Here is an 86,782-nt window from a genome sequence, read left to right as displayed (position 1 = left end):
TTTTAACTCCGCTCTTTGTTCTTCTAATAGGTTTAATATTTCTACTCTCATTTCTTCCATCTGTTGTATTATTGGTTCTTGTGATTCTATTGTCTCAACTATTTGGATGAAAACACTTCTAAAATCATTGACATAAGCTTGCATCTCTGTAAACAGCTGTCTTAAATCATCTGTTTCTAAACCATACTGGATTACTAAAACTTGAGAGTCTAATTCGTTGAATATCCCTAATACATTATTTTTATCTCCAACTGATTTAGATGAAAAATATACAGAAGATAATTCTATAATATTGTTAAGTAATTGAGAAACATTATCAAAATAAAAATTCAACCACGAGGCATTACTTTCTTCGGCTATTATTTTAAAATCAGGAATAAGCTTTATTAAATTATTATATACAACTATAAAACTATTTTCTATAAGGCTTTCTTTTTCAGCATTTAAATCAACTATTTGATTAAATAAATTTTCATAGGCTTCTATGTAACTTCTTAAATTGACAATCTCTATAGATTCATTTGTTTCATTCATAAATTCATCTTTTATATTACTTATATTAATCAAAAATCTTTTTTGTGTCTCAGCATCATAATATATTACATAATCTTTTAAAGCTAAAGCCGCTTCAAAAAAATCCATTTCTATTTCTGAAATTCTACTTGTTTCATCGGATAAATTTTTATACTTTAACAATCCTTCATTGGAATTAACTAATGAAAAAATGTTAAAGGAGATAGCTAAACCAAATAAAAATAAAATAATTAATATTATTACAATTATTCTTTTTCCTATAGTTTCGAATATCATTCTAAAAATCCCCTTCTATTATTACTTTTAAAGTTTTTTATGAATAAGAAGAACTTTCAAGTAATTTTTTTATAGAATTTGACATTGATTTTAATATAAAATAGCAAGAAACAGCTCCCGCATCTAAAATGTTTCTTGAAGCTTCTCCCAATCTACTCCCTCTGCCATATTTGGATATCAGATCTCTTGTTGAATCCTTACCCTTTTCGGCCGATTCTATTAAATCATTCAAAGCTTCTATAAAACTTCCATTGTTATTTATAGCTCTATCAAAAGCCTCTATTGATGGAATCAGGGTATCTAATAATGTTTTATCTCCAATTTTAGCATCAGTTAATTGCTTAATCCCTTCCAAAGCTCTATGCAGCATATTTGAAAAATCAAATTTATCAATTTCTTCTTTACTTTTTATAACTTCAGCCATTTCAAGAAAAAACAGTCCATACAAAGGTCCCATCGAACCACCTATTTCATTTAGTAAAACATTTCCTAAAACTTCTAAAGATTCAGAAAACCCTAATTGTTTATCTTTTATCCTATCATAACAGATGGAAAACCCTTTATTCATATTTATACCATGATCTCCGTCACCTAACTGAGCATCTATTTCACTCAAATAATTTTTATTATCCTGAATGATTTTTATCATATCTTCAACAATTATTTTTCCTCTTTCATTCTTAAATGATTCTTTCATAATTTCCTCCCGGCTTAAAATTGTTTTAGCCCCACACTATATGCATTCAGATCAACTAATCTTTTCAATTCTTCATCCAATTTAAGCAATGTCAAGAAAGCCCCTCCCATATCAAGCGAAGTATAAAAATTCCCAACATAAGATTTGTAAGCAACTATATTTTTGTTCTTTAATTCATTATATATATCGCTATATAAAATATATAACTCTTCAACGGGTGTCGCACCTAAACCTGAAAGCATAACTACCACTTCGTCTCCTTCATAAAAAGGTAAATCAGGGATTATTTTGTCTAACATAATATTTGCGATAACTTTAGAAGGCTTTAAATCCATTATCTCTAATCCTTTTTCTCCATGATGACCTATTCCTATTTCCATCTTTCCTTCTTCTATTTCAAAATTTGGTTTCCCAAACGCTGGAATTGTACAGGGAAATAACCCTACACCAATACTTCTCATGTTATCAACTGTTTTTTGTGCTACATCTATTACTTCATCTAATTGTCCCCCCTCTGAAGACTTTGCTCCGGCTATTTTCCACATTAATATTTCTCCACCTCCACCTCTTCGTCTTTCTTTTTCCTCTTTTGGAGCAGAAGAAACATCATCATTTGCTACGACAGTTCTTACTTCTATTCCTTTTGCTTTAGCCATTTTAATTGCAAGTTTTACATTCATTTTATCTCCTGCGTAATTACCAAATAAACATGCTACTCCTTTGCCGGATTCTGAAGCAATTATCGCATCAAGAAAAGCTTGAGGAGTAGGAGAAGAAAAAATCTCTCCTATGGCAACAGCATCCACCATATTTTCTCCTATATACCCAATAAACGCTGGTAAATGACCAGAACCTCCCCCTGTCACAATACCTACCTTCCCCAAAATGGGGGATTTTTTATATTTTAATACCCTTGGATTTGCAGTTTTCTCAATTATTTCTTGATGACATTTTATAAACCCTTCAACTTGGTCTTTAACTACGTCGTCAGGATTATTTATGAATTTTTTCATACAAAGATTACCTCCTCTATGTTTTTCCAATTGTTGCTTTTAGAAATTCTAAAATTTAAGCTTTATCAATATTACCTTTGTATATTATTAATGATAATATAAATATAATTTACAACTTAGCTTTTTGAACTATTCATTTTTTTATAAATGATAAAATTAACTATTGCACTTGCAACAAGGATTATACCTAAAACTCCGTCTTGCCATATTGGATTAACTCCAGAAAGCTGCATACCATTATTTAGTACGGTTATTAAAAATATTGCAATTACAGTACCGATTATTGTTCCTTCTCCTCCAATAATATTAGTCCCACCTAATACAGCTATTGTAATTGCTCTCAAATTCAAATTAGCTCCTAAATCTGGCCTTGCACTAGCTATTCTTGAAGTCATAACCATTGCGGCTATTCCAGCTAAAAATCCCCCTAAAGTATAGGCAATGATTCTTACTCTGTTGTTAGGTATTCCAGAAAATTTAGCAACTTTGTCATTTGATCCTATAGCATAAAGCCGTTTACCATAGACCGTTTTCGATAAAATCAAATGAAGAATTATTATTATAGGAATGAAAACAATTATCAATTGAAGAGGAATATTAAATAAATCTTTTTGACCTAAAAACAAATAATTTTCAGGAAAATTAGAAATTGGCATGGCGTTTCCATATTGATCCATAGATATAAGTAAAGCAATAGAATCATATATATACATGGTTGATAGAGTAACAAGCAAAGGTGGAATTTTTATCAAAGAAACAGCAATCCCATTTAATAGCCCAGCTAAAGTAGCGACTCCAATACCCACTAAGACAGAAATCCATATATTAATTCCCATTCTTCCACCAAGGACTCCTATTGTCATTGCACTTAAACTTAAAATAGAACCGATGGATAAATCAATACCTCCCTTACCAGAGATTATAATTAAAGTTTCTGCTAAAGCTAACAATCCGATTTCTACACCATACTTTGTCAAGTTGACAATATTGTAATAATTAAAAAAATCTCGTGTAAATATAGAAAAATAAAGAAAAATTACAATAAATATAAATAGTAAAATAATATTTCTGTTCTTCAAAGATTCTGTCAGAATATTCTTTTTCATTCACTTTCACCTCTATTGCTTATAATGTCTGTTATTACTGACACCAATATAAGTACTCCTAAAATCAGATTTTCGAGCAAAGCTGGAACATTTAACATAACCAAGCCGTTGCTGATAACTCCTATCAACGTCGCACCTAAAAAACTTCCTATTATTGTACCTTTACCTCCAGTAACACTTGTCCCTCCGAGCACAACGGCAGCAATTACTTGAAGTTCATATCCTGTACCAATATTGGCCTGAACTATGCCAGTTCTTCCAACAACGATGAAAGACGAAAGTGCGTACATTAATCCTGCAATAGTGTAAACAAACAGTAAAACTTTTGATTGATTTACACCAGATATTCTCAAGAATTCTGGATTGTTTCCAAAAGCATATATATATCTTCCAAAAGGTCTTGAACACATAAAATAAGAAAAAATTATTATAAGTATTCCCATTAATATTATTGCAAGAGGTATATTTCCTAAAGAAGCCGACCCAAAAACTAAAGCCTTGTTAGGTATTCCTAAAACCCATCTTCCACCAGATATCGCAAAAATTAATGTTCTCCAAAAACTCATAGTACCTAATGTCACTATTATAGGAGAAATATTTATTTTAGATATTAGCAAACCATTTAATAACCCCAACAAAATCCCTACCCCAGCGCTTACAATAAAAGCAAAAAAAGGATTAAAACCGGAAGTAGCTAACTTTGCCAGAGTTAAACCTGTAATTCCAAAGATCGAACCAGCAGAAACATCAATTCCTCCTGTTATTATGATCATTGTCATTCCAATAGCACTTATTGCTATACTTGAAACTTGCATGAAGATATTTCTTATATTTTGAATGTTAATAAACCTTGGAGAATATAGTGTTATAAATAAAGACAAAAGTAAAATAATGCATATAATAATAAATTCTCGACTTTTAAATAGATTTTTTGCTTGCACGAATATCACCTCTGACCTACAAGATTTTCGCCTATAACTGCTCTCATCAAATTTTCCTCGGTAATTTCATGACCTTCAAATTCCCCCGTTATCACACCTTCATGCATTACAATCACTCTATCACTTAATTTTAATATTTCTGGCAATTCTGAAGAAATTATTATAACTGGGAGTCCTTGAGATGACAATTCAAATATCAGTTCGTGAATTTCCGATTTTATACCAACATCAACTCCCCGGGTAGGCTCATCTAAAATAAGTATTTTTGGTTCAACTGCTAACCACTTTGAAATTAGAACTTTTTGCTGATTCCCACCACTTAAATTTTTTACTTTCGTATAAACTGAAGGAGCTTTTATTTTTAATAACTCTATGTATTTTTTAGCTAATTGAGTACTCTTCTCAATATCTACTACTCCAAAACTTTTCTTAAATTTATCAAGAATACTTATTGTAATATTATCTAAAATGGCAAAGTTTTGAAACAAACCTTGAGATCCTCTGTCTTCTGGAAGATAAGCTATACCCAAATTTATAGCTTCTACAGGAGAATTAACTCTTATCTTTTGACCATTAAAGAACATTTCTCCATCATCGGGAAAAATAAGTCCAAAAATAGACTGCATTAATTCACTTCTTCCTGCCCCTACCAGTCCGGAGAATCCTAATATCTCTCCTTCCTTGACATTAAAAGATATATTGTGAAACATTTTTTTCTTGCTGAAATTTTTAATTTCTAAAACTATTTTACCCATCTTTTTTTCTTTCTTATTTTTTTCCGTTAAATGTTTACCTGCCATTAAGTCAATAATCTGTCCTTTGGTAATTTCTTTTTTCAAAAAAGTTCCTTTAACTTCCCCATCTCTCATTATTGTTATTCTATCTGCTATTTTCTCAAGTTCTTCCAACCTATGACTTATATAAATAACCCCTATTCCTTGTTTTTTTAAATCTTCTATTATCTTGAAAAGTCTTAAAGTTTCTTGTTCGGTTAGTATAGCGGTAGGTTCATCAAAAATAACAATTTTTGCAGTAAAAAGAAGGGCTTTTGCAATTAATACTAATTGTTGAAAAGCAGTTGATAAAGTACCCATTTCTATGTTAGAAATATCTTCTTCAACACCCAAACGGTGAAGTAACTCTTTAGCTTTTTTCTTCTCTGCTTTCCAATCAATAGCTCCATTAGCTTTTTTTATTTCTTTTCCAAGAAATATATTTTCTACTACACTCAATTTCGGATATATCATTGGTTCTTGATATACTGCAATTATTCCATTTTCTATTCCATCTTTTGGAGAATTTAAAGCAATTTCTCTTCCTTCTAACTTTATAATTCCCGAATCCATTTTTGTTGCGCCAGTCAGACATTTTATAAGTGTAGATTTACCGGCACCATTCTCTCCAACAAGAGCATGACATTCTCCTTTTTCTAAAGAAAAATCAACGCCTTTAAGAGCCTTTACTCCTCCATAACTTTTTTTAACATTTTTCATTTCTAATAAGCTCAAATCGATCTCTCCTTTTTTTAATTTAAGAGGGAGCCTTAGCTCCCTCTTGTCAACTTAAAAGTCATAATTGTCTATGTTTTCTGGAGTAAAAACTAAAGGAGGTCCTAAGACTAATTCTTTATTTTCTGGATAATATATAGGTTTAGTTGAAATACCAGGAACTTCTATTGGTTCATGCGCAGGTAAGGTATTACCATCTAACAAATATTTTGCTACCCATACAGTTAAATAGCCTAACTCCACCGGATCCCAAAGAATAAACTCTGGTACTATTCCTTCTTTCATGTAATTTTTCATCATGCTTGGTGTGGTTATTCCCGTAGCATATACTTTACCAACTTTTCCTGCTACTTTAATAGCTTGAGCTAAACCAGGACCTGAAGTTGAATTCATTCCAACTAATACTTTGACATCTGGAAAAGCCTGCATTATACTTAAACCTACATCCATCGCTTTTTGAACATCTTCACCTGCATATCTTATAGTTACTAATTCTATATCAGGATATTCTGTTAATCGTTGTTGTAAATACATTATCCAGGTGTTGAGATTCCATGCGGTAGGTCCGCCAGAGACTATTGCAAATTTTCCTTTTCCTCCTAAAATGTTTGCAACCGTATCCATCATTTGATATCCGATTTCTTGAGCTCTTGCCTGATTAACAAATAAATCTCTCGCATCTGGGTTAGCATCTGTATCGCTTGTCATAGTAAGAATTCCACTTCCCATAGCTTTTTTCAAAACCGATGATATTGCGGCTGGATCATTTGGAGCTACAGCTATTGCATCTACTTTTCTGGTAATAAAATTATCAACCATTTGTATTTGTTCTGCTACGTTATCAGTTGTAGGGCCACTGTAAATAAAATTTACTCCTAAATCTTTTGCAGCTTTTTTCCCTCCTTCTTCCATAGCATTAAAGTACGGTATACCCACTAGTTTTGGAATAAATACTATATCGTACTGGGCTAACAAAAAAGAAGCTATAACCACAAATAATAAAATACTTGTTACCTTTTTCATATACCTACACCTCCTATTTTGAAGTAAAAGCTTATTAAATTCTTTCTTTAATTATTCGCTTATATTCTTCTCTTTGCAGAAGATTATTTATCGGGTCTTCAGGTAATCCTTTTTCTTTTCTCAACTCCCTTAGAATTCCTCTTACATCTGTTTCGTAAGCTGATTTTAGGATTTCTTCCGCTTTTATTACATCCTGTTCATCTTGGGCTTGTCTTAATTGTTCATAATCTACTACTAAAGATTTTGCATATGTTATTTGAAGATTATTTAGTGACTGTACTACTGCCGGGATTTTTGGTTTTATGTTATGACTTTGGTCTAACACCAAACTAATTTCTTGATTTTCTAAAGATAGATCAAAATATTTGTTTAACTCAACAAAGATTAAAAACAATTCGTATGGATTAAGAGAGCCTACTGTTAAATCATCATCAGCATATTTCCTGGAATTGAAATGGAATCCACCTAATTTCCTTTTGAAAGACATTAATGAAACAATATATTCTATGTTTGTTCCTTGTGGATGATGCCCTAAATCTACTAAGACTTTGACTTTTTCTTCTAATGCTTTAGACAACATATAAGAAGTTCCCCAATCACATAGAAGAGTTGAATAAAATGCAGGCTCAAAAAATTTATATTCAAGAAGCATTGTCATATCATTATCTAATTCATTGGTAATTTGTTTTAAAGAGTTTTCAAGTAATTCAAAAGAATGCTTAAAATCTATTTGTCCAGGATAATTAGAACCATCTGGTATCCACATAGATAATACTTTTGAATCTGTCTGTCTCATAATTTCTATACATTCAAAAGTTTGCTCTATTGCTTTTCTTCTTATTTTTATATTTGAGTTACTTAAAGAACCATATAGATAATCTTCATCTTCAAAATAGTTAGGATTCACTGCTCCTATTTTTAAACCTTTATTTTCTGTATACTCTTTTAAAGCTTTATAATCGTCAACTTTATCCCAAGGAATGTGAATAGCTACAGCAGATACAGCATCAGTTACTTTATTTACTAAGGCCGCATCGTCCATCTTTTCATATACATCTCGTGCTTCCCCGAGAATATGAAAAGCATGAAACCTTGTTCCTGATCTTCCAAAGCCCCAAGAGGGAACTTCAACCTTAAAATTTTTAACTTTTTCTTTTATTTGCTCTAAATTCATAAAGTATTCCTCCTAATTTTTCTTATTTTATACACTTTAGAAAGTTCAAAACTTAAGTTTCGTCAATATTTTAGTCCTAAATTTATTCAAAAATACCTCCTAAATTCTAATTCTCACTAATTCTTAATTTCTGTGCCTTTTTCGGTACTTGTACCGAGAGAGGGAAGGGGAAGAGGGCTCCGCCCTGAACCCATTTTAAATTCAAATGCTTATTTTTAAAAACACTTCACTTCTAAAGTCCCTATTTCTTATTAACAAACTCTTTAAACGCTTTTATTTTATCTACAGGTATTTCAGTTAGATTTCCATACAACTTTGAGATAAAAGAAACTTGTGCAAGAAACTCTAATGTTTCCAATTTTACGTAAGCATCTTTCATATCTTTACCAGCAACTGTAACACCATGATTCTGAAGTACAAAGACTTTCGAACCTCTTTCTAAACCTTCTTCAAATGCGTCGGCAAATTCTTGTGTTCCTGGCATTTTATATTCAATATACGTTATCGGATCTAATACAAGCGCTGATTCTGGTAGAGCATTAATTGGCAATTTTTCAAAAGTAATTGCAAATGATGTTGAAAATATTGGATGAGCATGAATAACTGCAGTCACATCTGATGCTTTCTCATATATTTTTAAATGCATTCTTCTTTCTGAAGAAGGATCTTTTTCCCCTTCTATTTTGTTTCCATCTTTGTCTATGGTAATAATGTCTTTTTCGGTTAAAAAATGTTTTATTGTAGATGTCGGAGTTATATATATTTTTTCACCGTCTTTGATACTCATATTTCCCCCTGTTCCATCTGTTAATTTCCTATCCCATACTAATTTTGCAAATTCTGCTACTTCGTTTTTTAAAAGATTTGATTGCATTTAAAAGCCTCCTATATTTATTTTTTTTTACTTACTTTAAAAATTTTAAAACTTAAGTTTTGTCAATATTTTAGTTTTAAATTTTTTCAAAAATATCTCCATAGCTCTAATCTTCACTAATTCTTAATTCTTTTAACTTTTTCGGTACTTGTACCGAGGGTGGGGAAGAGGGCTCCGCCCTGAACCCATTTTAAATTCAAATGCTTATTTTCTGAAAATTCTCATTTATAAAGTTCTTATCTAATCCTTTCCTTGCAAAATATGAGTTTCTTTAACTTTTTCGGTACTTGTACCGAGGGTGGGGAAGAGGGCTCCGCCCTGAACCCATTTTAAATTCAAATGCTTATTTTCTGAAAATTTTCATTTATAAAGTTCTTATCTAATTCCTTCTTTGCAAAATATGAGTTCCTTTAACTTTTTCGGTACTTGTACCGAGAGAGGGAAGGGGCTCCGCCCTGAACCCATTTTAAATTCAAATGCTTATTTTTAAAAATGCTTCATTTCTAAAGTCCCCGTTATTTTTGCAACATATGATCATATTATGATAAAATTATGATATAATTTCAATATAGTATATATTATTTTTGATAATATTCAAAACACAGATAATCAAAGATAATTGAAGATTTTTTAATTTATTTGTCCATATTCTTCCATAATTTAATTTTTCACACATTTTTGGGATTTTTTGAAGTTTATTCTAATTTTTTGTATAATTGAAAAGAATATTAAGAATTGAGGAGTGAAAATAATGAATAAAATTATTAGACAGGATAAAATTTTAGAAATCTTAGATAAACAAAATTCGGTTAATCTCGAAGATTTATCAGAAGAATTAAACGTATCTATGGTTACCTTAAGAAGAGATATAGCAGAATTAACGGAAAAAGGTTTAATAGAAAAGTTTTACGGAGGTATTAGAAAAAAGAATCAATTTTCAGAAGCTCAATTTTTTGAAAGAGTAAAAATCAATCAAAGGAAAAAAGAAAAGATAGCAGATTTAGCTTTAAATTTTATAAGTAAAGGTGACACGATATATTTGGACGCAAGTAGCACTTGCTATGTTCTGGCAAAGAAACTTATTGAAAAAGTTGACTTTTTAAATGTTGTTACAAATAATTTATATACAGCCATAGTTCTTTCAAAAAATATCACTTACAATATTACAGTTGTTGGAGGTACCTTAGATAATAAAAATTGTGTTATAGTCGGAGTTTATCCTGAAAATATGATGAAAGAAATAAGGGTCGAAAAAGCATTTTTCTCATGTAGCGCCTTTTCTATTGAAGAAGGTGCTTTTGAAAATCTCCCGCAAAGTGGGACGATAAAAAATATTGTTGCTAAAAATACTAATCAAATATATTTGTTAGTCGATAGTTCTAAAATAGGGAAAAAATCTATTATGAAAACTCTTGAACCTCATGAAATAAATAAGTTTATATCTGATGAATATAATGAAGAATTATATAAAATTTTCAAAAAAGATTTTATATATTAAAAGGGGCTAAAAAGCCCCTTTATAATCATTTTTTATTGTAATGTTTTCTCATTTCTTCATTTTCTGGTAAAGCAAGTATTTCGTCTACAACTTTTACAACTTGATCATAAGATTTTGTCCTTGGATCTCTTATTAAGAACTCTTCTAAAACTCTTCTATCTCCAGTTAAAAAAGCTTCTAAAGCCCATTCCATTCTCATAATTCTTGGGATTAAATACATTTTCTTTATTCTTTCAGGTACTTGAGGATCCAATTTGTAATGATGTATTCCATTTTTATCTGCATAAACGGGTATTTCTACTGCCACATCATCAGCAATTCCTGGAATTGTACCTTTATTAGGCAAATTCAATACCAAATCTACTTTTTCATTATTCAACAAAGCATTTGCTAACAAAATGTGTTGTTCTCCACTTTTTCTTTCTGGATCCAATATTTTGTAGATTTCATCTGCAAATTCTTCTTTTACCTCATTTTTAGCAAAAGAAATTATTTGTTGATGAGTTTCTTTAGATAACAATTTTGCTTTTGGATTATCTTGAAAATATTTTGCGACTTTTTGCATTGTCAAAGCTATTTCTGCTTGCCTATCTTGATACCAATTCCAACCTATTTCCGAATCAACTCCACCCCAAGGTTCACCAAACCATTTTTTCTTCGTTTCTAAGTCATAATGGTATTTCCAACTTCCATTCCTAACGGTATCTCCTATAGGCATTTTCCCATAGAATTCATACATATCTTTTGCAACAGGCGCTAACTGGTCATCAAAAGGATTAGTTGGTTTAAAATTTATCAACTCTTTTTCAAACCATTCTTCAATAAGCGGATAAGCATCTTTTCCTTGGTATAAGAACTTGGTAAGCCATATCCCATGATTAACTCCGGCAACTTGCCATTCAACTTTATCTTTTTCTAAACCAAGTGCTTCAATGATTTGATCTACTCCATGATGACCATGACAAATACCGACCATATTAATTGGAATATTTCTTGTAATTAAATTAGTTATCTCAAAAACAGGGTTGGCAGCTTGTAAAAGCCAAGCTTTTGGAGAAAATTTTTCGATAGTTTTAGCAACATCCCACATGAATTTTAATTGATTATAGTTCGATATAGTATAATAATCAGAAACCATATTAAATTCCTGCGAGTCTATTCCCCTATAATATCCATATTTTTCAGAAATTTGCCTTACCTTTTCAAAATAACTATGACCACCTACCAAAGCAGTATTAACTACAAAGTGTGAATCTTTTATAGATTCTTCTACATTAATTGTAGTTTCAAATTTTATATCAGCACCTAATTCTTCGGCATACTTTTTTGCAAGCATATAAACGGCGTTCAATCTATCTTTGTCTATGTCCATTAATGATACCAAACTCCCTGATAAACCTTTAGTTTTACAAATATCTCCTACTAATCTTAATGAAAATGCTGCACTTCCTGCACCTATAATACTTAGTTTTACAGCTGTCATATTCTTTTGAAACCTCCTTGTGTTGTTTTATTTTCTTACCATCTTCAGAAATTATAAAATTCATATTTTATCGGTATTTTAGCATTTAACTTTTTATAAAATACCATTCATACTTCTAATTTTGGGCTATTCTCTATTTCTTTAACTTCTTCGCTTGTATCGAGAGAGGTGGGAGAAGGCTCCGCCCTGAACTCAACTTTAAATCCAAAACATCATTTTTCAAAAATTTTTATTTCTAAAGTGCTTTATTTTTACTATGCTGATTCTCTGATCACTAACCGTGGCGGTAAAAAAATTTGTTCTAATTTACTTTCATTTTCTGAACTTTTATCTTCTATTTTTTTTATCAGAATATCTGTACATTTGGAACCAATTTCCATTGTTGGTTGAGCAACACTTGTTAATGGCGGATTTGTTAGATTACATAGAAGGGTGTTATCAAATCCAATTACTGCAACTTCCTTAGGAACCTGAATATTATGTCTTTGAAGATTGTTTAAGATTCTTGTAGCAAATATATCGTTTGTTGTATATATAGCACTAATTTTATGGTTCTCGATTTTTTTTATTACTTCATTAGCATCTTCTTCGGAAAATTCATGCATCTGTTTTGGCTCCATTAAATGGTTCCTTTGATCAAATTTTAAGCCATTATATAAAATTTCTTTATAAAACCCTGTGAACTTTTTATCTTTCCAATAACCTATGTAACCTATATTTATGTGTCCTTTATTTATCAAATATTTTGCAACTATCTTCCCAGCCAAGTAATGATCTACAGAAACAAAATCAAAGTCTTTTAGATCCTGTGCACATATTACAACAGGTAAAGTTTTTTTGATCTTTTCTATATGTTCAACGTTTGATAAATCAGTGGGATTTATGATCAATCCATCTACTCTTCTACTTAACAACATTTCTACTTGTTCTTTCTCTCTTTGTAAATTTCCGTTGGTTGTAGATAATACTATATTATATTTATATCTATTGGCTTCTTCTTCAATAGCTTCTAATATTTCTGGAAAGTAAGGATTTGATATTTCAGGAAGTATTATACCTATTAAGAAACTTTTATTGCTTACTAAACTTTGAGCAACTCTGTTTGGTTTATAATTATATCTTTTTATATACTCTAAAACCTTTTTTCTTATTTCAGGATCAACATTCGGATTATTATTAATAACTCTTGAAACTGTGGATTGAGAAACTCCGGCTATTTTAGCTATTTCTTTCATTGTTTTCATAAAGAAAAACCTTCTTTCTTTTAACTTCAGTTTTTAATGAATTCGTTTTATCCAATTATTAGTTATAATTATTATTATTAATTAATGAATACGTATTCTTATTATAATCTTTAACTTTATTTTCTGCAAGTCTGATTAAAGTTAGTTAAAGATAATTAAGAGACATTAAAGTTGATTATAAACCTATTGCTCAATCTTTAATAGATTCCCTTTTATTTTTAAAAAAAGAGGGGCTTACAAGCCCCTTCGCATTTTGCCTTATTATTTAATCATTCTATGTTTCAAATAACATTGCTCTCTAAAAGCAGCGATTTCAGCTTCAAGATTTGTATTAGCTGAATCTCCAAAAAATGCATGAATCATAGGAATAACGATTGATGGATTTTCTTTTGAAACCTTTCCTGCTATAGCATCCATCTTTGCCATAGCAACACCCTCCTGCATGCAAGTAAATGGTCCTACATGGAATATACCTGATACTTGTTGTCTTTCGTTAGTCAGTTCTCCATTTAAAAATTTAAGGAATATACCGATAACCAAAGGAGACTCACCTATTATATCTCCATGGTATTTTCTGCTTTTTTGCATATCTTCAATAATTTTTTGAGGTTTGGGTAAAACATCGTGATCTTTTCTATAATCCCCAAAAATTCTCTTAAAACGCCAATCAGTGAATGCCATATATTTATCAACAAAGTTGAATAAAAAATTTGGGTTTCGCCTTTCGTTAATGTATATTACATATTCTAACCATTCTACAATGGTTCCTCTTATGATTTCTAATCTCTCTTCTTCGATCTTTTGGATAACATAATCCGTATAAGGATCATGTTGTCTGGAATAAATTTCACCAATATATAATACCAAAGGTAAAGAATGTTCCTTTGCATTTGGTGCTAAATTAGAAAAAGTTTCTATAGCATTTCTTACCCATTGCTTCAGATGTTTTATCGATCCTCCTTGATTTATCAACAATTCTTGTAAATCTTTCCAAAGGTTTTGGGTTGTTTCATCAAATTTTGTAAAATCGTCGCAATAAGGCCTAAATCTTCTTATTAAATCATCTGTTAAATCTGCTATTTTAATAGCCCTAAAAACATTGATAAGTACATCTGCTTTCTGATACAATGTTTTGAATTGTTCCGGAGCTTCTATTTGAAGGTATCCAGTATCCACAGATGGACTTATAATAGGAATATTATCCATCCCTTCTTTATGCAAAAATATTTTCAACACTTCTCCATACTTCCCAAATCTACATGGTCCAGAAGTTGTTGGCAAAAATATAACTATATTATCGTTTATCCATTTTTTACCTTTTTCTTTAGCTATTTCTTCTAAAGTTGCCATAGCATCTCCAACTACCCCTCGCAATGGAAAGCAAACTTCAGTGGTTATAAACCTGTCTGCAGCTTCTTTAGTTTTTACTGTTGCTGTTGGTAAAACTCTTGCCTCTATTCCACAATGTTTTAAGATAGCTTTACCTAAATTACTGGCCTCTCCCATATATGGTATAAGCCATAATCTTTGACCTAATTTCAACTTATCTTTTTGACCATTTGGGAACAAAACAAAATCTTTTAATTGTAAATCAGTCCTTGGAGTACTTTTTCTAACAACACGTTCATGGGCTTCAGCTCTTGTAACAAAAGGAGCGTTGTTAGTTTGGGCATCGGTCACCAAATGTAAAAACGGCTTATCGGAACGCTTAAATATTTCATCTTCATGGTAAAATTTTACAGAATCTGGTCCACATGCAAAATTCATTTGCCTTATTGGAAATAATTTAGGATGTCTTGCAGTAAATATTGATGCTTGTAGAATATGTGCATTTTGATACCAATACTCGTTGTAAGAAAGTTCGTCGATAGGAATATCTATATAATATTTTTCCAAGAACGTTTGAGGGATATAGTTCATGCCTCTTTGCTTAGTGAACATAGAACCAGATTGTGAAGAAGCTTGTGGATCAAGAATAACATAATCTCTGCCTAAGCCAATATATCCTTCTTCTCCTGATTTTTCTATTTTTTTTAAAAATCTTTCACCTTGAACATTTAAGTCTTCCTTAAATAATTTAACTTTTTCATCAGCATACTCTATAGCTTTCAATATGTCTTCTTGAGTAATTGAATAACCAATTCTTTTAAGTTCTTCATATATAGCCTTGGCAGATCGCCCTTTATCTTTCCAGTATAAAACCGGTAAAATTTCTCTTTTAGGTTCAAGATCTAAAATGTCTTGTAACAAATAGCCTTCTGCTTCTGTATATATGCAGAACTTTCTCATAGGTTTTTTATCTCTAACCTCTTCTATAACAGAAGGGTTAAAAAGATATTTTATTCGGTGATCTTTAGATAACAAATCTGCATGTCCTACAACAAGTTTCATTGCAATACAAAATTCCGTTGGAGATATATTTATTCCCCTTTGAGCAATTTCTTCATCTGAAACAGGAGAAAGTACGGGCAAAAATCCCAATTTGTTAAATAATGCTGCTGACCAAATGCCTATATCTCCTAAAGTCACACCGCACCTATGAATACCCACGGTTATTTTGTCGTTATTTTCTAACTTATCGAGATCTTGATATCTTATTCCTTCAAAATGCTTTTCAAAAAGTCGATGATATATCTCAACATAATCTATTTTTATTTTTCCTACTCCTTCACTGTTCCCACGCGGACAAAAACCACCTGTTATAACTTTTTCGCCAGCTATATTGAAAATCTTCAACTTACAATCTCTTGTTTTACATGATAATTTACCAAAATAATCGGAACATAACGTTTCTTCTTTTTCAAATTCCATATCTACTACTTCAAAACCTCTAAAAGCAGATCTCACTTCTTTTTCTTCTTTTTTCAGTTCCAATATCTCTTCTCTTAAGAAAAGCCCTGCACCCCAAGCACCGAACAGTTCTCTATGAGGATAAGCATATATATCTTTTTCAGTAACCTGAGCCATAGCTGCTAAAAAAGCTTTCCCCAAAGCTGGTCCCCCTTGACAAGAACACTTATTTTGAACATGTTGTGGACCACCTACAAATTTATTGAAATAACTTGAAGCTGTTGACCTTACAATTGCTGCAGCTATCTCTTCTTTGGTAAATCCTTCAGATATTAATCTATTTTCTTCCATTTCCATGAATACGCCACAAGTAGAATCTATTATAGGGACTTTTTCTGCTTTTAAAGCAGCTTCTTGTAATGTTGATTTTACATCTAAATCTAATATTTGAGCCATATTTTCTAAAGTTTGTCCTGCACCAGCTTGACAAGAGTAATTCATTCTTGCTTCCTTTATCTGATTGGTAGCCTTTTTTTCGTTTAGTTTAAAAGAAGTGAACTTCATATCTTGGCCACCAATTTCAAAAATCGTATCAATCTCTTCATCGTGAAACTTTATCCCTTTTGCATGGCAAGTAACCTCATCTACTGCCCCATCCAAAACTAAGTATCCTTCTTCTTCGAGAGTTTTCTTTTTAGCGTCACTTATTAAAATTCTCTCGTAAAGCTTTCTTGCAGATCCTGTAGTACAAACACCTACAACATTATAATATTTGGATTTTTTTGAAAGGTGTCTGAATACTTCTTTTAATGCACCTTCAGGATCACCATGAGTACTTATGTATATTTTATCTAAAAGTGCGCCTGTTTCTAAATCTACCACAGCTGCTTTTGTTGTAGTAGAACCTCCATCGACGCCGATTGTAACATCTTTTATTTCATTTGAAGAAATCTCTTGTATTTCCTCTTGAAAATCGTGTACTTTATCTATAAAATAATACAAGGGCTGGGCAAACGGGCGTTTAGTTTTAGTAAAATTAGATATTTCGGATAACCTTTCAAAATCTATAACAAATTCATTTTTCTTTTCTAAAGCCTCTAAAGCGATTCCTATTGCTGCAACTGCTGTATGATGTTTTGGGCGTTTAACTTTTAAACCACTTAAATTAGCAAAATTATTTAGTATGTAATCACTCGAAAAAACTCCTCCTGTAGCAATCGCAATTTTGGAAGAATCTAATTCTCTTGCTCCTACAACATCGTTTTTGTAATTTCTTGCCACAGTAGAATATAATTTTGACACTAAGAAAGGCCTTTGAGCTCCTTCGTTTTGCTCGTGTATTAAGTCTGATTGAATCACTATCCCACATCGAGCATTAAATCCTTGAACGTCTTTATAACTTTTTACCTCTTTTTCAGCTTGTAAGTAAATATTGTTCATAAGCTGCATTTTTTCTTGATGATCATTAATTTTGAAAAAAACTGAATCATTTTTTAAATATAATCTCTTTAATTGCTTTTCTATTAATATTCCGGAACCACCACCGCATTTACTATTAGCTGATAACTCTAAAAGATTTACTTCTTCATTTAAATGACTTAAACGGAAAAAGTAGGAATCTTTAGCACCTATGTGAAACACGTATGAAACGTCCGATTCAAGAAAAGACGCCCCTTTTGGAATCGTTACGCTTTCATAATCAAATAAAATTTCTGGAAAAACTTTGTTAAAATATTGGGCACCTATTCCTGTAAAAGATGTTGAAACTATATTTCCTTGAATGGTTGATTTTATAGATTCCCAAATCTCTGGTAACCTTTTTAAGGGAATTCCAAAATGAAAAATTTTTTCTTTTACAAATTTCAGGTTTCCTTTTTCATCAATTACCGCAACATGAATACTCGAAGAACCAATATCAAAACCTACGTAATACATTTCATTTTTTTCCTCCTTACATAAAAAATCGTACTCACTTTAGAAATTCTAAACTTCACATTTTATAAATATTTCAGCGGTTAACTTTTTACAAAATACCTCCTCAGTTCTAATCTTTACTAATTCCTAATTTCTTTAGTTTTTCGGTACTTGTATCGAAGGAAGGGGAGAGGGCTCCGCCCTGGACCCATTTTAAAATCAAAAACTTATTTTCTGAAAATCTCCATTTCTAAAGTTTCTATAAAAAATCGTAGCAATTTTGTCAGTTTATTTCTTTCAAGAAAGTACCATTAATCCATTTACAAAATCTTATTTTCTGAAATTTCTTATTTCTAAAGTGTTTAATTAATTCTTTCTAATTTAATGATACATTTTTTTATAAAATTTTCAAACTTTTGTCATTTTTTTAAAAATTATTATTTATATACTACTTCATTTTAAACTAAAAATAAGTTATTAAACTAAAATTGATTAATATATCTCTTTAGTTCCCAATCAGTTACTGCTATCCTAAAATCTTCAATTTCTTTCTCTTTTAATTCTATAAACTTAGAAAAAATATGAGCCCCTAAAACTTCTTCTATAAGTTTGTCATTTTTAAATACTTCCAATGACTCTTGGAGCGACCCGGGTAGAAATCTTATATTCTTTTCGCTTTTTTCCTTTCGATCCATTTCATATATGTTCCCATCAACAGGCTGAGGAGGTTCTATCTTATTTTGTATTCCTTCTAAACCGGCTGCAAAAATACTTGCTAAAAGAAAATAAGGATTCGCAGTTGGATCAGGAGACCTCAGTTCTAACCTTGTTCCATTCTCCCTTGCCATAGGTATTCTAATTAATGCACTCCTATTTGCAACTGACCAGGCTACATTTACAGGGGCTTCGTAACCAGGAATTAATCTTTTGTAAGAGTTAATAGTTGGATTAGCTATCGCAGTTATGGCATCAATATGATTAAAAAGTCCTCCGATAAACCATCTTAATTCTTCACTCAATTTATAAGGCTTATTTGGATCATAAAAGATATTTTTACCATCCTTAAAAATACTTATATGTGTATGCATTCCAGAACCATTCATACCAAAAAAAGGTTTTGGCATAAATGTTGCCCATAATCCATTTAACAAAGCTATTGTTCTTACAACCAATTTGAAGGTTTGTATATTATCTGCCGTCTTTAAAGCATTGTCATACCTAAAATCTATTTCATGTTGTGAATTAGCAACTTCATGATGTGCTGCTTCAACCCTTATTCCCATACTTTGTAAAGTTTCTACCATATTTTTTCTTACCCTTTCTCCCAAATCTATTGGAAGTAAATCAAAATATCCGCCTCTGTCTAAAGTCATTAACAAGGGTTCACGCGTTTTTTCATCTCTTGGCAATATGAAAAATTCGGGTTCAGGACCTGCACAAGGTGTATAACCAAACTGTTTCATTTCGTTCATAACTTTTTTCAGCACATACCTTGGATCACCTTCAAAATGTTTATTAGAAGAAGTATATATATCACAGATAAACCTTCCCACTTTTTCCCTTTCAACTGTCCATGGTAAGACCGTAAAAGTATCTATATCTGGTTTAAGCAACATATCCGATTCGTTTATTCTAACTAATCCTTCAATCGATGAGCCATCAAACATTGTTCCATTATTTAAAGATGATTCCAATTCTGTTGAAGGTATTTCTACATTCTTTAATGCCCCATTAATATCGGTAATTTGAAGCCTTATATATTTTATTCCTTCACTTTCTACATGTTTCAAAAGTTCCTCCTTAGTCATTTTAATACCTCCCCGAAAAAATTTGTTAATACTCACTTTGAAATTATAAAATTCATATTTTATAAATATTCTAGTATTTAACTTTTTAAAAAATACCTCTACAATTCTAATTTTGAGCTATTTTTCACCCCCCTTTCTAAAGCGTCTATAAGAAAGAAAAATATTTCATTATTGCTGATTACATGTAAATACCATGGTTTATTATCAATTAATTGTGATTATACAACAAAAAACACAAGTTTCAAAATTTTAAATTTATAAAAATATATAATAAAACTCTTAAATACATTCCTGTATATCAAAAAAGGGCTGAATCCAGCCCTTGTATTTTCGATTATTAATTATTTAATTTCTTACTTTTATAATTTACTTATAATTGTTCCATAATTTCCTTTGTACTTTTATATAACTGCTTGTATATATTGAAATATTTATCGTAAATTTGTTTGTTTGAACTATTAGGTAAAACATCTTCTTTAAATTGAACCCATTTTTTAATGCTTTCAGGTTTTTCAAAGATTTTAGTTGCTAACCCAACTAAAAAGGCATCCCCCAAAGGGGCTTCTACTGATTGTTTTGCTCTTTTCATATTATACCCCGTTACATCCGCAAAAATTTGTGTCCATATATCACTTTTTGCAACTCCACCTACAAGATAACATTCATCATTCAACTTCATTCCAGTTTTTTCGGCTTCTTCTATGTTATGCCTTAAAGAATAAGCTACCGCTTCCATAAACGCTTTATAAATATGCTTTTTTTTGTGATATAAACTTAAGCCAACTATAGTTCCTTTAGCATGGGAATCCCATATTGGAGACCTTTCTCCCATAAAATATGGAAGAACGATTAATCCTTCACTACTCGCTGGTATATCTTTAACTTGCAATTCGAGAAGTGTGTACGCTGAGATCCCAGTTTTATCTTCGATTTCTTTCTCATAACTACCAAATTCATCTCTGAACCATCTAACTATAGCTCCAGATGTAGCTCCACCACCAAAAGTATATATCTTTTCCAAATCATCTACAACATATGGATAGCTAACTAATTCCGGCGTGAGGTACTTTCCATCGTGGATATTCCCCCAACAAGTGGAAGTTCCGATCATAGCAACATGTTCTCCTTCAAAAACTGATCCAGCACTCAACTGTGCGACTGGAGCATCAATTCCCCCTGCTATTATAGGCGTACCTTCTAAGAGACCTGTTTCTTGTGCATATTTTCTAGATATTTTACCTACAATATCTGATGATTTAACAATGTTTTCTGGCAATTTATCTATATCTATCCCCAAAATTTTACACATTTCCTTTGACCAATACTTTTTATGAATATCAAAAATACCTCCGATATTTCCAGCAGAAGAGTAATCTATAGCGTTAACACCTGTTAATTTGTATATTACATAGTCTTTAGGTGTTACAAATTTATACGTTTTTTCCCAAATATCTGACTCATTATTTTTTAGCCACATCATTTTAGTAAAACCAAAATAACTATCCACATAATTCCCAGTTATTCCAAATATAGTTTCCTTAGGAACATTCTTTTTAACCCAATCTGTTTCATTTGTCGCCCTTCTATCCATCCAAATCAGGCACGGTCTTAATGGCTTAAATTCCTTGTCAACAGGGATACCAGATCCTCCATATAGTCCACTTATTGCAACTCCTGCTATATCTTTGGGTAGAATTTGAGATTTTTCTAAAACTTTTTTAAGTGTATCTATTACTGCATTAAACCATACATCAGGCCATTGCTCTGCCCAATTGGGTTGTGGAGTTAATACAGAATACTCTTTTAAAGATTCTACAATTACTACCCCATTTTCATCGGTAATCACTGCTTTAGTGCTTTGAGTTCCTATATCTATCCCAATTAAATACATATTTACCGCTCCTATGTATTAAATTTTGATTATTGCATAGGCAATTTTTTGCCTTTCATACGTATATGCAGTCATTATTTTTGTTTCATCAATTATCTGGAACCATGGATAAGAGTATTCTTTATCTTTACTTTCTTCTAAAATTATTTCTTCATTCCAAGTGTTTCCCTCATCGCTTGAAACAAATATAGAAAGCTTTTCCCTTTTTCCCCAAAAACTTTCTTCAATATTAGATAATTTTCTTGGATCAGTAGTAAGATTTTCTTTATTAAGACCAATCGGATTACAACAACAAATCAGAATATTACTTATTTTCTCTAAAGCTATTCTTGAATTAGGATTTGGTATACCTATGGAAACAGGTTCAGTCCATTGACCACTCTCAAAATCATATATAGTTTTATAAACAAAACCATCTCTTGTTCTAAGCAAAGAAAAGATATGTTTATTCAATTCAACCATATCTTGTTGAATGTTACCTTTTTCAGTTCTTATTTCTCCAATCTTTTGCCATTCGTTTGCTAATATGTTGCTTGTAATATAAGGTGTACTTACCCATAATTTTTCGTTGTAAAGTGGAAAAACATATCTTCCATCTTCTAATGGAAGAATTTTCGTTCCAAATAAAAGACTATCTTCATGAGGAGAAAATGCTCTTGATTTGCTCCAAGTAAACCCTTTATCATAAGATTCAATATACCATAATGATGACTCTGTCCAATCTTTTCCTTCCATGGCACAGTAATATAACCTAAGCGTTTCGTCAAAAACAATAGGAATTGTATTGCCAAGCGATCTAAATGGATCATGAATCAATATTTTCGGTTTACTCCACTTATCTTTGATAATGTTATATCTTGAGAAAAAAATATCTACATCTTTTTCTCCTTCCCAAGTACCAGAAAACCAAAAAGCCAATATCTCAGTATTGCTAACTTTACATAAACTAACAGAATGCGAACTAATTTTATTTGGGATATTTTCAAAAATAAAAGATTTGTTTACAATTTCCATTTTTCACCCCTTATTTTATTTCTTCGAACATTTTAATATCCTAATCCAAAATCTGATAATCAATGCCTTTTATCTTACAGAAATTAATAAGTTCATCAACATAATTACCATAAACTCCATGTGTATGGTTACATGGATAATATTCTAAAAATGTTTCCATATCTGTATCTAATTTTGCATAAGCATGAGGCCATTCAATTTGTACTTGTTCACTGAGTCTTTTCTTTTCTTCATCGCTTAATTCTACAAATTCAGCAGGAACTATAGTCATGACATAATGACCAGCTTGCCTTGCTAATCTTGCAAGAGTTACTCTACCAGGTGCTGCAAAATGTTTAACTGCCCCACCACCGGCAGGAAAATAAAAGTCTTCCGGATGTATAATTACGTTCTTTAAATTTTCTTCAGGCTTCATAGATTTTCCAGCAAAATATGTTGCGTGCTGTCCAGAATTTGCTAAATCAAGTAAATTTTCTACCTTAAAGTAATGTCTAACATCCGCGAATAATACTGGAGTCTGAGCTATATGTTTGAATATCTCCATAGTTAATGCTCCATCCATATCGGTTTCGGTTGCAGCAACTATTGGCTCTTTTGGCCCATCAAAATCATAAGGATCGTTTAAAAAGGCTTCTACAATATCCATAGTAGCATAATTGTTTGTCATTTCCGGCTGACCTTTAAATCCTACAAAATCAAGTTCTTCTTCTTTTATTATTTCTAAAGCCGCATAATACAATCCTATTTGCTTTTCTAAAATTTCAGGAGTTAATCTTTTACCATCATACTGTACATTTGATAACTTTTCGAGCCATTCTCTAGCTTTTCTTTTCTTTTCAGCAGGTACTTTTTCAGCTTTTAAAACAAGTGCATATTGATCTATTTGTTCAACATCTATACCAAACTCTTTCATCCATTGGTCTCCATTTGCAGATGCTGTATACATACCCATAGGTCTACCACCAAACATTCCATACCTTTCACCTTTTAACCTGTATGCTGCACTTGCTGCACGAACGAATTTCAGTAATTTTTCTATTACTTTTATGTCTTCAGGTTCTCCCCAAACTCTTTCTGGAAATATTCCTACTTGCTCTAATGCTCCAGCTGCAGCCAAAAGTCCTACCATTCCTGGATATTTAGGATTAATTTGACCATAAGTCAAATAAGGTCCTGGTGCATAGAGTGAAGAGATTACACTTAAATGTGGCCAACACCATATAGAATAATTAAAAATTGTCATCTCGACTTCTGCTTTCATCATTTCTTTACCGGCTTTTTTGGCTTTTGAGGGTTTATTTACTATCTCTGAAGCTCTAACAACTTCAATTTCCCCAGTATTCTCCAAAGCTTTTACTAACCTATCCTCAAATTTTTTGTTCATCTCTAATGTTTCTTCATGAACAAAGTCCCTTCCATCTGAAAATGTGATTATACCAACTTTTCTTTTCTGCATATGATTACCTCCTGTTGTGTTTTCTAAATTCTCAAAGGAACACTATAATCATTACATAATTTTTCTAATCTCAATTTTAAGTCTTTTTCTTCTCTTTCTGAAAGTTGGTTAAATGGAGGCCTTGGCGCTCCGAAGTCAAATCCTCTTATTTTCATTGCTGCTTTAAGAGTCGGAATACTGTATCCCCATCCCACTGCTTCAGAAAATTTTACTAAAATATTTTGTGTTTCCAATGCTTCTTTTATTTGCCCATTATTATATTCTTCTACTAATCTAACAAATAGTTCAGGAAATATTGCAGCTGGCCCTGAAACCGTTCCTTTTGCTCCTGATATTAATGCGTAAATTAATATTCTATCTGCCCCTACCATAACGATTATTTTTTCTGATATATTAACAAAATCAATAATTTTTTCTAAACTACCTGAACTATCTTTTATTCCTCTTATATTTGAATTAGCTGCAAATAATTCCTTCATTGTTTCAATATCAATTTCATTTCTCGCCGAAGAAGGAATGTTATAAACAAATAAATCTATATCACTAAAATCATTCGCTAATTGGTTGTAGAAATTAAATATTTCTTTCTGACTATAATGATTAAAAAAAGGTACAACCACTCCAACAGTATCTATTTCATAATATTTAGCATATTCTATCAATTCTCTTGCTTGAATTAAATTATTAGAACCACAATGAGCTACAATATTAAGCATATCTCCTCCATACTTTTGAACTATTTCAAAGAGCTTCCTTTTTTCTTCCTTTTCTAATAATATTCCCTCTCCTGTTGTACCTCCAATAAATAAACCATTTACTTTTTTTTCTTCAACAAAATTCAAATAATCTTTTATTACTTTTTCGTCAATTTCTCCTTTTTTGTTAAAAGGAGTTAACATTGCCGGAACTATTCCTCCAAGCATTTAAAACACCTCACAAGAATAATTTTATTTGATTTTTATTTAGTTACACCTGACCAACTCATACCTTCTATAATATGTCTCCTCAAAATTATAAAAACAATCATAACTGGTATTGAAGCTAAAAAAGCAGCCGCCATAAGTAATCCATATTCTATGTCATAAGCACCTTGCAACATGTTTAAACCAATTGGTAAAGTATATTTTTCAACTCTTTGTAAAGTTATTAAACTCCAAAAATACTCATTCCAACTAAATATGAACATGTATATAGCTAAGGCAGCAAGTGCAGGACCAGAAACAGGAATGATGATACGAAAAAGAGTATTTACTCTATTACACCCATCTATTCTTGCAGCATCTTCTAACTCACTTGGAATCCCTACAAAAAATTGCCTAAGCAAAAAAACACTAATAGGCATAGCTGTTATCGGTAAAATAACAGAAATAAGCTTATTCAATAAATTTAAATTATTCATTAAAAAGTATAGAGGAACGGCATTTATTTGCCAAGGAATTAACATGCTTGCTAATAAAATAACAAATATTGTATCTCTACCCTTCCACGTTATTCTTGCGAATGAATATGCGGCAAGAATAGCCAAAAAAAGGGAAATTAAAGTTGAAATCCCAGATACCAAAATACTATTTAATAACCATTTAATAAAAGGCCAATTCTGTACAACGGCTTTAATATGTTCCAAAGTAAAATGCTCTGGTATCCATGTTGGTGGAGTTGTAAATATATCTGGTGTCGGTTTAATAGCTGTATTTATCATCCAAAAAACAGGTATAAGCCATAAAATAGCTATTATGATCATGATAACATCAAAAATTCGAATATTTTTCGTTTTCCTCAAAATAATCACTCCTAAAATTATTTACTAACATCCTTTCCTAAGTACCTTAACGCGATTAAAGTAAAAATAAAAATTACCACGAATAAAATAAAGCCGATTGCCGCAGCCCTCCCCATTCTAAAATAAGAAAAAGCTTCTCTATATAATAATAGTGCAAGAACTTCGGAAGATCTTCCCGGACCTCCATCAGTCATGATCATTACTTGTCCCAACACATCAAAACCAGATATTACAGTTAAAACTGTTGCAAAAAGGAACTGTGGCCTTATGAGTGGGAAAAGTATTCTTAACATAATTTGCCATTTATTTGCTCCATCTATTAATGCAGCTTCAACAATTTCAAAGGGTTGACTTTCTAAGGCCGCTCTAAAGATTGTCATTCTGTACCCCATTAGCCACCATGAACTTGCGAAAGCTATCGCAGGAATTACCCACAAGGGATGGTTGAGAAATTGAGGGGGATTTGATATACCAATCATTTTTAAAAATTCTATAATAAGTCCAAAATCTGGATCAAAGAGCCATTTCCAAATAAGGCTTATTATAGAGACATTCAAAAGATATGGGAAGAAAAGGGCACTTTCAACAAAGGCCTTAGTTTTACTTTTTGAAAAATATAAATAAAAGGCAAACAATAAACCAAAAACCAGTGTAAGAGGGATCATAATAATAGCAAATTCAAAGGTATTTAAAAAAGCATTCCAAAACCTTTCACTTGTAAACAAATAGGTATAATTTTTAAAACCTATAAATTCGGACCCTCTTAAAGGATCCCAGTTATGTAAACTAATAATGAAACCAGAAATTACTGGCCATAATGTAAAAACACCCCATATTATCATGAAAGGAAGTGCAAAAAAAATTCCGCTCCATTGATCTCTAAGAGCTTTTTTCAACTAAACCACCTCACGAAATTCATATTAAGTTGAAGAGGTAAGGATTCTTACCTCTTCAACTTGAAAAAGACTACTTTTCAGACAGAATTCTATTACATTCGGCTTCTGCTCTTCGTAGGGCTTCGGAAGGAGTAAGAGTTCCATTATACGCCTGTTGAATATAAACTTGAATAGCATTTTCTAATTCAGCGGCTTTTGGATGATTAGGTGGATAGTGTAAATATCCTTCTTCTGCCATTTGACTAAATACTTTTAAGCTTTTTCCCCAAACCGGAGCATTTAAAAGTTCTTGTGATGTTCTTGAATCATTATAGGCTGGAATATGACCACCAAATATTCCCCACATTTCACTTAATTCTGTTATCCTTCTTATTAATTCTATAGAATTTTCATAAATTTCAGGATTAGTCGTCGCTTGCTTAGGAATAACTAAATTATGGCTATTCCCCCAAGTAGCTGGTTTATCAAAAATAAGAGGTATTTTAGCAACCCCATAATTTATCCGTGCTTCTTCTGCAGTGTAATAATACCAATTGCCTGCAAACAATATGCCTAACTGCCCTGCTGCAAATTGTTTGAAACCATCAGTACCTTTAGTATTCCAACCCCATTTTTGAACACTATTTACAAGATATTCTAACGCTTTTAATCCTTTTTCATTATTGAAAGTAGCTTTTGAGTAATTTTCATCAAATAATTCTCCACCTTGCTGCCAATATAAAATGTACCAAGCTCTCATTAATTTCCTTGCAAGCCCATCTTCAGCAAAGTGAACCGCATAATATCCAGCATCCTTTATTTTATCAGCAGCATATTTTAATTCTTCAGCGTTTGTTGGAGGATTCTCAGGATCTAAGCCAGCTTTTTCAAAAATATCCTTGTTATACCACATAGCCCACATGTGCGTATCTAAAGGAATACCATATTGTTTTCCATCAAAAGTGGAGGAATCCCACACATCAGTTAGAAAATCATTTCTTGCAAAACCTGCTTTTTCAAGTAAATTCCCCGCTGGAGAAGCATTCAAAGGAGTTAAAGCGTCTTTCATACTTGGAAACATGTTTGAATGAATTACACCTACTTGTGGAGCATTCCCAGCTACAACTTGATTTATTAATTGGGCATAGTAATTTTCCCACGCCCCTTGAACTAATATAACGAACATATCATCAGATTCCTGGTTGATCCTTTGCACTATCTTTTCCATTGCTTGAGCATCACCACTATGAAATAAAGTCGTGAAATACAAAGTTGTTTTCTGCGCACCAAAAACCAGTGATAAGCAAACGACAATCATACCAATTAAAAAACTGTTCTTGAATTTCATAATTCCACCTCCGTAAGTAATATTTTTTACTACCTTCAGAAATTCCAAAATCCTTATTATATACATGTTTTAGATTTGATTTTTTTGCAAAATATTTTCCCGCTTCTAATCTTCACTAATTCTTAATTTTTTTAACATTTTTGGTACTTGCACCAAGGAAGATGGTGGAGCTTCGCCTTGAATCCATTTCGAATTCAAAAACTTATTTTTAGAAATTCTCATTTCTAAAGTAGGTATAATATTTTATGAAATATATCTTAAAACCCAAAATTTTTTATATTTACAAATTTTCAATTTGATACCGATTCCCTTTTTATTAGTTCTGCTTTCAATATTACCTTCATAGGTTTGCTGTATTTATCTTCTATTCTTGATAATAAAGCCGTTGCAGCAATTTTCCCTTCTTCTAAAACTGGTTGTTTTATTGTTGTTAATGGAGGATTTATCAATTCATTTTCGGGCATATCATCAAAACCAATTAAAGATAGATCTTCTGGAATTTTTATTTCAAGTTTTTTTGCTGCATATACAAGATATTTAGTTATATTATTATTGGTAGCTATAATGGCTGAAGGCAAATTACTTTTATCTTTAAGTTCTTTTAAAACATTTATTGCTTTTTCATGAGGATAAATATCCTCACAAATCCACTCATCTTTAATCTCAATATTTAACAAATCACAACCTTTTAAAAACCCTTTCAATCTTTCTTCAATTGTAAATATTCCCTTTTTTGATAAAAAAATTCCAATTTTTTTATGTTTCATATCTTTTAAATGCATCAATGCTTGAATAATGGCATCTTGATTATCCACAACTACATAGTCAAACTGTTCTTGATTATAAAACATCCTATCGTAGAATACTATTGGAATTCCCATTTTATAAAAGTCTTTATATAATTTCAAATTACTTCTTCCACTTTTTTCAGTAACAGGAGAAGCTAATATACCTTCCACACCATGACCAATCATCCAATTTAAGTAAGTCTTTTCTTTTTCGACATTTTCATCTACATTACTCAATAAAATCTTATATTCTCGTGGAAATAAAACATCCTCGACTCCTTTTAAAAATTCTAAAAAAAATGGGTTTCTTATATCAAATGCTATTACACCAATAATTTTGGACTTTGAATTTTTAAGACTTTCTGCTGATAGATTTTTCATATATCCTATTTCTTTAGATTTTTGAATTATTTTTTCTCGCAATTCATCGCTAACACCAGGTTTACCTGATAAAGCTCTTGATACAGTTGAGGGAGCAATATTCAAAGCTTTTGCAACATCTTTTATAGTAATCTTCCTCAAAGTTATACCCCCATTTAGCATTTTTAAAGCAATCGTTTGCGTTTCATTATCTTTATTATACATAAACAAATTTTTAAATCAAAATTAAGCATCGAGAAGAAATTTGAAGATATTAAACAATATTTCTGTATAAATAAAATTATTAGGTAAATTTCAATTAAAATAAAGAAATTTAATTGAATCCCTTAAAAGATACAATTTATCTAAAAAACATTTATGTTAATTTTTTGTAAATAAAAATCCCATCTAAAGATAGACGGGATTTAACTAATTAATAATCAAACAATATTATTTATTTACGTATGCAGCTTTTAAGAAAGGTTTTTTGTTAGCAGAAATATACTCTTTTACTTCGTCTAAATCACCTTCATCAGTTACCAGCTTTTCAAAATTAAATTCATTTGAATTTATTATTTTTACAGCTCTTTGCATTGTAAAAGGGTTTATATATGAACCTATTAATGTTATTTCTTGACTATATATTTGAAATGGTTCTAATTCTCTTGTTTTCATTCCCTTAGGCGTTACACCAAAGTCTATAATCTTTCCTCCTTTTTTTACTAAAGAATAAGCTAACTCCAAACCAGTTAAACTTCCTGAACATTCGAATACTATATCAAAATTATGATTATCATTAAAATTTTCTGGATGACTAATTGGAAAATGAAATTCGTTTTTTATAAAATCTATCTTTTCTTGAGAAATTTCAAAAATTAACTTTCCCCCAATAGAAAATCTGTTAAACAATATTGAAAATATTAACCCTATTGCTCCACCTCCAATTATTGCAATGTCGTCTGTGTATGAAAAATTGGAGAGGTCTAACCCATGAATAATACAAGAAAGAGGTTCAGCAAATATAGCATTTTTTATACTAATATCTTTGTTAAATTCGTAGATAAGGTCATTTGGAACAGACAATAATTCTGCAAATCCCCCATCTCGATTTACTCCAACAGCTTGTAAATTCATACAAAGATGTATCTTCCCTTCTCTACAGTATTCACATACTCCACATGGTTTATTTGGATCTATTGTAACCTTTGTACCTTTTTCAAATTTTTTTGACTCTACAATTTCTCCCACAATTTCATGTCCGGGAATAAGAGGATAACTTGCTAATGTTTCGCCTTTATATATTTTTGAATCAGTTCCACATACCCCACAACCTAATACTTTTATTAAAGATTCATTTCCTTTTGGTATAGGATCTAATACTTTTATAACTTTTATTTCATGAGGTTTTTCTATAAAAATAGCTCTCACATCATCACCTTCTTGTAATTTATTTTATTAATATTTTGCTTTTAGTAATTTCTAAAAGCTTTTTCTAATTGAACTAACTTACTAAATTTACCAAATTTTGTTTGATAATAATTAGAGATCTTATCAATTGGCATTATAGTTTTTTTAGTTTCCGGAATATATTTTGATAACTCTTTAATAGTTATACTTTCAGAACCCATTGCTGCTAATAAAGCTGCTCCATATGCAGAACTTTCATATAATTTTAAAGTTACTAATTCTCTTCCAACAACATTGGCAATTATTTGAGACCATTTATTACTTTTTGCAGCACCACCTATAAAGTAAGAAACTTTTTCTTTTCCTAAAATATTTGTAATTTTTTCATGCGCTAATTTTATCGAAAATGCTACTCCTTCTAAAACTGACGTTAACATATCTATTTTTGTGTGCGAAATATTTAAACCTATCCAAACACCTCGTGCATCTTCATCCATAATAGGTGTACGTTCTCCTGTTAAATAAGGTAAAAAATATAAATTATTTCCTTCTTTGCCACTTATTTGTTCTATATCACTATAATCAAGATTCAAACATTTCAAAGCCCATTCTAAAACATTTCCAGCATTTTGCAAAGCTCCCAAATAGTGCCATCCATTTAAAGGATGACAAAATAAATGTAGGCCACAATCTTTATTTAAAATTGGATCAAAGGTAGGTCTAAGTATCTGAGCGGCCGTACCACAAGATATAAATTCTTCATCTTCTTCATTTATTCCTAATCCTACTGCCGCAGCTTCTTGATCTCCAGCACCCGCAATTAGATAAACATCTGATTTTAAGCCCAACTCTTGTGCAATATCTTTTCTTAAAATGTCTACTATCTCGTATGAATTCTTGATTTCTGGGAGTTTTTTAATATCTAAATCAAAAGTTTCTATTATTTCTTTAGACCAATTTTGATTCTTTATATCCATTAACAGGGTTGCTGAAGCATCTGTCTTATCGGTTACTAAAGGTTTATTTTTGCCCAAAGCATATCTTAAATAATCCTTTGGCTGAAAAAAACATTTGGCATTTTTATAATTTTTAGATTCTTTGTTTTTTAGCCAAAGGATTTTAGGAAGTGTAAAACTTGGATTAGAAAGATTGCCTGTTAATTCAAAAATATCTATATTTTCTGAAACATACTTTGACTCAAATTTCGCTCTTTGATCTACCCAAGTCATGCAAGGTCTTAAAAGATCTCCTTCTTCATCTATCACTACTAAACCATGCATTTGACCGGAAAATCCTATTGCATTAATATCCGAAACATAACTTTTATTTCTCTTTATTAATATTTTCAACATTCTAATAGTTTTTTTTATCCATTCCGAAGGATCCTGTTCGTGATAACCTTCTTTTTCTTGAAAAGATTGAATCTTTTCACTTTCAAAATCTATTATGCCTTTTTCTAAAGAAAAAAGAAGTATTTTTAAATTGGTAGTTCCTAAATCTATACCTATAAATGTTGACATAATATCATCTCTTTTCGCAATTATTTGAAATATTATAATATCTTATTTGGAAATTTTAAAATTTATTTTTGAATAACTGATTTTCTCTAACCTATTGACTACTTTTACAAATAAGGAAGGGGCTTATCCAAACCTAATTAAATTCAAAGCATCGTTTTTCCAAAATCCTTATTTTTGAAGTATCTAAAATATTATAAATCAAAAACGGTAAAATACTAAAGTATAATATGCAAAACAAACTAATTTAAAATTATATATGCTATAATTCTAAAAACAATTATTTTACTTAAATAGAGATTTTAAAAATAAGCGTTTGAATTTATAACAGATTCAAGATATAATTCTTTTTTGCCTCTCTCGTTACACATAGCGAAAAAGCTAAAGAAATTTATGATTAATATGATTAGAATCATGGAGATATTTTTGAAAAGTTAAAACTAAAAATATTTATAGAATCTGAATTTCAGAATTTCTAAAGCAAGTTCATCAAAAAATAAAAGGGGGTTTTTATCATGTCAAGTTGGGATTTGTCTTTTTTCTATAATTCTCCAAAAGATGAAAAAATCAAAAAGGATTTAGAAGAAAGCCTGTTAGCTACTAAAGAATTAAAAGATAAGTATTTTGAACGACTTTCCGATCCTAATTTAAATGCATCTGAGCTAAAAAGCTTTTTTGTCGAATATGAAAAAATATATAAAAAAGCTGCATTTACATTTCAATATGCCCATTTGAATTATGCCGCTGATACTTCCAATGAGGTTAACCAAAAATTAAACGCTATGTGTGATGATTACAACTCAAAAATAGATATGGAATTATCTTTTTGGAAACCTGTTCTTCTAAAGCAAAGTGAGCAAAAACTTAAAGAATTTATGAATTCTGAAGATTTGAAGGACTACTACCACGTAATTGAGAAACTAATTAAATCTAAGCACCACGTTTTGTCTGAAGACGCAGAAAGGGTATTAGCAGCTATGTATAATTCATCACGTGGAGGATTTCAAGACCTTTACGAAAGGCTTGTAAATGCTTATGAATTCGATATAGCAATAGATGGTGAAATTAAAAAGTTAACAGGTCCTCAGGTTAGAGCTTTGAGAAGACAACCAGATAAAGAATTAAGAAGAAGAGCTATGAAAGAATTTTTTACAAGATACGATAAAGACAGATTGGTTTTGGAAAAAACCTACAATTCCATAGTTAAAAATTATGATACCGAAGCTTCATTGAGAAATTTTAAAGAACCGATTTCTATGCGAAATATGAACAACGAAGTTGACGATGAGATTGTAAAAACTGTAATAGAAGTAACTACTCAAAGAACGTCTATGGTTCATAAGTATTACAAATGGAAAGCAAAAAAATTAGGCATGGATCTTACCCTTGCAGATATATATGCACCGATGGAAAAAGTAAAAAAAGAATACACCTTTGACGAAGCTAAGAAAATAGTTTTAGATTCTTACTATGAATTTGACAAAGAGTTTGGTGATATAGTAAATTCATTTTTTAAAGAAAATAGAATAGACTCAGATATAAGAAAAGGTAAAAGAGGTGGTGCCTTCACTTCTTACTATATTCCAAATTATAAGCCCTTTATTTTGATGAACTTCAATGGCAACTTAGATGATGTTATGACATTAGCTCACGAATTAGGCCATGGTATTCATGGTACATTAGCCTCAAATCAAAATCTTTGGAACTACCATCCTCCTCTAACAATGGCAGAAATTGCGTCTGTCTTTGGAGAAATGTTGGTAACGGATAAAATACTGCCTACCCTTCCGCATGAGGAAAAAACTGTATTTATAGCCTCGAAAATAGAAGATATGTTTTCAACCATGTTCAGGCAAAATATGTTTGCAAGGTTTGAAATAACTTCTCATAAAATGATTTCGGAAAATGGAAGTGCGAGCTGGAACGAACTTTCAGACCTTTACAAAGAAGAAGCAAAAATAATGTTCGGAAATTCCGTAATAATTCCTGAAGAATATCACTACGAATGGTCGAGTATCCCGCATATATTTCATACTCCATTCTATGTGTATGCTTATAATTTTGCGAATCTTTTAGTAATCGCTCTTTATGAAAAATATAAGCAAGAGGGAAAATCTTTTGTTCCAAAATATAAAGAACTTTTAACAAATGGAGCTAACGATTCACCTGAAAGATTATTGAAAAAATTAGATATAGACATAAAAGAAAAAACCTTTTGGGAAAGAGGATTTGATTTTATAGAGCGAGAGTTTTTAAATAAATTAGATTAAAATTAGACAGATGGAGGCATTCTCTTGAAAGTTAGAAAGATTGTAACAAGTAACGAATTGAAAACAAATACTTACATAATAGATGAAAAGTTTGTAATAGATCCCGGTAAAAATATCGGTGATTACATAAACAATGAGATAATCGTTTTATTAACTCATGCACATTTTGACCATATTATAGGGTTAGCTGAATTAAAAGTGAAAGAACTTTATATTCATCCCTTAGACGTTGAATTATTGAGAGATCCACGAAAAAATTTTTCGGAGTATATAGGAAGTCCTTTTTCTTGGCAAGGAGAGTGGAAAGATATCACCCATTCTTTTAACATATTACATACCCCTGGTCACACGCCGGGTTCTTGTATAATTCACATAGAGAATTATTTATTTACAGGTGATACGTTATTTTTTGATTCAATTGGTAGAACAGATTTAGCAGGCTCCTCATCAGAACAAATGAAAAAATCTCTCAAAACCTTAAAAGAGTATTTATTAAATCTCCCGGAAGATACAATAATTGCTCCAGGTCATTCAAGAACCGCTTTTTTAAAAGACCTATTGAAAGTAAATCCCTATATGATCTTTGAAAGTAGCATATGATATAATTATTAAACTATGAAAGTACAAATCTTATAGGACTTTAGAAATGAGAATTTTTTAAAAATAAGATTTTGAATTTACAACGGGTCCAGGGCGGAGCCTTCCCCCCCTTCTTTCGGTACAAGTACCGAAAAACTAAAGAAATTCATATTTTGCAAGGATTAGATAAGAACTTTAGAAATGAGAATTTTCTAAAAGTAAGATTTTGAATTTACAACGGGTCCAGGGCGGAGCCCTCCCCCTCTCTTTCGCTAAACGTAGCGAAGAAGTTAAAGGAACTCATAGTTAGTAAGTATTAGAGTTATGGAGGTATTTTGAAAAAATTTAAAACTAAAAGATTGGCAAAACTTAGGTTTTGTAATTTCTAAAGTGAGCATACAAATCTTATAATAGGAGGTTTTTTAATGATCAAGCCACACGGTGGAAAGTTAATAAGCAGAATTGCTTCTCAGGATGAGAAAGAATATTGGATAAGAAAATCAAAAGAGCTAAAGTCGATAACTGTTTCTTACTTTGATCTAACCGAGTTAGAAAATATTGCTACTGGCTTATTTAGTCCGTTAGAAGGATTCATGAGTAAAAAAGACTATGATTCTGTTTTGGAAAACATGAGATTAGCGAATGGAATTGTATGGCCGATACCTATTGTTTTATCAGTCAATAAAGAAGTTGCTAATGAATTAAATATAGGAGAAGATATAATAGTAAAGTCTGAAGAAGATAGAAAAGTATATGCTGTACTACATCTCACAGATAAATTCGAAAGAACAAAACAAAAAGAGGCTTTGAATGTTTACAAAACTACTGAAGAAAAACATCCTGGAGTACATTTTTTATACGAACAAGGAAATATCGCTTTGGGAGGAAATGTCACTCTACTAAACAGGATTGAACATGAAGATTTTAAACAATACAGATTCGATCCTGTTGATACAAGAAGAATATTTTCAGAAAAAGGATGGAGAACTATTGTAGCTTTTCAAACGAGAAATCCTATACATAGAGCACATGAATATTTACAAAAAACTGCTCTTGAAATTGTAGACGGATTATTCATAAACCCATTAGTTGGAAAGACAAAAAATGAGGATATTCCATCTGATGTTAGAATGAAATCTTATGAAGTTATCCTTGATAAATATTACCCCAAGGAAAGGGTGTGTTTGGGTGTATTTCCTGTAAATATGAGATACGCAGGACCTAAAGAGGCTGTTTTTCACGCAATATGTAGGAAGAATTATGGGTGCACTCATTTTATTGTAGGAAGGGATCATGCCGGAGTCGGAAATTATTATGGTACATACGAAGCTCAAGAAATATTTGATCAATTTAAACCAGAAGAGATCGAGATAGTTCCTTTAAAATTTGAGAACTCTTTTTACTGTAAAAAATGTGAAAATATGGCAACTGCAAAAACTTGTCCTCATGGTAATGAAGATCATGTCTTTTTAAGTGGAACCACAGTAAGAGAAATGCTTTCAAAAGGAGAAAAACCTCCAAAAGAGTTTACAAGACCAGAAGTCGCTGAGATACTCATGGAATATTACATGAAAAAGTGAAAAATATTGAAATGTTAAAAGAAATTTTTAATAAAAAAAGTTTGATCTTTATTTTGTTTTTCTTACTTTTGACCAACCTTATTTATTCCTACCAACTATTTTTTTCAGGAGAAGAATTAACTTTCTTTCTGAAAAAAAAGATTGAAAGTTCTAAAAGCATAAGGTTGGTTTCTTTTAGTTTAGACGATACTATATCTGAAGAGATTTTAAAAACTAACTACGAAATATTTTTAGAATACGAAGGCGGTTATTCTGGAAATTATGATTTGTCAATAAAATATGACAAAAATCGAGACGGTTATCTACATGAAAAGTTTATAGTTTTTGATGATCAATCTGTGTTGTTTGGAACAGGTAATTTTACAGAAAGTGGCTTAATGAAAGATTTTAATATTTTTATCTATACTGAAGAAAAAGAAATCGTAAAAGTTTTTCTTAAAGAATTAAATAATTTTAAAAAAGGCAAATTCGGAATTAATAAAGAACAAATTAATGTCAATCTTATGGGTACAGAATTAGGAAATGTAAGAATTATAACAGGGCCATCTGAAAAGATCTATAATGAAATATTAAAAGAAATTAAAAAAGCAAAGGAATTTGTAAATGTAATCGCATATTCTTTTACCGATCCATATTTTGTTGAGATTTTAGAAAAGATGTCTTCAAAAAATGTAAAGATAAGAATTTTATCTGATGATTGGAATAGGATATATGAATCTCCTTTAAAATTTATATTGGGAGTAGAATTAAAATATAGAAACGATATTCATGCTAAGGCTTTAATTATAGACGAAGAAACTTTTATTATAGGAAGCTATAATTTAACTTATAGAGCAAGAGAAAAAAATGACGAGATAGTTTTAATAATTAAAAATAAAGGAATTTCAAAAGCCATAAATAGAAAATTTGATTTATTATGGAAAGAATGATAAAATATAATAAGTTACCTATGGTCAAAACTGTAATTAAACTTATTAAATAATTTATTGCAGAAAGGAGATAAAGCTGCTTTTCTTATTACTGAATCACGAAGAAGCGCGGCTAATCAATTATGAAAATTAGAATTGCCATGGCCCAAATGAATGCCACTGTTGGTGATTATCTTATAAACCTGGAAAAGATTAAAAAATTTATTGATGAAGCATGCAATAATAAAGCTGATATAATAATCTTTCCTGAATTAGCTTTAAATGGATATCCTCCAGAAGATTTGATTTTGAAAACCCAATTTTTAAGAGATTCGTTAAGCGGCATAGAAGAAGTATTAAAATTTAGTAAGTCAAAAGATATAATTATAATTTTAGGAGCAGTAGACTGGGATATTGAATCATACAACGCTGCTTTTATTATTTACGAAGGAAAGCTATACGGTAATTATAGAAAAATGTTTTTGCCAAATTATTCTGTTTTTGATGAAAAAAGATATTTCACCCCGGGAAAGATTCCTACTCTAATAGAAATTAATAATATTAAACTTGGGATAACTATTTGTGAAGATATTTGGGTACCTAATGGTCCGGCGCTTTCTCTTGCTCAACATGGCGCAAATATCATCTTGAATCTATCCTCATCACCCTTTTATAAAGAACGAGATAAAGTCAGATTTGAAATGCTGAAAACCAGAGCTTCTGAACTATCAAGTTGGATAGTATATTGTAATATTGTGGGGGGCCAAGATGAATTGGTTTTTGATGGAAGAAGTGTAGTTATAAATCCATATGGAGAAATAGAAATGAGTGCCCCTCATTTTGAAGAAGGCTTATACTTAGTAGACATAGATCCATTAGAGCCAACCAGAGCCAACCTTCGTGAGGGAAAAAGAAAACATTACAACACAAGTATTTACTACAGCGATGTAAATACGGTTCCTATAGATAAAAAAATTAGTCAAAAAGTTCCTTTGCCTTTTATTAAAAAAGAATCTACTGACACTTATACTCAGATTTATTTGGCTATAAAAGTAGGCATAACAGATTACATTAAAAAAAATGGATTTAAAAGTGTGGTTTTTGGCTTAAGTGGAGGTATTGACTCCTCTTTGGTAGCCTGTATCGCTTCAGATGCGATAGGTTCAAATAATGTATTAGGTCTTATAATGCCTTCTAAATTTTCTTCAAAAGAAAGTGTTGAAGATGCTCTGCAACTTTCTAAAAATTTAGGAATAGATTACGAAATAATTCCAATAACCAACATATACGACTGTTACATGGAAGATTTAAAAGGTAGTTTTAAAGACTTACCTTTTGATAAAACAGAAGAAAATATTCAGGCAAGAATCCGTGGTAACATCGTTATGGCTTTTTCAAATAAATTTGGTTATTTAGCCTTAGCTTGTGGTAATAAAAGTGAGGCTGCCACAGGATATGCCACCCTTTATGGTGATATGGCAGGTGGTTTTTCACCGATCAAGGACTTGTACAAAACCGACCTATACAAAGTGGCGAAAAAATATAATGAAATTCACGGCAAAGAAATAATAACAAAGTCTATTTTTGAAAAAGCTCCTTCTGCCGAATTAAGACCCAATCAAAAAGATCAAGATACATTACCACCTTATGAAATATTAGATGAAATATTATTTAAATACATAGATAGAGAAATGTCTTACGACGAATTATTAAACGAAGGATACGATAGCGAGTTACTTCAAAGAATAATAAACATGGTAAATCAGAACGAATACAAAAGAAGACAATCTGCTCCTGGAATAAAATTAACGGAAAGAAGTTTTGGTAAAGATAGAAGAATGCCAATAACAAATAAATATAAACCTTGGATTTAAAGGAGCAATTAAATTATGAAGGAAAAAGATTCTGAAAATAAAAGTAGTTTGAAAAATTTATTAACAATAATCGGTTCTATGGCGGTAATATATTTTGCTACAATAATTTTGTGGAATATATACGAAGAAAATCTTGAAACTCATCATTATTATCCCTATGTAAAAATAAAAGAATCCGGATATAAAAGGGTAAAAACCTTTCCTTTTACTGAAAATGTGTCTAATATTACTATAGAAAAAACAGATTATACCAACTTATATATGGTTAATACAGACTTTGGGTCATTCACTATTCAAACTTTTGATGATAGATTTTTCTTTTTTCAAAACTCTGAGATGGCTATTGTTTCATATCCATCATACGATTTCAGAGGATTAGAATATGCGGTAATTCAAAATAACGGTAATTTCTTTAAATTTGTTATCGTTCCAAACGAAAAGTTAGTTGAAAATATTTTCATTTTCGTTGAAAATATTAATCATGTCAAGATTCTACGGGTACCAGATATTGAGAATTATAATTATATTAAGGAAGAAGAAGATCGATATTCAATAAACATTCCTAATAATAATTTTTTTATTCCAAAAAATTTTATAGAAACTATCGGAGAATCTGATGGATTTTTATTTTTTATTTCAAAAAAGTATGGCCTTTTCAATAAGATATATTATTTAGAAAAAGATACACAAAATTTTGGAGAATTAATTATGATAACTGAATCAAATTTCCCTAATATTTTTTAATACTTCATATAAATATATAATAATTTAAGAGATAAAAATGTTAAAGTAATACTTTCTCATTGGTTACAAGTATCAGAAAAGTCAAAGAAATAGACGATTTATAAAAATCAGAATTAAGGGAACATTTTGTAAATTTAACTTAAAGCATATGTAAAATAGAGGTTTTGGAAATTTTGAAGGCAGTATAGAAATAAATTTGGGAGGGAAGAAAGTGAATTTTATAAGCAAAATTACGGTTGTTCCTAAATTGCCAGAAAACATATCAGGATTAAAGGAACTTTCTGAGAATATGTGGTGGACGTGGAATTATGATGCTCAAAATTTATTTGAAAAAATTGATGAAAACCTTTGGAACTCCACAAAAAGAAATCCTGTTTTATTCTTAAAAAAAGTTGAGCAGAAGAATTTAAATAAAGCTGCAAATGATCCTGAATTCTATGATTTATATTTAAAAGTTATGGAAAAATTTCATAATTATATGAATGAAAATGAAAATAATTGGTTTAGAAAGACTCACAGTAAATTTAATTATGGAGAAATTGCATACTTTTGTATGGAATATGGAATACATGAATCTTTTCCTATGTATTCAGGAGGACTTGGAATATTAGCAGGAGACCACATTAAAAGCGCAAGTGATTTAGGAATTCCTTTAATAGCGGTGGGATTGTTGTATAGAAAAGGGTATTTTCAACAAAAAATAAATGCAGAAGGTTGGCAAGAAAGTATTTATTTTGATTACGATTTTTCCGATTTTCCAATTTTTCCAGCCAAAAATGACAAAGGCGAAGAAATTTATGTCGATCTTAATTTATTAGGAAGAAAAGTATATGCAAAAGTTTGGGAAATGAATGTTGGAAGGGTAAAATTATATCTTTTGGATACTGACTTGAAACAGAACGATCCAGAAGATAGAGAAATTACTTCCACTTTATATGGTGGAGATCTTGAAATGAGAATAAAACAAGAAATATTAATAGGAATCGGTGGAGTAAGAGCCATTAGAAAATTAGGATACTCTCCATCTGTATGGCATATGAACGAAGGTCATGCAGCCTTTTTAGGATTAGAAAAAATTAGAGAATTAGTTCAAGAACAGAGCTTAACCTTCAAAGAAGCTATAGAATCAGTAAAAGCTGGAAGCGTTTTTACTACTCATACTCCAGTTCCAGCTGGTAATGATGTATTTCCTATTTCATTAATAGATAAGTATTTCGGCGATTTTTGGCCTGAATTAAAAGCTGCAAGACAAGAGTTTATAGAACTTGGTTTAGAAAAACGAGAAAATGGAGAAGAATTATTCTCAATGACTATTTTGGCCCTGAAACTTTCCGGACGAGCAAATGGGGTTTCAAAACTTCATGGAATTGTCTCAAGGAAATTGTGGAATCATGTTTGGCCAGGCATAGAATGGTTGGAAGTTCCTATAAATTATGTTACCAATGGTGTCCATATTAATACATGGTTGAATCCATTATTACAAGACTTTTTGAAGAAATACTTAGGAGAAAACTGGATGTCTTATATAGACGATCCAGAACTGTGGAATAAAATAAGTGAAATCCCCGATAATGAGTTATGGAACATGCATCTAAAACTAAAAAAGCAATTAATAGATTTTATTCATCGTTCCATAAAAGAACAAAGAATGAGACACGGTGAAACTGTAGAGCAACTGCAAGAAGTAGAAAACATTGGAGATGAAAAGGCTCTTACCATTGGATTTGCTAGAAGATTCGCAACTTATAAAAGAGCTGATTTAATATTCAAGGACGTTGAACGTCTCAAAAAAATATTGAACGATCCTAATAAACCGGTACAAATTATTTTTGCGGGAAAAGCTCATCCGGCTGATAAGTCTGGTCAAGAAATAATCAAAAAAATATATGAATATTCAAGGAAACCCGAATTTCACAATAAAATTATTATCTTAGAGAATTACGATATAGAAATGGCAAGATATTTAGTAAGTGGAGTAGATATATGGTTAAATAATCCAAGAAGACCACACGAAGCTTCTGGAACTTCTGGACAAAAGTCTGGAATGAACGGAGCTATAAATTTTTCTGTTTTAGATGGATGGTGGGTTGAAGGATACAATGCAAAGAACGGTTGGGCTATTGGAGATAATAGAGATTATGAAGATCACGAACTTCAAGACAGAATAGATAGCGTTTCTATTTACAACCAACTTGAAAAACAAATCATACCCTTGTATTACAAAAAAGACCATGTAGATTTTTCAAAAGAATGGGTAGAAAAAATGAAAGAATCCATAAAAAGTGTAACATCATTTTTTAATACATCGAGGATGCTAAAAGAATATACTCAAAAATTTTATATGCCAGCTCTTGAGCAATATAAAAAATTTTCTTCTGAAAATTTCAAAATAGCTAAAGAATTTGCGCGTTGGGTTAAGTTGTTAAAAGAAAATTGGAATTCTATAAAAATACATGTAATATATGGAAATGATTTATCAGGGATTCTTAACGCCGAAGAAGAAATAAGTATGAGAGCCGAAATATATCTTCCAGGTATAGGTCCTGATTCAATATTACCCGAAATAGTAGTAGCTAAACTTGATAATGGAAAAACTGTTGAAATAAAAACCTACGATATGAAGCTTGAAAAGGAAATTCAAAAAGATACTTATTTATACACAGGTAAATTTATTATTGAAGATAGAGGAGAATATGGAATAAATGTAAGAGTATCTCCAAATCATCCATTTATGCCACACAAAAATTACTTAATGGGAATGGTAAAATATCCTGAGTAACTTCTCAAAAAATTCATCCCCGATTAACAATATATAGTTATAATATATACCACATAATACTATATATTGTTATAAGGGGGTTTTTATTATGTTGACTGTTAATAAATGGCTTAACGTGGATCCTTCTCCTAATGCAGTTACAATTTTAAAAGATAGATATTTTTTAAAAGATGGTGAAGGTAATTACTTAGAAAACAGTTGGAAAGAAGTTTCAAAAAGAATAGCTAGACATGTTGCTGCGGCAGAAATTGTTTATACTGACGATATAAAGAAAATTAAAGAAGCCGAAGAACAATTTTATAAATTAATAAAATCAAGAATTTTCTTACCAAATAGTCCAACTATCTTCAACGCTGGTAAAACAATGGACAAATCAATATTCAAAAAAGATGTAGAAGAAATGACTTTAGAAGATTATAAAACTATATTTGATTCTCGATCTAAACATAATATGCTATCAGCTTGTTTCGTCATACCTATGGATGATTCACTCTCTTCCATATTTGACGCAGTTAAAAACGCAGCTCTAATAATGAAATACGGTGGTGGAGTTGGATATGACTTTTCAACATTGAGGCCTAAAGGATCCTCAATAGCTGGTACAGGTGGAAAATCTTCCGGTCCAGTGAGTTTTATGCATGTTTTTAACACAGCAGCATCTACAATAGAACAAGGTGGTTCAAGAAGAGCTGCTCAAATGGCTGTTTTAAGGTATGATCACCCAGATATTTTAGATTTTATATATTCAAAAAAAGATAATTCTGGAAACAACGTATTAAATTACTTCAATATCTCGGTGAATATCGACAATCCTGAGGAATTTAAGGCATTTCTAAAAAATGATCAAGAAATTGATTTAAAACATCCTACTTCAAATATTTACAAAAAAATAAAAGCAAAAGATTTAATAGATAAAATGGCTGAAAATGCTTGGAAAACAGGCGACCCAGGAATGCTCTTTCTTGGAAGACATAATCAATATTATGCTATGAGTGAATATACTCCTGTAACTTCAACTAATCCATGTGGGGAAGAACCGTTACCTCCTTTTGGAAGTTGCAATCTTGGTTCAATAGACATATCAAAATTGATAGAGGAAATAGACCTTGGAAACCCAAATGCTGATTCTGCAAAAGATTTCGAAGAGATAGTGTATTGGTCAATAAGGTTCTTAGACGATGTTATAGATGCCAATATATATCCTTTAAGCCAAATAGAAGAAATTTCTAAAAAACAAAGGTTTATCGGATTGGGAATAATGGGATTAGCAGATGCTTTGTTCAAAAAAGATATCCCTTATAATTCTGAATTTGGAAGAAAACTTATGGCTAAAATAACGGCTCAATTAGCCTATTATTCTCATGTTTCAAGTAGTAAATTAGCTGAAGAAAGAGGCAATTTCCCAGATTTTGAAAGATCGAAATATCCTCAAGGATTCATTCCTTTTGTTATGTTAGAAGACGGAATTGACGAAGATTTAAAAATATGGAATGAAAAAATTAGAAAACATTTCTTTACTGAAGCAAAACAGTACAAACGAAATGTTCAAACAAATACTATTGCCCCTACAGGATCTATCTCCAACTTAGCAGATACTTCAAGTGGTATCGAACCAAATTTTCTTTTGTCATATACAAGATATATGATAACTAAAGAAGGCGAAAGAGTTCCTCTTTCATATATAAACCCAATATTAATTGAAAGATTAGGAACAGCTTTAACAGAAGAATTAAAAACCGAAATAATAGAAAAAGGAAGCATTCAACAAATCCAATCAATTCCTGAAGAGATTAAAAAAGTTTTTGTTACTTCTATGGATATTAAACCTGAAGACCATTTACTCGCACAACATGTTATACAAAGTTACCTTGATGCATCTTGTTCTAAAACAATAAATATGCCTCAATCAGCAAGCGTAGATGACGTTAAATCTATCTATTTGAGAGCTCTGGACTTGAATATAAAAGGATTAACAATTTACAGAAACGGAAGTTTAGAAACACAAGTTCTTACTTCTGCATCATCTGATCAAAAAAAAGAAAAGAATGTCACATTTTTTGTAATTGACGAAAAGCACAAATTGAGAGCTCGACCAAGAAAAGAAACTTTAAGAAGCGTAACTCGAAAGTTCAAATATAATAATAGCACAGTTTATGTTACTGTTTCTTTTGATGATGTAGGGGAAGCAGTGGAGATTTTCTTGTCAGATGGTACAGAAACTGCCGAAGTAATAGGGAGATTGTCTTCTATTGCTTTAAGAGCAGGGGTATCTACTGATGAAATAGTCGAACAATTGAAAAAAGTTAAAGGCAACTACTGTAAAGAACTTGCAGAAGAAATAAATAAAGCTTTAAAGGATTTTGAGCAACTATGGGAAAAAGAACCTACTGATTATAAATTCATCAGGACAGGTTTTCCAAAAACTAAAGAAGAAATAGAAAAGTTTGTTTATGCAAATGATTTAAAATATGAAGAAGGCTACTATATAGATTCTGAAGGTAATAGATATTGTCCAAGCTGTCTATCAAAAAATACTTTAATAAACGAATCAGGATGCATTTCATGCACAAAATGTGGTTGGTCTAAATGTTCTTGAGAGGGGTAAAAAATGAATATTCCTATTATCGCAGGAGGAAAATCCTTAGAAAGAGAAATATCTTTTAAAAGTGCTGAAAATATCTTTAAAAGTTTAAAAATTTTAGGTCACAATCCAATAATAATAGATTTAATAGAAAATAATTTTATAGAAAAAATTCAGAATTATAAATTTGTTTTTAACATTGTTCATGGAGATTATGGAGAAGATGGAAGATTAGCTTCACTTTTAGAATTTTTGGAAATTGATTATACGTGTTCTAAACCTGAGTCTTGTTTTGCGACTTATGATAAATACACTTTCTATAGTTTATATAAAAACCTATTTCCCATGCCCGAAACAATATATACAACAAAATTTATAAATAATCCTTTTGAATTTCCCTTAATTATTAAACCAAGAAAGAGTGGTTCAAGTAAAGGTGTTTTTATTATTCATAATAAAGAAGAATATGAAAGATACTTAAATCAGAATTTAAAAGAATTTCATGAAATCTTGATACAAAAATACATAAAAGGTACTGAGATAACCATATCTTACATTCAAAAAAAAGAAGATTTCGTACTGTTACCTATACTTGAAATTATTCCAAAGAAAGAATTTTATGATTATGAAGCAAAGTATACTGAAGGATTAACTACTCTAATACCGTGGAAACATACACCAGAAAAAATACTAAATAAAATTGAAAATATAGGAAAAACTATTTTAAACTTACTACAGTTCAAAGATATGTTAAGAATAGATGCAATCCTCACAGAGAATGAAATTTATGTGCTTGAAGTTAACACTGTTCCTGGCTTAACAGATTTAAGCGATCTTCCAACTTCTGCTAAAGCTGTTGGAATTACTTTTGACGATTTAATAAGGATTATTCTTCAAAATCACAATATCTACTAAAACATGAGCTATCAAAATAGTGAGTTAATTTATAAGGACTTTAGAAATGATATTTTTTAGAAAATAACATCTTGAATTTATAATGGGGTCAGGGCGGAGCCCTCTCCCCCTTCCTTCGGTACAAGTACCGAAAAAGGTAAAAAATTAGGGATTAGTAAGGATTAGAACTTAGAATTATTAGAAAAAAAGCAGGGACTTTAGAAATGAGAATTTTCTAAAAATAGAATTTTGAATTTATAGCGGGTCCAGGGCAGAGCCCTCTCCCCCTTCCTTCGGTACAAGTACCGAAAAAGGTAAAAAAAATTAGGGATTAGTAAGGATTAGAACTTAGAATTATTAGAAAAGAAGCAGGGACTTTAGAAATGAGAATTTTCTAAAAATAGAATTTTGAATTTATAGCGGGTCCAGGGCAGAGCCCTCCCCTCTCTTCTTAGCTACACATAGCGAAAAAATTAAAGAAATTCATATTCTGTTAGGATTAGAGTTTAGGAGGTATTTTTGAAAAACTAAGTTTTAAAATTTCTAAAGTAAGTAATCAAAATGTGCTAAGGAGGTTTTTTAGATGCAATTTAATGGAACGACAATAATAGGTGTTAAAAAAAATGGTAAAACTGTCATAGGTGGAGATGGCCAAGTAACAATGGGCGAAACTGTCTTCAAAGGAAACGCAAAAAAGGTTAGAAGAATAGGCGATGGAAAAGTAATATCAGGGTTCGCTGGTTCTGTCGCGGATGCTTTAGCTTTATATGAAAGATTTGAAGGAAAATATAAAGCATCTCATGGTAATTTGATGAAAGCAGCAGTTGATTTAACAAAAGAATGGAGAATGGATAAAGCTTTAAGAAGGTTAGAAGCTCTATTACTTGTTGCTGACAAAGAAAATATGTTATTAATTTCTGGAAATGGCGAAGTTATGGAGCCACAAGAGAATGCGATAGCTATAGGTTCTGGTGGACCTTATGCTTACGCGGCAGCTATGGCTCTTTTGAGAAATACAGAGTTGGATGCCGAAGAAATTGCAAAACAATCTTTGAAAATAGCTGGAGAAATATGTATTTATACAAACGATAATATTACGTTGGAGATTATAGAATGAATGAACAAATTTTGGCGGTCTCAAACAGAATAATAAACGAAAAAATAAATGCAGATTTTAAAAACTTTATAAAGATAAAATTTTCTGATTTTGGAAAAATTTTAGAATACGGAAATTTTTATGAGAGAAATAAAATAGAAAGTGATAACAATTTTAGGCAAATAATCCCATACGTTGTTTTTAAGAATAAAGAAAATAAGATTTTAGTCCTGAAAAGAACTCAAAATCAAGGAGAAAAGCGACTACACAATAAGATCTCTATTGGTATTGGTGGACACATAAACAAAAATGATATAGGAATCTCTAAAGAACAAACGTTCTTCAACGGCATGGATAGAGAAATCAACGAAGAGTTATGGCTTACTTCAAATTCAAAATATATTTATAAAGGAATAATAAACGATGACTCTGAAGAAGTATCAAACGTACATTTAGGAATTTTATTTATAGGGTTTGTTGAACATGCTGAAATCAAAGAAGTAGAAAACTTTCAAAGTAAGTGGCTTAAAAAAGAAGAAATACTACAAATGCCATACGTAAATTTAGAAGGTTGGACTAAAATTGCCTTAGAAAATATCTAAAAATATCCCCACGATTAGTAATCGTGGGGATATTTTTATTCCTACCTATTAGCCTTTTCTGGAACAGTATTAATTTCTTTATACCTATAACAGGCAACAAAATGTCCATTAGAATCTTCTACAAGCTCAGGGTCTTCTACACTTTCATAGCATTTCGGCTGGGCATAGATACATCTTGGATGAAATCTGCATCCTTTAGGCACATTTGCAGCAGATGGCACTTCCCCTTTTATTGGGATCTCTTTAATCTGATTCTCTTTACCAGGTAAAGGTTCTGGTACGGCTTCTATAAGAGCTTTAGTGTAAGGGTGTAAAGGATTTTCAATTATTTCGTCTGCATTACCTAATTCAACTATTTTTCCAAGATACATAACAGCTATTCTATCGCAAAAGTATCTTGCTGTAGATAAATCATGAGTTATATAAATATATGTTAGTTGTAAATTTTTTTGAACTTCTTTCATCATGTGTAAAATTTCCGCTCTCGTTGACAAATCTATCATAGAAACGGGCTCATCTGCCACTATTAATTCTGGTGATAATATCAAGGTTCTTGCAGTTGCAACTCTCTGCCTTTGACCGCCACTTAACATGTGAGGATATCTATCCATAAATTCTTCTGGAGGAATAAGTTTTACTTCTTCAAGCGTTTTTCTTACCAAATTTTCTCTCTCTTCTAAGGTTTTAGCTTTTTTATGAATTATCAAAGGTTCAGATAAAACATCCCTTATCTTAAACCTTGGATTCATTGAGGCATATGGATCTTGAAAAATCATTTGAACTTGTTCTTTGTATGCTTTGATTTTTTCCAAAGTTGAAAAAGAAATTATATTTTCATTTTTGAATATTATTTCTCCATCTGTTGCTTCTTCCAATTTCATTATCAACCTTCCTGTCGTTGTTTTACCACATCCAGATTCTCCTATCAAAGAAAATATTTCTCCTCTTTTCACATCAAAACTTACCCCATCGACAGCTCTTACCCATCTTCTATCTCCAGAAAAAAATTCTTTAATGGTTCTTCTCAGAGGAAACCATTTTTTTAAATTCTTTACACTCAATATTATTTCATCATTCATCTTCATAACACCTCCAACAAGCAACAAAATGCTCAGGCTCTATCTCTTTTAAAGGTGGTTCTTTCATTTTACACTTATCAAAAGCAACCGGACAACGAAGATGGAATCTACATCCAGTTGGAGGATTTAGAAGATCGGGTGGCACACCAGGTATAAAATCTAACTCTTCTACTTTTTGATGCAATCTGGGAGTAGAAGATAGCAAACCTTTTGTATATGGATGTGCAGGACCTTGGGGCCCATAAATTTGGTAATTTGTTCCTATTTCAGCAGTTTTTCCGGCATACATAACCATTATTCTATCAGAAACTTCAGCTTCTGTAGCTAAATCATGGGTTATAAAAATAAAGGAAAGATTAAGTTCTTTCTTCAAAGTTTTTAAAAGATTTATTATCTGTGCCTGGACAACAACATCCAAGGCAGTTGTGGGTTCATCAGCGATGATTATTTTTGGTTCCAAAAACAAAGCCATCGCAATTACAACACGTTGTTTCATCCCACCAGAAAGTTCGTGAGGATATCTTCTTAAAATATCTTCAGACAAACCTACATGATTAAGATACTTCTTTATAATTTTAATTGCTTCTTCTTCTTCCATCTCTTTATGATTTTGAAGGGTTTCTATCATCTGTTTTTTTATTGTATAAACAGGTGTTAGACTGTTCATAGCTCCTTGAAATACCATAGATATCTTATTCCATCTTATTCTTTTTCTTACTTCACTTTCTTTTAAAGGAACGATATTTTCATTATCTATAATAATTTCTCCTCCAACAATCTTTCCGGGAGGATTGGGCATTCTTAATAAACCCATCCCCAAAGTACTTTTACCGCAACCAGACTCTCCTACTAAACCCAACGTTTCTCCATTTCTGAGAGAAAAACTTACATCATCCAATCCTTTAACGACTCCCTTTCGGGTAAAATAATAAACTTTTAAATTATTGACTGTTAAAACATCATTCATATTTATCTACCTCGTTCTTAATTTTGGATTTAGGATAGTATCCATCGCAAAACCTAAAAATGCGAAAGTCATTCCAACAAGGGCAATCGCTATTCCTGGCGGGACTATCCACCACCAATAACCACTTATAACAGCACCACCGCTAAAAGCATCATGTAGAATCTGACCCCATGTTACTATTGAAGCATCACCCAATCCTAACAAACTAACTGTAGCTTCGTATACTATAGCACTCGGTACATTTAATGCCATACTTGCAAAAGCATAAGGTATAAGCATAGGAACTATATGTCTAAAAATTATTCGTGAATTAGAGGCTCCTAAAGCTTTTGCAGCTTCTACGAATGTCTCTTCTTTTATTTGCAAAGCCATACTTCTAACGGTCTTAACAGGTCCAACCCAGAAAAACAAACACATCATAATTATCAATGTCCAAATGCTCGGTTGGAATATAGCGGATAACACAATTAAAACCGGTAACAATGGAATATTTATAAATACTTCCCATATTCTTTGCATAATCGAATCGACTATACCTCCATAATAAGCAGATACAACACCATAAATCACTCCAACTCCTACAGAAATGGCAGAAGTAAAAAGTCCTATAAACAAAGCCCACTTTAGTCCAGCAACTAAACCACTCCAAATATCTCTTTTAGAGTTATCTGTTCCTAATAAACCAGAAGCACTGCCAGAAACAATAAATATAGGTTCTTCAATAACAGTATTGGAAGAAGTTTTAATCAAGTTTATATTAAATTTATATGTCCCCTTTAAAGGCTGAGGACTTGATATAATATTTTCGTTGGCTTGTGAAAATAAAATGCTAAAAATACTAATATTTTGTGGAACATTGGGTTGATATCTTCTTGCAAAATTTCTTACACTGTTTTGTGCTTCATTGACCAAAGAAATACGAAAATCTCTCATAGTAGGTGCAGTAAAATTTTTATTCACTAAATTTACAGTAGTTCCATCAGGTCTTTCGACAACGATGTTAGCAGTAAAGTTACCTTGATATCTACCTCTCAAAATCATATCAACAGGAGGAATATCGTAATCATATTCATATTCTAAAACATAATTCATTGCCGTTATAGTTGGAGCAAGCTGATTTTCTGCAAATTCTAAATCTTCAAAGTAGACGGTAGGTGTATAATCTTTTGAAGTGAAGAAATTAATCCAAACAGGAGGCACACTTCTTGGATTATCTTCCCAGTAGGTAATATCTCTCCATCTACTTGATGCTTCTGGGAAAGGAACCAAAAATCTTTCAAAAACCACTAGAATAATAAAAACTATGAGAAAAATAATTCCTACAACACCATACTTATATTGCTTAAATTCATTCCAAAAATCTCTAAGTGGACCATTAATTGATTTATTTTTTTTCACGCTTTTCCACCTACTTTTATTCTTGGATCAAGAAATCCATAGATTAAATCTAAAACCACGATACCCCCTATATAAATAGCTGTTGTTATTGATAGGTTACCCAATAAAACAGGAATATCATTTTGTTGAACAGCTGCCCAATATAAACTGCCCATACCCGGCCAACTGAATATACCTTCGAAGACAAGAGCTCCATTAAAGGAGGCTAACAAAGACAACAAAGACATGGTAAGAATGGGAGGTGCAGAAGTTCTCATAGCATGTCCATATAAAACAGACCTTTCAGGTATACCTCTTGCCCTGGCGGACATTATAAAATCTTCTTGCAAATTTCCTAAAACGATATTTCTTGTTAAGTATGCCCTTCCCCAAAAACCTATGAAAACTAAAGTTATTACAGGAAGAGCGAGGTGATATAAAGTATCTACAACTCTTGCCAAAAATGTATTAGGAGGTGGAACACTATTGAATCCACCCGATGGGAAAATGGGAATAGTAAAAGCAAACAACATAATCATCACCATTCCAAACCACCAACTTGGCAAACCATACACTACCATTGTTATAATTGAAGTAGTTTGGTCCATTAATTTTCCTGCCCTTTGAGCTTTTTTTATTCCGAGAGACACTCCAACAACTATATCAATTAATATAGCAACGGTAAAAAGAAGCAAAGTATAAGGAATTCTTTCTAAAACTATAGCAAGAACATCTGTCTCTCCTTTGAAAGACCTCATTATTGTAGAATTGCCATAATTAAAAGTTAATGTATTTATAGCCCTCCAAAAGATTCTACTGGGAAGAGGATCGTCTAAATGATACAAAGTTCTTAATTCTTTGATCCTGATTTGCCTATACTGTAACAAATATTCTGGATCTGTTCCAACTTGTGACATTTTGAGCATTTCTCCGTTGACAATCTCTATTATCTGACCATTCAGAGTTTCTTCCATAACTGTATTGAAAAGAATAGAATATATAAAAATAATGATTACATAAATTAGTATTCCCATAAGAATTCTTTTTATAGCGTATCTCCAATACATAAAATTGACCACCTCTTCATCTTAACTTCTATAATTACCATAAATACAGGCCTCCCCTTTTAAGGGGACGCCTGTAAATGATTGCTATATTTTATTTCAAAGAGATTAACTTTTAATAAACAATTATCGATGTTGAATATGTTGAAGGTATTGCTCCTTCAGATGTTGCTGTAACAACTACTGAATAAGTACCTGGTTCTAAAGTCATAAGAACGCTTGATGGAATTGTCGCCAAGAACAAGCCTGCTGCTTCAGGTTCTGCTTTAAAAGTCCATTTATTACCAAGGGCTATCAATGCAACTTCAACGTTTCCTCCTTCTGCAGGAGTAGCTGTATCGTAAGGGTAAAGAACTTCAGATACATGTATATACACTGGTAAATCAATAGCAGCAAGAGCTGCAAAAGCTAAATCTATTCCATCAATATTCAATCTTGTGGTCTCAAAATATTCATTCCAATAACCACGTTCAAAAGGATATCGTTCATCTCTTACTGCTGTTAATTCAACGAATCTTCCAACGGGATCGTATCTTTCCATCAGAAATGGCCCGTTCCCTATATAAGCATGGTTATGCTTGTTAATAAAATTAAGAGAAGTTCTATATCTTTCAACGGCTTCTTCGGGAGTCACATAATCTTTTATATAAACTGGAACATACTTTTCATCAATCATTTTTTGCAATTCAACTTTTATATCACCAACACATACTGGTTCTATAACATCTACTTCATAAACATTCCCTCCTGCCGAAGTTGCAGAGAAAGTATACTGTCTCCCTGAAGCTCCTCCCTTTTCAACTAATCTTGTCAAAGCTTCAACTATTTCCCATGAAACTCCTACAGGTTGATTAGAAGCAGATACATTCCACCATGGGGCACCCCATGAAGCAAGATACATATGATCAACAGGGAAATTATAATTGAACCATACCGTTATAGAACCATCTGGGTTAAGCTTTCTTGCAACTTCAACTTCTAATGTTGGCATCATACTTGTCGAATAAGTTGGATCATACCTTGTATCACCACTTCCAGAGTCAACTGAAAGATCCCATGCATAAGCAGGTCCAAACATATAATCTGCCAAACTTTCTGAAACACCATTATTCCAAACACCGTATACAATATCATATGTACAAACACTTATAGAAGTTAATCCAGGACCAACATTCACCCATTGCTTGGTGAATGGATCAAATTTGATAGCATCTTCCGGAACCTCTATCAATCCAACTAGTTCTCCATCTTCGCCTAACTCAAATTTTGTATCCAAAGTATCTAATCTTGGAATAATCTTTGCAGGTGTAATATCAGCAGAAGCCGGACTCTCAAACATCCCATAATCGTACATGGTGGAAGCAATATTTATGGAAAAAGTATCGTTGAATCCGTTTGTTCCTACTGGATCCCACGCACTCATAAATAAAACACCTTGAGCAGAATATTGAGTTACCCTTAATTCTCTATTTTTAGTATCTGAGGTTATAATAGACCACTGATTCAAGCCATCACCTAATCCATAAACCACTCTTCTATTGTAATTATTTTTGTTCGCTACATAATAATCTTGCTGATATGAAATATATATTCTTACAGAATCTTCCAAACCTAACTCTGTCGCTCTTAAAATCGCATCCCAGTACTCTTCTTCTGTAGAAAAGTTACCACTATAGACCTTTAGAGTTAAATTATCGATTTCTTCGTGCACATAATTCCAGTGAGCAGGATCTCCTCCACCTGGCATATTAGCATACCATGGAGCATACATTTGAGATACAATATGGTGCCAATACTTTCTTGTTGCTCCTGCTCCCCAGCCTTCTGTATAAATATGCCATTCAAGATCAGCTGGATTTGAATAATAAGCTGTTGTAATAGCGCTCCTATCCCTTTCCAATCTTTCCACTTTTATTCCAGCTTTTTCTATCTGATCGGCAATGTATCTTCCAGATTTTAATCTTCCTTCAGGATCATCAACACGAATCAAGAATTTCAACGTTACAGGTTCTCCATCAAATGTCCACCATTGGCCTTGTTTTATTAACCTTCCTCGGTTTTCTGGCAAATTAGCCGCTTTCGTCATGGCCTCTTCTATCATTTCAAGAGCTAATTCTTGATTTCCTTCAGGTGTTAATCCCATATTAGCAGCTATCTCTATGTAAGGCTGGGTTCCAGGCTGACCCGGAGTTGCCACAGTAAACATTGGACCTCCTGCACCTTGTTGAATCTCATCTACAATATACTGTCTATTTATCAAAAAGTTCATAGCAAATCTTACTTCTTGTATAGCTAAAGGATTAAAATATTCTTTATTTCCAATTTTCACAGTATAAGGAGGCTCGTTAGGAACGGGGTTAAAAAGTAAGGACCACGAACCAGATGGAACAGAATAAACTTCCAAATTATTCAAGATGGACTGAGGCAAAGAATTCATAATAGATGCTGGAACTGAATTCATATATATATCAAGATTTCCTGCAGCAACATCCCGAACCGCAACTTCTTGTTGCATCCTAACATCAAAATACACCTTGTCAGGCATAGGACCTTTTTCTGCAAAAACAACCGCAGAAAATAATACCACCAACATCACGCAAAGAACACTTACTTTCTTCATAATACCCCTCCTTTACAATTTACGTTACTGTCTTTAAAACACCTCTTCAACCTAATTACAAATTTAAAACCTTATTTTTCAAACTTCTTCCTTTCTAAAGTGTCTAAATTTGTGTCACAAATTTCTTAACAATTATTACTTTTATTCATTAATAAGAATCTAAAAAATCAAACATTTTTCAACCTTAGAACTGTAATTTAAGCAAGTTAAAACTATATATCTATATTATAATAGTTTTTAAGACTCTTTGTCAAGCGCGAAAAATTTGATTAACAGCATTTATATAAAAATATTACTGTTTATTGCTAAATAATGAAAAAAATTTCATAGAACTTTAAAAAACACTCTCTAAAAAGTTTTGAGAGTGTTTTTCTCAAATTTAATTATATTCCTAAAGCTCTTGGATCTAAAGCATCTCTTATAGCATCGCCAAATAAGTTAAAAGCAAGAACTGTTATGAAAATAAATATTCCTGGTATTAAAACCCAAGGATAATTCGTCATAACTTCTATATCTTGAGCCTGAGAAAGCATCAATCCCCAAGAAGCTCCTGGTTCTGTTATACCTACACCTAAAAAACTGAGACTCGCTTCTCCAAGAATATAAGAAGGAATAGAAAGCGTGGCTGAAACAATAACATAAGTATAAGTATTAGGTAATAAATGATTCCATATCACCTTTCGTGGTGGATAACCCAAAGCAATTGCTGCCTCAACAAATTCGGTTTGTTTTAATCCCATAGTCATACCTCGAATAACCCTTGTCATGCCAGGCCATCCTATAAAAGATAATATTACTACAATCAACAAGTATCTTATTTCTGGTGAAATGTTGCTGGGCAAAACAGCACTTAAAGTTAATATTAAATACAAACTTGGAATTGACATTAAAACCTCTGTTATTCTCATAAGAACTTCATCTATCCATCCTCCAAAATAGCCCGCAACTCCACCCAAAAGTATGCCTATTGAGAAGGTCAATAATATACCTACTAATCCAATAGATAAAGATATACGTGAAGCAAAAAATATTCTACTTAGTATATCTCTCCCATATTGATCTGAACCCCATAAATAGAATATACCATCATTAGATGAATAATCTGATATAGAGGGAAGCAAAGATTTTTCCACGCCAAACAAGTGTAAATCTGTAGGTATTAAGCCAAAAAGTTTGTAATCCCAAGAATGTATAAAAAATTTAATTGGATAATTTTTTAGATTAACCGCTTTTAAATCAGATGGCGTTAAGGCAACTGGTAAATAATCAAAATAAACATCTATCTCTTCTAAAACAGTGAAGGTATCTATACTTACAATTTCTTTATCAGCTAACTTATAGCCATATCTAAAGTTATTCTTATGTTCGGCAATAATAAAATCTCGAGTATCAATATTTGTCAAAATAGGTTCACCAACTAAAAATTTTGAATTATTAACATCTATAAGTCCTTCTTCAGTTAAAGATACCTTAGTTTCACTTTGATATATGTCAAAATAATATAAAGGAATAAGGTTTTGATCATATTTATAACTGCTTGTTAGTTCTATATATTCTCCATCAACAGTTTTAGCCATTAACGTATTTTTAAAATTATATGTTATATCTGTAACGGTAGCTCCGTAGGTAGAATTATAAGCTCCTAATTCAAAAGTTGTAAACTCTCCTGATTCTGGATCTAATGCCTTTATTATATCAAAATGAGTAGCCTCTACATATCTACTCTGATAAGTTACAGGATCCCTTTCTAAAAGATAAAGGTAAGTGTGCGGACCAATTCTTTCACCCGTAAAAATATCTTTTCTATATATTTTAGATGGTTGAGCAAACCTATACTTTATATGGTTATTAAAAGGATTCATAGGAGATATAAAATCAGCAAAGATCGCACACAAATAAAGGATTATCAAAACCCATAAAGAAATCATCCCTAACTTATGTTTCCTTAGTGCTCTCCAAATAAGAGCAGGTGTAGACATAAATTCTCTTTCAAAAAGTTCTTCACCGTTTTCTAATTCACCTATTTGATTGTCAACTTTTACGTCTTTATTTTTTTTGCCATCCACTTATCTATCCCTCCATTAAGCACTCATTCTAAGCCTTACTCGAGGATCAGAAGCTGCTAATAATAAGTCAGCTATTAAATTACCAATAACTAACAATATTCCTTGCAAAAGTAAATTAGCCATAACTAAATAAATATCTTGTTGAAAAATTGCATCTCTCATTAAAGTACCGAGACCCGGCCATGAAAAAATATATTCCGTAATAAGAGCTCCTCCAAGTATTGAAGATAAACTGAAACCAAGAGAGGTAATTATAGGGTTTATCGCATTTCTTAAAGTATGCTTGTATATAACAATATCTTCCGGCATTCCTTTTGCCCTTGCAAATTCTACATAATCTTGATTCATTTCATCAAGCATTTGCCCTCTCATAACACGCATAGTCCCAGCTAATGAAGCTGTTCCTAAAGTAACCATGGGTCCAGTAACATGCCAAAAATAATCTCCAATTTGCTTGTACCAGGGCAAATTAGCGAACTCTCGAGATAACATTCCTCCAATAGGAAAAATACCTGTATTTGCACTCCACATCAACCACAAAAGTGCGAAAAAAAAGTTTGGAATAGAAATCCCTATTAAACCAATTGTTGTAAGGATCTGATCAGTAGCTTTATACTGATGCAAAGCACTAACTATACCTAAAGGTATGCCAATTCCCCAAGTAAAAATAAATGTTGTAACTCCTAACAACAAAGTTGCCGAAAGCCTTCTCATCAATACAACCCACACATCAATTTTATAAACAAAAGAATATCCCCAATTACCTTTTAAAACGTTTCCTAACCACAGGAAATACTGAGTGACAGGTCCTTTATCCAACCCATATAAAGTTTCGAGTTCTTGAATTTTAGCACGAGATATGTTTGGATTTATTCTATAAGTATCTAAAAAATCTCCTGGTGCAAGTTGCATTACAAAAAAAGATACGACAGACACGCCTAATAATACAGGAATGGCAAGAATTAATCTCCTAATTATGTATTTAAGCAAAATAAGTACCTCCTTACCTTCATACTTTTTTACTCACTTTAAAAATTATGAAAGATTCTACAAATTTTTTGACGTTTAGTTTTTTCAAAAATATATCATCAATTTTAATCCTCACAAAATATGAATTTCTTTAACTTTTCGGTACTTGTACCGAATGTGGGGAAGAGGGCTCCGCCCTGAACCCATTGTAAATTCAAAATCTTATTTTTTAAAAATTCTCATTTCTAAAGTTCTTATCTAATCCTTGCAAAATATGAATTTCTTTAACTTTTTCGCTACATGGAGCTAAGAAGAGAGGAGAGAGCTCGGCCCTGAACCCGTTATAAATTCAAAAGCTTGTTTTTAGAAAGTTGTCATTTCTAAAGTACCTATTTATACTTTTTTACTCACTTTAAAAATTATGAAACTCAGATTCTACAAATTTTTTGACATTTAGTTTTTTCAAAAATACATCATCAATTTTAATCCTCACAAAATATGAATTTCTTTAACTTTTTCGCTACTTGCATGGAAAATAGATAGAAGACTTTACACTAAATCCACTTTAAATTCTAAAAATTATTACCCAAAAGATCTTAATTTCTAAATCATTTATTTTAAAAAATTACTGTCTTTCAAAATTCTACAGCCTAACTTTTATCTGCCTTTTAGATTTAAATTTTTAAAAAATCTTCATTTTTATTTTATATTATTTATAAATCATCTTATCTCTAATTTAAAAAGGCAGAAGGTTTCCCCTCCGCCTTCTCACATATATCGAATCTAAATTATTATTCTTTCCAAGCGTACTCGATTGCCCATAAACCAGGTGAATAAGAGTACCCATACGGATTAATCGTTCCATATTTTTCTACAGGATACAAATGCAAAGTATTTTTATGGATATTCAAATAATTTTGAGAAACAGTATAAACAAGTAATTGATTTTCAGCGATCAATAATTGCCATTCATCCCACAGTTTTTGGAGTTCTTCTTTGTCTAAAATAGAACGTTGAATTCTCATTATTTCGTCTATTCTTTTTTCTGCCGGATGTACCCAATATTCATTCGGATCTACCCAATCCATAACTTCTGGAGACCAATTCCAGAAATGTAAGCCTCCATCCAATAACCATACATTGCCACCCCAACCAGGATCGTCTCCACCAACTAACCCTATGATAATAGCATCCCAGTTCGGAGAATACATTCTTTGAACAAGTGCATTAAACTGTACAGGTCTATAGTTTACTTTTATGCCAAGTTTAGCCAAAGAATCTACGAGAATAACCGCGGTTTCATCTCTCATTGCATTCTCAGCATTAGTATTCAACTCAAATTCTACAACATTTCCGTTCCAGTCTATTAATTGACCTTTATCATTCCAAGAAAATCCTCCCTCTTGAAGTAATCTTCGAGCTGTAACAAGAGAATATCTGAAACCAAGATTTTCTACTTCTGGATTATAGAAAGCAGAAGAACTTGTTCTTGGACCGTAAGTTGGCTCTCCTAAACCATTGTACAAAGTATCTATAATAGTTTGCTTATCATAAGCATACGCAACAGCCTTCCTGAAATTATCGTTTCTAAACCATTCTCTATGAACAGGATCTGCCGCATTGAAATTAAAAGCAACAAAGTTAGAAGCCGCTGTGGTTGGACCTACTATTACTCTCCAACCTTTTTGTGCAGCTTTTGCTCTCAAAGAAGGGAAGTCCTTTGCTTGAGGCCCTATCATATCTATTTCACCGGCTTCAAATTTTAACCTTTCAACGTTCGTGTCCGAAACAATTTCAAAAACTATCCTATCAAGGTAAGGTAATTGAACACCGTCTTTTGATTTAGCAAAATAATAAGGATTCCTTTCAAGAGTTACTCTCACACCTTCAATATATTCCGTAACTCTAAACGGTCCTCCTACCACTATTTGATTAACCTGCTCAACAGTCCATGTGGACTGAAATGTTTCTGCATCGGTGACTTTGTCTTCAAGAACATGTTTAGGCATTATTGCAAAACCACCCAAAGTTTCAAATCCAAATCTAAATCTACTTGGATATTTGAACATAAGTTTATTACCTTCAACCGTTAGCTCTGGAAGGTTTCCCTCTGAATCCTTATAAAAATCATTACCATCAGCTGTTAAATCCGGGACTATAATTTTTTCCCATGTAAATACTACATCATCTATTGTCAATGGATGACCATCTGACCACTTTACTCCTTCTCTCATTACAAACCAATATAGAGTACCTCCATCTTCTGTAGTCTCAACGCCCCATTCCTTTGCAAGAGAAGGCTCCGTAGGTTGACCATAAAAATCGCTACCTAAAAGTGAAATATCTCCTTGGTTTATTACAACTGACGAAGAAGTCTCTTGAGCCCAGTATGTATTTAAGGTTTTTGGACCAGCTGTTGTTGCAAGGTAAAGAGTTCCACCTTTTTTCCCACCTTCTACATCAGCTATCAACCACTCAGGATTGTAAGCCTCCTGAGCAAAAAGTACTAATGTACTTAACAAAAGGACTAAAACCACTAAAAACTTTTTCATGCATACCCCTCCTTTTTTGTTATTTTCGTTTAATGTAATTTACTGACTTCCTTATTCTTTGAAAAATTTTCTTCTGCTTGATATAAAAAGCATGCTACTTGATGTTTTTCATTAACTTTATAAAAATCTGGATAATTTTCTTTACATAGGTTCATTGCAAATCTACATCTTGGATTGAAAAAACATCCTTTAGGTCTATTAACTGGACTTGGCACTTGTCCCTTTACAAGGTACTTTTTTCTGTCTCTTCTCTTCTTAGGATCAGGTAATGGTGCAGCTTCAAGTAAAGCTTGAGAATATGGGTGTAAAGTATTGTCAAATATTTCAGTTCCATCTCCATATTCTACGACCCTTCCTAAATACATAACCCCTACATGATCCGAAATAAACCTTACTAATCCCAAATCGTGAGAAATAAAAAGATATCCAACTTTAAATTCTTTCTGTAACTCTTTGAGTAAATTAATTATTTGTGCTTGAACTGAAACATCAAGTGCTGAAGTTGGCTCGTCTAAAATTATCAATTTAGGATTTAAAATTATAGCTCTTGCTACTGCAACTCTTTGCCTTTGTCCACCAGAAAATTGATGTGGATATCTATCTGAATGATATGATTTTAAGCCTACTTTTTGTAAAATATCAAGTACAATATTTTTAGCTTGAAGCCTATTTTTAGCAATTCTATGAAAAAGCAAAGGTTCCATCAACATCTGACCCACGGTCATTCTTGAATTTAACGAAGAAGTTGGATCTTGAAAAACAATTTGAACACTTTTTCTAAATTGCGCTCTTTTATCATCAATGCCTCTATACATGTATTCAAAGAACTTTTCCTTACCATTATCGAAATAGTATTTGAGATATTTTTTTTCAACATCCTCTACTTCTTCTAAAACTTTTTCTTTACTTCCAAATTTATCTAAAAATTCATCTGCTTTATCAATGTATTCTCTTTGTAAATATTTTATCCCTTCTCTTTTACTCAGAAAATAATGTGATGTCTCTTCATCGTTTAGGAATATTTTGCCTGTTGTCGGGTCTTCTAATCTTAAAATAGTTTTCCCTACAGTTGTTTTTCCACAACCAGATTCTCCAACTAAACCATATGTTTCATTTTCATCTAACTCTAAGCTTACTCCATCCACTGCTTTTATATATCCTACTGTTCTATCTATCAAGAACCCTTGTTTTATAGGAAAATATTTTTTGAGATTTCGAACTTTTAAAAGCATTAAAGTGCCTCCTTGCTGCTATCTAAAAATTTTGAGCCATCTTTAGAAAATGTTGTATTAGGATTAAAACATCTCAAAAAATGATCTTCTTCAATTTCAACAAGATCCGGCCATTCTTTCTTACATTTATCTATTGAATTTTGACATCTTGGCAAAAAAGGGCACAATGGAGGTGGATCAAGCATCACTGGAGGCTGACCTTTTATAGGATTGAGCTCCTCTTTCTTTATATCATGCCTTGGAATACATGAAAATAGTGCATTAGTATATGGATGCATAGGTTTTTCAAATAATGTATAAATGTCTGCTACTTCCATCTGTGTACCACCGTACATAACCATAACTTTATCTGCAATTTCAGCAATAACAGATAAGTCATGAGTTATATATATTAAGCCCATTTCATATTCGTTTTGCAAATCTTTCATCAATTCTAATATTTGAGCTTGAATGGTAACATCTAAAGCAGTAGTTGGTTCATCAGCTATAAGAATTTCAGGATTACAAGAAAGGCTTATAGCTATAACTATCCTCTGCCTTTGCCCGCCTGAAAACTGAAAAGGATAATTATCTATTCTTTCATCAGGATTAGCTATTCCTACATCATCTAAAAGCTTTATAGCTCTCTCTCTTGCTTCATCAATTGACACGTTCTGATGATATACTATAGTTTCTATCATTTGATCAGCTATTGTAAACATTGGATTCAACGAAGACATTGGATCTTGAAAAACCATGCCTATATGTTTTCCTCTTATTCTAGTAAAATCTTTTGATTTTATCTTTGCAAGATCTACATATTCTTTTTGACCTTTTTTATTAAACTCATCGGTATAAAACAAAATCTGACTATCTTCCGTAACATAACCAGGTTTCTTTATTAAACCCATAACCGACTTCATCGTAACACTTTTACCTGATCCCGTTTCTCCAACAATACCCAGTGATTCATTTTTATTTAAGGTAAAAAAAACTTGATTTACAGCTTTTACTGTTCCTTCTGCTATAGGAAAATGAGTACTTAAATTTCTCACATCAAGTATTGGTATATCCAATATATTCACCTCATCAGCTGATTATAAGTTCGAATCCTATTATTTTTTATTTCTAAAAAACCTTTATTTATTATGTCTCCATTAATTATAATATATGTGAACACGAATTGTCAAGCAAGAAAAGTTTAAATAAACAATTTTATTCATATTTATTAACAATTATTTGTTTTTGGTGAAAAATATTTCATTGTTCCTTTTTCATTTTTAAAAAATGAAAAAAAATTCATTTTCACGTTTTTAATATTTTTTTTGATCTTTCCATAGTTCTTTTAATCTTTCTTTTATCCTTTTTTCAACGCCAATATCTTTGGGAGTAAAAAACTGTAGTTTTTCAAAACCTTCAGGCATATAACTTTCTTTTACAAATCCTCCATAATCGTGAGGATACTTATAATTTAAACCGAATCCTTGTTTTTGCATCGTTTTATTTAAGGGATTTATTAATTTGGCAGGTATTTCAAAATTATTTTGACTTATAAATTCTTTAGCTTGAGCATAAGCTAAATAAGACGAATTAGATTTTGGACATGCACACAAATAAAGTGTTGCTTCAGATAAAGGCAAATAACATTCAGGATATCCTATATGTTCTGTTGCCACCATCGCAGAAACTGCTATGTTTATAGCGTTAGGGTCAGCTAAGCCAATATCTTCTGAAGATAAAATAACCATTCTTCTTGCAATATACATAGGATCTTCACCGCTTTCTAACATGTAAGCAAGATATAAAATAGCGGCGTCTGGATCACTACCTCTTACACTTTTTATATAAGCAGAAATGAAACCATACTTACTTTTTATATCATAATTCAATCGATATCCTGTGAAATCTTTCAACAATTCAAGAGTTATTTGATTATTTCCAGCTTCTTTAGTAGTTTCTATTAAATTCATTATTCTTCTTATATCTTTTCCAGCGTATTCGACGAGTGCTTTTCTTGCTTCTTTTTCTATTCTTAAATCACCATAATATTTTTCAATATTATCAAATAAAATTTCATAATCTTTTTCGGCAAGTTCGTTAGTCTTGAAAACTAAGATCCTGGATAGTAATGCAGGGTTAATGCTAATAGCAGGATTTTCGGTTGTCGCTCCTATCAGCGTTAATTCACCTGTTTCAACGCTTAAAAGTAAAGTATCTTGTTCTGCCTTATTAAGTCTATGTATTTCATCCACAAACAGTAGTTTTGATTTCGAAAAAAGGTTGTTTTCTTTCTCTATAATACTTTTTATCTTTTTCTTACCTTCAAGAGCACCAGAAATAGAATAAATTTCATATAAATCTTTAATGTCATTTAATAAAGCTCTAATTATAGTTGACTTTCCACTACCTGGCTCTCCCCAAATAACGAAAGATCTTATTCTTTTATTATTTACCCAGGTTTTTAGTATTTCTTTTAACTTTTCATTACCTAAAATATCTTCTATCTTTTGAGGCCTGATTTTTTCATATAGAGGTTCTGTACCAGTCAATAGTGTTCTTCACTCCTTCTTGAAGTTTTAACTTTGGATACCAACCTAAAACTATTTTTGCCTTATCGTTTGAAAGCAAACTAACATTTATATCTCCGGCTCTTTGGGGTTTATAAATGGGAAATTTATTATATTCTGTTTCTTTCTTCATAATATTAAAAAGTTCATTTATTGTGGTTTTTGAATTTGTAGAAATGTTAATAACTTCTTTATCACCTTTCTGCAAAGATAAGATATTCGCTTCAACAACATCGTATACATGTATAAAATCTCTAACTTGCTCTCCATCTCCATAAATATATGTTTCTTCATTGTTTAACATTTTTTCAGTAAAAATAGCTACTACACCTGCTTCCCCTTTAGGAGTTTGCTTAGGTCCATAAACGTTTGAATATCTCAAAATTGAATAGTTCAATGAATATTGATCTGAAAAAAATCTTATATAATGTTCACTCGCCAATTTTGAAATAGCGTAAGGACTCATAGGATGTGGGCAATATTCTTCACTTGTTGGTATTGGTGCATTATCCCCGTATATTGCACCACCTGTAGAAGAAAAAATAAGTTTCTTGACCCCATACTTTAAACAAAGTTCCAATAAATTTAAAGTGCCCATTATGTTAATTTCTGCGTCTTTATTAGGATTTTTAACAGAATCAGGAACAGAAATTTGTGCCGCCAAATGAAAAACATAATCAAATTTATGTGATTCAAAAATCATATCTAAAACCTTATAATCTCGAATATCCTGTTGATAAAATAAAGCTAACGGTGATAAAAAATCTGCATTCCCTGTTGAAAGATTATCTACCACAACTACAGTATGACCAATTTCTATCAGTTTATCTACAAGGTTAGAACCTATGAATCCTGCTCCGCCTGTAACAAGTATTTTGTATTTTATTTTTTCTTCCATAAATACCTCCCAAATTCTAAACTTTTACTCACTTTAAAAATTCCGAAAATCAGATTCTATAATTTTTTGAATCTTAGTTTTTTCAAAAATACTTCCTCAATTCTAATCTTTACAAAATATGAAATCCTTTAACTTTTTCGTTATTTTTACCAAAAGAAATGGAGAAGGGCTCCGCCCTGGACCCGCTTTTAAATTCAAAAGCTTATTTTTAAAAACTTCTCATTTCCAAAATCTCTATCTAATCCTCAATTCTAATCTTTACAAAATATGAATTCCTTTAATTTTTTCGCTACTTGTACCGAAAGAGGGAAGAAGGGCTCCGCCCTGGACCCGCTTTTAAATTCAAAAACTTATTTCCTAAAAATTCTTTTTGCTAAAATACTTACACGTTTAAAATAAAAACATTATTTCTTTGCTATTTTTGAATTGTAGAAAGATGTTATATACAATGGTTTTGTCTCTGCGTTCTAAAACAAGAGGTTTAATTGATATTTTATCTCAGACTTTTATGTGGATTATTTTTATATTATAACATTCATTGCCGAATTCTGTATCTTTTGTTAAAGATTATTTTTTGTAAATTAAGTAGCAATAAATGAAACTTTTATGTTATAATTATTTTTAACTAATTAAAATTTCGTGTTTTTGTAAATTTGAAGGGAGGAAAAAATATGGCTGAGTATGAAATTTTTGATCCAAACGAGGAATTCAGAGAAAAAAATAAAAATGGGAACAATAGATGGAAAGGTATTATAATTATCATAATTATTGTAGCCTTAGGCGCATATTTCCTAACTGGTGTTTATCAAGTTGGACCTTCAGAAGTTGCTTTGGTGAAAACTTTTGGTGCTTATACTTCAACTACAGGGCCTGGCATACACGTTCATCTTCCTTATCCTTTTCAATCTCACGTTAAAGTTAATGTAAGAACTATAAATAAAATAGAAATTGGATTTAGAACTTTTGGCACTGGCCCAACTCTAAGTTATAGAACAGTGAATGAGGAAGCAAATATGATAACAGGTGATGAAAACATTATTAGTATAGAAGCTGTAGTTCAATATAGAATAAACGATCCTATATCTTATGCTTTTAATGTTATCCAAGGGCACGACTTAGTTAAAGTTACTTCTGAAAGTATCTTAAGAGAAAGGGTTGCCCTTTCTAATTTGGACGATGTTTTAACCACTGAAAGAGATAGAATAGCCATGGAATCGGCCCAAATCATACAAGAGATTCTTGATTCTTACAATTCGGGTATTCAAATTGAAAATGTTTATCTTCAATCAGTTAATCCACCGAATCCGGTAGTGGCTGCATTTGATGATGTAAATAACGCAAGACAAGACCAAGAGAAATTTATAAATGAAGCTAGAAGATATACAAACAATATAATACCAAAAGCCGAAGGAGAAGCTCAAAAAATTTTAAATGAAGCTCAAGCCTATGCTTACGAGCAAGTTGCTAAGGCAACAGGTGAAACAGAAAGATTTAAAGCGATATTATATGAGTATCAGAACGCTGAAGAAATAACAAGGAAAAGGATGATTCTTGATTCTGTTGAACAAATGATTTCGAATGCTAATATTAAAATTCTATCAGAAAAAGGAAATAGCTTAAATTTACTTGATTTAAGCAAATTAATTGGTGGTGATATGAAATGAAAAACACTACTTTATGGGCAATAATAATTATTATAATATTTTTGGGTGTATTTTTTTCATTAACTTCTTTTTACATTGTGGATCAGACTCAGCAAGCAGTTGTTTTAAGATTTGGTCAAATAAAAAATGTAAAGACAGACCCTGGTATCTACCTAAAGGTTCCTTTTGTTGATAATGTTGTTAAATTAGATAAGAGATACATGATTTATGATATCGCACCTGAAAGAGTTATAACAGCTGATAAAAAAACTATAATTTCTGACACATATGCAATATGGAGAATAGTGGATCCTCAAAAATTTATAGAAACTTTAAGAACTGTTGAAGTAGCTCTTAATAGGTTAGATGACATAGTATATTCTCACGTTAGAGATGTAATTGCGAAGTATACATTTGAGGAAATACTTTCAAAAAAAAGATTGGAAATATTGGATGAAATAAAAAATCGCAGTAAAAATTCTTTAGAAAGTTTTGGTATAGAAATTGTTGATGTTAGAGTTAAAAGAACTGATCTACCACAAGAAAATGCTCAGGCAGTTTATGAGAGAATGAATGCTGAAAGATATTCTATTGCTTCACAAATACGAGCAGAGGGCGAAAGAGAAGCCCAAAAAATGCGGTCAGAAGCTGACAGACAAGCAAGCATGATAATTTCAGAGGCTAAAAAAGAAGCCGAAATAATAAGAGGAACAGCCGAAGCGAGTTCCACTGCTATTTATTCTCAAGCATATTCTTTAGACGAAGATTTTTTTGAATTGCAGAGAATAACTAATATCTATATAAATTCTTTTGAGGACAGTATTTTATTTATTCCAACAGATTCACCTCTACTTAAATATTTCTATGAACTAGAGTAATAATTCATTAATTTAAATATGGTGCATGAAATGAATTTCAAAGATAAAATAGGAAAGATAGATCAAATCTACAGAAATTTAAATTTAAGATACCCTAATAATTCACATCTACCCACACACGCGAGTGTATTATTGATAGCAACTGTGCCTGTTAAACCAAATTGTTCTATAGTAGAGTTAGGAAGCGGTATAGGACATGTTAGCTTAGTCCTTGCAAAATTATATGAAGATATCAAGATTACTGGAATTGAAATACAGCGGGAATTATATAATTTTTCTATATTTAATAAAGAATCAAATAACATAGAAAATGTAGAATTTATAAATATTGATGCAAGAGATGTAAGTCGCCATTTTCATGCAGAATCTTTCGATTTTTTGATTTCCAATCCTCCACACTATTTTGAAGGATTAAAAAGCGAAAAAAAAGATAGAAGAGAAGCAAGATCTGCAGAAAGCATAGAAATCTTAGGAGATTTCGTCTATGCATCAAAATTTCTTTTAAAAAACAAAGCTTTAGGCTGTTTTGTAATTCATCCATATGTTTTGTCAGATTTTTTATTTTTTTTAGAAAAAAACAACTTGAAACCACAGCATATATATATAGCATACGGAAACAAAGATAAACAAGCCCAACTTGTTTCTGTGATCTTTAGAAAAAATGGAGGTAGAAATTTTGTTATTCATGCTCCAATATTTTTCTCAGATTGGAAAAGGCAACAGGGACTTTAGAAATTATAATTTTCAGAAAATGAGCATCTGAATTTAAAATAGGTCCGACAGAGATCTTAAAATTTCTAAAGATAGTATTTTACCAAATAAAGGAGACTTAAAAGTTGAATGTATTAGATATAATAGCTCTTAAAGAAGGATACAAAAAATCTAACAAAGAAATAATAGAAATAGTTAAAACTTGTACTTTGCCCACTTTATTTAAGGAAGATTTTGAGGATAGAAAAAGACAATTAGTGAAACAATTAAACCAAGTAAAGGATTTAAAGATATTAAGTTACTGGGATGATGAATATCCTGAACTATTAAAAAATATAAGTGATCCACCTGTTATACTTTACTTCATGGGAGATATTTCACTTCTTAAAAGTAACACTGTTTCTATTGTTGGAACAAGGAAACCCACTAATTACGGCAAAACTATATGTGAAGAAATTGTAAAAAATCTAAATGCTTACACCATAGTAAGTGGTATGGCATATGGTATCGATGCAATAGCTCATCAAAATGCTAAAAAAACAATAGCTATATTTGGCAACGGCATTGATATAATATATCCTAAATCAAATGAATGGTTGTATCACAAAATCAAAAAAGAAGGACTAATAATTTCTGAATATTTTCCCGGAACTAAAGCTGCTAAATATACTTTTCCATATAGAAATAGAATAATAGCTGGTTTATCTGAAAAAACTATCATTGTCGAAGCCGCAAAGAAAAGTGGTTCTTTAATAACTGCCAGATACGCCTTAGACTATGGAAGAGAAGTAATTGCTGTTCCTGGAGATATTACGCGCCCAAACTCCTATGGCACAAATTATTTGATTTACTCAGGAGCCATTCCTTTGCTTTCTTTTAAACATTTGCAGGAAATATTCAATATTAATGAATATGAAAATACCTCTTTAGTTGAAAGTGAAAATAGCGGTTTAGCAGAAAAGATTTTAAAATTAATTGAGGAAGGCACGGATAATTTAGATACGATATGTGACAATTTACCAGAAGAAGATATTTCTTTAATTTTATCAACTATTTCTCAATTAGAGATTATGGGGAAAATTTCTCAGGAAAATGGAAAGTATATTGTTAAATTCAGATAATTTAGAAACGAATAATTTTTAAAAGTAAGCGTTTGAATTTATATTAAACCCGGTGCGTTTAAGTTTTAGAATTTTTAAAGATATTATTATATTAAATTCTAATGGAGAGTGATAACATGCCTATTTTAAATCCTCAAGAAGTTGAAATGTTGATAAATGGGGATTGCCATGATCCTTTCATTTATTTAGGACTAAGAAAACTTGATAATTCACATTTGGTAATAAGGACAATTCAACCTTTTGCGTCAGAAGTACAATTGATAACCAAAGACAAAAAAATAAAATTAGAAAAAATACATGAAGCGGGACTCTTTGAAAAACAAGTGGAAGGGAGCGAATTTTTCGACTATGAATTTGAATGTATTGCAGAAGATGGTCACAAATGGACTTACAAAGATCCTTACTCTTTTTTACCTATAATTTCTGAATTTGATAGATATCTTTTCAATGAAGGAAATCATTATAAAATTTATGAAAAATTAGGCGCACATCCGATGAAAGTAAATGGAATAGAAGGTGTTTTATTCGCAACGTGGGCTCCCAATGCAAAAAGAGTGAGCGTAGTGGGAAATTTTAATAATTGGGATGGAAGGGTTCATCAAATGAGAGTATTAGGTTCTTCTGGTATATGGGAAATTTTTATACCAGGAGTGGTACAAGGAGATCTTTACAAATTTGAAATAAAGACACAATCAAGTGAATTATTATTAAAAACTGATCCTTACGGTACCTTTTTTGAAGTAAGACCTAAAACTGCTGCCATAGTTTACGATATTGAGAATAAATACAAATGGAATGATTCAAAATGGATGGAAGAAAGAAAAAATAAAAATTGGTTTGAAGAACCGATGTCAATCTATGAAGTGCACTTAGGTTCTTGGGCGAGAAAAGATGAAAATGAATTCTTAAGTTATATCGAACTAGCGAATAAACTTTCTAAATACCTTAAAGAACATCATTATACACACATAGAGTTACTTCCTGTGGCGGAACACCCTTTAGATATTTCTTGGGGATACCAAGTTACAGGATATTTCGCTCCTACAAGTAGATTCGGTAAACCTGAAGAATTTATGTACTTCGTTGATATTATGCACCAAAATGGAATAGGAGTTTTCATTGATTGGGTACCAGGCCACTTTCCAAAAGATTCGCATGCTTTAGGAAGATATGATGGTACGGCTCTATACGAACATTTAGATCCAAGATTAGGCGAGCATAAAGATTGGGGTACATATATATTTAACTACGGAAGACATGAAGTAAAGAACTTTTTGCTTTCCAACGCCTTATTTTGGCTTGATAAATACCATATTGATGGCTTAAGAGTGGATGCAGTAGCATCTATGCTTTATCTTGATTACAGTAGAAACCCTGGAGAATGGGTACCAAATAAATACGGAGGTAGAGAAAATTTAGAAGCTATTGATTTTATAAAACAATTAAATACAGTAACATATGAATATTTTCCTGGAATATTAACTATTGCAGAAGAATCAACAGCTTTTCCAGGAATAACAAAACCTGTGGATGCTGGGGGATTAGGTTTTTCATTTAAATGGAACATGGGTTGGATGAATGATACCTTAAGATATTTTAGTAAAGATCCTATATTTAGAAAATATCATCAAAATGATCTCACTTTTTCTTTGATTTATGCATTTTCAGAAAATTTTATACTTTCTATTTCTCACGATGAAGTAGTTCATGGAAAAAGGTCTCTTTTAGAGAAAATGCCGGGTGATGATTGGCAAAAGTTTGCTAATTTAAGACTTTTTTATTCTTACATGTATGCTCATCCCGGAAAAAAACTATTATTTATGGGTGGAGATATAGCTCAAAGAAAAGAATGGGATTGTTTACATAGTCTTGATTGGCATTTACTCGAATATGAACCTCACAATAAAATAAATCTTTTTGTAAAAGACCTAAATGAATTATACAAAAAACATAGATCTTTATTTGAAATAGATCACAGCTACGAAGGGTTTGAATGGATAGACTTTAATGATTATGATAATAGTGTTATATCGTTCATACGAAAAGCCAAAGATTCTGAAGAAATTATGATTTGTGTATTTAATTTCACACCAGTACCTCGAGAAAATTACAGAATAGGGATACCTAAAAAAGGAGTATACAAAGAAATTTTTAATACAGATTGGACTGAATATTATGGTAGTGGAGTAGATAACCCAAAAGAAGTTTATTCACAAGATATTCCCTTTCATGGAAGAGATCAATCAATTATAATAACTTTACCCCCATTAGCCGCATTATATTTTAAATACATAGCGAAGTAATATGTAATATACTATTAATATACTATTAGTCTCAGAAATTTAAGCTTTAAAATTTTAAAAGATCTATATTATAATTATAAGATAGATACTTTATAAATAAAGATTTTTGAGAAATAAGATTTTGATTTATAGTGAGTTCAGAAAGGGATTTCATTGCGATGACCAAAGACGTGTTAAGTTAAAAATCTTTTATGGTGCAGCATACCATTGATTTTGGTGGTGAAGAAATTAAAAAATAGACAATTATTTAAAATTAGAATAGTGGATGTCTTTTTGAAAAAACTAAGTTTTAAAACATTTATAAAATGTAGATTTTATAATTTCTGCAGCAAGTAAATAATTATAAGAAAATGGAGGTAAAAATGAAAGCCATAATTCTTGCAGGTGGTTCGGGAGAGAGATTTTGGCCTTTATCAAGTTCTGAAAAACCAAAACAATTTTTAAAACTTTTTTCAGATAAAAGTTTAATCAGGGAAACCTTTGAGAGATTGACTTATAAAATGAATATAAACGATATATATGTAATTACATCAGAAAATTATTTTGATCTGACATTAAAAGAACTTCCGGAACTTCCCAAAGATAATATCATATTAGAACCAATTCCAAAAAATACCGCTCCAGCTTGTATGCTCGGCACAAAGTTAGCTGAAAATAATGAAACTTTAATCATACTTCCTGCAGACCATTACATACCAAGTAAAAAAGATTTTTGGGAAACTTTAGATATCGCAATAGTTGGCGCTGAAAAATATGAGGGTTTATTTACAATAGGAATTAATCCAACAAGACCTGAAACTGGTTTCGGTTATATTGAAGCTGGCGAAAATATAGAATCTAATATTTATAAGGTCGTTTCATTTCACGAAAAACCTAATTTAGAAACAGCTAAAAGTTTTTTAGAAAAAGGAAATTTTTTTTGGAATAGCGGCATGTTCGTGTGGAAAAAGAATACTTTTTTGAAAGAAATAAATTTATATGCTCCAGAAATATATAAAGAACTTATAAATGTTGATCCAAAAGATTTTTCTCATTTAAAAAAAGTTATGCCTAAGGTTGAGAAAATAAGTATAGATTATGCCCTTATGGAAAAATCGAAAAATGTTTTTGTGGTCAAGTCAAACTTTATATGGTCGGATGTTGGAAACTGGGTATCAATAAGGGAATTAACAGGGTACAGTGACAAAGATCTTAATGTTGAAGTTATAGATGGTGAAAATGTTTTTGTCAAATCAGATAAGTTCGTTGGTGTCATAGGTTTATCAAATATTATAGTGGTAGAAAGTGAAAACGGTATATTAATAGCAGCCGAAGAAAAGGCTCAAAAAGTTAGAGAAATTTCTCAAAAACTTAAAAAGCTTGGTAAATTCTAAAAAATGACTATATTTGACATATTTATATCAACTATGATATAATTAAATGAAAAGATTTAACAATAAAGAGGTGTTAGGAGTGAAGTCGGGTATACATCCAGAAATGAAACTTATAACTGTTAAGTGTGCATGTGGTGCGGAACATACACTGTATTCAACTATAGATAATTTTAGATTAGATGTATGTTCTGAATGTCATCCATTCTATAAAGGTGAATTGGGTTCACAAATTTTGGACACTGAAGGAAGAGTTCAGAAGTTTAAGAATAAATATAAAGATTTTTTGCAAAATTAAACATTATAAATTATATTATGTAGGGGGGATTTATCAGAAAGCTAAATAATAGGTAAATTCAGTTAAAAAGTTAAAAAGCTTTGTTCGATTGATCCTTGTTGGCGACATTTTATGTCGTTAATCAATCGAAAATAGATAAAATTTGTGGAGGTGAAGACCATCGCCAGGTCCAAAATACTTTTTATGAAAAATAAAAAGGATATTACGGCTTAACAAGGTTTTCGTAATAAAAAAAAACGGGCGAGGTATAAACTGTGGTTAATGAAAGTATATCTGTGGGAGATTTCGTTAAAGGTAAAGTAGTTGACATTAAAAAGTTTGGAGCTTATCTTGAATTAGAAAATAAAGAAGAAGGTTTTGTGCATATTTCAAAAATATCTAAAAAATATGTTAAAGAAATAAGTGAATTTCTTGAAGTGGGACAGGAAGTTGAAGGTAAAGTTATCGGTAAAACAAAAGATGGAAAGTATGAATTGTCACTTAAAGATATTTCTGTAGAAGAACAAGACTCTGAAATCAAATCTGAATCTTTCGAAAAAAGATTAAGCCAATACCTAAAAGATAGTGATAAAAAGATTTCTGAGTATAGGAAACATCTTGATAAAAAACGCAATATAAGAAAAAGATAAAATATAAAAAATATAGAAATTAGAGGGAGCTATCGCTCCCTCTAAATTTTTGTGGTAAAATACTTTTTAGAAGGCATCGAGATATATTGCTTTATTTTTTACTTTTTATATATTAAACACCCTATTTTCTAAAAATGAGGGTTTGAATTTTAAACAGGTTCGAGAAGAAGCCTTATTCCCCTCGTTGAAAGTCTGTCAGACTGAAAGTTTGAGAGGGCGTAACATATCCTTTACTAAACGTAGCAAAGAAGTTAAAAAAAATCATAGTTAGCAAGTAATAGATAGGGACTTTAGAAATGAAAGTTTTCTAAAAATAAGTTTTTGAATTTAAAATGGGTTCAGGGCGAAGTCCTCTCTCTTCTTTTTCGGTACGAGTACTGAAGAAGTTAAAGAAATTCATGGTTAGCAAGTAATAGATAGGGACTTTAGAAATGAGAGTTTTCTAAAAATAAGCTTTTGAATTTAAAATGGGCTCAGGGCGAAGCCTTCTCTTTTCTTTCTCGGTACGAGTATCGAAGAAGTTAAAGAAATTCCTGTTTTGTAATGATTAGAATTGAGAAGTTATTTTGAAAAAGTAAAGCGTGAAAACATTTATAGAATCTGAGTTTTATAATTTCTAAAGTGAGTAAAAATTTTACTTCTAAGGAGGACATAAATTTTGGGCACTTATAAAAGAATAAAAGGAACAAAAGATATTTTTGGAGATGAAATTGATTACTGGAACTACGTTGAAGATACTGCCAAAGATTTATTTCATAGATATGGTTTTATGGAAATTAGAACCCCTATTATGGAAGAAGAGGAACTTTTTAGTAGAGGAATTGGGCAAGATACTGATATAGTTCAAAAAGAAATGTATACATTTGAAGATAAAAAAGGTAGATTAATTACATTAAGACCGGAAGGGACGGCCCCCGTTGCTAGAGCTTACATTGAAAATTCTTTGATAAATTTAGGATCACCACAAAAATTTTTTTACATTGGACCTATGTTCAGGTATGAAAAACCACAATCTGGAAGATATAGAGAATTTTATCAAATAGGGGCAGAAATTTTTGGAACAGATCATCCTTTAGCTGATGCTGAACTTATAGTTTTAGTTTTTGATTATTTAACAACCTTAAAATTAAACAATTTTAAAATTAAAATTAATAGTATAGGAACTCCCAAAAGCAGAGAAAATTACAAAAAAGCTTTGAAAGTTTATTATGAACCACTTATACCAAATTTATGCGAAGATTGCAAAAGAAGATTTAACACTAACATTTTGAGATTGCTTGATTGTAAAATAGACATAGAGACTGCAAAGAAAGCACCTTCTATTCTTGATTATTTAGATGAAGAAAGCCGTAACGATTTCGAGAGTTTAAAAAAATATTTAGAAATATTTGAAATCCCTTATGAAATAGATTCAAGAATAGTTAGGGGATTAGACTATTATTCTAAAACTGCTTTTGAAGTAATACATAAAGATTTAGGAGAGCAAACTGTAATTGTAGGGGGTGGGAGGTATGATAATTTAGTTGAACAATTAGGCGGTCCAAAAACCCCTGCAGTTGGTTTTGCGTTAGGCATAGAAAGAATTATCGAAGCACTAAAAAAGGAAGAAGTCAAAATAAAAAAAAGAGCTTTAATTGATGTATATATAGCTTTTCAAGGGGAAAGAGGCCAAATAGAAGGCATAAAGCTTTCTAAAGAATTAAGAAAAAAAGGGATAAAAACCTTTTTAAATATTTCTCAAAGAAATCTCAGTGGACAGTTTAGACATGCAGATAGATTGAACGCTAGATTTACATTAGTTTTAGGGGAAGATGAAATTTCAAATGACATAGTAACAATAAGAGACATGGAAAGTGGTGAGCAAACTCAAGTTGAAAGAAGCTGGGTAACTGAAATAATCTTAGAAAAATTAAATGAATGAGGTATTTTTGAAAAAATTTAAAGCTAAAAAATTTGTAAGACTTAAGTTTTGGAATTTCTAAAGATAGTAATAAATAATATATGGAGGTAAAAATGATTATAATAAGACCCATATTAATTTTGGTAGGCTTTGTATTATACTACATTCCAATATTACAGTTTGTAGGAATAGCTTTATTATTTTTTAGTTATCACATCCTAATTAAAAATAGAAAAACACATATTGAAAGAATGAAAAAAGTTTATGAATCAAATAATTGGAACTTCCCTGAAATTGATAAAAAAAATCCTTTTATTTGGTTTATTTTATACGTTATCTCTATTGTTATTATGTCTATTTTCTACACAGTTATCATAGAACAAATTGCTTCCTTAAGTTTAGAAGAACTACAAAATTTTGTCTTACCATCATGGCCACTTTATTTAATCTTGGGAGTTTTTGTATTGAGTTGGATTTCTTATTCCAATATGATCAACAGAATAATTAAGGATCAATGGCAGCTTCAAGAATCAGAGTTACAACATCAAATTGTCAAAAATAGATTCATAAAACTAAGAGATGGAAATGTAGCCATGCTTTTTAGAATCATAACTTTAGATTTATATGAGTGGTTTTTATTATTTTTTATGGTTAGAGAAACGACCATGCATTACTTTGAAGATGGTTCTATAATGGAAAACCCTATTGTAACTACTGAAGAAGTATCCACAAACCATATATCGCAGCAAGAGAATGATTCAGATGAGAATTCAAAAGTAATGGAAGATGAAGAAGAAAAAATATATGATCTAATAGTAAATAAAATAAAAAATGTAACCGAAGAGGAAAAATATAGTGCCATTTTTTCAGAAATAACCTCTATAATAGATAAAGATAAAGCCCAACGAGTTTTAAAAAAACTTTTGGACAATAACTATATTACTCAAAGTGAATATGAAAAAATAAAAAGTTTTTTATAAACAAATAGGAGATGATATTTTGTTTGTTCCACTTTCTGGGGCAGATATAACAGAAACTGAAAAAGAGCATGTATCTAATGTACTTAATTCTGGAAGATTGGCTTTAGGACCTTACCTTGATAAATTTGAGAACATTGTAAAAGAATACATCGGCTCAAAATATGCTGTTGCTGTTAACAGTGGAACTTCAGCATTACATCTTATTGTTAAGGCTTTAAATTTTAATAAAGGACAAAAAATGATAGTAACTCCTTTTACTTTCATATCTTCAGCCAATGTTGCTTTATATGAAGGAGGGGTTCCTACATTTGTTGATATAGATCCTTTTTCTTATAATATTTCACAAGAAAATTTAAAGTATTTTGTCGAGAATAATCTTGAAAAGAATGTTAAACTTTTTATGGGAGTAGATATTTTTGGCGTTCCTCTTGATTGGGATAAAGTATATAAATTGCTTCCAGAAAATGTAAATATAATTGAAGACTCATGTGAAGCTTTAGGAGGAGAGTATAAAGGTAAAAAGTTAGGTACTTTTGGGCAGGCAGGGGCATTTGCTTTTTACCCTAACAAACAAATTACTACCGGAGAAGGCGGGATAATTGTAACAGACAACGAAGAATTATATGACATATGTAAATCCATGTCTAACCAAGGCAGAGGCAAAAGCGGAGAATGGCTAATAAGCGAAAGATTGGGTTATAATTATCGCATGGATGAAATGTCTGCGGCTTTAGGTTATGCTCAGATGACAAGAATAAGCGAGATTAGTAAAAAAAGATCTGAAAAAGCTTATAATTACTTTGAATTATTTAAGAAAGAAAAAAGTGTTGTATTGCCATACATTCCCAAAGAGACAACTTCACAAAGTTGGTTCGTTTTTGTCTTACGCCTAAATTTAGATTGGATAAAAGAATTTGTTAGTATTCCTAACTGGGTAGTAAATTATGAGTTACCTATAAAAATAATAGGTGAAAAAAATCGTGAAGAATGGAAAAATATCATAGAAAGATTAAGAAATTTTTTATTTACATTTCTTAAAAAATTAAATGAAAGAGGAGTTCAATCTAAAAATTATTTCCATCCTGTTCATCTTCAACCTTTTTATCAAAAATTTTTTGGTTATTCTGAGGGAGATTTCCCAAAAGCGGAATTAACATCTTGTTTAACCTTTGCTATACCTTTTTTCAGTAATATAACCTTTGAACAACAAGAACATGTATACAAAGTTGTTGTTAAATGTTTGCAGGAGACAAAAAATGAAATCTCTTTCTAAGAGGTCTTTCAAATTAATGATCATTGATTATCTTTTATTTTTTGCTTCTTACATAATAGCTATGTTTATAAGATTCCAACTTGATTTTGCGGAAATGAGTAAATATTTTTCTCCCTTAATTTTGTTTCCTATTGTAATGGTTTTAGCCTTTTATTATTCAGGTATATATAAGTATATTTGGCGTTTTGCAACCCTTAATGAACTAAAACCTTTATTTCAGAGTACTTTAATTGGTTTTTTAATAAACATTTTTATGTTTGAGGTACTGAGAAGATATGTTACAAATTTTTTTGTATTACCTTTTAGTGTTGCAGCAACCGCATCTATTGTAGGTTTAGTTCTTGTTTCTGCAAGTAGGGTATATTGGTTTTCAAAAAATTACAGAAAAAACACAAAACATCTTCAAAGTAGCAAAAATATTTTGATAATTGGAGCCGGTGATGCTGGTACAGAATTATTAGAAGAATATGAAAGACATCCTGAAGAAGGATTCGTAGTTGGATTTTTGGATGACGATATAGAAAAAATTGGAAGAAACATACGTGGTTATCCAGTTTTAGGAAAAACAAATGAAGTTATGGAATTTGTTGAAGATTATAATATTAAAGAAGTTGTTATAGCTATTCCAAGTGCTTCATCTGACCAAATAAAAACAATAATAAACCATATTGATACAACAAAAGTAAGGATAAAAACTTTACCTGGTATTTTAGAAATATTGGACAACAAACTTTCACTGGGATTTTTAAGAGACGTAGATATATCAGATTTGTTAGGAAGAAAAGAAGTTAAAGTAAATTTAGACGAGATCAAAAACTATGTTAAAGGGAAAAAGATCTTAGTAACAGGTGCTGGAGGAAGTATTGGATCAGAAATTTGTAGGCAGGTACTGCCCATGAATCCAGAAATACTGTTTTTACTTGGAAAAGGTGAAAACAGCATTTTTCAAATAAAAAATGAGTTGGAAGACAAATTCCCCAATGCAAAGATAGAAGAAATAATAGCAGATGTTTCTGATGAGAATAGAATGAGGCACCTTTTCTCGAAACATAAATTCGATGTTGTTTTTCACGCTGCGGCACATAAACATGTCCCATTAATGCAGAAGAATCCTACTGAAGCTTTGAAAGTTAACACTCTCGGTACTTATTATACAGCTAAACTTGCGGGGGAATTTGGAGTTGAAAGGTTTGTGTTTATTTCAACAGATAAAGCAATTAAACCAACTTCTGTCATGGGTGCTTCAAAAAGATTGGGAGAAATGGTTATAAAATCTTTGTCAGAATCTTTTAAAACGAAATACGGTATTGTGAGATTTGGAAATGTTTTAGGAAGTAGAGGAAGTGTGATTCCAATATTTAAAGAGCAAATTAAAAAGGGAGGTCCTGTTACTGTAACTCATCCAAAGATGAAGAGATATTTTATGACTATACCAGAAGCAGTATCCCTGGTTTTACAATGCGGAGAATTTGCTCGAAAATCAGAAATATTCGTACTGGATATGGGAGAGCCAGTAAATATTGATCAATTGGCAAGAGATTTAATAAGGCTTTCTGGATATATTCCGAATCAAGATATAAAAATTGTTTATACAGGTATTAGACCCGGTGAAAAACTTTACGAAGAACTTTTCCTTCAAGATGAAAATTTTGAAAGAACAAAAAACGATAGAATTTATATTGCTAAAACAACTAACAATTTTTTCAATAAAAATAATTTGAAGGCTTTTATAGATAAAGTCAATAAAATTATTACAGAAGAAGACTTAATCAGTTTGGAAAAATTTTTTAAAGATTACATAGAAGATTCAAAAGTTGATTTAACAACGATCAACTATATCGATGAATAACATTAAAAGGAGGAATATGTCGATGAAAGCATTAATACTATGTGCAGGTAAGGGAACACGATTAAGACCTTTAACTTTTACAAACGCAAAACCTTTAATACCTATTGCAAACAAGCCTACTATCATGTACAGTTTAGAGAAAATAAAAGAAGCTGGAATAATAGACATAGGATTAGTAGTGAGTCCCGAAAATATAGAAGATTTTCAAAAAGTTTTAGGCGATGGAAGTAAATTTGATTTAAAAATAACTTATATAATTCAAGAACACCCTCAAGGGCTTGCACATGCTGTAAAAGTTTCTCAAAGTTTTATCGATTCAGACAATTTTGTAATGTACTTAGGAGACAACTTAATAAATTTTGACCTCAAAAAATTCATAGAGAAATTTAAGCAAGGAAGTTTTGAATCTTATATTTTGTTAACTCCAATTGACAATCCCTCAAACTTTGGGATTGCTGTAATTGAAGATTCAAAAGTTGTAAAAGTTATTGAAAAACCGAAAGATGCTCCATCTAATCTTGCCATAATTGGTGTGTATATATTTACTCCTAAAATATTTGAAGCTATAGACAATATTTCTCCTTCCTGGAGAGGGGAACTTGAAATTACAGACGCTATTCAATGGCTTATAGAAAACTCAAAAAATGTTGGTGCCTATATAATAGATGGATGGTGGAAAGATACAGGAAAACCTGAAGATCTTATCGAAGCAAATAGAACCATATTGGGTGAGTTGAGAGATATATCGATCGAAGGAGATGTAAGGCAAGATTCTTTAGTTCAAGGTAAAGTAAAAATTGGAAAAAATACTAAAATTATAAATTCGGTAGTTAGGGGACCAGCTATAATAGGTGAAAATACGACAATTAATAACGCATATATCGGACCATATACAAGTATTGGGGACGGAGTTTATATTACTTCCTCAGAGATAGAAAACAGCATTATATTAAACGATGCAAACATAGCGAATATTTCTCTTAGAATTGATTCTTCTATTATTGGAGAAAATGCTACCTTGATCTCTGCAGAACGAAAACCTTATTCCATAAAACTTATTGTTGGAGATTATAGCAATATACAAATCCCAAAATAAAATTTTTGAGGTGTTAAACAATGAATGAATTATTAGAAAGAATAAAAACGTTGTGGAACAAACTTTATTTTAATAAATATCAAGAAAAATTAGACGAATTTATAAACTTTTTGAAAACTAAAAAAGATTTCATAACATACATGCCTGAGGATAAGTTTTGGTACAAAAAAGGATTATTATATTCAACTTATGTTGATTTGTTTGCAGGCAATTTTGAGAAAATGACAGAAAAATTAGATTATCTGAAGGATTTAGGAGTTACTATACTATGGTTACTACCTATATTAGAATCTCCAATGAAAGATCAAGGGTTTGATATTTCAGATTTTTATAATGTCAGAAAAGAGTTAGGAGGAAACGAAAGCTTTTTTAAATTTGTTGAAGTAGCTCATGATAAAGGCATCAAAATTTTATTTGACATTGCAATAAACCATACTTCCATAGAACACCCTTGGTTTCAAGAAGCAAAAAAATCGAAAGATTCAAAATATAGAGATTATTATATTTGGAGTATTGATGATAAAAAATATTCTCAAGCTCGACTTTTATTTAAAGGTATGGTAAATAGCAACTGGACTTATAACCCAGAAACAAACGATTACTATTTTCATAGGTTTTATGAGATACAGCCCGATTTAAACTATAAAAATCCTGACGTATTGGTAGAAATGATAAAAGTCTTTACTTTTTGGAAAGAACATGGCGTAGATGGCTTTAGAATGGATGCAGCTCCTTTTCTTTGGAAAGAAGAAGGAACTAACTGTGAAAATTTAATTCAAACTCATTGGATTTTAAAAATCTTTAGAGCTTCTTTAGATTATTTGAAAGAGGGAACCGCTCTTATTGCTGAAGCAAACCAACCTCCAAAAGATGTTGTAGCTTATTTTGGTAACTCTGATGAATGCCATGTAGCTTATCATTTCCCAGTTATGCCTAAGATATTTTTAAGTATAGCCGAAAGTAATCCGAACTATATAATAGATACTCTTTCTGAAAAAATAACTCCTCCTATTCCCAAGGATTGTCAATGGTTTGTTTTTTTAAGATGTCATGATGAGTTAACATTAGAATTTGTTGAACCAGAGGAACGAAAAAAGATGTTAAAATATTATCTTCTTGATAATAGATGGATCTTTAGGGAAGGGGAAGGAATTGCCGGTAGATTATATAATCAAATGAATAAAGATTACAGAAAAGTATTGTTAGCTTATTCAGTGCTATTTTCTTTAAAAGGAACACCTATAAATTACTACGGTGACGAAATCGCAATGGAAAATAACGAAGAATTTTATAAAAAAATGACCGAAAAAATTGGTCACAAAGATTCAAGATTTTTCAATAGAGGTCCTTTTGATGATAAAAAAATGTTAGAAGCGTTAAATTCTTCTGAAACGGATAGCTATAAAGTGTTTCATGGTATTAAAAAGATGATTGAAATAAAGAAAGAAAATGAAGAATTATTTTCAATGGAACCAATATACGAAAATGTCAACGGAATCTTTAAAGTTAGTAGAAAACTCGAGAAAAAATCACTTATTATTTATAATAATCTAACCCCTAAAAGCCAAATCATAGATAACATAGAAATACAAGCTTATAGTTATTTTTGGAAAGTTGATCTTTAGTAGAAATTTATTAAAGTTAGATTGTTCCATAAGGATTTTGGAAATGAAGATTTTCGAAAAATAAGCTTTTGAATTTAAAACGGATTCAGGGCGGAGCCCTCTCCCCTACTCTTCGGTACAAATACCGAAAAACTAAAGAAATTAAGAATTAGTAAGGGTTAGAAGCAGGAAGGTATTTTGTAAAAAGTTAACCGCTGAAATATCTATAAAATGCGAAGTTTCGAATTTTTAAAGTGAGCATATATTGTTTGATAGGGACTTTAGAAATGAGAATTTTTTAAAATTAAACTTTTGAATTTAAAATGGGTCCAGGGCGGAGCCCTTTCCCCTACTCTTCGGTACAAATACCGAAAAACTAAAGAAATTAGGAATTAGTAAGGATTAGAAGTGGAGAGGTGTTTTGTAAAAAAACAATTCTAAAACATATATATAATAAGGATTCTAGAATTTCTAAAGTGAGTATATATTTTTGATATAAGGAGGGTTGTGTCTTGTTTTTAGATAAACTTAAAAAAAATCAAAGAGAAAAAAATTCTTTTATATGTGTTGGTCTTGATAGCGACATAGAAAAATTACCAGCACGGTTTAGAAATGAAGGAGTTAAAGGTATTGAAAACTTTAACAAATATATAATAGATCAAACTTACGAGCATGTTTGTGCTTATAAAATAAATATCGCTTTTTACGAGATGCTCGGATATAAAGGCATTCAAGCTTTTGAAAACACTGTAGAATTTCTTAAAACTAATTTCGAAATTCCTGTAATAATCGATGCAAAAAGAGGGGATATCGCAAATACAGCAAAAGCATATGCAAAATATTATTTTGAATATTTGAAAGTAGACTCTATTACAGTCAATCCATTAATGGGTTTAGACAGCTTGGAACCTTATTTATTATTTCCTTCCTCACATATATTTGTTTTGGCTTTAACTTCCAATCCTGGAGCAAAAGATTTTATTATTCCAAACAAGTTATACTTACAAATATTAGAAAAACTAAATTTTTTAAAGAATACATATACTAATCAAATAGGCGCAGTTATAGGAGCTACACAAAAAGAATATTTTGAAGAAATATTAGAAAAATATAGAGGTTTTAACTATTTAATCCCTGGGATAGGTAGTCAAGGAGGATCTTTAGAAGATATTACAAAGCTTATAAATAAAGGAGAAACGGTCGTTATTAATGTTTCAAGGAGTATAATATTTTCAGAAAATCCCAAAAAAGCTATTTTAGAATATCAAAATCTCCTGAACAATATACAATTTTAAAATTTAAAATAAGGACGGAATTTTAAAAACTCCGTCCTTATTTTATAAATCTCTATTAAAATTATTTTTTAATTATTGTTCCTGTTCTACCTTCTAAGGCCTCACTTAACTTCCCTAAATCTGTTATTAAAGCCTTCCTTCCTGTTTTTTCAACAAAATCTATGCACGCTTCTATCTTTGGTAGCATACTTCCTTTTGAAAAATGTCCTTCCTGAATATACTTCTTTGCTTCATTTATATCCATTAAAGATATAGCCATTTGATTTGGTTTATTATAATTAATGAAAACTTTTTCCACCGCTGTCAGAATAATAAATTCATCTGCATCAAGCTCTATTGCTAACAAAGCCGATGCTCTATCTTTGTCTATAACACCTTCCACGCCTTTTATTTCATTGTTTTCTTTAATGACTGGTATCCCACCTCCACCAGCAGCGATAACAATATTATTATTCTGGACAAGTTTTTTAATTGAATTTATTTCAACAATATCCAAAGGTTGAGGAGAAGGTACAACCCTACGCCACCCTCTTCCTGCATCTTCTATCATATCCCATCCTTTTTCTTTAATTAAATACTCAACATCCTTTTCGTAATAGAAAGGACCTATAGGTTTCGAAGGATTCATAAATGCAGGATCATTTTTACTAACTAAGACTTGAGTTACTATACATGACACTTCTTTGTTAATATTCTCTTTAATTAAAACATTCTTTAAAGATTGAACGATCATATAACCTATATATCCTTGGGTCATTGCTCCGTTTACATCTAAAGGAAAAGGAGGAACAATATCTTTAGCTGCTTCTTGTTGTAACAAGATATTCCCAACCTGTGGGCCATTTCCATGAGTAATCACCAATTTATAATCTTTCTTTACTAACTCAACAAGACATTTAGAAGTAAATTCTAAATTTTTTAACATATTTTCAACAGTAGGAGATTCTTTAGACTTGTTTAAGGCATTTCCTCCTATAGCTACAATTGCTAACTTTTTATCCATCATTATCATCCTATCCAACTAAGGTTGCAACCATAACGGCTTTTATGGTATGCATTCTGTTTTCTGCTTCATCGAAGACTTTTGAATGCTTACTTTCAAATACTTCGTCTGTTACCTCCATTTCTTTTAAACCGTACTTGTTAAAAACATCTAAACCCACTTCTGTTTTCGTATCATGAAAAGAAGGTAGGCAATGTAAAAAAATCACTTCAGGATTTTTAGCCTTTTTTATCAGTTCCATATTTACTTGATAAGGTTTTAACAAATTTATTCTTTCTTCCATTTTAGATTCCTCACCCATAGAAACCCACACATCGGTATAAATTACATCGGTTCCTTCTACAGCATCTGAATTATCTGTTATCGTAATTTTCCCACCATTTTCTTTAGCCACGTTTTTCATTTCAGCTACTAACTTTTCGTTAGGATACAATTCCTTAGGAGAAACTATAACAAAATCCATTCCCATTTTTGAAGCTCCTATCATCAAAGCATTTGCCATATTGTTTCTACCATCACCTATATAAACGAACTTTATTTTGTTTAAAGGTTTATCAAAATTCTCCATTATTGTTAAAAAATCAGCTAAAACTTGAGTAGGATGATCTTCATCAGTTAAACCGTTCCAAACAGGAACTCCAGAATATTTAGCTAAAATTTCAACAGTTTCTTGTTTAAACCCTCTAAATTCAATTCCATCATAAAATCTTCCTAAAACTCTTGCTGTATCTTCTATAGACTCTTTTTTGCCCATTTGACTATTGGTTAAATAAGTAACATTCGCACCTTCATCATAAGCAGCTACTTCAAAAGCACATCTTGTCCTTGTAGATGTTTTTTCAAAAATAAGGACTATATTCTTACCTTTCAATAATTCTCCTTTTATTCCCATGCGTTTCTTCGATTTCAAATCTTTTGAAAGGTCTAAAAGATATTTGATTTCCTCCGGCGTAAAATCTTTTAAAGTCAAAAGGCTTCTTCCTTTTAAATTAATGGGCATAAACAATTCCTCCTGTTTTATATTTTATTTACTCACTTTAGAAATTCCAAAATCTTTATTATATATATGTTTTAGCGTTGATTCTTTTACAAAATACCTCCCCACTTCTAATCCTTACTAATTCCTAATTTCTTTAGTTTCTCGGTACTTGTACCAAAGGAAGGGGGGAGAGGGCTCCGCCCTAGACCCATTTTAAATTCAAAACCACAGATATTCGGTACTTGTAGCCAAGG

Annotated in this window: 63 protein-coding genes and 1 pseudogene; 27 read left to right on the top strand and 37 right to left on the bottom strand. The window is 31.1% G+C overall.

All coding sequences use genetic code 11. The annotated features are described in order from the left end of the window. From X924_RS04270 to X924_RS04230, 9 genes and pseudogenes are all read right to left on the bottom strand, one after another. Positions 1-810, bottom strand: a pseudogene (locus tag X924_RS04270) (methyl-accepting chemotaxis protein); the annotation flags it as partial. 37 nt (positions 811-847) lie between these two features. Then, on the bottom strand, positions 848-1,507 hold the full coding sequence (gene dhaL, locus X924_RS04265) for a dihydroxyacetone kinase subunit DhaL (RefSeq protein ID WP_121957706.1): 660 nt from the start codon (positions 1,505-1,507) through the stop codon (positions 848-850). Between the two features lie 14 nt (positions 1,508-1,521). Next, positions 1,522-2,520: a dihydroxyacetone kinase subunit DhaK gene (locus tag X924_RS04260; RefSeq protein ID WP_121957705.1), complete on the bottom strand. Its 999-nt coding sequence runs from the start codon at positions 2,518-2,520 to the stop codon at positions 1,522-1,524. Between the two features lie 116 nt (positions 2,521-2,636). Further along, positions 2,637-3,626: an ABC transporter permease gene (locus X924_RS04255; protein WP_121957704.1), complete on the bottom strand. Its 990-nt coding sequence runs from the start codon at positions 3,624-3,626 to the stop codon at positions 2,637-2,639. Beyond that, complete coding sequence (locus tag X924_RS04250) at positions 3,623-4,567, bottom strand: ABC transporter permease (protein ID WP_199172626.1); 945 nt, start codon at positions 4,565-4,567, stop codon at positions 3,623-3,625. Before X924_RS04250 ends, X924_RS04255 begins: the two co-directional genes overlap by 4 nt. 5 nt (positions 4,568-4,572) lie before the next feature. Then, complete coding sequence (locus tag X924_RS04245; protein ID WP_121957703.1) at positions 4,573-6,075, bottom strand: sugar ABC transporter ATP-binding protein; 1,503 nt, start codon at positions 6,073-6,075, stop codon at positions 4,573-4,575. A gap of 54 nt (positions 6,076-6,129) precedes the next feature. Continuing rightward, positions 6,130-7,098 carry an autoinducer 2 ABC transporter substrate-binding protein gene (locus X924_RS04240; protein WP_121957702.1) on the bottom strand — a complete coding sequence of 323 codons (969 nt, stop codon included), beginning with the start codon at positions 7,096-7,098 and terminating at the stop codon, positions 6,130-6,132. A gap of 34 nt (positions 7,099-7,132) precedes the next feature. Further along, positions 7,133-8,272, bottom strand: a complete 1,140-nt coding sequence (locus tag X924_RS04235; RefSeq protein ID WP_121957701.1) for a TIM barrel protein — start codon at positions 8,270-8,272, stop codon at positions 7,133-7,135. A gap of 241 nt (positions 8,273-8,513) precedes the next feature. After that, the gene (locus tag X924_RS04230) at positions 8,514-9,146 is read right to left on the bottom strand and encodes a class II aldolase/adducin family protein (protein WP_121957700.1); all 633 of its coding nucleotides are present in this window, start codon (positions 9,144-9,146) and stop codon (positions 8,514-8,516) included. A gap of 751 nt (positions 9,147-9,897) precedes the next feature. Between X924_RS04230 and X924_RS04225 the strand changes: the two genes are divergently transcribed. After that, positions 9,898-10,644, top strand: a complete 747-nt coding sequence (locus tag X924_RS04225; protein ID WP_121957699.1) for a DeoR/GlpR family DNA-binding transcription regulator — start codon at positions 9,898-9,900, stop codon at positions 10,642-10,644. 25 nt (positions 10,645-10,669) lie between these two features. Here the strand turns inward: X924_RS04225 and aglA are convergent, their stop codons facing one another. The 14 genes from aglA to xylB form a co-directional block, all read right to left on the bottom strand. Then, positions 10,670-12,127, bottom strand: a complete 1,458-nt coding sequence (gene aglA, locus X924_RS04220; protein ID WP_121957698.1) for an alpha-glucosidase AglA — start codon at positions 12,125-12,127, stop codon at positions 10,670-10,672. 254 nt (positions 12,128-12,381) lie between these two features. Then, positions 12,382-13,371, bottom strand: a complete 990-nt coding sequence (locus tag X924_RS04215; RefSeq protein WP_121957697.1) for a LacI family DNA-binding transcriptional regulator — start codon at positions 13,369-13,371, stop codon at positions 12,382-12,384. 261 nt (positions 13,372-13,632) lie between these two features. Then, the gene (locus tag X924_RS04210; protein WP_121957696.1) at positions 13,633-18,096 is read right to left on the bottom strand and encodes an acyl-CoA dehydratase activase-related protein; all 4,464 of its coding nucleotides are present in this window, start codon (positions 18,094-18,096) and stop codon (positions 13,633-13,635) included. A gap of 461 nt (positions 18,097-18,557) precedes the next feature. Further along, positions 18,558-19,883: a type I glutamate--ammonia ligase gene (glnA, locus tag X924_RS04205; protein ID WP_121957695.1), complete on the bottom strand. Its 1,326-nt coding sequence runs from the start codon at positions 19,881-19,883 to the stop codon at positions 18,558-18,560. A gap of 370 nt (positions 19,884-20,253) precedes the next feature. Then, positions 20,254-21,774, bottom strand: coding sequence for an FGGY-family carbohydrate kinase (locus X924_RS04200; protein WP_121957694.1), 1,521 nt, complete (start codon positions 21,772-21,774; stop codon positions 20,254-20,256). An 18-nt stretch (positions 21,775-21,792) separates the two neighbouring features. After that, the gene (locus tag X924_RS04195; protein ID WP_121957693.1) at positions 21,793-22,788 is read right to left on the bottom strand and encodes an exo-alpha-sialidase; all 996 of its coding nucleotides are present in this window, start codon (positions 22,786-22,788) and stop codon (positions 21,793-21,795) included. Between the two features lie 40 nt (positions 22,789-22,828). Continuing rightward, positions 22,829-24,244: an L-fucose/L-arabinose isomerase family protein gene (locus tag X924_RS04190; protein WP_121957692.1), complete on the bottom strand. Its 1,416-nt coding sequence runs from the start codon at positions 24,242-24,244 to the stop codon at positions 22,829-22,831. A gap of 23 nt (positions 24,245-24,267) precedes the next feature. Beyond that, the gene (locus X924_RS04185; RefSeq protein ID WP_121957691.1) at positions 24,268-25,167 is read right to left on the bottom strand and encodes a dihydrodipicolinate synthase family protein; all 900 of its coding nucleotides are present in this window, start codon (positions 25,165-25,167) and stop codon (positions 24,268-24,270) included. Positions 25,168-25,202: 35 nt separating this feature from the next. Further along, entirely contained in the window at positions 25,203-26,024 is an 822-nt protein-coding gene (locus X924_RS04180; protein ID WP_121957690.1) for a carbohydrate ABC transporter permease, read from the bottom strand. Positions 26,025-26,041: 17 nt separating this feature from the next. Next, on the bottom strand, positions 26,042-26,920 hold the full coding sequence (locus tag X924_RS04175; protein ID WP_121957689.1) for a carbohydrate ABC transporter permease: 879 nt from the start codon (positions 26,918-26,920) through the stop codon (positions 26,042-26,044). A 70-nt stretch (positions 26,921-26,990) separates the two neighbouring features. Then, positions 26,991-28,247, bottom strand: a complete 1,257-nt coding sequence (locus X924_RS04170; RefSeq protein ID WP_158245312.1) for an ABC transporter substrate-binding protein — start codon at positions 28,245-28,247, stop codon at positions 26,991-26,993. A 290-nt stretch (positions 28,248-28,537) separates the two neighbouring features. After that, positions 28,538-29,557 carry a LacI family DNA-binding transcriptional regulator gene (locus X924_RS04165; protein WP_121957687.1) on the bottom strand — a complete coding sequence of 340 codons (1,020 nt, stop codon included), beginning with the start codon at positions 29,555-29,557 and terminating at the stop codon, positions 28,538-28,540. Positions 29,558-29,845: 288 nt separating this feature from the next. Continuing rightward, positions 29,846-30,823 carry an alcohol dehydrogenase catalytic domain-containing protein gene (locus tag X924_RS04160; protein ID WP_121957686.1) on the bottom strand — a complete coding sequence of 326 codons (978 nt, stop codon included), beginning with the start codon at positions 30,821-30,823 and terminating at the stop codon, positions 29,846-29,848. A 41-nt stretch (positions 30,824-30,864) separates the two neighbouring features. Next, a complete protein-coding gene (xylB, locus tag X924_RS04155) occupies positions 30,865-32,322 on the bottom strand; it encodes a xylulokinase (RefSeq protein ID WP_121957685.1) in 1,458 nt (485 codons plus the stop codon). Between the two features lie 512 nt (positions 32,323-32,834). Here xylB and X924_RS04150 point away from each other — a divergent pair. The 11 genes from X924_RS04150 (at position 32,835) to X924_RS04100 (ending at position 48,226) form a co-directional block, all read left to right on the top strand. Then, a complete protein-coding gene (locus tag X924_RS04150) occupies positions 32,835-34,589 on the top strand; it encodes a M3 family oligoendopeptidase (protein WP_121957684.1) in 1,755 nt (584 codons plus the stop codon). A 24-nt stretch (positions 34,590-34,613) separates the two neighbouring features. Continuing rightward, positions 34,614-35,189 carry an MBL fold metallo-hydrolase gene (locus X924_RS04145; RefSeq protein WP_158245311.1) on the top strand — a complete coding sequence of 192 codons (576 nt, stop codon included), beginning with the start codon at positions 34,614-34,616 and terminating at the stop codon, positions 35,187-35,189. 404 nt (positions 35,190-35,593) lie between these two features. Continuing rightward, positions 35,594-36,748, top strand: a complete 1,155-nt coding sequence (sat, locus tag X924_RS04140) for a sulfate adenylyltransferase (RefSeq protein WP_121957682.1) — start codon at positions 35,594-35,596, stop codon at positions 36,746-36,748. Between the two features lie 11 nt (positions 36,749-36,759). Next, positions 36,760-37,677: a phospholipase D-like domain-containing protein gene (locus tag X924_RS04135; protein ID WP_146255665.1), complete on the top strand. Its 918-nt coding sequence runs from the start codon at positions 36,760-36,762 to the stop codon at positions 37,675-37,677. A gap of 122 nt (positions 37,678-37,799) precedes the next feature. Further along, positions 37,800-39,530 (top strand): NAD+ synthase, encoded by a 1,731-nt coding sequence (locus X924_RS04130; RefSeq protein ID WP_121957680.1) that lies wholly within the window; start codon positions 37,800-37,802, stop codon positions 39,528-39,530. Between the two features lie 15 nt (positions 39,531-39,545). Then, a complete protein-coding gene (locus X924_RS04125) occupies positions 39,546-40,274 on the top strand; it encodes a hypothetical protein (RefSeq protein ID WP_121957679.1) in 729 nt (242 codons plus the stop codon). A gap of 211 nt (positions 40,275-40,485) precedes the next feature. Then, on the top strand, positions 40,486-43,053 hold the full coding sequence (gene glgP, locus X924_RS04120; protein ID WP_121957678.1) for an alpha-glucan family phosphorylase: 2,568 nt from the start codon (positions 40,486-40,488) through the stop codon (positions 43,051-43,053). 88 nt (positions 43,054-43,141) lie between these two features. Further along, positions 43,142-45,649 carry an adenosylcobalamin-dependent ribonucleoside-diphosphate reductase gene (locus X924_RS04115; protein ID WP_121957677.1) on the top strand — a complete coding sequence of 836 codons (2,508 nt, stop codon included), beginning with the start codon at positions 43,142-43,144 and terminating at the stop codon, positions 45,647-45,649. Between the two features lie 12 nt (positions 45,650-45,661). Further along, entirely contained in the window at positions 45,662-46,549 is an 888-nt protein-coding gene (locus X924_RS04110; protein WP_121957676.1) for an ATP-grasp domain-containing protein, read from the top strand. Between the two features lie 562 nt (positions 46,550-47,111). Next, positions 47,112-47,645 carry an ATP-dependent protease subunit HslV gene (gene hslV / locus X924_RS04105; RefSeq protein WP_121957675.1) on the top strand — a complete coding sequence of 178 codons (534 nt, stop codon included), beginning with the start codon at positions 47,112-47,114 and terminating at the stop codon, positions 47,643-47,645. Then, positions 47,642-48,226 carry an NUDIX hydrolase gene (locus X924_RS04100; RefSeq protein WP_121957674.1) on the top strand — a complete coding sequence of 195 codons (585 nt, stop codon included), beginning with the start codon at positions 47,642-47,644 and terminating at the stop codon, positions 48,224-48,226. The genes hslV and X924_RS04100 overlap by 4 nt, the downstream gene beginning before the upstream one ends. 41 nt (positions 48,227-48,267) lie before the next feature. On the opposite strand, the gene X924_RS04095 is transcribed toward X924_RS04100, so the two are convergent. The 12 genes from X924_RS04095 to X924_RS04040 all read right to left on the bottom strand — a co-directional run bounded on the left by X924_RS04095 (position 48,268) and on the right by X924_RS04040 (position 65,596). Beyond that, the gene (locus tag X924_RS04095; protein ID WP_121957673.1) at positions 48,268-49,305 is read right to left on the bottom strand and encodes an ABC transporter ATP-binding protein; all 1,038 of its coding nucleotides are present in this window, start codon (positions 49,303-49,305) and stop codon (positions 48,268-48,270) included. Continuing rightward, positions 49,298-50,272, bottom strand: coding sequence for an ABC transporter ATP-binding protein (locus tag X924_RS04090; protein ID WP_121957672.1), 975 nt, complete (start codon positions 50,270-50,272; stop codon positions 49,298-49,300). Before X924_RS04090 ends, X924_RS04095 begins: the two co-directional genes overlap by 8 nt. Before the next feature lie 6 nt (positions 50,273-50,278). Continuing rightward, positions 50,279-51,670 (bottom strand): ABC transporter permease, encoded by a 1,392-nt coding sequence (locus X924_RS04085; RefSeq protein ID WP_121957671.1) that lies wholly within the window; start codon positions 51,668-51,670, stop codon positions 50,279-50,281. After that, a complete protein-coding gene (locus tag X924_RS04080) occupies positions 51,667-52,716 on the bottom strand; it encodes an ABC transporter permease (RefSeq protein ID WP_121957670.1) in 1,050 nt (349 codons plus the stop codon). Before X924_RS04080 ends, X924_RS04085 begins: the two co-directional genes overlap by 4 nt. Positions 52,717-52,828: 112 nt before the next feature. Beyond that, positions 52,829-55,333 carry an ABC transporter substrate-binding protein gene (locus X924_RS04075; protein WP_121957669.1) on the bottom strand — a complete coding sequence of 835 codons (2,505 nt, stop codon included), beginning with the start codon at positions 55,331-55,333 and terminating at the stop codon, positions 52,829-52,831. A 383-nt stretch (positions 55,334-55,716) separates the two neighbouring features. Further along, positions 55,717-57,399: an ABC transporter permease gene (locus X924_RS04070; protein WP_233186576.1), complete on the bottom strand. Its 1,683-nt coding sequence runs from the start codon at positions 57,397-57,399 to the stop codon at positions 55,717-55,719. Between the two features lie 15 nt (positions 57,400-57,414). Further along, entirely contained in the window at positions 57,415-58,389 is a 975-nt protein-coding gene (locus X924_RS04065) for an ABC transporter permease (RefSeq protein ID WP_121957668.1), read from the bottom strand. 770 nt (positions 58,390-59,159) lie between these two features. Continuing rightward, complete coding sequence (locus X924_RS04060) at positions 59,160-60,920, bottom strand: ABC transporter substrate-binding protein (RefSeq protein WP_121957667.1); 1,761 nt, start codon at positions 60,918-60,920, stop codon at positions 59,160-59,162. Positions 60,921-60,949: 29 nt separating this feature from the next. After that, positions 60,950-62,152 (bottom strand): ABC transporter ATP-binding protein, encoded by a 1,203-nt coding sequence (locus X924_RS04055; protein WP_121957666.1) that lies wholly within the window; start codon positions 62,150-62,152, stop codon positions 60,950-60,952. Next, positions 62,152-63,210, bottom strand: coding sequence for an ABC transporter ATP-binding protein (locus tag X924_RS04050; protein WP_369826022.1), 1,059 nt, complete (start codon positions 63,208-63,210; stop codon positions 62,152-62,154). The genes X924_RS04055 and X924_RS04050 overlap by 1 nt, the downstream gene beginning before the upstream one ends. A 234-nt stretch (positions 63,211-63,444) precedes the next feature. Then, positions 63,445-64,680: a replication-associated recombination protein A gene (locus tag X924_RS04045; RefSeq protein ID WP_121957664.1), complete on the bottom strand. Its 1,236-nt coding sequence runs from the start codon at positions 64,678-64,680 to the stop codon at positions 63,445-63,447. Next, on the bottom strand, positions 64,655-65,596 hold the full coding sequence (locus X924_RS04040; protein WP_121957663.1) for an NAD-dependent epimerase/dehydratase family protein: 942 nt from the start codon (positions 65,594-65,596) through the stop codon (positions 64,655-64,657). Before X924_RS04040 ends, X924_RS04045 begins: the two co-directional genes overlap by 26 nt. Before the next feature lie 671 nt (positions 65,597-66,267). Here X924_RS04040 and hflK point away from each other — a divergent pair. From hflK to pyrF, 15 genes are all read left to right on the top strand, one after another. Beyond that, positions 66,268-67,260, top strand: coding sequence for an FtsH protease activity modulator HflK (gene hflK, locus X924_RS04035; RefSeq protein WP_121957662.1), 993 nt, complete (start codon positions 66,268-66,270; stop codon positions 67,258-67,260). Beyond that, a complete protein-coding gene (gene hflC, locus X924_RS04030; RefSeq protein ID WP_121957661.1) occupies positions 67,257-68,117 on the top strand; it encodes a protease modulator HflC in 861 nt (286 codons plus the stop codon). Before hflK ends, hflC begins: the two co-directional genes overlap by 4 nt. A gap of 30 nt (positions 68,118-68,147) precedes the next feature. Next, positions 68,148-68,849 carry a tRNA1(Val) (adenine(37)-N6)-methyltransferase gene (locus tag X924_RS04025; protein WP_158245310.1) on the top strand — a complete coding sequence of 234 codons (702 nt, stop codon included), beginning with the start codon at positions 68,148-68,150 and terminating at the stop codon, positions 68,847-68,849. Positions 68,850-68,953: 104 nt separating this feature from the next. Beyond that, positions 68,954-69,949, top strand: coding sequence for a DNA-processing protein DprA (dprA, locus tag X924_RS04020; protein WP_121957659.1), 996 nt, complete (start codon positions 68,954-68,956; stop codon positions 69,947-69,949). Positions 69,950-70,065: 116 nt separating this feature from the next. Beyond that, positions 70,066-72,252 (top strand): 1,4-alpha-glucan branching protein GlgB, encoded by a 2,187-nt coding sequence (glgB, locus tag X924_RS04015; RefSeq protein ID WP_121957658.1) that lies wholly within the window; start codon positions 70,066-70,068, stop codon positions 72,250-72,252. A gap of 362 nt (positions 72,253-72,614) precedes the next feature. Further along, positions 72,615-73,625, top strand: coding sequence for a mannose-1-phosphate guanylyltransferase (locus X924_RS04010; RefSeq protein ID WP_121957657.1), 1,011 nt, complete (start codon positions 72,615-72,617; stop codon positions 73,623-73,625). 79 nt (positions 73,626-73,704) lie between these two features. Continuing rightward, entirely contained in the window at positions 73,705-73,920 is a 216-nt protein-coding gene (rpmE, locus tag X924_RS04005) for a 50S ribosomal protein L31 (RefSeq protein WP_121957656.1), read from the top strand. Between the two features lie 254 nt (positions 73,921-74,174). After that, a complete protein-coding gene (locus X924_RS04000; protein ID WP_199172625.1) occupies positions 74,175-74,549 on the top strand; it encodes a S1 RNA-binding domain-containing protein in 375 nt (124 codons plus the stop codon). Between the two features lie 658 nt (positions 74,550-75,207). Further along, positions 75,208-76,470 carry a histidine--tRNA ligase gene (gene hisS, locus X924_RS03995; protein ID WP_121957655.1) on the top strand — a complete coding sequence of 421 codons (1,263 nt, stop codon included), beginning with the start codon at positions 75,208-75,210 and terminating at the stop codon, positions 76,468-76,470. 92 nt (positions 76,471-76,562) lie between these two features. Beyond that, positions 76,563-77,429 (top strand): hypothetical protein, encoded by an 867-nt coding sequence (locus X924_RS03990; protein ID WP_121957654.1) that lies wholly within the window; start codon positions 76,563-76,565, stop codon positions 77,427-77,429. Positions 77,430-77,448: 19 nt separating this feature from the next. Further along, positions 77,449-78,702, top strand: coding sequence for a DegT/DnrJ/EryC1/StrS aminotransferase family protein (locus tag X924_RS03985; RefSeq protein ID WP_121957653.1), 1,254 nt, complete (start codon positions 77,449-77,451; stop codon positions 78,700-78,702). Beyond that, positions 78,686-80,551 (top strand): nucleoside-diphosphate sugar epimerase/dehydratase, encoded by a 1,866-nt coding sequence (locus tag X924_RS03980; protein ID WP_121957652.1) that lies wholly within the window; start codon positions 78,686-78,688, stop codon positions 80,549-80,551. The genes X924_RS03985 and X924_RS03980 overlap by 17 nt, the downstream gene beginning before the upstream one ends. 22 nt (positions 80,552-80,573) lie before the next feature. Then, entirely contained in the window at positions 80,574-81,647 is a 1,074-nt protein-coding gene (locus tag X924_RS03975) for a glucose-1-phosphate thymidylyltransferase (protein ID WP_121957651.1), read from the top strand. A 20-nt stretch (positions 81,648-81,667) separates the two neighbouring features. Further along, the gene (locus X924_RS03970) at positions 81,668-83,272 is read left to right on the top strand and encodes an alpha-amylase family glycosyl hydrolase (RefSeq protein WP_121957650.1); all 1,605 of its coding nucleotides are present in this window, start codon (positions 81,668-81,670) and stop codon (positions 83,270-83,272) included. Positions 83,273-83,763: 491 nt separating this feature from the next. Then, positions 83,764-84,546, top strand: a complete 783-nt coding sequence (gene pyrF, locus X924_RS03965; RefSeq protein WP_121957649.1) for an orotidine-5'-phosphate decarboxylase — start codon at positions 83,764-83,766, stop codon at positions 84,544-84,546. Between the two features lie 61 nt (positions 84,547-84,607). On the opposite strand, the gene arcC is transcribed toward pyrF, so the two are convergent. Further along, positions 84,608-85,549 carry a carbamate kinase gene (gene arcC, locus X924_RS03960; protein WP_121957648.1) on the bottom strand — a complete coding sequence of 314 codons (942 nt, stop codon included), beginning with the start codon at positions 85,547-85,549 and terminating at the stop codon, positions 84,608-84,610. A 10-nt stretch (positions 85,550-85,559) separates the two neighbouring features. Beyond that, on the bottom strand, positions 85,560-86,549 hold the full coding sequence (gene argF / locus X924_RS03955; RefSeq protein ID WP_121957647.1) for an ornithine carbamoyltransferase: 990 nt from the start codon (positions 86,547-86,549) through the stop codon (positions 85,560-85,562). Between the last annotated feature and the right edge of the window lie 233 nt (positions 86,550-86,782).

Source organism: Petrotoga sp. 9PWA.NaAc.5.4 (assembly GCF_002895485.1).
Lineage (GTDB): Bacteria > Thermotogota > Thermotogae > Petrotogales > Petrotogaceae > AZRK01.
Note: the sequence above shows the minus strand (reverse complement) of the source record. Positions and strands in the feature narration are given on the sequence as shown.

Coding starts and splice junctions, on each gene's coding strand:
- hslV (WP_121957675.1), top strand. CDS start 47,112: ATGCAATTTAATGGAACGACAATAATAGGTGTTAAAAAAAATGGTAAA.
- X924_RS04025 (WP_158245310.1), top strand. CDS start 68,148: ATGAATTTCAAAGATAAAATAGGAAAGATAGATCAAATCTACAGAAAT.
- X924_RS03990 (WP_121957654.1), top strand. CDS start 76,563: ATGATTATAATAAGACCCATATTAATTTTGGTAGGCTTTGTATTATAC.
- X924_RS04185 (WP_121957691.1), bottom strand. CDS start 25,167: ATGCTTGGAGGAATAGTTCCGGCAATGTTAACTCCTTTTAACAAAAAA.
- X924_RS04115 (WP_121957677.1), top strand. CDS start 43,142: ATGTTGACTGTTAATAAATGGCTTAACGTGGATCCTTCTCCTAATGCA.
- dhaL (WP_121957706.1), bottom strand. CDS start 1,507: ATGAAAGAATCATTTAAGAATGAAAGAGGAAAAATAATTGTTGAAGAT.
- X924_RS04135 (WP_146255665.1), top strand. CDS start 36,760: ATGTTAAAAGAAATTTTTAATAAAAAAAGTTTGATCTTTATTTTGTTT.
- X924_RS04095 (WP_121957673.1), bottom strand. CDS start 49,305: ATGAATGATGAAATAATATTGAGTGTAAAGAATTTAAAAAAATGGTTT.
- X924_RS04055 (WP_121957666.1), bottom strand. CDS start 62,152: ATGCTTTTAAAAGTTCGAAATCTCAAAAAATATTTTCCTATAAAACAA.
- X924_RS04090 (WP_121957672.1), bottom strand. CDS start 50,272: ATGAATGATGTTTTAACAGTCAATAATTTAAAAGTTTATTATTTTACC.
- X924_RS04210 (WP_121957696.1), bottom strand. CDS start 18,096: ATGTATTACGTAGGTTTTGATATTGGTTCTTCGAGTATTCATGTTGCG.
- X924_RS04080 (WP_121957670.1), bottom strand. CDS start 52,716: ATGTATTGGAGATACGCTATAAAAAGAATTCTTATGGGAATACTAATT.
- X924_RS04255 (WP_121957704.1), bottom strand. CDS start 3,626: ATGAAAAAGAATATTCTGACAGAATCTTTGAAGAACAGAAATATTATT.
- X924_RS04195 (WP_121957693.1), bottom strand. CDS start 22,788: ATGGAAATTGTAAACAAATCTTTTATTTTTGAAAATATCCCAAATAAA.
- X924_RS04040 (WP_121957663.1), bottom strand. CDS start 65,596: ATGGAAGAAAAAATAAAATACAAAATACTTGTTACAGGCGGAGCAGGA.
- hflC (WP_121957661.1), top strand. CDS start 67,257: ATGAAAAACACTACTTTATGGGCAATAATAATTATTATAATATTTTTG.
- arcC (WP_121957648.1), bottom strand. CDS start 85,549: ATGGATAAAAAGTTAGCAATTGTAGCTATAGGAGGAAATGCCTTAAAC.
- xylB (WP_121957685.1), bottom strand. CDS start 32,322: ATGTCAACATTTATAGGTATAGATTTAGGAACTACCAATTTAAAAATA.
- X924_RS04225 (WP_121957699.1), top strand. CDS start 9,898: ATGAATAAAATTATTAGACAGGATAAAATTTTAGAAATCTTAGATAAA.
- X924_RS04215 (WP_121957697.1), bottom strand. CDS start 13,371: ATGAAAACAATGAAAGAAATAGCTAAAATAGCCGGAGTTTCTCAATCC.
- X924_RS04190 (WP_121957692.1), bottom strand. CDS start 24,244: ATGCAGAAAAGAAAAGTTGGTATAATCACATTTTCAGATGGAAGGGAC.
- sat (WP_121957682.1), top strand. CDS start 35,594: ATGATCAAGCCACACGGTGGAAAGTTAATAAGCAGAATTGCTTCTCAG.
- X924_RS04060 (WP_121957667.1), bottom strand. CDS start 60,920: ATGAAAAAGTTTTTAGTGGTTTTAGTCCTTTTGTTAAGTACATTAGTA.
- glnA (WP_121957695.1), bottom strand. CDS start 19,883: ATGACTAAGGAGGAACTTTTGAAACATGTAGAAAGTGAAGGAATAAAA.
- X924_RS03980 (WP_121957652.1), top strand. CDS start 78,686: ATGAAATCTCTTTCTAAGAGGTCTTTCAAATTAATGATCATTGATTAT.
- glgB (WP_121957658.1), top strand. CDS start 70,066: ATGCCTATTTTAAATCCTCAAGAAGTTGAAATGTTGATAAATGGGGAT.
- argF (WP_121957647.1), bottom strand. CDS start 86,549: ATGCCCATTAATTTAAAAGGAAGAAGCCTTTTGACTTTAAAAGATTTT.
- X924_RS03970 (WP_121957650.1), top strand. CDS start 81,668: ATGAATGAATTATTAGAAAGAATAAAAACGTTGTGGAACAAACTTTAT.
- X924_RS04075 (WP_121957669.1), bottom strand. CDS start 55,333: ATGAAGAAAGTAAGTGTTCTTTGCGTGATGTTGGTGGTATTATTTTCT.
- X924_RS04010 (WP_121957657.1), top strand. CDS start 72,615: ATGAAAGCCATAATTCTTGCAGGTGGTTCGGGAGAGAGATTTTGGCCT.
- X924_RS04110 (WP_121957676.1), top strand. CDS start 45,662: ATGAATATTCCTATTATCGCAGGAGGAAAATCCTTAGAAAGAGAAATA.
- X924_RS04170 (WP_158245312.1), bottom strand. CDS start 28,247: ATGAAATTCAAGAACAGTTTTTTAATTGGTATGATTGTCGTTTGCTTA.
- X924_RS04235 (WP_121957701.1), bottom strand. CDS start 8,272: ATGAATTTAGAGCAAATAAAAGAAAAAGTTAAAAATTTTAAGGTTGAA.
- X924_RS04200 (WP_121957694.1), bottom strand. CDS start 21,774: ATGTATTTAATTGGGATAGATATAGGAACTCAAAGCACTAAAGCAGTG.
- X924_RS04240 (WP_121957702.1), bottom strand. CDS start 7,098: ATGAAAAAGGTAACAAGTATTTTATTATTTGTGGTTATAGCTTCTTTT.
- X924_RS04230 (WP_121957700.1), bottom strand. CDS start 9,146: ATGCAATCAAATCTTTTAAAAAACGAAGTAGCAGAATTTGCAAAATTA.
- X924_RS04150 (WP_121957684.1), top strand. CDS start 32,835: ATGTCAAGTTGGGATTTGTCTTTTTTCTATAATTCTCCAAAAGATGAA.
- X924_RS04125 (WP_121957679.1), top strand. CDS start 39,546: ATGAAGGAAAAAGATTCTGAAAATAAAAGTAGTTTGAAAAATTTATTA.
- hflK (WP_121957662.1), top strand. CDS start 66,268: ATGGCTGAGTATGAAATTTTTGATCCAAACGAGGAATTCAGAGAAAAA.
- X924_RS04260 (WP_121957705.1), bottom strand. CDS start 2,520: ATGAAAAAATTCATAAATAATCCTGACGACGTAGTTAAAGACCAAGTT.
- X924_RS04130 (WP_121957680.1), top strand. CDS start 37,800: ATGAAAATTAGAATTGCCATGGCCCAAATGAATGCCACTGTTGGTGAT.
- aglA (WP_121957698.1), bottom strand. CDS start 12,127: ATGACAGCTGTAAAACTAAGTATTATAGGTGCAGGAAGTGCAGCATTT.
- X924_RS03975 (WP_121957651.1), top strand. CDS start 80,574: ATGAAAGCATTAATACTATGTGCAGGTAAGGGAACACGATTAAGACCT.
- X924_RS04100 (WP_121957674.1), top strand. CDS start 47,642: ATGAATGAACAAATTTTGGCGGTCTCAAACAGAATAATAAACGAAAAA.